Consider the following 113,724-nt stretch of genomic DNA (forward strand, 5'->3'; position numbering starts at 1 on the left):
TCAACCGAGGCGCGCATTCTACAGCAGCCTCATTTGCTGTCAAGTGATTATTTTCAGAAGTTTTCGAGGATTTTCTCAACAACTTCAACCACTTGCGCTTTCGATCTCTCGTTAGCGGGAGGCGAATAATACAGCCTTAAAATCGGCCGTCAACCCCCACCTAGAAATTATTTCCCCTTAGCAAAGAGTCTTGGTTGCCACTGTAAAAACCTCCAAACCCCCTATAAAGCATCAAGACAGCAAAGACCCCAGACCAGGTCTTCTTGGATTTTTGCGTTCTACCCTTTGCCCGCCGTCCCCTGAACGCGAAATCCACCAGGCAAAATCTCCACCCCCCTCCTCCTCTCAGTAAGCAATCTCACTGCGGATGGCCTGTATCACAATGCTCGACAGCCGCTCAGTCAACGGATCAGGATCAACCTCTCGTCGATGCAACGTCAGGGCGATGGAAGGTAACGTCGGCAAACCGCAGTACCAGGCGGCTATGCCCTGGGCGCGATGCTGCTGCCCTATCTGGCACACACCTACGGCTTTATCCAAGTATTCACGGTGTCCGCTTTGTTCTGCCTGACCGCAGCCCTATTTGCCTGGCTCTGGCTGCATGAGCCGGCCCTCTCCCGCCGTACGACAAAACAACCGAGCCCGGAGCGCCGCACCAGCCCCTTGCAAGACCCGCAGGTCTGGCGAATCGTTCTGGCCATCGGCCTGCTCTGTGCCCCGCAATTCGCCATCCTCACCTATGCGGCGGTGTTCTTTCATGATTTTGGCAACATCAACATCACCCTGGTTTCCACCACGCTGGCGGTCATCCAGATCGGTGCGATCGTCAGCAGAATCTACAGTGGACGCTGGACCGACAGACACAGAAACCGACGCAGCTACCTCAAGGCCTGCGCCTGGTTGTGCAGCCTGACCTTTCTGGCCTTGGCGGCAACGGTATCGACCGTCAGTTTCTTCGGCATCAACCAGACCCCGCTGGCCAGCAGCCTGATCATCGGGGCCATGATCATCGCAGGAATCAGCGTGTCGGCCTGGCACGGGGTTGCCTATACCGAACTGGCCACACTGGCAGGCGCCGAACGTGCCGGCACGGCGCTGGCCATGGGCAATACCTGCGTCTTCGTGGTGCTGTTCGCGACCCCCATTGCCGCTTCTGCCCTAATGACTCACTACTCCTGGAGCCTGGTGTGGCTGGCAGCCGCCTGCTGTGCGCTGTTGACGGTACCGCTGTTTCCCCGCGCGCCCAAAGAACACGCAGCAGAACTTGGCCTGGCGTGACATCGGGCAGGACCAAGATATAAAGGCGCGATCATCAATCGACCTGCGCCCCGTCAGCGACGAAGCGCAGGCACTTTCTGCAACTGCACTCAGTCGTACAACTGCTCCTCGTAGTACTCGTAGTTATCGGCATTCTCCACGGCCTGGCTCGGGTTGTTGGTCGCCAGGTTGCGCGCGCCTGCCGGACCATAGCCACCGGGAACGTCGACGGTGTGGCCAATCGAGTGAGTCAGTTCATGAACCACACTGCCGGCCTGGGTATCGAAGCCCACCCGCGGCGGCAGGGCGAAGAACGCGGTGCAGAACCAGGCCTCGATATCTCCCCGGGCATTGATATAGGTGGCGGCAATAACGTTAGCATTGTTGCAGGGCGCCACCGGGTTGGTGCGGCAATAGGCGGTCAGGGTATTGCCGCTGTTGAGCTTGTAGCGCACCCCGTCCAGTACGGCGCGCACTCGCTGGTAGCGATCCTGACTAAAAGTACCGAACCAGGTCAGGTAAGTCGGATCCTGGTTGTTGCGAAACAGCGCTTCATTGTTATTGACCAGGTTGTAGGCGTTGTTGGACCAGGTGGTGGCCACCGTCACCGCATTGCTGACCGCAGTACGGTCGGCCTGGGTGGCGCAAGAGCCATCGAAGGCCATATTGATCGCCAGCGCCGATTGCGCCAGTGCGCTCAACCCCACCAGTAACAGCAAGCCTTGCAGCCGACGGGCCAGCCGCCAGCGGGTAGAACAGACAACGGCATAGGTATCCATAATCAGCATCCTTCCATGCAGGTTCCAGGAAATGCCGCTCCCCCTGCCAGGGGCGACACCCCATTGGATTCCCGCCATGCCCCGCGCATCAGCAGGAACTGATTCCGTAGACACTCTCCGCTACAGGCTTCTCTCACGCACAACCTTGATGGAAATCAAGGAGCAGGCAAAAGGCCTCCATACACTGACGAATGAACATTCGTACACGACCCACAGGCCCCCCCTTATGAGTGAAGAATCCAGCGTCTTGCCCCTGCCTCTGCCCAAACCGATTGCCGAGGCCGCCAGTGCCGCCCCGAGCAAAAGCGCCCCGCGCAAAGCCGCCGCCCCCCGTCCACGCCGTCCACGTGCGCCCAGCAAGGCCGCCACCAGCAAAGCCGCTGCGGCCAAGGCCCCCGAGGCCGAAATCAGTGCCATTAGCCAGAAACCCATGGCTCTGCAGGTGGCCAGCGCACCCCGCGGTTCCAATGAAGACAGCGTGTCGGCCGCACTGCCGGGCAAGTATCCGTACCGCAACCGCATGCGCCGCGCCGAGTACGAAAAGGCCAAGCACGAACTGCAGATCGAACTGCTCAAGGTGCAGAACTGGGTCAAGGAAACCGGGCAGCGCATCGTGGTGCTGTTCGAAGGCCGCGACGCCGCGGGCAAGGGCGGCACCATCAAGCGCTTCATGGAGCACCTCAATCCACGGGGTGCACGGATCGTCGCCTTGGAAAAGCCCTCGGAACAGGAACGCGGCCAGTGGTATTTCCAGCGCTATATCCAGCACCTGCCCACTGCCGGGGAAATGGTCTTCTTCGACCGCTCCTGGTACAACCGCGCCGGGGTCGAGCGAGTCATGGAATTCTGCTCGCCACTGCAATACCTGGAGTTCATGCGCCAGACCCCAGACCTGGAACGCATGCTCTGCAACAGCGGCATCCTGCTGTTCAAGTTCTGGTTCTCGGTGAATCGTGAAGAGCAGTTGCGGCGCTTTATCTCCCGCCGCGACGACCCGCTCAAGCACTGGAAGTTGTCACCCATCGACATCAAGTCCCTGGACAAGTGGAACGAATACACCGCCGCCAAGCAGGCCATGTTCTTCCACACCGACACCGCCGACGCACCCTGGACGGTGATCAAGTCCGACGACAAGAAACGTGCGCGAATCAACTGCATCCGACATTTCCTGCACGAGCTGGACTACCCGGGCAAGGACCTGAAAGTCGCCCACGCCCCGGACCCATTGCTGGTGGGCCGCGCCTCTCGCGTGCTGGAAGAGGATGAACGGGCGCAACCCGTAGCGCAGACTGGCACCGGGCCGTTGCCCCTGTCGGCCTGAGATCCATGCCGGAACACTGTGCCCAGGGCAGAGAGCCTGGGCGCAGAGCCTCGAAGGCCGCAGTAAGGAGGCGCAATCCCAGGCAGGGTTATGCCCTTCCGTACCTTTTCACTTGGCAGCCGGCCCTCTGGAAATGCTAGATTCAGCGCCCCTCCACGGCTGCGTAGCCGCAAGATCGGACCAGGACGCCGAACAGAACCCCGGTCTCTTTCCCGTAGCTTGTACCGCACCTGCAGCCCTGCATTGATCGTTTCTCTCGAGCCAAGGAACTGCTCCATGCCCGCCGTTGCCACCCCGCACTTCACCCAATTGCCTGAAGGAGCCATCGCCTACCCCGACGCCCGGGAGCTGTTTGTCGCCGACCAGCAGGAACTGGCCGAACACCTGATGCCGCTGCTATCGATCGATGCCTGCCTGATCAACCCCGAATGGACCGGCCGCCTGCACCTGCTGAGCCCCATCGAACCCGATGAGGGGCTGGTGGGCGAATTGACCGAAGGCTACGACTTCGGCAGCGAGCTACTGAAAACCAACTGGATCGGCTTCAAGATCGAAAACGGTCGCTACCGTTTGTGTGGCAACCCGCGCTATTTCTTCCTCCACGCCGACAATGCCGACTTGCCCGAATCCCACAGCAATCAGCGGGCCCATTTGCAACGCCATTACGCCACGGAGAATGCCGACTACCAGGCCTCGCGCCAGCGCTACCGGCAACTGGGCTACCTGACCAGGCCCGGAGAACCGACACGACACCTGACCTTTATCGCGGAAATCGGCGGTGTGGCCGACGGTTACGGTAACTGGGTGGGAAGTGCGAAGTTCCCCATGGACAAAATCACCACCACGGATGGCAGCGGCGATATCGATATCTGGCCCCTGAGCCCGGCAGGCCGGCGCTTTCAACATGCGCTCAGCGTTCCGGTCGTCCACTACGGCATCAGCGGTGCCGACATGTTGTTGATGTTCTACGAGCCGGTGGAAGGCCTGGTGCTGTTCAGCTACGACTGGACCTGAGGCCGATCCCGGAGCGCAGGTCGCAAGACCGGCGCCCCATTCAGCTCAAGCCGTTTCGGGCTGCGGCAGCCGCCTTTGCGGCGGTTTGATCGAGCCGATATACACCGCCAACACCGTGAGCAAGGCACCGCCGATCTGCATCAGCGAGCTGGTCTTGCCAAGCAACGCCACATCGACGAAATAGGTGATCACCGGCTCCAGCAGCAAAATCAGCCCCGCCAGCCCGAGGCTGATGGCACCGATGGAGCGATTGACCAGCAGCCAGCCAATGAACTGCACCATTACCCCGTAGATCACCAGCATCACTAGGGTCTGGCCATCAACGATGGCCAGGCTTTCACCTGTGGCCAGGGCGTACACCAGCAACACCAAAGCGGCCCACACACTCAGGCTGAGCATCTGCGCCAGCTTGTCGCCCCCGCCATCGGGCAACTGGGTGTTGACCTTGAGGAAATACACGCACACGGCGTAGGCCAGCCCCGACAACACCCCGAACACCACGCCCTTGATCCCCAGCGCATCGCGCATTTCCGGCAGCAGCAACAGGTACAGGCCGACGAACGCCAGGCTGATGGAAATCAGGAAATACACTGACGGCCGCTCCTTGAGCAGGAACAGGCCGAGCAGGGTCATGAAGAACACCTGGCAGTTGGTCAGGATCGAGCCAATGCCCGGGCCGACTATATAGATGCTCTGGTGCCAGAGCACCAGGTCGACGGCCAGGAACACTCCGGCCAGGGCCGTGTACAACTGCGCCCTGGCACTCTTGAGGCGCACCGGGATACGCCGCACCTTGAGCGCTCCGAAAAACAGCAGCGCGGCGATCAACATCCGATAAAACCCGGCCCCGCCGGCGCCGATATGAGCGAACGCCACCGCCAGCGCCGAGAGGCTGAGCATCAGCCCGCCCAGGGTCAGCTCGACTATCGCTCTATGGCTGGACATCATTTCCCCAGCCGCCTGCAGCTGGTTGTTGCTTTGCATGCCAGACATTCAGATTTCCTGCTCTGCCAGTTTCAGCCACTGCAACACCGGCGGATGCAGCAGCAACGTATCCGCATAGGGTTTCAGGTCCTCGGGAATGGCAATGCCATAGCGCAGGAAACGCAGCAGCAGTGGAGTGAACATGGCGTCCACCACGCCGAAGGAACCACACAGGAACGCTACAGACCGGCTGCGCGCGAGCAGTTGGCGCCAGATCGAAAACACCCGCTGGATCTGCTCCTCGGTTTCCGCACTCAACTGCGGAGCCAACTCGCCACGGCTCAGGCCGAACGGCAACTGGGTGCGCAATTGAATGAAACCGGCGTGCATCTCGGCACTGGCGGCACGGGCCAGGGCCCTGAGCCCAACATCCTCGGGCCATAGCCGGGCTTCTGGGTATTGCTCGGCCAGGTACTCGCAGATCGCCAGACTGTCGTTGATCGCCAAGCCTTCCTGCAACAACACCGGCAGCTTGCCCGACGCCGAATAGGCAAGGATCCGCTCGCGGGTCTGCGGCTGTTCCAACTGGATCTGGATGACCTCGAAAGGCACATCCGCCGAAACCAGCACCAACCAGGCCCGCAATGACCAGGATGACTTCTGGTAATCGCCTATCAGCAGTTTTATCGCACTCATCGTGTCTAGCTCGCATGACTCAAGGGGTGCTAAATTTATCGGCCCGCATTCTCTGCGTATTGCATAAAACTGGACACGGTCATGGACGCCTACCAGAACCCAGCGACACCCGCGACCGGCGATTGCTCTCGGTTCTGGCGCATACCTGAAGGCGACTGCGAGTTGCTCGCGGCGCGCTATCGTCGACAATCATTCGGCCGCCACAGCCACGAACGCTACGCCGTCGGCGTTATCAGCAGCGGCGTGGAAAAACTCTTCTATCGCGGCAGCCACCATCTGGCGACCCAGGGCAGCCTGGTGACCATCAGCCCCGGCGAAATCCACGACGGCGTCCAGGCCTGCGACCAGGGCTGGGTCTATCGCATGCTCTATATCGACCCGCAGTGGCTGAACCGGGCGATCTTCGGCAACCGCTTCGGCAGCGAACACATCCACCTGTTCCGCGAAGTGCTGGGCGCAGACCCGAGCTTCGCCCGCTGGTTCCTGCAGCAGCATCAACTGATCGAACAGGCCGACTCCGCGCTTGAGCGCGAAACCATCCTGCTGGAACTGCTGGCGCAGCTGTTCCAGAGAAACGGGGTGCGCCTGCGGGCCACGGATGCCAAGGAGCGGGAGGCGGTGCAGCGTATCCGCCAGCGCCTGGACGAGCAGTGCGAGCAGAACATTCCCCTGGAGCAACTGGCCGCCCAAGTGAACCTGGAGCCGCTGTACATGATCCGGGTGTTCAAGAACAGCCTGGGCATCTCGCCCCACAGCTATCAGATTCAACGCCGCATCGCCCGGGTCCAGAACCTGTTGCGCAGCGGCATAAGCCTCACCGAGGCATCGATTCACTGTGGTTTCTTCGATCAGAGCCACATGACCCGCGCCTTCAAGAAAGTGGTCGGCATCACCCCCGGCCACTTTCGTCATCGCCACACCTGACCCCAGAGCCGTTTGCACCACGTACCGGCCCATGCCTCAAAGGACTGCTTCATGCCCACAGTTGCCACCCCGAACTTCACCCAGCTGCCTGAAGGCGCCATTGCCTACCCCGACGCCCGCGAGCTGTTTGTCGCCGACCAGCAGGAACTGGCCGAGCACCTGCTGCCGCTGCTGTCCTTCGATGCCAACCTGATCAATCCCGAGTGGTCCGGGCGCCTGCACCTGCTGAGCCCCATCGAGCCCGACGAGGGGCTGGTGGGCGAATTGACCGACGACTACGAATTCGGCAGCGAGCTGCTGAAAACCAACTGGATCGGCTTCAAGATCGAGAATGGCCGCTACCGCCTGTGTGGCAGCCCGCGCTATTTCTTCCTTCACAGCGACAACGCCGAGTTGCCCGAATCCCGACGCAACCAGCGCGCCAACCTGCAGCACTACTACCGCAAGCAACACGCCGCTTACCTGATCGCGCGCCAGCGCCATCAAGACCTGGGCTACCTGACCTGGCCCAAGGACGACAAGCAGCGCCTGACCTATATAGAAGAAATGGGCGGTGTGGCGGAGGGTTACGGCAACTGGGTGGAAACCGTGGAATTCCCCATGGACGTCGTCGAAGACGGCGATGACTGCTGCGACGTCTGGCCCCTGAGCCCGGCGGGCCGACGCTTCCAGCACGTACTCAGCGTGCCGGCCTACCACTATGGCATCAGCGGCGCCGACCGGGTGGTGATGCTCTACGAGCCGGTGGAAGGCCTGGTGCTGTTCAGCTTCGACTGGTCCTGAGAACAGCCCCGCTGCCGCAGCAGATTGCGTGCGGCAGCAGCCAGGCAAGAGGCATCAATCCAGAGCCAGGGTGGCGCGCACTTCGCGCCGCGCCCGGTTGAAGTCATCGAGGGCCGCAGGGTTGTGCAACAGCTCGGCGGCCAGGGCCACAGCTGAAATGCGTCCGCCCTCCAGGTCCGTGGGGTAATGCACGCCAGCAACCACCCGGCTTTGCGCTGCGGCAGCGGCCCGGGCGAACAGCGGGTCGCGCTTTTCCGGCACCATCCGCGCCAGCAAGATGGCGGTCAGGTAAGCGTCCATGGTGTGCCCGCTGGGGTAGGACTCGCCCATGGGCGGCGGCAGGATCGGCTGCACCTCCTTGCTCGCCTCATAAGGCCGAGGCCTGGCGAAGTGGGCCTTGGCCGGCATCAGGGTCTGCACCAGGTCCTTGAGGGTACGACGGAAAAAATGCGCGGTGTGCGGGTGCCGATCGAGGGTGAAGCGCGGGCCGAAGATCTCCCCGGCAAAGGGGAACACCGCATCGCTCAGGTGATCGTCACGCTTGGCCCGCTCCACCTCCTGCGGCGTGCGCTGGCGCTGCACCTGCAGCACCGCAGCCAGATCCTCACGGTCTTCGGCGCTGCCGACGGTTGGTGGTGGCGGCAAGAATACCGCCAGTTCCAGAGCCTGGGGCGCCAGGTAGGGTTGCAGTGACTCCTTGGCCTGGAGAGCCAGGCTAGAGGTCAGCAGAACAGCGACGAGCAGAATCGAAGATTTGCGGATCATGGGGCTGGTCCTTTCCTTGGAGCGAGCAACAGCGGCTCGCGACAGTGAGCGCAGAGGCACAGGATCGAACAGATAGTGAAACCGGGTTCAGGGCGGCGCCTGGGGGCGGAGGTTGGGTTGATAGCGCGTGAAGTCAGCGCGGATCTGCGGGGTTGTCTGCATGCTGCCCACCGTTCTTGTTGTTATCGGATGCGGCGAGGGTGCGCGCAAAGAGCGCGGCAAGGCTTGATCGAGTATCCCGATGCCCGCAGGTGCAGGCCATCCTGCAAATGCAGGATGGCTTCCGTGGGCAGAACCTGTATGCCCCAGTGTGGTGAGGGCCGGCCAATCAGAGCGGCAATTGCACCCGCGCTTCCAGGCCACCGCCATCACGATTGATCAGCCACAACTCGCCACCGTGCTCACGCACGATCGCCCGCGCCGCCGACAACCCCAGGCCGACACCACCGGTGCTCTTGTTGCGTGACGTCTCCAGGCGGAAGAACGGCGCAAACACCTGCTCCAGCGCTTCGGCTGGAATGCCCGGGCCACGATCCAGCACCCTCACCCGCACCTGGTCGGCCCCCTGTTCCAGTACGATGGCCGGCTGTGCGCCGTACTTGATCGCGTTATCCAGCAGATTGGTCATCACCCGCTTGAGCCCCAGGGGTCGCCCGCAATACACCAGGCGCGACGGTCCGCTGAAAGCGATGGGAATCGACTGGTCGCGGTAGTCATCCACCAGGGTCTGCAACAGTTCCGCCAAGTCAAAATGCGTGGCCTGCTCCAGCCGCGCATCGTCGCGAAAGAACTCCAGGGCCGAGTTGATCATCGCCTGCATCTCATCGACATCACGGAACAGCCGTTGTTGCTGATCTTCATCCTCGATGAACTCGCCCCGCAGGCGCATGCGCGTCAGCGGCGTGCGCAGGTCATGGGAAATGGCCGCGAGCATCTGCGTGCGGTCCTTGATGAAGTGCTGCAACTGCGCCTGCATGGCATTGAACGCGAGGATCGCCTGGCGGATTTCATGGGGCCCCACCGGCTCGATGGGCGGGGCGCGAAAATCCACGGCAAAACGCCGCGCGCCCTGGGCGAACTGTTGCAGCGGCCGGGCCAGGCGCCGGGTGGCGATCCAGGCCACCAGGCCGGTGGAAATCAATACCAGGACGATCACGATCAAGTTGCGCGCGCCCTCCTCCAGCCCCCAACTGCGAGAAGCCGAGGAAAACATCAGCCAGGACTGGTCGGTCAGTTGCAGCAGCAGCGCATAGCGTCCGTCCGGCCCCTGCCAATCGCTGGGCTGATAAGCCTCGATATGCCGCTGCGGCGGGCCGAGCAAGGTGCGAAAGCCCTCCGAGCCGCTGGCGTACTCCGCATCGTTCAGCGCGGGCAAGTCGAAGCCTTGGCGTGTCGGCCGCCAGACGATACTCAGGTGCTCATTGCTCACCGCCGCCGCCAGGCGCGGGCGCTGCGCCGGCTCCGAGGCCTCGATCAGACGCACGATGGCCGCGGACTTTTCCAGCAGCCCGGTTTCCGCCAGCGGCGGATAGGCCCAGACCCCGGCCAGTTGCACGAACAAGGCATTGAAGGCCAGGGCGGTGAGCATGGCCATGATGATGGTCAGGGCGATCCAGCGCGCCACGGTGTCGCGCAGGCGATAGCGCCACAAGGGTTTGATCAGCTTCACTGGCGGGTCACGCTGGGGGTGAACAGGTAACCGCCATTGCGCACGGTACGGATCATCGCCGGGCGCTTGGTATCGAATTCCAGCTTGCGCCGCAAGCGGCTGACCTGCACGTCGATGCTGCGATCGAAGGCGTCATGGGCCTGGCCCCGGGCCAGGTCCAGCAACTGCTCGCGGGTAAGAATGCGTTGCGGGTGCTCGACGAACACCAGCAGCAGGTCGAACTCCCCCGCCGACAGTGGAATCATCACCTGGTCCGGCGAGCGCAGCTCGCGGCGGGTGAGGTCCAGCTGCCAGTCAGCGAAGCGAATCAGCGGTCGCGGCACCTCGCCGCTGACCGGCCGGCTGTCCCCGACCCGGCGCAATACCGCCCGTACCCGGGCCAGCAGCTCGCGGGCGTCGAAGGGCTTGCTCAGGTAATCGTCGGCGCCCATTTCCAGACCCACCACCCGATCACTCAACTCGCCCATGGCGGTGAGTATGATCACCGGCGTGGCGTGCTGTTGGCGCAGGCGCTGGCACAGGGCCAGGCCGTTGTCACCGGGGAGCATCAGGTCGAGGATGATCAGGTCCGGCGCCTCGCGCTCCAGGGTCGCCCACAACGACGCGCCATCAGTGGCCACGGCCACCTGATAGCCCTGTTGGACAAAGAATTTCTTCAGCAGAGCGAGGACTTCAAGGTCATCGTCCACGATCAAAAGACGGCTCACCAGCGGCTTCACTTGAGGTCGGAAAGAGCCATTATCTAAAACCATTCGCCACGCCGCGTCATATATTTCAACGCAGTAACAAACCTTCACTCACGCAATAAAGCAGACATCTTTGCGCAAGGTTCAGCTGCCAGCATGGGCCTTCCCTTGCTGGAGAACCCTGACCATGCACCTGATCAAGACCGCCCCGGCCCCAGCGTCTATCGCCACGCAGGAGCTGCCCATGTCCACCGCCGATCAACACGCCCTGATGCTGCTGCAACGAGTGACCAAGCTCGGCGATGCCAGCCTGCACTGTCGCGAGGTCAGCCTGCGCATGTCCGACGACCAGAACCACCTGGTGCTGACCCGCTACAGCGAGCACTACAGCCCCGAGGGCATGGAATGGGTGGAGCGCAAGCACCGGGTCTCGGTGACCGATCTGCTGCGCTGGGTGATCGAACAGGGCCAGCCGCAAAGCGTGGAGCGCGGCGAAGAACATAAAGCCTCGGCCTGAGGCTTGTGGGAGCGAGCTTGCTCGCGATGGACGTCAACGATAACGCCCGTTCACAGGAAAAATGCGGCGCGCTCTGGTTCTTCGCGAGCAAGCTCGCTCCTACGCTATCGGCGTCGTATGCAATTAGGCCTCAAACAGCCAGTAACACAAGGCACCTGCTTGCCCTCTTGCGAAGAATCCGCCTTTCCTTGCACGCCAACACACTCCGCGCCAAACACCCGGCCGCCAGCGAATACACCCATTCCTTAGATGCCACCGGCAGGCACAGGCTGAGGATCGAGGCGCGCGGGCCGAGGCTTTATCGGTGGTGCGGGCAGCAGTATCGAGCATGGCAGGCAAACCGGTAGGTCACGAACAGCTTTCAGCGTGACGGCACTGACAAACGCTTTAATTACGCCACATATGTGACTAAATTAGACACATGATCACTGACCTGCCGCCCCTGAACGCCGTCCGCGCCTTTGCCGCCGCCGCTCGCCATGAGAGTTTCAGCCGCGCAGCGGAAGAACTGCATGTGAGCCACAGCGCGGTGAGCCGCCATGTCAAGTTGCTGGAAGAACACCTGGGGGTGCTACTGTTCGAGCGGCGCATTCGCCAGTCGGTACTCACCCCGGCCGGGCAGGCGTTCTATGAACAGGTGAGCCTGGCCCTGAGCCAGATCGCCAATGCTGCGGTCTCGCTGCGCCGCGGCGCGGCCCTGCGCAAGGTGATCATCAATGTGCGGCCGTCCTTCGCGGTGCGCTGGCTGATTCCCCGCTTGCCGCAGTTCATGGCGCGGTACCCGCAGATCCAGCCGGAGGTTGTGACCAGCACCCAGCTTCCCGACCCGGCCCGTGAAACCTTCGACCTGGTGATCCGCCGCGGGCATTCTGGCTGGTCGCGGACATTGCAGCCGCAGCGCTTGCTGGAGGATGAAATCCTGCTGGTGGCCGCTCCTTCACTGCTGCAGGACACCGCCCTGGACAGCCCCAAGGATCTGACACGACACAGCCTGCTGGTCAGCCGCACCCGCGCCAGCGACTGGCAGAGGTGGCTGGAGCACTGTGGCCTGAAACCGCTGCGCAACCCGCCAACCCTGCATTTCGACCATATGCACTTAGTGCTCCAGGCCTGCGTCGACGGGCTGGGACTAGCACTGTGTCCCGCCTCCTTGCTGGCGAAGGACCTGGCCAGCGGCCGCCTGGTCTGCCCCTTGCCGGAACTGCGCCAACCACTGCCCCGCTACTACTACGCACTCGCCGCAGACGCCGCACCCGAGGCCCAGGGGTTTATCCAGTGGATGCTGGAGCAGGCTCAGCAAGATGCCCTAGAGCACACAACTCGGCAGCCGCTGTAGCTCAAGGATGCCTGAGCAACCAGCCGCTTGATGCTTCTGATTTAGGCACAGCAGCGGTGCAATAAAAGCGTTTGTCAGGCCATTCGCCGCCGGTCAGGCTGCATGCCTGTTCTTTCATCAAGCCGTTACGGAGCACTCCATGAGCAACTACGGGCTTTTCCTGCTGCTGGCGACCCTGACCATTCTCAGCCCAGGCCCAGGCGTGGTGCTGACCCTATCCAATGCCCTGCGCCACGGCTGGGCCGGCGCCTTGCCGGGCATCTTCGGCATCGCCTTGGGCGCCTTTGTGGTGGCGGGCATTTCCGCCAGCAGCCTGGGCCTGATCCTAGCCGCCTCGGCCACCGCCTTCACCCTGCTCAAGTACCTCGGCGCCTTGTACCTGTTCTACCTAGGCATCAAGCTGTGGCGCACCCGCAGTTTCATTCCCGAGCTCAAGGCCAGTGCCGCGCAGCCCTGGCGGCGCTTTGTCGAAGCGCTGTCGATCCAGTTGCTCAACCCCAAGGCCGGGTTCTTCTTTCTCGCGGTATTCCCGCAGTTCATCCAGCATCAGCACGACTACTACCACCAGTTCCTGTTGCTGGTGGCGTCCTACAGCCTGCTGGTGGTGGCTGTGCACAGCGGTTACGCCCTGCTGGCCAATAGCGCCCGGGGCTGGCTGGGCAGCCAGAAGGGCGCGCGCATGGTCGGCCGACTATCGGGGGCGACCTTCCTCGGGTTCGGGGTGATGATGGCCAGCGCCAGCAAATAATCAGATACAAAAGCGCCGCACTCAGGCCTCCAGCCGACGTTTCTTCAACATCGGCTGCGCTACTATTCCGCGCCCTGTTGAATCGCCAGAGACCCCGTAGCACATGCCCCCGATCACACCCGCTGCCGCCCTGCCCGCCGTTCTCGCCGGCCCCATGCTGCGCCGCCTGGAACCAAGGCGCCTGGTGCTGTGGCTGGTGGGCTCGCGGGCACTACCGCTGACCCTGCGCCTGATGCCCGCCGGCAGCCCGACTCTGGAGCTGGCCCTCGACCCACAGCAATGCCAGGTCATCCCCGTCGGGCGCCATGCCTTTATCCATCTGATCGATGTGGCACTGGACGATGCATTGCCCCAGGACGTGCCGATTGCCTACGACTTGCTGATCAACGACGCCGAAGCAGGCGCCCAAGCCATTGCCAACTGGGCCCCGCACCTGCTGTATGTTCCTGCAGGAACCCCGGATTTCGTGCTCCACAGCCGTATCGACAACCTGCTCCACGGTTCCTGCCGCAAACCCCACCACCCGTCCAATGACGGCCTGCTGTGTGTCGACCGCCTGCTGGCGCAAACAACCGAACCCCGGCAGCGCCCGGCCTTGCTGATGATGAGCGGCGACCAGGTCTACGCCGACGATGTGGCCGGCCCCATGCTGCGGGCCATTCATGCGCTGATCGAGCGCCTGGGGCTGTTCGACGAACAGCTGGACGGCGCCGTGGTGGCCGACAGCCAGGCGCTGTATCGCCACGACGCCAGCTACTACCGACGGGCCGAATTGCTCCCGGCGCTGAAGAGCAATGAAACCCTGCGCGAGCGTTTTTTCGGTGGGGTGAAGAAACCCATCTTCACCAGCAGCAATGCCGACAACCACCTGGTGACATTCGCCGAGGTGCTGGCCATGTACCTGCTGGTGTGGTCGCCGGTGCCCTGGCGCCTGATCGCCCCGCAGGCGCCACAGCTGCCCCCGGAACAGCAAGCGCGATACACCCGTGAGCAACAACGCATCGAAGGTTTTGTCCGGGACCTGAACGGCGCAGCGCGGGTCTTCGCCCATCTGTCGTGCCTGATGATCTTCGATGACCACGACATCACCGATGACTGGAACCTCAGCGCCCAGTGGGAACAAACCGCCTACGGCCCCCCCTTCTCCAAGCGCATCATCGGCAATGCCCTGCTGGCGTACATGCTGTGCCAGGGCTGGGGCAACAACCCGGATGCCTTCCCCCAACTGCTGGAGCAAACCCGCGCCCTGTGCCATCCCCCCCAAGGCCCTGAACACACCCTGGATTGCCCGGCCCAAGACAAGCTGATCGAGCAGTTGCTGGGCTTCCAGCAATGGCAATACGTGCTGCCCGGCACCCCGGCGCTGGTGGTGCTGGACACCCGCACCCGGCGCTGGCGCAGCGAGTCCAACCTGGCCCGGCCCTCCGGCCTGCTGGACTGGGAAGCCCTGAGCGAACTGCAGCAAGAACTGCTGGATCACCCCTCGGCGATCATCGTCTCGCCGGCACCGGTCTTCGGCGTCAAGCTGATCGAAGCGGTGCAGAAGGTCTTCAGCTGGTGCGGCTACCCGCTGCTGGTGGACGCGGAAAACTGGATGGCCCACCCAGGCTCGGCCCAAGTCATCCTGAATATCTTCCGCCACTCGCGCACCCCGGGCAGCTACGTGATTCTCTCCGGCGACGTGCATTATTCCTTCGTCTACGAAGTGCTGATCCGCCACCGCCAGGGCGGCCCGCGGATCTGGCAGATCACCAGCAGCGGCATCAAGAACGAGTTCCCCGCCGCCCTGCTGGAATGGTTCGACCGCCTCAACCGCTGGCTCTACTCGCCGCGCTCGCCGTTGAACTGGTTCACCCAGCGCCGGCGCATGAAGGTGATGCCCCATGTGCCCGAGCATGCCCAAGCAGGGGAACGGCTGTGGAATTCAGCGGGCATCGGCCAGGTGTTCTTCTCGGCAGAGGGCCAGCCAACAGCCATCTACCAGCACAATGCCGATGGCCGCGCCCCCACACGGATGATCGCGCCGAGGTAAGATCCACCACCGCAGGCAGCCAGGAAGAGCCCGTTGTATGGAAAAGGAACCCCTATACCGCAAGGTCAACACCCGAACCCGGGGCGTGAACCACAAGAATGAGCCGTCCTATGCCCAGCAGCGCCACAGCAAGGCTCTGGCGGCCAAGGAACATCAGCGCGGCAGCATGCACTCCGGAAAACGCCTGGGGCTGGACTACACCCCGCTGTTCCGTTTTCTGCTGAGCCGGGTGGGCCAGCCGTGGGACCCAGTCTTCAGTGAGGCCAAGAGCCGGCTGGATCGCCAGGAACCGATTTTCTGGCAGGTAGCCCTGCACGAACACCAGCAACAGGACTACGTGAGGCTTGGCCACTGCGCCTTCTACAGCGGTTTGTATGTCGATGCCCAGGGCCTGCTGCAAAAGGTCAATCCCGATCTGCATGCGGCAACGATGAGCCCCGATTGCCCCTGCTGCACCCACACCTTGAACGGTGTGCCCTTCGGCCTAGCCTATGAGCGATAGCCAAGCCGCACCCTCAGCAACGAACCCGAGCCAGGCCTTCCCCCCGATCACCCCGGAACAACGGGACGCCATGCACTGGGTGCTGTCCGATGCCTTTGTCGATAACGAGGTGGACTACGCCTATATCGCCCGGGAAACCCAGGCCTACGACCGGGCGGAGGTGGAGCGCATCCTCTACTGCGAGGTGGCGCCCGTGTGCTACTTCAACCTGATGTCGGTGATCCCGGAAATCTGGTCGTGCTTCGATCGCCAGTGGTTGCGCGAAGCCATCGCAGAAAGCCTGGAGCGACGGCGCCTCAGTCGCTGGCAGGCCTTTCGCAACCGCCTGTTGATTCGCTGGGTGCGCTTTCGTGGCGCCTATATCTGGCAGGAAATCTGCAAACACTACCGCGACTGAACGCCTTACCTGGAGTCGCTCATCCGCGCATCGGGCGAACAGTAATCGGCAGATTGCAGCGGCACCGGCTCTGGCAGCGGTTGGCCCTGGGCATCGATCTTGCGCAGTCGCGCGGTGCACATCTGGTCCTGGAGAAACACCATCTGATAGGTTGCCCCCGCCTCGGGAACGAAGCTCACGCTTTGCTCGCAAACGGCGCGGAAGTCCTTATATTCCGAGTCTTCGCTGTTGTAGAACTGGAACACGAACGGCCGCCCGGCCGGGAGTTTCAGCTCGTTGGCGCCAAAACCTTCCTGACGGCGCATGCGGTCGGTCTCGGGCGACAGGGGGATGTGCAGGTTGCGGAAGTTGGGATTGGCAATGCCACGATGGGGCCTGACCATCAGCCCCGAGCCGGGCTTGCGCCAGTCGACACAATCGCTGTAGGGCGCACCCCGCACCAGGCCCTGGGCGACGATGCGGATCAACGCGGTTTCACCGGCATCGGCCGGCACCCTGTAGCTCACGGTGGTGGCCTTGAGGGTGGACACGAAGGTACAGCCACCCAGCCCCAGGGACAGGCCGAGCAACAGGATTGAAGGGAGCCGCATGGTTCATCCTTGGTGGGACCGCCAGCGAAGGCTGACGACAAAGGATGGCAATCTTACATCACTGCTGATTTCTATCGCAGTCTGTGCAGGGCCCTCTCGGGCCCTCCACATACCGGCCTGCAGATCAGCCCCGGTGGAGCCGACCACAACCAGCCAACTATCAGTAACGCGCGTCCGCCGGGCGTCCGCCGTTCGGCCAGTCCTTGACCTTGTCCGGGAAGTCCGGCCGTGGCTGGTGAGAGAAGTACTCGGCCACATCCAGGGCTTCCTGGTCCGACAGGCCGCCCTGGCCCAGGGGGAATTTCTCATGGAAGCCGATCGGCATATTGCGTTTGACGAAAGCCGCGGCAGTGTTGGTACGGGCCATGCCGGCGCCGATATTGAACGACTGGTCGCCCCATAGCGGCGGGAAGATCTGGCTGCCGTCGGCACGCTGCAGGCCCTCGCCGTCAGCCCCGTGGCACACCGCGCATTGCTTGGCGTATACCAACTTGCCGTTCTCGGCATCGGGCTTGAGGGTCGGGTCGATCTTGCCCACGCCGCGCCCGGCCACCTTGTCTTCGGGGCGGGTGTTCATTTTCATCCACTCGAAGTAGGCGACCATGGCCTGCATATCGGCACCATTCACCGGCAGCGGCTTGCCATGCATGGAGCGGCGGAAGCAGCCGTTGATGCGTTCTTCCAGGGTGATGGTCTTGCCCGCCCGCGGCGCATAGCCGGGGAAGAAGGCCGAGACCCCGACAAAAGGCGAACCGTCGGCCACGGTGCCGGCATTGAGATGGCAACTGGTGCAGTTCAGCGAGTTGCCGACGTTGTCCGGCAGCAGGGCCTTGGTTTCCAGGTGCAGGCGCATGCCGCGCACCAGTTGCTCGGCATTCGGCGCCGCCAGTAGGTTGGCCATGCGCGGGGTTTCGAACAGGGTGTTTTCCACCTCTGGGCTCAGTTGCGCGCGCATCTTCTTCACTTGTTCAGCGCTGATCGCCGAGCCGTTGTTGCCCCAACTGCTGCGCACGAAACTCAAGATCTCGGCGATCTCGCCATCCGCCAGCTGGGCAAACCCGGGCATGGTGTAGACCCGTGGATGGGCCGCGGTCTGCGCGGTCTTCCAGCCGGTCAGGGTGATGTGCAGCAGCGAGGTCGGGTTGCTCGACGCCACACTGGGGTTGCCCGCCAGGGACGGGAACATCTGCGGCACACCGGCGCCGTCCTGACGGTGGCAGTCGGAGCAGAACTGCGCATAGCCCAGGCCGCCGCGGGAGCTGAACAGGTTGCTCGGCGGTGCCGCCGGGGTCAGGGCCACCGCGGGCATCGGCAGGTCGTCCTTGCCGGCCGGCAACGACTTGAGGTAAGCCGCAATGGCGGTCAGGTCGGCATCGGTGAAGTGCTGGGTACTGTGGTGGATCACGTCGGCCATGCTGCCGGAGACCGTGGCGAAGCGGTTTTGCCCGGTCTTGAGCAACTGCACCGTGTCTTCCACGGTCCACAGGTTGCGCAGGCTCAGGGCCCGCCATTCTTCCACCGTCTCGCCGGCCAGGTAGTGCTGGCCACCGGATTCGGTGTCGCTCATGGCCTTTTCCTGGAAGGCGATGCCCCGCGGCGTGTGGCAGGAACCGCAGTGGCCCAGGCCCTGCACCAGGTAGGCACCGCGATTGAGTTGGTCATCCTTGGCCGGATCGGCCTTGAAGGGCTGCTTGTCGACAAACACCAGGTTCCAGAACCACAGGCCCCAGCGCTGGTTGAAGGGGAAACCCATCTCGGCTTCCAGGTTGTTCTGGGCCACCGCTTGCACACCGTGCATCAAGTAGGCGTAGAGGGCGCGCATGTCCTCTTCGGTCATCTTGGCGTAGGACGGATACGGCATGGCCGGGTACAGATGGCTGCCGTTGGGGGTCACGCCTTCGCGCATGGCGCGGTCGAATTCTTCGAAGCTGTAGCGACCGATGCCGGTGTCTCGGTCCGGAGTGATATTGCTGGAGTAGATGGTGCCCATGGGCGTCTTCAGCTCCAGGCCACCGGCCATGGTGGCCCCGCCCTTGGTGGTGTGGCAGGCAATGCAGTCGCCCAATTGGGCCACGTACTGGCCACGCTGGAGCAGGTCGGGGTCGGGAGTGGCGGTTGCCGGGGTCGGCTCAACCGCATGAACTGAGTGTAGGCAGAGCAGCGCAGCGCCCAGCAGGCACAGGCGCGACAGAGAAAAAGCCATCAGGTTATTCCTTTAAAATCCGCCTGGGGTGGTCCCCTCGGCCGATATCCACAAAGGTTTTTATTGGTTATCTCGAGCCTTCACGGAACAGGCTCGGGGCTCGATACCTTGTGAGTCCGAGCCTGATTCCCTTGTATCGGATTTATCCTAATGGCCCTTTGATATGGATCATGGCCCTGTAGGCAATGTCCTGTATGCCAGGCTCTGCGACACCTTCACCCCTGGCCTTCCACCCCCAGCCCAGCCGCCTGCCAGTCACTGAAACCCTCATCCAGGCGCCGCACCCTGAACCCCCTGGCACGCAACAGGGCCGCCGCGTCCTGTGACAGCACGCAATACGGGCCACGGCAGTAGGCCACCAGTTCCTGGTCGGCGGGCAATTCGGCCAGGCGCTGCTCCAGGTCCTCCAGCGGGATATTGATCGCCCCCGGCAAATGACCCAGGGCGAACTCCTCGGGCGGGCGCACATCCAGCAGAGTCATGCCGCCCTCCACCAGGCGCTGGCGCAGTTCCTCCCGGGAAATGCCCTCCAGTTGCGCCGGCTGCTGCAGGCTGTCGCTGAGCAGCTCGCGGATCTGCCCATGGTTGTAGGCCACGTACTGGCGCAAGGCACCAAGCACCGCAGCCAGAGGACCCTGGCTCAGGCTATAGAGCACACGCTTGCCCTCACGCCGGGTCTGGACGAAACCGCCCCGACGCAACTGCTGCAAATGCTGGGAGGTGTTGGCCACCGATAGCCCCGACGCTTCCACCAGTCGCTCCACCGGTTGCTCGCCGCGAGCGATGTGCTCCAGCAGGAGCAGCCGATGCTGATGGCCGAGGATGCGCGCCAACTCGGCCATGTCGGCCAGGGGCTGGTGCAGGGAAGGCGAATCGCTCATTGACAGTTCCTGCTGCTTTATTGATCATTCAATCATTAAATTGAATGAAACTTGAAATGAGAAACCGCGAGACTGAACCACAGGGGCGCGAGTTTCAAGGAGTCTTTATGCATGAGTTGATGGCGTTGATTCTGTGGGCACTGCTGATCGGTATTGGCGCGACGCTGATCCTCGATCTTTGGACGCTGTTTCTGACACGGGTATTGAAAATCCCTGGCCCAAACTGGGCCATGGTCGGACGTTGGATCGGGCATTTTCCCCGTGGCCAGTTCGTGCACCAGAGCATCGCCCAGGCCGCCGCGATTCCCGCAGAGCGCTCACTGGGATGGCTGGCCCATTACCTGACCGGGGTCATCTTTGCCGCCTTGTTGCTGCTGATCCAGGGCCTGCAATGGGCGCAGCAGCCCACCCTGGCACCGGCGCTGTTCATTGGCGTGCTGACGGTTGGCGCACCGTTTTTCCTGATGCAGCCGGGCATGGGTGCAGGCATTGCCGCCAGCAAAATGCCCAAGCCCAATGTGGCACGGCTGCGCAGCCTGATTGCCCATTCGGTGTTCGGGCTGGGGCTGTATGGCGCGGGGCTGTTCTGGGCGTGGGTGTTGGGGCCCAGCCTGCCAAGGTATCTGCCGTGATCTGCCAGGCCATTGATCCACAAGCCGTCAAACAGCTGCTGGCCAGTGGCACATTGAAGGTGCTCAAAACCTGACCGCAACAATTCAAGATACGGCAGCAGGCCCAGACTGGTGCCAAGGTTGAAGGACACTATCTCTCATCAAAGTCAGCCCTGGCCGATCCTGATGCTGGCTGATCCCGCTCGCTCATGAAGTCCTCACTCGCGGGGTCTTCATCAAACCAGCTGTCCCAACTATGGCCTACGGGAACGAGGACCCGCGTCTGCCCCACTATCAGTACCTCCACTTCATTCACCCTGCCGGGCAATGCCGCCGAGTCCGGCAAAGCTATCCATTGTCTACGCTGGGTCCTGATAACCTTGGCTCGCTGCATGGTTCCACCTCCGCACAAAAACTTGGGCACTTGTGCCCCCCCATGGAATCAGAGCCCTTTGTAGCATCATTGCGGCACGGACTGTTTTCGCGCCCGCTCATAAGGCCCCACCCCATGCTCGAACACCTCGACCTCAACACCCTGATCGCCACCTACGGCTATTGGGTGATCTTTGTCGGTTGCCTGCTGGAAGGTGAAACCGTGCTGATCCTCGGCGGCATGGCCGCGCACCAGGGCGCCCTGCACTGGCCACAGGTGGTGGGCTGGGCCACCCTCGGAGGCATTCTTGGCGATCAGTTGCTGTTCTGGACCGGACGCTATTGCGGCGCCCGCCTACTGCCCAGGCTCAAGCGCCATCAGGCAGCCATCGAACGGGTCCAGGGGCTGATCCAGCGCTATCCATCGACCTCAGTCTTCGCCGTGCGCTTTCTCTACGGCATGCGCCTGGTCGGCCCCATGGTGATCGGTGCCAGCGGCCTGGCGCCCTGGCGCTTCGCCCTGCTCAATGTGCTGGGTGCCGCGGTCTGGGCCAGCCTGTTTATCGGTGCCGGGTACTGGGCCGGCGAAGCCTTGCAACACCTCCTCGGGGACCTGAAGCCCTATCGCCTGCCGATCTTCCTCGGCGTGCTGGCACTGGTGATAGGCGCCGCGCTGCTCCGCCATTGGCGCAACCGCCGCAAGACGCAGCCGCACTGAGGCTGCCCTGCCGGCACATCGGGAATTTTCATACTGAACCGGCGACTTTATTTCGTTTGTCCAGGGGCGCTGGGGCTGGCTTAGATAGGCGCTTGTTTCCGGCACCCAGAGCCCGCCCCCATGAGCCACGAACACATCAGCCAATCGATTTCCACCGTGCACCCGATCCGCCTCAGCCATGGCCACAATGCCGAGGTGTGGGACAGCCAGGGCAAGCGCTACATCGACTTTGTCGGCGGCATCGGCGTACTCAACCTCGGCCACTGCCATCCGCGCATCGTCGCCGCCATCCAGCGCCAGGCCGGCCAACTCACCCACTACGCCTTCAACGCCGCCCCCCACGAGCCCTATATCGAATTCATGCAACGCCTGGCGGCCTTTATCCCGGTGAGCTATCCAGTCAGCGGCATGCTCACCAACAGCGGCGCCGAAGCGGCGGAAAATGCCCTGAAAATAGCCCGCGGCGCCACTGGGCGCACGGCGGTCATCGCCTTCGACGGCGGCTTTCACGGGCGTACCCTGGCCACCCTCAACCTCAATGGCAAGGTCGCGCCCTACAAGCAGAAAGTCGGTGTGCTGCCGGGCCCGGTGTATCACCTGCCCTACCCCAGCGCCGACAACGGCGTCAGTTGCGAGGAAGCGCTGAAAGCCATGCAACGGCTGTTCAGCGTGGAGATCGATGTCGCTGAAGTGGCCTGCTTCATTGTCGAGCCGGTGCAGGGCGAAGCCGGCTTCCTGGCCCTGGACCGGTCGTTCGCCCAGGCCATGCGGCGCTTCTGCGACGAGCACGGAATCTTGTTGATCGCCGACGAGATCCAATCCGGTTTTGGCCGCACCGGGCAGCGCTTCGCCTTCTCCCGCCTGGGCATCGAGCCAGACCTGATTCTGTTGGGCAAGAGCATTGGCGGCGGCCTGCCACTGGGGGCCGTAGTGGGTCGCAAAGAACTGCTGGACGCATTGCCCAAGGGCGGCCTGGGCGGTACCTATTCCGGCAATCCGATTGCCTGTGCCGCCGCCCTGGCGACCCTGGAAGAGATGACCGACCAGCACCTGCAAGCCTGGGGCGAGCGCCAGGAACGGGCGATTGTCGAGCGTTACCAGCGCTGGAAAAGCAGCGGCCGCTACCCCTGCCTGGGACGCTTGAGTGGCGTGGGCGCGATGCGTGGGATCGAGCTGCTGAACCAACACGGCGAACCCGCGCCAGAGCTGTTGAGCAACCTGCTGGCCAGTGCCCGGGACGCCGGCCTGCTGCTGATGCCCAGCGGCAAGTCGCGGCACATCATTCGCCTGCTGGCGCCCCTGACCACGGAGCCCGAGGTGTTCGAGGAAGGCTTGGATATCCTTCAGGATTGCCTGGCGCGCCGGTGAATCCAGGCACACCAGCGTGGGCTACTAGAACAGGTAGCCCATAAAGATGCCGACGCCGCCACCGGCCTGCACACCGGCATTCATCCCGGCCATCACCACCGCGCCCTTGGCCGACTGCACCAGCTTCTGATTGACCGTGGAAGATGCAATCAGCGACGTCGCCGGGTTGGAGTTCAAAGCCACCGCCAGCGCCAGCAGCTTGGGGTCCAGGCCGAACAGCAGGGCCGTGGCCGAGCCGCCCACCACCAGCCCGGCGGCCACTTCGGTGTACATGCAGGGGCCGGTGATGTCGTCGCTGCTCAGGTCACGATTGACCAGGGCATCGCTGACAAACACCTTGCCGGTACTGGGGAAGGCTTCTGCGGCACCGGCAGCGGCAACACTCTTGCCCTTGATCTGGAAATTGACCTTGCCAAAGCGCGGCAGGCGCGCGCCGAACCCTACGCCCACGCCAAGGCCGCCATAGCGGTAGCTGACATCCTGCCCTTGGGGCGAACGCAGGATGATCGAGCCGCCGCTGCCCGCTACCAGGGCCACGGTCATACCGCCACCGCTGGCGGTCTGGTACTGCCAGCGGCTCTCATTGACCGGGATGGGGATGTTGTAACTCATGGGTTCAAAGTCCTTTTAATGGCTGTGGCGTGCGGCGACTGCGCTGGCTGACAACGCCGATCAGGCCGGCGATGGCGAATACCAGGCCGATCAGGCCCAGCACCCCGGGCGTGGCCCAGAGTGCCGCGGGGTCGTCGATGATGGCGCTGTTGGCCGGCCGCTCGGGCAGGTAGTACACCCGCACCGGCTGATCCTTCTGATAACCGAAGATAAAACCGCCCTGGGGATAGGAAATCTTTTCCCCGCTGCCGGTGGTGAAGGCGATCTCGGGGTGCGAACCGCCCGCGTTGAGGTCGCTGACGATACCGTCGGCCCGCTGGGCAGTGGCGAGGAATTCGCGGCGGTCCAGGGTCAGCTGGCTGGCAATCACCAGCAGGCCGACACCCACCAGGGCGAACAGCAGGCCCTGGAGTATCTTGCCGAGGCGTGAGGGGGGGGAGTTGGCCATGGGCTGTCTCGCTATTCGTCCGTGAAAAAAGGGAGGCCACGATAACAAGAAACCTCCGGCTAAAAAAACCGCGGCAGTGGCGCAAATCACCGCCAGCCACGGCACCTTGGCCTGGGCTGGCTCGCCATGGGCAACACCAGCACAGGGCCTAAAGAGCGAATACCCGACGAGCATTGCCTTGCAGGAATTTGTCCGCAATCGCCGGCGCAAGTTCCAGCGCCTGGACCTGTTCCAGGCATTTTTTCCACGACAACTGCGGGAAGTTGCTGCCGAACAGCACCTTGTCCTGGCCGTAGGTGCGGATGAAGTGCAGCAACTGCGGCGGGTAATAGGCCGGCAGGTAGGCCGAGGTGTCGATATGGATATTGTCGTGCTTCCAGGCCAGGCCGATCATCTCGTCGGTCCAGGGGTGGCCGATATGCCCGCCGACTATCACCAGCTCGGGGAAGTCCAGGGCCACCTCGTCCAGGTAAGGCACCGGCCGCCCGGTTTCCGAGGGCATCAGCGGCCCGGTATGGCCCACCTGGGTACAGAAGGGAATGCCCAGCTCGATGCACTTCACATACAGCGGGTAGTAGAGGCGGTGATTGGGCGCCAGCTTCCATAACCAGGGCACGATGCGCAGGGCCTTGAACCCCAGCTCGTTGATCGCCCGCTCCAGCTCGGCGACTGCGGCCATCGGCCGGCTCAGGTCCACCGTGGCCACACCAACGAAGCGCTCGGGAAAGGCCCGGGTATAGGCCGCCACTTCATCGTTGCTGAACACCCAGCCCTCGGGGCGGCACCAGGCGCTGAGCATGAGTTTCTCCACTCCGGCCTGATCCATCAGCGCCACGGTCTGCTCGATGCTCAGGGGCTGGTCCAGCAGATGGGCCGAGCCAGACTTCTCGAACAGCCGCGCGACTTCCGGCAACAGTGCCCGCGCGCGGCCATTGGCCGGCTGCGCCCAGGCGTCGATGGCTCCCAGTTTCAAGGTCATGCCGAGGTCCTCCAGGTGCATTCACAGTGGAAACCACAGGCTAGATGCCCATGGCCGCGGCAACAATGTCCACACAGCTCAGCACACTTGACCAATGCGTTCAGGCGTTGGATAAAGCCCGTCCCTCGACCCCACCTAACGCAAGGACGCCCATGAGCGAACAACCCAATGCCGAACCCTGGCCACCCGTCGGCTGCCCACCCCTGGCCTGGCCCGAGCTGCCCGACCAGGCCGCGCGCCTGAACTGGTACCGGGCAGCGATAGGCGCCTACGGCGCACTCTGGGAAGGGCATGTCCACGAACCACAGCTGACCCCGGCCAGCGAAGCCGACTTGCTGGCCCTGGAGCAGCGCCTGGGCTGCCCGCTTCCGCCCTCGCTGCGCGACTATCACCGGCAACTGGGGGTGCTGTCCCTGGCGGAAACCCTGTGCAGCGTCACCCCCGGCAACATTGCCATACAGCCGCTGCTGGAGGCCTACCCGGGCATCGTCGATATCTCCGGCAACGACCTTGACCTGCCCCTGGCCGAGCGCCTGATCGCCTTCGGCGACTACCTGGGCAACGGCAATATGTTCTGCTTCGAACGACAAACCGGTGTGGTCTATTACTTCGACCACGACACCGGCACGGCGCTGACGCGCTTCTTCGACAGCCCCGAGCACTACCTGGATGCGCTGATGCTGTTCTGCCTGGCGGAAGTGCATGACGACGATGACGGCGCCGAAGCGCTGATTGCCCAGCGCTACAGCGAGGACCTGGTGCACAAGTGGCGCTATTGACTCAAGTCTTGAGCAGCCCCCCCAGTGTCACTGAGCCTTCACCAACACCGGCTGCGCCTGGAAGCGCTGGGGAAACAGCTGCTGCAAATGCGCCACCTTGGGCAGGTCGTTGATCACGATGTAGGGATGAGTGGGGTGCAGGGTCAGGAAATCCTGGTGGTAGTCCTCAGCCGGATAGAACGCCTTGGCGCCTTCCAGACGGGTGGCAATGGGCTTGTCGAACACCCGGGAAGCGTCGAGCTGGGTGATGTAGGCCTGGGCTACCCGCTGCTGCTCCGCACTCTGCGGGAACAGTGCCGAGCGGTACTGAGTGCCACTGTCCGGGCCCTGGCGGTCGATTTCGGTGGGGTTGTGGGCCACCGAAAAGAAGATCTGCAACAAGGCGCCGTAACTCACCTGGGCCGGGTCGAAGGTCACCTGCACCGATTCGGCATGCCCGGTATCACCGCTGCCGACCTGCTCGTACTGCGCCGTGTCCGCCGCGCCTCCGGCATAGCCGGAAACCGCCCGTTGCACCCCCTTCACATGTTCGAACACACCTTGCACGCCCCAGAAGCAGCCGCCGGCGAACACCGCGGTTTCACTCCGGGCCGAGTTGCTTTCATCCAGCACCGGCGGCGCAATCACCACCGCCGCATCGGCGCTACCGAAGGAAAAGGCCCAGCATTGTCCGGCCAGCCCCAGTGTCATCAGGCCCAGCATCACCGCCGAAATCTTCTTCATCATCATTGCCCTCTATAGCCGCTAAAGCGGGTTGGCCGAGGCCCCTTGGGGCCATCCAGACACTCAGGTTCAGCCAAAGGTAAAGGCATAGGCCTGCACCCCCGGATCAAGAAACTCGATGCTGAAACTGCGATCGCTCACCTCGCCGACCTGGCGCACCAGCTGATACAAACGCTGCTCGGTAACCTGCCCGCTGCCATCGGGCGCCACATCTACGCCGTGGTTCGCCCCCGGCGCCTGGTCATCGATCAGCACCTTGAAACGCACCGGTTTGCCATCCGCCCCCGGCCCCAGCACCAGGTGCAGGTCGCGGGCATGGAAGCGATACACCACTGCCGCACCGGGGGCCTTGGCCACCGCACTTTCGGCACCCACCTGCCACTGCCCACGCAGGCCCCAGTCGTTCAGCGCCATGGGCTGCGGCACGCTGTAGGTCGCCTGCCGATCCGGCGCCAGGCTGGCCTGGGGCACGAAGTTTTCCGAACGCTGGTAGCCGACATAGGTTTCCGGCGAGCGCACCTGGTTCATGTCCGCCGCCTGCTGCACGCCCGAGGCGTCGGCCTGGATCAGCCCGCCCGCCACTTGGGCCTGACCGGCCTCACGCAGCAGTTGCTGGATCACCCGCTCCGACTCGGCATATTCACCCTCGCCAAAGTGGTGATAGCGAATGCGCCCCTGGGCATCGGCGAAGTAATGCGCCGGCCAGTACTGATTGTTGAAGGCGCGCCAGATCCGGTAGTCGTTGTCCACCGCCACCGGGTAGCTGATGCCCAGGTCCTTGACGGCCTTGGTGACATTGCCCAGATCCCGCTCGAAGGCGAATTCCGGCGCATGCACGCCAATCACCACCAGCCCCTGGTCACGGTATTTCTCGGCCCAGGCTTTGACATAGGGCAGGCTGCGCAGGCAGTTGATGCAGGAGTAGGTCCAGAAATCCACCAGCACCACCTTGCCCTTCAGCTCTTCATTGCTCAGCGGCGGCGAGTTCAGCCACTGCACCGCCCCGGCCAGCGCAGGCAACTGCCCTTCCACCGGCAAGGCTGCAGCGCCGGCGGACATTTTCATGGCCCCGCCGGCCGCCATCATCGCCCCAGCGGGCGGCTCGGTCGGTGCCGGGTTCTGCGCCATCATCGCCCCACCCTGGCCATCGGCCGGGGGTAACAGGTGGCCCACCAAGGCCGTTTCCAGGGCACCTGTGGAAGCGCTGGAAACCCGGGTGAGAATGCCCGTGTCCCAGCCCATGGCGATGGCCGCGACACCGGCCAGCATCATTGCCCCCAGGCCCTTGCGCAGCCATTCACCGGCACCAAGGGAGCGTTTCATGGCGGCAAACACTCGGCCCCCCAGCAGCAGTGCCAGGGCCAGCGACGTGGCCGCGCCCAAGGCGTAGGCCAGCAACAGCAGGCTGCTGCCGATATTGGCGCCTTGCAAGGCCGCGCCGGTTAGCAGCAAGCCGAGGATAGGCCCGGCGCAGGGAGCCCAGAGCAGGCCGGTGGCGATACCGATCAGCAACGAAGCGCCGGGCCGCGGCCGTGGGTCGTGGCCGGCAGCCTCCGACAGCCGGCCGCCCATGGCCACCAGCGGCCGGGTCAGGCGTTCGGCCAGGCGCGGCAAGAGCAGCGTCAGCGCGAACAGTGCTACGAACAGCAACGCGAGCCAGCGACCGTACTGATTGGCTTGCACCACCCAGCCGCCGCCCACCGCCGCCAAGGTTGCGACCACGGCGAAGGTCAGGGCCATGCCCAGCAACAACGGCAAGCCACTGCGCAAGAACGGCTGCCCGGTGCGAGCGAAGACAAAGGGCAATACCGGCAGAATGCAGGGGCTGACAATGGTCAGCACACCACCGAGATAAGCGAGTAGCAGTAGCCACATGACGTCATCCTTAATGATTGAAAAGAACAGGCTCCAGGCCCGGGTCAGGCCGCTTGCGCACTGAAGCTCATGGCCACGCCGTTCATGCAGTAGCGCAGCCCGGTAGGCGCCGGGCCGTCGTCGAACACATGCCCCAGGTGACCACCGCAACGCCGGCAGTGCACCTCGGTGCGCTGCATGCCGAAGGAGCGATCGCTGCGCTGCGCCACCGCCTGTTCCAGCGGGGCCCAGAAACTCGGCCAGCCGGTGTGGCTGTCGAACTTGGCGGCCGAGGAAAACAGCGCCAGGGCACAACCGGCGCAGGCAAAGGTGCCGCTGCGGTGCTCGTCGTTCAGCGGGCTGCTGTAGGCACGTTCGGTGCCTTCCTGGCGCAGTACCTGGTACTGCTGCGGGCTGAGCAGCGCGCGCCATTCATCCTCGCTGTGACTGACCTCGAAAGCCTCATCGGCCAGCGCCGGTTCGATCAAGCCGGCATCGCTGCCCAAGCGTGGCAGCACCTTGAGGGCCAGGGCCGCTACACCCAGGCCGGCGCTGGCCACTAACAACTGTCGCCGTGAAAACATGGCTGCCTCCCACAATCATCCGCTCTGATAGTGGGTTGAGCCTAAGCTTGGGCTGATCGCCAAATCCTCACGCACAGTTAAACAATTCGTGATAACTGGCTCCGGCGAAACACCGCACAATGCGCCCATTGCCAACAAGGACCGAGCGTCGATGGAACAAGCCAAACGCGTGCTGGTGGTCGAGGACGACCAGCACATCGCCGACCTGATCGCCCTGCACCTGCGTGATGAGCAGCTGGAGGTGGTGCACAGCGCCGACGGCAATGAAGGCCTGCGCCTGCTGCAGCAGGGCGGCTGGGACGCCTTGATCCTCGACCTGATGCTGCCCGGTGTGGATGGCCTGGAAATCTGCCGCCAGGCCCGGGCCATGACCCGCTACACGCCGATCATTATCACCAGTGCCCGCGCCAGCGAGATGCACCGCATCCTCGGCCTGGAACTGGGGGCCGACGACTACCTGGCCAAGCCCTTCTCCATGCTGGAGCTGGTAGCCCGGGTCAAGGCCCTGCTGCGCCGGGTCGAGGCCCTGGCGCGCAACCTGAAGATGGACAGTGGCAGCTTGAGCTGCGACGGCCTGTTCATCGATCCGCTGACCCGCGAGGCGACGCTCAATGGCCAGCGCCTGGAGCTCACGCCCCGGGAGTTCGACCTGCTGTATTTCTTCGCCCGCCAGCCGGGCAAGGTGTTCTCGCGCATGGAGCTACTCAACGCGGTGTGGGGCTACAACCACGAGGGCTATGAGCACACGGTCAACACTCATATCAACCGCCTGCGGGCCAAGATCGAAAGCGACCCGGCGCAACCCGCGCGGATTCTCACGGTGTGGGGCCGCGGCTATAAATTCGCCGCCCAGGAGCCGACATGAAGCTGACCTTGAGCCAACGCCTGTCCCTGGTGTTCGCCCTGCTGTTGCTGGTGTGCTGCTCCACTTCGGCCTGGCTGCAGGTGCGCTCCAACCGCATGCATGAACTGGAGGTGGTGCAGGGCCTGTCCCGGGATCTGGCCGGGCACATCGCCCAGGACACCCAGTTGATGGATGCCAACGGCCTGATGCCCAACGCCCTGCGCGCGCTGTTCAGCCAACTGATGCTGGTCAACCCCAGCGTCGAACTGTACCTGCTGGACAGCCAAGGGCGGATTGTCGGCAATGCCGCTCCCGCCGGGCGCCTGCGCCGCGAACAGGTGGACCTGGCGCCAATCCGTCGCCTGCTCGCCGGCGACCCGCTGCCGATCCTCGGCGACGACCCGCGCAGCAGCGATGGGCGCAAGGTGTTCAGCGCCGCACCGCTGATGGTCGATGGTCGGCGCGCCGGCTACCTGTATGTGGTGCTGCTCAGCGAGGAGCACGACCGCATCGCCGAACGCGGCGCCAATGGCGCGGCGCTGAACATCGCGCTGTGGTCCATCGCCCTGGTGGCATTGCTGTGCCTGATTGCCGGCTTGACCGCCTTTGCCCTGATCACCCGGCCGCTGCGCACCCTCACCGAACGGGTCGGGCAATTCGATATCGATGCGGTGCCCAGGGTGCCCGCGCCCGTGCCGGAGCGAACAAAGACCCAGGATGAAATCGCCGTGCTCGAAGCCACGTTCCAGCAGATGCAGGTTCGCCTCAGTGAGCAATGGCGCTCCCTGACTCGCCAGGACCAGGAGCGCCGCGAACTGGTGGCGAACATTTCCCACGACTTGCGCACGCCGCTGTCGTCCCTGCACGGCTACCTGGAAACCCTGTCGCTGAAAGACGCCAGCCTGAGCCCCGAGGAACGCCGGCGCTACCTGGGCATCGCCCTGGACCAGAGCCGCAAGGTCGGCGGCCTGGCCCAGTCCCTGCTGGAACTGGTGCGCCTGGAACATGGCTTCGTCCAGCCGATTCTCGAACCCTTCTCCCTCAGCGACCTGCTGCAAGACCTGTTGCAGAAATTCGAGCTCACCGCCGAGGCACGCCAGGTGCGCTTCGAAACAGGCTTCAAGCCGGGCACCTGGGTGGTCTGCGCTGACCTCGGGTTGATCGAGCGGGTGCTCACCAACCTGTTCGACAACGCCCTGCGCCATACCCCGGCCGGCGGCGAAATCGAAATCAGCCTGCAGGCTGAAGGGCCACAGGTGCAGGTCCGGGTCAGCGACAGTGGCCCGGGTATCGCAGCGGAACTGCGCGAGGGGCTGTTCCTGCGCCCGTTCAATATTGGCGGTGCACGTCGCGATGGCGGCCTGGGGCTGCGCATCGTCCATCGCATCCTGCAATTGCACGGGGTGAGCATCCGCCTGGTGGACGAACCCGGGCGCGGTGCGACCTTCTGCTTTGCCCTGCCGGTGGAGGTGAAGACGGCCGAGGCCTGGGCAGAGCAATCGCGACACGTTGATTAAGCCGAAGCAACCGTTGGACCGACTCGCATTGAGCAGCTGTACCTGTATCTGTATCGAGCACCGGTTGGTGTATGCCATAGACCGTTAGGAGATCCAGGTCTTGATGTAGCGTTATCATTACTGCAAATTCCCCGCCGCTCCCGAACAAGGATGCTCCATGCTTCAGCGCGCCCTGCTCTGCAGTCTTCTAACCCTTATCGCCCTGCCCTTGAGCGCCGCGCCGGCCAACGTCGAACGCCGTTGCGGCTGGTTCGAGAACCCGACCCCGGCCAACGTCACCCTGACCGACCGCGACGGTGTCTGGGAAATTGCCACCCAGGGCGGCTATCAGGCCGAGGGTGACTGGCCCACCTTCAACGACCAGCAATGGGTCCGTACCAACAATCATTACGGCTACGGTTGCGCCTGTGTCAGCGCCAGCGCTGATCCACGGACTCATCGCCTCCAGCAATTGCACAATGCCAAGGCCCGCCCGCTGTCCGCCTGTCGCAACGACCCCACTCTGCACGAACCCTTGAGGGAGGAAGACGGATTGCCAGTGTTGCCCAAGGACTCGCCACGCTTCCAGGGCCAGGGTTTCAGCCTGCAGTACCCCAAGGGCTGGAAGGTGCTCCACCAGGAGCAGAACTGCATCACCCTGGACCACCCGAAGAAGCGCCCCAACGAGGAATACACCCTCAACCTGTGTCCGCAGCAGGGCAGCCTGGAGCAAGCCGCCGATGGGCTGTTTTTCTACCAGGAAAACGGCGTCTGGATGCGCAGTGCCGGAAGGGATGCGCCGAGCCCGGTAAATGAGATAAGCGGCCCCGGCTGGAAAGGCCTGCTGGCCTATCAGACCTGTGGTATCAGCGATGGGGAAACCGGCTTCCACGCCTATGGTGGCACCTGCCTAATGGCGCTGGTGGACAGCGGCCAGCGTCAGCTGGTGGCAGACAGCGTGGGCTTCTACCAGGACTTCGCCACCTTGCAGGCGATTCTGTACTCGATCCGCTTCGACCCGGCACCGAAGGCGCAATAGAGCCCGCCCTAAGGCACGGCCCGATACAGGGTTTGCAGGTGGCTAAGGCGCAAGCCGCAATGCTCCAGATTGCGCCGGCTCTGGGAATTCACCAGGGCCGTGGCCGCCACACTGTGGCAACCCCGGATCCGGGCCTGGTGGATGCGGTGGGCGATCAGCAAGCGGTGATAACCCCGGCCACGAGCGGCCTTGCTGGTGAAAGCCGTCCCAAGGTAAGCCACGCCATTGCTGGCGGCAAACAGCGCAGCACCAGCCACTGCCACTCCTTGCTCCCGAAGCAGATAAAGGGTTGCGCACGAATCTTCCAACAACACACCGAAGGCCGCCTGGTTGAGTTGCCGGGCTTCGCGGCTCTGGGCGAAACCTTCAGCGTGCAATTGGGCAAAGGCCTCAAGAGTCGGAGGCGTCACCTGTTCTATCTCTTCCGCCATGAAGCTAATGGGAAAATCTTCGATCGACGCCACCATTTGTACATGGCTCCAGCCCCTGAGTTTGCGCAAAATCTGCCCTGCCAGTTCCAGGGTCTCAGGAGCCTTTGGGGATGCTGTGATCATCGCCACGACCGGAGAGTACTCCTCGCATTGTCTCAACAGGGTCGCAAGTTCAGCGCAATGGCGCGTCCCATCGCTGTGTACCCGATTCAACATTGGGCTGTTGCTGGCACCCAGCACGAAGGCACCACATATATCACTGCCACAAAGCATTGCCCGGTAGGGGTTGCCCGGCAAAGCGGATAGACCAACCACACGGGAACGCAAGTATTGGTGTTCGGCGAACTCAATTGCCTGGGCGTTGCAGTGTGGCATCTCGATCCGCTCCCTGGACGTAGAGGATAAATGCTCTAGCTAATTTTTCACTGATCCATGTTCCCATCCATGACGCTGCACACTTGGCACATCGAGGATTCAGGAGACTCGCCTGAACGCTCACCCGCCGAGTCCGGAGCATAGCGTCTGCACCTGAGCATGCCGGCCCCGAATGAAGCGAAAAGAGCTACAAGATTGGAACGGAGATCGCTACTATATACAGCTTTTAGGTAGAATTTCCGAAGGTGGTATGTTGCTCAGAAAGAAGCAAGCCTTCTGAAGCAGCCCTTCGCTTAGAAACACCAAGCTTAGGCAGGGGCACTCAGTCTTCAAAGTAGAGAGTAGCAAGGGAAAGTGTTAGTTAACCACTCACCTAAATCAAATCGGCAATAACCTGATAAAAACAGATTATTAACACCACAGAGAATACTTTGAGCTTGCACTTCTTGAACAGTATAAAATTAAAAACATTGTCAACATCCACCCGAGCATTTTTGAAAGTAGATTACAATGAACTTTAATTCTATTACTCCAGTTATTCTCTGTGGTGGGTCAGGCTCCCGGCTTTGGCCCCTATCACGCAAGAGTTTTCCAAAGCAATTTGTTCCGTTGATTGACAACAAAAGCCTGTTGCAACTTACCCTGGAACGGGTCTCTCGACTCTCGGATCGTACACTTTTGATTGCCGCTGAAGAGCATCGGTTCATGACGTCCGATAACCTACAGTTAGCGCAGGTCAACGGCGATATCATACTAGAACCATGCCCGCGCAATACCGCCCCTGCCATGGCCTTAGCTGCATTGCAATGTGCAAGGAAAGGGCAGGAACTGTTGCTTTTCTGCCCAGCAGATCACCATATCCCCGATATTGAGAATTTTACGGCGACTATCTCAAACGGTGTAGCGGCAGCGGAATCGGGCGCCATTGTCACTTTTGGTATAGTGCCAACCTATCCCTCTACCGCATATGGATATATCCAGAAAGGTACTCTTCAGACTAAAGGGGGATATCAGGTTGAAAAATTTATCGAAAAACCTGAATTGGCCAGTGCGCAGAGCCTCCTGCTCGCAGGAAACACCCTGTGGAACGCCGGAATATTTCTATGCAAAACCAGCACGTTGATTCAAGCCCTTGAGCAATATGCACCTGATATTCTAGCTGCATGCAAAGAAGCTATAGAGAACTCAGTAGCAGAAAAATCCAGCACAGGCATTTCATTCATCCGACCTGAAGCTGACGTTTTCTCGAAGTGTCGTTCACAGAGCATCGATTACGCCGTAATGGAGCAATATGAAAATGTTGTCGTTGTTCCTTTTAACGGCCAGTGGAGCGATGTCGGCAGCTGGAACTCTTTGGCTGACTTGACCAAGGCTGATGACGCAGGGAATAGAGTCTATGGACAAGGTACGGTTGCCAACGCCAAAGCCACATATATCCATGCGCCTCATCGCCCGGTTGTCGCTCTCGGCACGGAGAACCTACTGATCATTGACACAATGGATGCGGTACTGGTTACGCATAGAGATAACGTTGAACAAGTAAAAGAGATCGTCTCTCAGCTTGAGCAAGAAAAATGTACTCAGGCAATCTCGCACCGCAAAGTATCACGCCCCTGGGGGTGGTACGACAGCGTTGATGCGGGAGACCGCTTCCAAGTAAAAAGAATCGGCGTAAAACCTGGTGCCTCTCTATCGCTACAAAAACACCATCACCGAGCAGAACACTGGATTGTTGTAAAAGGGACAGCTGAAGTTACTCGAGGCAATGAAAATTTCATATTGACAGAGAACCAGTCGACCTACATCCCTATTGGGGAAATTCACCGCCTGAAAAACCCCGGAATGGTAGAACTCGAAATTATCGAAGTACAATCCGGTAGTTACTTGGGCGAAAACGACATAGTTAGATTTGAAGACAATTACGGAAGAGCAAATGACTAAGAAAGCACTGATAACAGGTGTAACTGGGCAAGACGGTGCATATCTCGCCGAATTACTGCTGAGCAAAGGTTACGAAGTTCACGGCATCAAGCGCCGCAGCTCCCTATTCAACACCGCTCGAATTGACCACCTGTTTCACGATGTTCACGAGAATGGCCTACCATTCTTCCTGCATCATGGCGATATGACAGACTCTTCTAGCCTGACTCATATTATCCAGAAAGTACAACCAGACGAAATCTATAACCTCGCAGCTCAAAGCCACGTTGCAGTTTCATTCGAAGAGCCAGAGTACACAGCAAACTCTGACGCTCTAGGCGCTCTACGCATTCTGGAAGCCATTCGAATTCTAGGCTTGGAAAAGAAAACCCGTTTCTATCAGGCCTCCACATCAGAGTTGTATGGCCTGGTGCAAGAAACCCCACAGAAAGAAACAACTCCGTTTTATCCCCGAAGCCCATACGCGGTCGCTAAGCTATACGCTTACTGGATCACCGTGAACTACCGTGAGGCTTATGGTATCTATGCGTGCAACGGTATCTTGTTTAACCACGAGAGCCCTCTTCGCGGCGAAACCTTCGTAACACGCAAGATTACTCGTGCACTCGCCAGAATTAAGCTTGGCCTGCAAGAGTGCCTCTATCTTGGGAATATGGACTCACTGCGAGATTGGGGTCATGCAAAAGATTATGTAGAGATGCAGTGGCTGATGCTCCAGCAGGAAACACCTGAGGACTTTGTCATCGCTACTGGCGTGCAATATAGCGTCCGTGATTTCGTTACCGCCGCCGCCACAGAGCTTGGCATCAACATTACATGGAAGGGCAAGGGCGAAGAAGAAAAAGGCTATGACGACGCCGGTAAGTGCATCGTTGCAGTAGACCCACGTTACTTCAGGCCGACCGAAGTTGAAACCCTACTGGGCGATGCATCGAAAGCGCAATCAAAACTTGGCTGGACCCCAAAGATCACTTTTGCCGAACTGGTAAGCGAGATGGTTCGTGAAGACCTGAAGAGCGCCGAACGCGATGAGCTCATCAATCAGCACGGCTACGCAACCTTCAATTATAACGAATAGTCAGACTCGGCACTTTATCATATGAGCAAAATGCGGATACTGTTGACTGGTGGCAGCGGGATGGTTGGGCGAAATGTGCTTGAACATCCCAGCATCAGCGACTTCGAAGTGCTAGCACCAAGCAGCAGTGAGTTGGATCTGCGAGACTTTGGAGCCATTCAAGCTTATCTAGATCAACACAAACCAGACATGGTCATTCATGCTGCTGGAAAAGTTGGTGGAATTCAAGCAAACATCAAAGCCCCCGTGAGTTTCCTTTTGGACAACTTGGACATGGGGCGTAACATCGTCTGGGCCTCCTACCAAGCCAAGATTAAGCAGCTGATTAATCTTGGCAGCTCCTGCATGTATCCTCGTAATCATTCCGCCCCCCTCAGGGAGGAAATGGTTCTCAAAGGAGAACTTGAACCTACGAATGAGGGGTATGCGCTCGCTAAAGTTACTACTGCTCGCCTTTGCGAGTACATCATGCGCGAAGACCCTAGCTTCCAGTACAAGACCCTCATCCCGTGTAATATTTACGGTCGCTTTGACAAGTTCGATCCAGCTCACTCGCACTTGCTACCCGCAATCATCCACAAAGTACATGTTGCAAAAACCAACTCAGAGAACACTGTTGAAATCTGGGGTGATGGCACAGCTCGTCGAGAGTTTATGTATGGAGGAGACTTATCCGACGCCATAGTCCACGCCATAAAAGATTTCAAGTCTATCCCCTCCTATCTAAACATCGGGCTCGGGAACGATTTCTCAATTAACGAATATTATGCAGCTGTAGCAGAAGTGATGGGCTACACCGGAAAATTTGAACACGACACCAGCAAGCCTGTCGGAATGGCGAGAAAACTAGTCAGCATAGAGCGCCAACAGCAATGGGGCTGGGCGCCACGCCATGATCTGCAAGAAGGCATCAAAAAGACCTACAGCTATTATCTGGAGCATTTGCAATGAGTATTAAATTCCCGCTGGCTGCATCCTCCTGGGAAAAAGAAGAACTTGATGCCATGCAGCGTGTTATTGCTTCAGGCATGTTCACCATGGGAGAACAGGTTAAAAAATTCGAGCAAGATTTTGCACAATATGTTGGAAGCAAGCATTGTGTAATGGTTAATTCCGGCTCATCTGCAAACCTACTAATTGTCGCAGCACTTTTCTACACGCAAAACCCTGCCTTGAAGCTCAAACGGGGTGATGAAATCATAGTCCCTGCAGTTTCATGGAGCACAACCTACTACCCTCTGTATCAGTATGGTCTGAAGATCAAATTTGTAGACATTGATCTGCATACCCTGAATTACGACCTCGATCAGCTTGAATCAGCAGTGACTGATAAAACACGCGCGATCATGGCGGTAAACCTGCTCGGAAACCCGAATGACTTCGGAAGGATCCAACAGATCATTGGCAATCGTGAAATTGTCTTGATCGAAGATAACTGTGAGTCCATGGGAGCAACTTACCAAGGGAAACAAGCGGGAACCTTTGGTGTAATGGGTAGTTTTAGCTCATTCTTCAGTCATCACATATCCACTATGGAAGGCGGTCTAATTGTGACCGATGATGAAGAACTCTATCAGATCCTGCTTTCGTTAAGAGCCCATGGCTGGACTCGGAATCTGCCTAAACAAAATCTGGTTTGTGGCGAAAAGAGCGATGATCCATTCGAAGAGTCGTTTCGATTTGTTTTGCCAGGATACAATGTCCGCCCCCTTGAGCTGGAAGGCGCATTGGGAGTAGAGCAGGTCAAGCGTCTCCCTCAGATGATCGAGGAACGTCGTAAAAATGGGGGGCTTCTACAAGCGGCCATGAGTACGCATCCCGACATCATCATTCAACATGAAATCGGCCAGTCTAGCTGGTTTGGCTTCAGTCTTGTAATACGTCCAGGGAGCAAGCTGGATCGCAAGACACTAGTCACAAAATTGAATGATCTAGGCTTCGAATGTCGACCAATTGTGGCTGGTAACTTCGCAAAGAACGAAGTTGTAAAATACTTTGACTCGGAAGTACATGGCTCCTTGAAAAACGCTGAACACATTGATCAGTATGGTCTTTTCATTGGCAACCATCACTATGCCATCCCAGATGCATTTAATTTACTGTGCAGCATCGAAGTATAATGCGCTCGCTTTCAATCTTGAGAAATATAATTCGGCTTATATTAAAAAACATCCTCGGCGAATGTAAAATTCGCTCGAGGAGCGTTTCAGTGCTCGCAATAAAAAACGCCAGAGGTATTGAAACTCTAAAAAATGTAAGCATTGACTCTAGTAGCACCCTAGGCAGCTATACATACATTGGCTCCAACACTTCAATAACCAAAAGTGCAATTGGACGGTATTGTTCAATTGCAAATAACGTATCAATAGGTCAAGGCGAACACCGTCTAGATCAAATTTCAACATCGGCATCCTTTTATGACTCCCCCTGGGAAACATTAACTTCGAATGAATGCCTAATTGAAAGTGACGTCTGGATAGGCGTAGATGCAGTTATCTTGAGAGGTGTGAAGGTTGGTTTTGGAGCAGTTGTCGCAGCAAATGCTGTGGTAACCAAGGACGTCCCTGCATTTGCTATAGTTGCTGGTGTTCCAGCGCGAGTCATACGGTTTCGCTTTTCAAAAGAACAGCAGCAACTGATTCTGGACTCTCGTTGGTGGATAAACGATCACGAAAAAGCCAAATCAATAATAAAACAATTAGAGGCTACATTAGACCAGGTGAATACATGAAGCTTTCTCGACTCCGCGGTACTGGCTTGTACAACAATAGTATTTTTCATATTGATAGCCCGCTGAACAGAGACAATTGCTTTGCTCCTTACGTACGCCTTAAAGAAACTCTAAACTCCCATGGCGTTCAGTTAGACACCTCAGACATAAGCGCCGACAATGAAATCTCGTTTGAGCTCCACCAAGACGTCCAGACTGAGTCCAACGCAAAAACAAAATACTTACTATTGTTCGAAACTGCATTTATAAAACCTGAAAATGGTAATGTTGAAAATTACAGTAAATACCGAAGAGTTTTTACATGGAATGACGACCTTGTTGATAACGAGACGTTTGTAAAAATAAATTTCCCAAACGAAATTCAAGTACATGCGCCAGATGGCTTTGCTGCAAGATCGCAATTTTGCTGTTTGATATCAAGTAACCGCGCGCTTATGACCCCCGATAGTCGCGACCTATACTCTGAGCGCATTAAAGCTATACGTTGGTTTGAAAAAAATGCACCAGAAGATTTTCATCTTTATGGTATTGGCTGGGATATTCCTGCAGCCAAAAGCGGCCTCGTCGGTCGGATAGAACGACGGCTGTGGCTGGCTCTAAATCGTTTTTTAAAACTACAGCACTTTCCCAGTTATCGAGGAAAAGTCTCCGCCAAGAAGGATGTATTGGCCAAAACGCGTTTTTCCATTTGCTATGAAAATGTAAAGGATCTTCCTGGTTATATCACCGAGAAAATATTTGATTGTTTTTTTTCAGGCTGCATACCTGTTTATTGGGGAGCAAGTAACGTAAGTACATATATTCCGTCCGATTGCTTTATCGATCGCCGCGATTTCAGCAACATGGCAGAGCTGCATGGATTTTTACGTTCCATGAGTGAATCAGAATTTATGGGTTACCAAAAACGAATTGCATCCTTTTTAAACAGTAATGCTGCATATCCTTTTGGATCAGCTTTTTTTGCGGAGACTGTCGCTAACACGATAGTTAAAGACCTTGGTATTTAAACGAGACCTGATGCTGATCAGCATTGGGCGCTTGGCCACTGCCCTTATCGCACTAGCATCGATTCGCGCAGCTACGTCATTTCTCTCACCTGAGAAATATGGACAACTCGCAATACTCATCACGATTCAAATGCTATGTGGCCTCTTTCTCATAAACCCGATTGGCCAGCATATAAACCTTCACACCCATACTTGGTGGGATGACGGTTCATTACCATCTCGATTGAAGTCATATAACTACTATATATTTTTCAGTGCAGTCTTGGGTGCACTCTTGTCTGTGACAATAATTCCAAATAGCCCAACAGATACAACATATACCGCAATCATAATATTATTCATGATCAGTAGCAGCACCTGGAATGCCACACTGATATCGATGCTGAACATGCTTGGCTTTCGGGCGGCCTCTATTATCTTAACCGTCGCAACTGCAACGATTAGCCTGATTACTTCAATCATTTTTATAACATTCTGGAAATCTGCAGTTTCTTGGTTCGCAGGACAAGCGTTCGGCATGTTAATAGGTGCTATAGGCGCTTATCTTTTTTTTAGGCATCACGCTCCTGCCTCTCCCCACCCTAAAATACGTAACCCGTTACTCACGAGAAAAGTCCTTTTGACCTACTGCTTGCCGTTGGCAGTAGCCGCGGGATTAATGTGGGTACAACTCAGCGGATATCGCTTTGTCATTGAACACTTTTGGGGCCTGTCTCAACTTGGATTATTTGTCATTGGCCTACAACTCTCGGGACAAATATGGGCACTAGCGGAATCACTTGCAGTGCAGTTTCTATATCCATTCTTTTTTCGTCTGATTAGCGAACATAAAAATGAAGAAAGAGTTAAACAAGCGCTTTCCGATTTATTAAACACTCTTATACCCGTTTACCTTTTACTGGCAGGTCTTACCATTCTTGCAGCTCCATACCTCATGAAACTATTAGTTTCAGCGGAATATAGCAGCGCATGGGGGTTCATGATAGTAGGGGCAGTGGTCGAACTATGTAGAGTACTAGGGAACACTCTCAGCAATGCAGCACATGCAAAGAGAGAGACAAAATCACTCACTCTTCCCTATGCAGCAGGAGCGTTTGTAATTCTAAGTTTAATTTTTATTTCTGGTGAATATAACCTGGACATTAGCTGGGCTGGTTTAGCGCTTATCTCTGGGGCAATCTCCATGCTAGTTACGATGCTGATTACCATGTACCACCAAGTAAAATTCAAGCTTGATGCACTGCGTTGCACGTACTCACTACTTGTAATGATCGCTATGGGATTGTCTGTTTTTTATCTACCAGTAGCAAACGGCTTACAGAATGAACTTCTAGCACTAATCAGCATATCATTTGTTGCTGCATGCTCACTATTTTTAGTGCTTTGGAAGAATCCCGCGACGATAAGTTTGCTAAGTGCACAGCTGAGGAAGATTTAAAATGATAATCGCACACCTTATTGGCGGGCTTGGCAATCAGATGTTTCAGTACGCAGCCGCTCGCGCGCTATCAGTTCGCAAAGATACTCAACTACTACTTGATCTTTCTTCATTTGAAACCTACAACCTGCACCAAGGATTTGAACTAAATAAAATTTTCAACGCCCCCGTTGAAACTGCCAAAAACACTGACATCAAGAACGTACTCGGCTGGAAAAGCCCTCGCTTAATTCGTCGTGCTCTGCAACGTTCGGAACTTGGATGGCTGCGTTCTAATAACTTCATCATAGAACCAAGCTTCGAGTACTGGAACGGCATTAGCCATGCATCCGAAAATAGCTACTTGATGGGATATTGGCAAAGCGAAAGATATTTTCAAGATATCGAAAGTACGGTTCGAAACGATTTTTCATTCAAGCTAGAACTATCCGATATAAATCTTGAGCTTGCTAAAAAAATAGCTCAATCAAACTCGGTAAGCCTCCATGTACGGCGTGGCGACTATGTAAACAATGAAAAAAATAAGTCCATATATTCAAGCTGCTCAATAGAATACTATCAGTCTGCCATTAATCATATTTCACAATACGTTACCGAGCCAGAATTTTTTATATTCTCAGATGATATTGAATGGGCGAAGAGTAACTTAAGCATTCCTTTTGCCTCCATGTATATCAACCATAACCAGGCGGCCGAGAGCTACAACGATATGCGCCTGATGAGCTTGTGCAAACACAATATAATCGCCAATAGTTCGTTTAGCTGGTGGGGAGCATGGCTCAATAACAATAAGGGCAAACTAGTTATTGCCCCAAAAAAATGGTTCACCAACGATAACGATACAAAAGATCTAACCCCTTCTTCATGGGTACTATTATGACTTCCGGGGGCACTACCAAAAACGCTACCTTAATCATAGGCGGTGGCGGTTATATCGGCTCTTACCTGACACGTCAGCTTATCGCTTCCGGTAGAGATGTGACGGTTCTGGGCCGAAGTAAATCTCCTCGATACAATTTACCCAAAGAAGCAAGCTATATCTCTGGAGACTTTTCGGAACAGGGTCTTATTTGCAGCCTGCTAGACAGACACCAGGAAGTCATTCATCTCGCTTACGCGACGGTACCTAACACTTCATTTGAGAACCCGCTAGCAGACTTACTACAAAACCTGCCAGCAACCGTTCAATTATTTTCAGAGATCGCCCGACGCGGCCTAAGGCTTGTACTGGTTTCTTCCGGTGGCACTGTGTATGGGGAAGCTCTCTTTACCCCAATAAATGAAGCACACCCTGCCAAACCAATATCTCCTTATGGCGTGACCAAGCTGACACTAGAAAGTTATGCTTATTTATATGCAAAGACCCACGGGCTTCAATTTGTCTGTGTACGTCCTGGTAATGCCTATGGGGTTGGCCAGCGCCCATTTATCGGACAAGGATTCATATCTACAGCAATAGCTTCCTCCATTAAAAAACAACCTATCAAGATGTTTGGTGCAAATGGCACAGTTCGAGACTATCTGTATGTAGATGATATGGCTTCAGGTATCGCTCTCGCTCTGGAAAAAGGGCGCCTTTCCGAGACCTATAACCTAGGCTCATCAATAGGGCGAAGCAACCTTGATATCATAAAAGAAATCACCCCCTTGATGGCCGACATCAACTGTACACTTGATATAGAATTTCTTCCTGAAAGATCATTTGACGTAAAAGTAAACATACTAGACTCATCAAAACTAGAACAGCATACGGGATGGGTTCAGCAAACAAAATTTAGCGATGGCCTTTCATTGACAAGAGATTGGCTCTGGAGCAACAGACATGAGTTTTGAAATAGACGGGCTCAACCCAAAAAGCAATAGCCCGTTAATATCCGTGATACTTCCCATCTACAATGGAGCTTCTTTTTTAGAAGATGCCATAGATTCGATTCTCAACCAGACCTTGGTTGATTTTGAACTGATCGCTATCAACGATGGCTCAACTGACAGCTCATTAGAAATATTACGCTCATACGAATTAAAGGATGAACGAGTCAAAGTTTTTTCTCACATCAACAAGGGACTCGCCAATACCCTGAATGATGCCCTGGATCTCGCAAGCGGGCAGTGGATTGCTCGTATGGACCAAGATGACATTGCCCTTCCTTATCGCTTTGAAAGGCAACTTGCATACTTGAACTCCTCAGGCGCGGATATTGTTGGTAGCTGGGTCAAGCGTTTTGGAGCGGCGGACAATCGTACAGTTAAATTATCTGAGTCAGATAATGCAATTAAAATGGAGATGCTATTTACCTCTCCCTTTGCACACCCTGCTGTCATGATGCGTGCCTCCGTAGCAAAGCAATTGCGCTATGATCATACTTGGGATAAAGCCGAAGACTATGATCTATGGGTTCGTGCTGCAATCGCTGGTTGCAAGATGGGTAATGTTCCCGAAGTATTACTAAACTATCGTGTCCACGCCTCTCAAATTTCAACATCGATGTCAAATCGACAACTCGAACTTTCCCAAGGTATACGCAGAGCATACTGGGTACATCTATTTGATTTATGGAATAAAGAAAAATCTTGTATCGAAGCCATTATCAAGGCCCGCTCAGTTAACTCTGATACAGAGGCCAACCTCATAGACCAGGCATTATATGAAGTAATGCCACACTGCGGCCCGGAGGCAAAGTCAGTAGTTATCAGTCACGCCTATCGTATATATCTGCGGATCGCTGCCGATTGCCCTGACATTGTTGAACGCTGGTCCAGACTCAACAGCTCTTTTTGTAGCAAGGCCTCTTTTAAAAGCAAACTTATCCTGAGATCCCTTAGGCTTCTCAGGATCAAACCTGACAGCAAGCTCTTTATCGGCATGCGAGCTGTAGTTATTTATCTAAAGGAAAGATAGCAGGCAACTCTGTTTTAGCACATGAGTACTTATCTAAATACTCATGTCTACCATAGCTACGACGACCGTAATACTGCACATAAACCGCTCAAGCAGACAGATGAACCTCCTAAACATTCATATACCACCATATTTTTCGAAACAATTACTACGCTTGCACAGCAGTACTAATGCTTATCAATGTCTGCCTATAATTCAAGTCATAGCGCTCTAGGTAACCATATGAAAAAAGCAAAAATTCTGACATTTTCCGGTTATTATCTTCCTGGGTACAAAGGCGGTGGCCCAGTACGAACAATCGAAAATATGGTAACGCAGTTAGAGGATGACATAGAGTTCTGGATTATTACCCGCGATCGGGACCTGGGCGACACAGCCCCCTACCCTTTCATTGAAAGTAATAAATGGCAAAAAGTCGGTGCGGCACATGTGTACTACCTTTCGCCGAACTCAATGAATTTAAAGAACATAGCTGAGTTACTAAAAGGCACCTGTCACGACATCGTATACTTGAATAGTTTTTTCGATACAACATTTACAATTTTTGTATTACTGGCGAGGTTTTTTTTCAAATCCTCTTTAAAACCAATAGTATTAGCACCTCGTGGAGAGTTCTCCAAAGCAGCTTTATCTATAAAAAAGACAAAAAAGAATATCTATTTAAGTTTTTTCAAGATAATTTTATCAAAAAAAATACGCATCTTACTTCAAGCTTCTAGCGAGTATGAATTCAACGACATAAAAAACGCATTAAAAACAAGTGATGCCTCAATACGCATAGCTAAAGACTTACCTCGCAAAGAAAATCAAAGCAGAGACTTTTTTTTATCAAGTCGACTGGCAGAAACTGAAAGTCTGCGGGTAATTTTTTTATCAAGAATTTCACCCATGAAAAATCTTGACTTCGCCATTCAGGTATTAAAAGAAGTCAAAAGCAAAGTATTTTTTGATATATACGGTCCCAAGGAAGATCTGAGCTACTGGGCTCGATGTGAGACTCTAATTACTCAGTTACCCAACAATATAGTCACTAACTACTGTGGTAGCATTCCCCCGGAACAAGTAAAGGAAAAATTCTCTCGATACGACCTATTTTTGTTCCCCACTCGCGGTGAAAACTACGGCCATGTGATTGCGGAGTCCATCAGCGCAGGAACACCAGTGCTTCTCAGTGATCGTACGCCTTGGCGCGATCTTGAGGAGCTGGGAGCGGGTTGGGTGCTACCTCTTGACTCTCACATCATTTTTTCTCAAAAAATCGATGCATTGGCAGAGCTATCTCTGGAGCAGCGGCAGGAAAAACGTAGTAAAATTTTGCAATCCTCAGAAAAAAATCTCTGCGATCCTGACTCAATACAGCAAAATCGTGAATTATTTTTATCATTGGTCAGAGCTTAAACTAATAGTAAACGCTAATTTTAACGAGTAGGTCCGGCATGTTATTCGATCAAAAAAAACTTTTAATCACTGGCGGTACCGGATCCTTCGGCAATGCAGTACTCAAACGTTTCTTAAGTACTGACATTGCTGAAATTCGAATTTTCAGCCGTGACGAAAAGAAACAGGATGATTTACGAAAACAATATGCCAGTGACAAACTGAAATTCTATATTGGCGATGTACGCGATTATCAGAGTTTACTCAATGCTACCCGTGGTGTTGATTATATTTTTCATGCTGCTGCATTGAAACAAGTGCCCTCTTGCGAATTCCATCCGATGGAAGCAGTCAAAACCAATGTTCTTGGCACTGAAAATGTTTTAGAAGCGGCCATCCAGAATGAGGTTAAACGCGTAGTCTGCTTAAGTACCGACAAGGCCGTCTACCCGATCAACGCAATGGGTATTTCCAAGGCGATGATGGAAAAGGTCATGGTTGCCAAGTCACGTAACCTAGATGATCTCAAGACCGTGATCTGCGGCACACGCTATGGCAATGTGATGGCATCAAGAGGTTCTGTCATACCTCTATTTATCGAACAGATAAACGCAGGTAAAGCCCTGACGTTGACAGATCCCAACATGACACGCTTCATGATGACGCTTGCCGACGCCGTGGACCTTGTTCTCTATGCCTTTGAAAATGGCAATAACGGAGACTTGTTTGTTCAAAAAGCGCCTGCTGCCACAGTAGAGACGTTGGCGCGAGCGCTCACCGAGTTGATGGGGCATCCAGAACATCCCATTCAGGTCATAGGGACCAGGCACGGGGAAAAGTTGTATGAAGCTCTACTTAGTAGAGAAGAAATGGCCTGTGCCGACGACATGGGTGACTACTTCCGTATACCTCCTGACTTGCGTGACCTCAATTATGCAAAGTATGTCGAGCAGGGTGAAACAAAAATCTCACGAACTGAAGACTATAACTCGCATAATACCGAACGTTTAGATGTTGCGGGAATGCAAAAATTGTTGCTGAAGCTAGATTTCATGCGCGCGATTCAGCGCGGTGAAGATGTCACGCCCGAGGAGTAATGGAATGAAAGTTCTGATTACAGGGGCTAACGGTTTTATCGGCCAGAATCTTGTGGTGCATCTACTTGAACGCAAAGATATCGAAATTTTGCAGTTCACAAGAAATGACTCACCAGAGAACTTGGATAAGCTCGTCGCTGAGGCAGACTTTATTTTTCATCTGGCCGGTGTAAATCGGCCAGTGGACTCCTCAGAATTTTTCACCGGAAATTTTGAACTTACCGAATCGCTCTGCAAAGCAGTTGAAAACAGCAAGAAAGTAACGCCAATATTATATGCATCTTCAACACAAGCCGAACTGGATAACCCCTACGGGCATAGCAAGTTATCTGCCGAGCAGGCTTTACTTGAACTTTTCAATAAAAACCGCTTACCTGTCTATATATTCCGCCTGCCCAATGTTTTTGGAAAGTGGGCAAGACCCAACTACAATTCCGTAGTAGCTACTTTTTGCCATAATATTGCTAGAAGCCTGGACATTCAAATAAACGATCCTGCGGCCCGGATCAATCTTGTTTATATTGACGACGTAATACGTAACTTTGTTTCCATCATGGACGGAAACCCAAGTATTTCTTCCTTCCCTGAAGTGAAACCTCTTTATTCACTCACGGTTGGAGAGCTGGCCCAGCAGCTGGTTAAATTCCGTGAAAGTCGACAGACGCTAATCACGGAACCTGTCGGCACAGGGCTGACACGAGCCCTCTACTCTACATACCTGAGTTATCTTCCTCCTGAAGAGTTCACCTATACGGTTCCAGTATATGGCGACTCGCGTGGTGCATTTGTAGAGATGTTGAAAACTCCAGACAGCGGTCAATTTTCATTTTTTACTGCAGGCCCAGGGGTTACCCGCGGCGGGCATTATCATCATAGTAAAACCGAAAAATTCCTGGTCATCAAAGGCAGTGCCTGTTTCCGCTTCAGGCATGTCGTTTCTAACGAGTTCTACGAAGTACTTACTACCGGCGAGCACCCGAAAATAGTCGAAACCGTACCTGGCTGGACACACGACATAACTAATATCGGCGAAGACGATATGATAGTAATGCTATGGGCCAATGAAATATTTGATCGTACTCACCCAGACACATACGCGAAGCCGGTAACTACGCAAGAGAACACCAATGAATAAATTAAAAGTTTTAACTGTAGTTGGCACTCGTCCTGAAATCATTCGTTTGTCACGGGTAATTGCGAAGCTCGACGAATACTGTGAGCACACGCTGGTACATACAGGCCAGAATTACGACTATGAACTGAATGAGATTTTTTTCCAGGATCTCGGAATCCGTAAACCCGATATTTTTCTCAACGCTGCCGGAGCCAGCGGTGCAGAAACTATTGGCAATGTAATTATTGCTGTAGACCGTGTGCTTTCCGAAAAAACTCCTGAAGCGCTTTTAGTATTAGGCGACACCAATAGTTGCATGGCGGTGATACCGGCCAAGCGACGTAAAATACCGACATTCCATATGGAGGCCGGTAACCGATGCTTTGACATGCGTGTCCCAGAGGAAATCAATCGCCGTATTGTGGACCATACTGCTGATATCAACCTCACTTATAGCGATATAGCACGAGACTACCTGTTACGCGAAGGTCTGCCAGCGGACATGATAATTAAAACTGGCAGTCCAATGTTCGAAGTTTTAAACCATTATCGTGAAGGCATTGAAAAATCCGATATATTGACCCGCCTTGGCTTGGAGCCAGGAAAGTTTTTTGTCGTGAGTGCTCATCGTGAAGAAAATATTGATTCAGATGTAAACTTCTCAAAATTGGTTTCAAGTTTAAACGCCATAGCGTTAGATTATGACCTTCCCGTTATCGTTTCAACTCACCCCCGCACACAGAAACGCATAGATGCAATGGGGGTAACCTTCCACCACAACATAAAACTGCTCAAGCCGCTTGGCTTCAAAGACTATAACAAGTTGCAACTTACCGCCAAAGTAGTCTTGTCCGACAGCGGAACCATCAATGAAGAGTCATCCATCCTTAACTTTCCTGCACTAAATATTCGGGAGGCTCATGAACGTCCCGAGGGTATGGAAGAAGCAACGGCAATGATGGTTGGATTGGAGCTTGATCGTATTCTGCAGGGTATACAAATCCTAGAAAACCAACTGTCTGGTAACGAACGTAGCTTGCGCTTGGTCTCTGACTACAGCATGCCTAATGTAGCAGAAAAGGTAGTTAGAATAATCCATAGCTATCGTGATTACGTAATGCGTACTGTATGGAAAAAATACTGACCGGACGCTAAACCTATGGACAAACCATTAAAAATCCTGGTTGTCAGTCAGTACTTTTGGCCAGAAAACATGCGCATCAACAACATGGTTGAAGGTTTTGTTGCCAAAGGCCATGAAGTAACAATTCTAACTGGCCAGCCTAACTATCCAGAAGGTCAGGTATTTCCAGAATACCGGAAAGCACCTGATATCTATTCCAGTTATTGTGGAGCTAAGATTTATAGAGTTCCCATGCTTGCACGCGGTCGTCGCAGTTTAACCTTGGCACTTAATTATCTTTCTTTTTTTTCCAGCGCTTCAACCATAGGTGCCTACAAACTTCGCGATAGGGAATTTGATGCAATTTTCGTGTACGCCGTATCTCCAATCATGGCTGCCATACCAGCCCTGGTTATAGGTCGCCTAAAAAAGTCTCCTGTTTTCCTCTGGGTTCTTGACCTTTGGCCAGAAACTCTTGATGCCGTGGGAGTCGTGAAAAACCGCAGGGTTATTTCTCTCGTTGGAAATTTAGTCTCGTGGATTTATAACCGCGCTGACTACTTGCTCTTGCAATCAAAGTCCTTTGAAGAAAACATAAGAAACTACTGCACCAAATATATAGCACCAGAAAGAATTGTTTACTTTCCCAGCTGGGCTGAAGATGATTTTTCTGCTGATGTAATAGCCCCTTCGGATATTCTGAAAGCGGACGACTCCACTTTCACGATAGTGTTCGCCGGCAACCTTGGCGATGCGCAAGATTTTCCAACTATATTGCAGGCAGTAGAAGCACTGAAACCGGAGTTAGCCTTACGCTGGATCATCGTGGGAGACGGGCGCGCCAGTAGCTGGTTGCATGAACAAGTTGCAGCACGCGGTCTGGACAACGTTTTTCTCTTGGGACGTCACCCCCTGGAGAAAATGCCTCCGCTATTTGCTGCTGCAGATGCTTTATTAGTGTCCCTGAAAACCAATGATGTTTTCGAAAAAACCATCCCTGGCAAAGTACAAGCCTATCTAGCCTCCGGAAAACCCATCTTAGCGATGATTGAAGGCGAAGCTGCCCGAGTGATTAAAGATGCCGGGGCGGGTATGACGTGCCACTCAGGTGACCCTGATGGATTAGCAGATATCGTACGCTCCATGGCCGCGCTATCTCCTGCCCAACATCAATCGATGGGGGCCTCTGGTAGAAGTTTCTACCTTGAAAACTTCTCAAAAGACAAATTGTTCGATCGCCTTGAAACATTATTCCGTCATGCTCGCCTGAGGAGCAACGATAGAAGATGAATATCTAGGTTTAGACGCTATGCAAACTTACCTACCTCAAATTGAGGTAGATGTTTAATTAGTAGTGCCTCTTGGAGAAATCCGTCTACTGCCCCCCTCTACTATGTGCCGTTTCACGTTCTTCCCCTTAAAGGAGGCAAGACAACTCGGCACATTTCAGCGTACAGCACCCGGAGTTTCACTGACCCAAGGCACCCGCACCTGCTCGGCAATTACCACGGCCTGGGCTTGTAGCAACTCAGGCCTGGTACGACGGCCAAAGATCCCGCTGAAATGCAGCAGCAGGCGCCCGGCAAAGCCCAGGCCGTCGCCATGCCGGCGCGGTATCAGGTGCAGGTGGGCATGGGGAATATGCTGGTTAGTGGCGCGGCCATCGTTGACCAGCAAATGAGTGCCTTCCACGCCATAGCCGGCGCGACGTTGCGCCGCCAGCAAGCCATCGAACACCTGGTACAGGTGCTGACGAACAAAGCCGGGCAACTGCTCGAGCTTTTCCACATGGGCCTGGGGAATCAGCAGCACATGGCCCTGCCCCAGGGGATGCACGTCCATAAAGGCCATGCAGTGTTCGTCGCGGTAGACCACCGCGGCGGGCAGGGTTCCAGCGATAATCTGGCAGAAAATGCAGTTCATCCATGAATCCTCAAATGACAAGGTGCATCCTGGCGAGCGACGCCAATGTAACCCACCTTGCCCCTTGCCGGCGCACTCGTTGCGCCAGCCCCTGGCTCAGTCCAGAGCCAGGTAGGCGCCGGCGTCGATCTCGATCATCACAGGCTCGCGCAGCGCCTTGAGGCTTGCCAGCAGTTCCTGCAACTGCGCCGGGGTATCGGCACGGTGGTACGGCACGTGGAAGCTCTGGGCCATGGCGGCAAAGTCCGGTGTGAGGATATCCACCCCCAGCGGCGCAATATCCCGGGCCTTCATATAGTCGCGGATCTCGCCGTAGCACTGGTTGTTCCACACCAGCAGGATCACCCCGATCTGCGCTTCCTTGGAGGCGATCAGTTCGGCGCTGGTGAACTGCAGGCCGCCATCGCCCACCAGGGCCACTACCGGACGCTCAGGCCGCGCCAGCTTGGCGCCCATGGCCGCCGGCAGCCCGTAGCCCAAAGTGCCGTAGCCACTGCCGGCGTTGAACCAGCTGGCCGGCGCCGGGGCCTGGTAGCCACTGGCGCCCTGGTACACCGGCTGGGTCGAGTCGCCCACCAGGATCGGCGCATCGAGGTTATCCCGCAGCAAGTCGAGCAACCCCTGCAGGCCTTGCTGCTTGGCTGTCCAACCGGCGCGTTCGGCCTGGTTCACCCGCTGCACGCTGTCCACTGCCCAGCGCCCGCGAGAACTGCTTGGGCTCACCTTGGCCAGCAGTGCCTGCAAGCCTTCCAGGGCATCGCCCAGCAGCCCGACATGAGCCCGTTGCACACCCATGACCTGCATCGGGTCGATATCCAGGCGAATCAGCGAGCCCTTGAACCGCAGTGGCCCGAGGCCGAAGAAGTCGTAGTCGGTTTCCCCCAGCTCCGTGCCCACCGCCAGCACCACATCGGCCTCGTCGATCAGCGCCCGGCCGTGGGCCGAGGATTGCACGCCATCGAGCAGCAACGGATGACCCACCGGCAGCAAGCCCCGGGCATTGGTGGTCAGGGCCACCGGTGCGTGCAGGCGCTCGGCGAGTTGCCGCAACACCTCGGCACAGCCCCGCGCCCCGCCACCGGCGAGGATCAACGGTCGGTGCGCGCTGTTGAGCAGGTTGAGCGCCGCCTCGATCGAAGCCCCCGCGGGTGCCGGGGCACCAGGCAGGCTGCGGGGCATCAGGTTGAGGTGGTCGGCGGGCATGTCCAGCACGTCGAGGGGAATCTCGATATGCACCGGCCGTGGCCGCGCGCACTTGAAGACGGCAAAGGCCCGGGCCAGCAGTTCCGGCAATTCCTCAGGCGCTTGCAGGGTATGGCTGAAGGCGCAGACCCCAGCCACCATCGCCCGCTGATCCGGCAGTTCGTGCAGATGGCCATGGCCCAGGCGCAGGTGCTGGCGCCGGTTGACCGTGGAGATCACTAGCATCGGCACCGAGTCGGCATAGGCCTGGCCCATGGCGGTGAGGATATTGGTCATGCCCGGCCCGGTGATGATGAAACACACCCCGGGCTTGCCGCTGGCCCGGGCATAACCGTCGGCCATAAAGCCCGCGCCCTGTTCATGGCGCGGGCTGACATGGCGCAGGCGGCTGCCCTGCAGGCCGCGATACAGCTCGACGGTGTGCACCCCGGGAATCCCGAACACGGTGTCCACGCCATAACCCTCGAGCAAACGAACCAGGGATTGGGCACAACTGGTCATCGACTATTCCTCTTGTTCTTATAAGCGGACGACACCCTGCGTCCGGCTGATGTCGAGGGACATTAGTCGCTGCACCCAAGCGTCAACAATCGAAAAAAATCGCCGCAACTGCTCAATAAAATTCACGTTTTGCCCGTGCGCCGCGGTTCCGGGTGCAGGCGCGTGATGCCCAGCAACTGCGACTTGACCCACTCGCTGAAGGCCAGCACCACCGGGCGCTCGGCCTTGAGCTGATCGGCCACCAGGTAATAGCCGCGGTTGGATTCGATCTCGGTGCCGAAGGGCTGCACCAGTTGCCCCCTGGCCAGGGCCTCGCCGCTGATCAGGTTGTCGCCCATGGCGATGCCCTGGCCGGCAATGCAGGCCGACTGCACGAAATGCGCATCGGCGAACACTATGCCCCGGCGCACATCGACATTCGGCGCCCCGGCCGCCGCCAGCCAGACCCGCCAGTCGGAGTAGTCGATCATATGCAGCAACAGGGCGTGATCCAGTGCATCCAGGGTTTTCAGGCCGCCCATGGCATTCACCAGGCTGGGGCTGCACACCGGGAAATAGCGCAGGGAAACCACCTTCTGCACATGCTGGTTGGGCCAGTCGCCCATGCCGTAGGCGACGAACAAGTCGACGCTGCTGTCGCTGGTGTCGCCCGGGGTACGCGGGGATACCAACTGCAATTCCACCTGGGGATAGAGCGTCTGGAACTCGGCGATATGGGTGCACAGCCAATAGGTGGCGAACCCCGGCGGGCTGCTGATGCACAGCCGACCGCTGACTTGCTGGCCATCGGAACGCTGCCCGGCTTCGAGGATATTGGCCAGCAGCAGGTGGATGTCCCGGGCGTAGCGTTCGCCCTGGTAAGTGATGCGAATGCTCCGGCCCTGGCGCTCGGTCAGGGCGAAACCCAGGGTCTGCTCCAGGCTCTTGATCTGGTGGCTGATGGCGCTGGGGGTCAGGTTCAGCTCATTGGCGGCCTCGGCGACACTGCCCAGGCGGGCCACCGCGTCCAACGCGCGTAGCGCGGTCATGGAGGGATAACGCATACCGATCAGGCCTCGACTACAGAAAAACGAGTGGCTGCACCATAGCTGCAATCGAGGCCGGGCAATAGCCTTGCCTGTCGCCGGAATTTTCCCGAATTGCTGAAAAAAATTTCCGGGTACGGCTAAAAATGCTCGATTGACCCCTACCCGGCATTGGCTAATTCTCAAGCCCTACCCTGTGCCGGGCAGTGCCCGGCCGTCGCACAATAACAAGAGGGTCGACCCTTGCAAGCGCAGCCCAACTCCGTCAATCCCGTGGTGGCCATCGACGATCTGCACAAGAGCTATGCCGATCACCACGTGCTCAAGGGCATCGCCCTGCGCGCCAACGAAGGCGAGGTGGTGTCGCTGATCGGCTCCAGCGGCTCGGGCAAAAGCACCCTGCTGCGCTGCATCAACCTGCTGGAGATTCCCTGCAGCGGCAGCCTGCGCATCAATGGCGAACACGTGCGGCTCAAGACCGACCGCGCCGGCAACCCGCAAGTGGCCGACCCGGCCCAGGTGGCGCGCCTGCGCACGCAACTGAGCATGGTGTTCCAGAGCTTCAACCTGTGGCCGCACCGCAGCGTGCTGGAGAACGTCATCGAGGCACCGGTGTATGTCCTCGGCGAAGACCGCAAGGACGCCATCGCCCACGCCGAGCACTTGCTGGAAAAAGTCGGCCTGGCCAACAAGCGCGACGCCTTCCCCTCCTTTCTCTCCGGCGGCCAGCAGCAACGGGTGGCTATCGCCCGGGCGCTGGCCATGCGCCCCCGGGTGCTGCTGATGGACGAGCCGACCTCGGCGCTCGACCCCGAGCTGGTGGGCGAGGTGCTCAAGGTGATCCAGGGCATCGCCGAGGAAGGCCGTACCATGATCCTGGTGACCCACGAAATGGCCTTCGCCCGGGATGTTTCGAGCAAGGTCATGTTCCTCCACCAGGGGCTGGTGGAGGAGGAAGGCCCGCCGCAACAAGTGTTCCTCAACCCGGCCAGCGAACGCTGCCGGCAATTCGTCATGGCTCAGGAAAACCGCGTCTGACGTCCCGCTGCACTCCTTGACAACAACAACTTAGAGAAAGGGTAAAGCCATGAAAAATCTGTTCAAGGTCCTGATCACCGGCTGCCTGTTCAGCACCCTGGCCAGCCACGCCGTGGCCGCCGACAAGATCGTCTTCGGCATCGCCCTGGAACCCTACCCGCCGTTCTCGATGAAAAGCGGCAATGGTGACTGGAGCGGCTTCGAACCGGAACTGATCAAGGCCCTGTGCGAACGCATGCAAGCCGATTGCCCACTCAAGGAAGTGGCCTGGGACGGCTTGATCCCGGCCCTGCAATCGAGCCAGATCGACGCCATCCTCAACTCCCTGAGCATCACCGAGGAGCGCCAGCAGGTGATCGACTTCTCCGCCCCCTACTACCAGACCCCGGCCATGTGGGTGGCCGACCAGAGCCTGGAGCTGGCCACCACCCCCGAAGGCCTCAAGGGCAAGCTGATCGGCGTGCAGGGCTCGACCTCCAATGCCACTTTCGCCAAGGCCTACTACAGCAAGACCTCGACCCTGCGCTACTACACCACCCAGGACGACATGCTCGCCGACCTGCAGAGCGGGCGTATCGACGTGATGCTGGCCGACGCCCTGACCATCGAGCCGCAGTTCAAGACCGCCGCCGGCGCGGGCCTGGCCAACAAGGGCCTGGCGCCGAAAGACCCGCTGTTCGGCTCCGGCATCGGTGTGGGCCTGCGCAAGGGCGACAGCACCCTGCAGCAACGGATCAACACCGCACTGGCCTCGCTCAAGGCCGACGGCACCTACGACAAGATTCGCAGCCGCTACTTCAGCGTCGACATTTCTGCCAACTAAGCCGTCCGGTGTGCCCGCTTGCGCGGGCTGCCGGCGTTGACTGGATACGTCATGATTTCTCTGTCCGACCTTTCCCAACTCTTCGTCGCCGACGGCTGGCTGGGCGCCCTGGCCCAGGGCGCGCTGGTGTCCCTGCAGATTTCCGCCGGGGCCTTTGTGCTCGGCCTGGGCATCGGCCTGCTGGTGGCGATGATCAAGCTCAAGGGGCCACGCTGGCTGGTGAAGCTGGCCAACGCCTACACCACCCTGTACCGGGCCATGCCCGAGCTGCTGCTGATCCTGCTGCTGTACTACGCCGGCACCGACCTCTTGAACATGGCCATGGCCGCCATGGACCGGCCAAGCGTGACGGTCAACGGCTTTATCGCCGCGGTGCTGGTGCTGGGCATCGTCCAGGGTGCCTATAGCGCGGAGATCATCCGTGGCGCGATCCAGGCCATTCCCCACGGCCAGATCGAAGCGGCGCGGGCCTACGGCATCGAGCGCTGGCTGCTGGTGCGACGCATCCTGCTGCCGAGCATGCTGCCCTACGCCATGGCCGGGCTGTCGAACCTGTGGCTGGTGCTGGTCAAGGACAGCGCGCTGATCAGCATCGTCGGCTACAGCGAACTGCTTTCGGTGGGCAAGCAAGCGGCCGGTTCCACCAAGCATTACCTGGTGTTCTACCTCGCGGTCGCGGCCTTCTACTTCGTTATCACCCTGGTGTCCGGCAGCCTGTTCCGTGTGCTCGAGCGTCGTACCAACCGCTGGCTGCCCCAGCACTAGGAGGCTTGAATGGACTTTTCCTGGATCGATAGTTTTTCCCATGAACTGCTGCGTGGCCTGGGCATCACCCTCAAGCTGCTGGCCCTGAGCGGTGCCTGCGGCTTTGCCCTGGCGGTGCTGGTGGGCCTGGGCCGGGTGTCGCGCAATCCACTGATTCGCGGGCCCATGCAGTTCTACATCAGCGTGTTTCGCGGTACGCCGCTGCTGGTGCAGATCTACATCCTGTACTACGGGGTTGGCAGCCTGTTCGCCGCCTACCCGCCGATTCGCGGCAGCTTTCTCTGGCCCTACCTGCGTGAAGGCTTCTGGTACGTGGCCCTGGCCCTGACCCTGAGCGTGGGCGCCTATGTCGGCGAAGTGCTACGCGGCGGCTTGCGCGCGGTGCCCCGGGGTGAGCTGGAAGCGGCCCGCGCCTACGGCATGGGTTACTGGCTGACCCTGCGCCGGGTGTGGCTGCCCCGGGCCCTGGAACTGGTGCGCCCGACCCTGGTGGGGGAATGCGTACTGCTGCTCAAGGCCACCGCCTTGGCCTCCACCGTGGCGGTCACCGACCTGCTGGGCGCCGCCAACCTGGTACGTGCCCAGACCCTGAAGGTCTACGAGCCGCTGCTGGCAGTGGCGCTGATCTACATCATCCTGGCCTTTGCCATCGAACATCTGTGCGCACGCCTGGGCAGCCCCGAACGCAATCGGGCGCCCCAGCGTCAGGCCTGAACCCATTTATTGCGCGGGCAGCGAGGCCCGTGAGGAGAACAGCATGCGTTACTCACCTTTCGTTCAGCGCATCAGCGGCGAATCCGTCAGCGCCTGGGACATCCACTACGCGGCCATCGAGGCCCGGGGGCGCGGCGAGGATGTGATAGTGCTCAGCGTCGGTGACCCGGACTTCGCCACCGACCCACGCATCAGCGCCGCCGCCAGCGCCGCCCTGGAGCAAGGCGATACCCACTACACCCACGTGCTCGGCCGTCCGGCCCTGCGTGAAGCCATTGCCGCCAAGCAGCGCCGCCTGCTGGGCATCGAGGTCGGCGCCGACAACGTGGCCCTGGTGGCCGGGGCGCAGAACGGCCTGTTCGCCACCTGCCTGTGCCTGTTCGGCAGTGGCGACGAGGTGCTGGTGCCGGAACCCATGTACCTGACCTACGAGGCCTGTGTGCATGCGTCCGGGGCGCAGATCGCCTGCGTCCAGCAACCGGCGGCCAACGGTTTTCGCCTGACCGCCGCGGCCCTGGAAGCAGCGCTGACCGACAAGACCCGGGGCATCGCCCTGGCCACCCCGTGCAACCCCACCGGCAACGTCTACAGCCGCGAAGAGCTGGAAGCCGTGGCCGCAGTGGCGCGCAAACACGACCTGTGGGTGATCTCCGACGAGGTCTACGGGCAACTGACCTATGACCGCGAGCACCTGAGCATCGCCTCGCTGCCGGGCATGGCCGAGCGCACGGTGATTCTCAACAGCCTGTCGAAAACCCACGCCATGACCGGTTGGCGGGTGGGCTGGGTTGTGGCGCCGCCAGCCCTGGTCGGCCACCTGGACAACCTCTTGCTGTGCATGCTCTACGGCCTGCCCGGTTTCATCCAGGAAGCCGCGCTCAAGGCCCTGGAGCTGGATGAAGAAGTGATAGGCAGTGCCCGCGAAGTCTATCGCCGGCGTCGCGACCTGGTGGTGGCCGGCCTCAAGCAGGTGCAACTGCTGGACTGCCGCGAGCCGCAAGCCGGGATGTTCATGCTGGTGGACGTGCGCCGCACTGGCCTGTCGAGCATGGATTTCGCCTGGCAGCTGTTCCGCGCCACCGGGGTTTCGGTGCTCGACGCCCAGGCCTTTGGCGCCAGCGCCGAGGGTTTCGTGCGGATCTCCTTCACCGTCGCCGACGAGGTACTCAAGGACGCCTGCCAGCGCATCGCCGGCTTCGTCGAAACCCTGGCTGCACAACGCTGAATCACAGACCGTTGGTGGCGAGGGAGCTTGCTCCCGCTCGACTGCGAAGCGGTCGCGGCCCTTGGGGCGGCTACGCCACCCAGCGGGAGCAAGCTCCCTCGCCACAGCAATGCCCATAACAACACCTTTGCAACTGAGCTTGTCGCCCATTTTCCGCCCACCTTTGTAGGGCCCCCTGCTTGAGAGGTTGACCCCGTGACCGCTTCCGACCAATTCAACTCCACCCATAGCGCCGTCGACCAATATGCCGAATTGGTGCTGCACAACGGCCGGATGTACACCCTCGATCCGGCCCAGCCCTGGGCCGAGGCCGTGGCCATCCGCCAGGGCAAGCTGATTGCGGTGGGCAGCCTGGCGTCCCTGGCGTCGCTGATCGGGCCCAACACCCACCAGCAGGATCTGCACGGCGCCTTCTGCATGCCCGGCCTGCACGACATGCACACCCACCCCGACCTCGCCCTGGCACCGCGCTACGCCGACGACCTGGACGTGGGCATCGAAGACCCGACCCCGGAGCAACTGGCGGCGGCGATCCACGCCTACGCCGATAGCCACCCGGGTGACGGCTGGATCTACGGCCAGTACTGGGTGCGCTACACCTTTCGCGAGGCCGGCCTGACTCCGGGTCGCAAGTGGCTCGACAGCGTCATGCCGGACCGCCCGGTGGCCCTGCTGGACCGCATGTGGGGCACCATGATGGTCAACTCCAAAGCCCTGGAACTGGCCGGTATCGACCGCCACACCAGCGACCCGCGCAACGGCTACCTGGAACGCGACGAGCTCAGCGGCGAGCCCAACGGCCTGCTGATCGACGGTGCCTATGCCCTGATCCACGCGGCCATGCCACCGACTCCGGTCTCGGTACTGCGCCGCGCCTATCGCGATGGCGTGCATTTCCAGACCTCTCGCGGGGTCACCGCCACCAAGTACGTGCATGTCTGCGAGAACCGCTTGCAGGCGCTGAAGGAACTGGACGATGCCGGCGAACTGACCCTGCGGGTGGAAGCCGCCATCAGCTGGCAGGACGATATCTTCCCGGTGCGCCGGCGCTGGGAACTGCTCAGCGGCGAGCGGCATTTCTATCGCAGCGCCCGGCTGAGCGCCAACGCGGTGAAGTTCCACTTCGACGGTACCGTGGAGCCCAAGTCGTCCTACCTGCTGACCCCCTGGCCGCAAGAGTCGAGCTGGCGCGGCAAGCTCAACCTGACCCCGGAACACATCACCGACATGGTGGTGGACATGGACAAGCGCGGCCTGCGAGTGATCGCCCATTGCACCGGCGACGGCGCTTCCGACGTGTTCCTCGATGCCGTGGCCGAAGCCCGGCGGCGCAACGGCAACAGCGGCATCCGCCATCAGTGCGCCCACAGCACCCTGCTGCACCCGGGCAACCTCAAGCGTTTCCAGAGCCTGGACGTGATTGCCGAGTTCTCCCCCGCCGCCTGGTACCCCACGCCGTTCGCCAGCGGCGCGCGTTCGGGCTACGGCCAGGAACGCCTCAAGCGCATCTATGACTTCAAGGGCGTGCTGGCGGCCGGCGGTATCGCGGTGTTCGGCACCGACTGGCCGGTGGCATCCATCGACCCCTGGCTGGCCCTGGAGACCATGGTCACCCGGCAGAACCCGTGGAACGAAGAGCCCGACACCTTTGGCGACCCCATCAGCCTGGAGCAGGCGTTGCAGGTAGCGACCCTCAACGGCGCCCACGCCATGGGCCTGGAACACCTGACCGGCAGCCTGCAGGTGGGCAAGTCGGCGGACCTGATCGTGCTCGACCGCGACCTCTTCGCCCAAGACGCGCGCAACTACATCCATCACACCCAGGTGCAGCTGACTTTCGTCGAGGGGCAACTGGTCTACGACCGCCAGGGCCGCTTCAGCGACACCCCACTGCAAGCGGTGTGGGAAGGTTTGCCACCGGTGATCGAGGGCCAGCAGCCATGAGCAAGGTGCCGAGCATCCCGGTTACCGTGGTCGCGGGCTTTCTCGGCGCCGGCAAGACCACCCTGCTCAACCGCCTGGTGCAGGGCGCCGACCGGGGTCGGCTGGCGGTGATAGTCAACGATTTCGGCGAATTGAATATCGATGCGGCGATCATCGCCGAGGTCACCGACGCGGTGTACAGCCTGCAGAACGGCTGCATCTGCTGCACCGTTCAGGAGGATCTGCTCGGGCAGTTGGTGAGCCTGTCCAAGCTGCGTCCGACCCTGGAACGCATCGTGATCGAATGCAGCGGCGTCTCCGATCCACAGCGCATCGTGCAGACCATCGGCTACCCGCAACTGCGCGAGCGCCTGCACCTGGATGCGGTGATCACCCTGGTGGACGCCAGCGGCTACCAGGCCCTGGAAGGGGAAATGGCCCGGCTGTCCCGAGCCCAGGTGGCCTGCGCCGATTGGGTGCTGCTGAACAAGGTCGACCTGGTGGACGCCGAGCAATTGCAGAGCATCCGCGCCAGCCTCGGTGGCCGCGCCCCGGTGTTCGACACGGTGCAGGCCGAACTGCCGCCTGAGTTGCTGCTGGCACCGCCGGTACGCTCCACCGAGGTGCTGTTCAAGGCCCTGCCCCAGGCCCACGACCAGCTGTTCGAAAGCTGGGTATGGAAAAGCTCGCGACCGCTGCAACCCAAGGCCCTGCGCGACTGGCTGGCGCAGCTGCCCGCCGACCTGTTGCGGCTCAAGGGCCTGGTACGCCTGGAGGGCAACGAACAGCCTTACTGGTTGCAGCATGTGGGCAAGCGCAGCCAGTTCACCCTGGCCACGGGACAAAACACCGAACATGCTGCGCAGCTGGTGTTCATTGCTCGCCGCGGCAGTGATCTGCGCGAGGAACTGGAAGAAGGCATCCGCGAAACCCAAGCGTGATAGGCACCCGCGGCAAGCGGCAAGTTGTCAGCGGCAAGCCTGTCGCTGGTCGCTGGCCGGTTGCCGCTCGGTGGGTTGGTTCGTGACAATCGCCCTGCACTTCAATAAATTATGCGCCCGCCGAAAATCCCCCGGGTTTTTCGCGCCTCGAATCTGTTAAACCAAGTAGTGGATGTTCAATGCCTGATTCCAACACCGAAGAATCCGTAGTCGCCCTGCCCAGCAAGGCCGAATACGAAAACGCCATGCATCTTTCCCAGCACGTGTCCCAGGCCAAGACCATCAGCGAGATGGTGCTCGACGCGTTCCAGAGTTCGAAAGAAAGCGAGCAGATTCGCGAGCTGCGCGCAGCGATTCGCCAGGCCCACGACCGCTTCGACGACGACACCGCCTATGAACTCATGGGCCAGCTCAAGCAGCTCAAGGACACCGAGGCCGCAGACCTGGCCGCCCTGGAAGACCTGAGCCAGAAATTCCCCATCAGCCGGATTCTCTCCAGCTACAAGAACGACCCGGACTTCCAGGAACTGGTCTACGGCCTGGCCCTGAAGGTGCTGAACCAGACCCACCAGGCCATCAGCAACCCTGGCGGCGGCAAGAGCAAGGCACGCCCGAAGAAGGAAATGGAAGTGTTCGCCATCAGCAAGGACGGCATCAGCGTCAGCCTGCCGATGCGCCCGCGCTCCAAGGCTAATGCCGACCGTGAAGCCTTCGAATTCCTCGGCTTCAGCTTTGTCGGCGAAGGCGATGAGGCCGAGCTGGAAAGCGAGGTCTTTGTCGATAACAACGGCACCGAGCAACCGGCAACCCGCAAGAATATCGTCACCGCGATCCAGCAGCAGACCGCGTTCGACGGCTACATCGCGCAACAACAGCTGTAACTCCCCCCCTGCTGCAGCGAGCCTGCTGGCGAAGGCTGATCCATGCCTTCGCCGGCAAGCCGGCTGCTCTCAAGCCCCTCAGTTGCTGCGGTAATCGGCAATCGGATACATCGCGCACAACGCCTCGACCTGAAACCGGAACTGCTCCTGCAGCGCGAGTTCCAGGTGGTACTTCTGCTCGCTCAAGGGCTGCACCTGGTCGAGTATCCGGCACACCAGATCCACCACTTCGGCACAGCCCTGGGCATCGATGTAGCGTTGGGCAATGGAACCGGTGCCGAGACACAAGCCGTTGGCGACAAAGGAGGAGCGGGTTTCGCCCGTTGCGCGCTTCTTGTCGACAATGATGCCGCAACGTTCCAGGGCCGATGCGGCGATGGAGCCGGTCATCCCGGCAGGCAAGCGCAGCAGGATACTGTGGTTCTCCGTGCCCCCGCCCATCACTTGGTAACCCCGTGCCATAAAGGTGTCGGCCATGGCGTCGGCGGTGCTGCGAATTCGCCCCATGTAGGCATCGAAATCCGCCGACATGGCGTAACCCAGCGCCGCAGCCTTGGCGGCGATCATATTCACCGCAGGCGCTCCCTGCATCTTGGGGAACACCGCCTGTTCCAGGACTCGACTGAAGGTCGCCCGCAGGCCCGGCACCTTGGTCTCGGCATCACGCCCGGAGAGGATCAGCCCGCCACGAGGTCCCGCAAGCTGCTTGTGGGTGCAGGCAGTGGTGACATGCGCCACGTCGATCGGACTCGGATGCCGCCCGGTGGCGACCAGCCCGGCGATATAGGAAATATCCGCCAGCAGAATGGCCCCGGCCTCATCGGCAATGGCCCGGAAACGCTGGAAATCCACCACCCGGGAATAGGCCGTGGCGCCGCAGATAATGATGCGCGGACGATGAGCCAGCGCCAATTGGCGAACCTCGGCGTAATCGATCTCACCCTGGGCGGTGGTGCCGTAGCGAATCGCCTTGTAATTGGCGCCGGTGAATGCCACCGGGCTGCCGTGGGTCAGGTGCCCGCCATGATCCAGGGCCATGCCGAGAAGGGTGTCCCCGGGTTCGAGCAAGGCGCCAAGCACCTGATAGTTGGCGATCGAGGCAGAGTGCGACTGCACGCTGGCATACTGCGCCCCGAACAGCTCTCGAGCCCTGCGAATCGCCAGGGACTCGACTCGATCGACGTTCTCGCAACCCACATGATGGCGCTTGCCCGGTGTGCCTTCTGCCGTTACGTTGACCAGCGCCGAGGCCGAGGCCGCGAGGATCCGCGGGTTGGCCGCGCAGGAAGATGAAACCAGGGAGAGCGTGCGGTGCTGGCGCGTGACTTCGGCGTCCAGAATGCTTGCCAATTCGGCATCTTGCGCTCGCAGATCGGCCAAGCCTCTTCGCAGCAGGTCGGCCTGGTTCCTGAGTGGTTCAGTATGAGCAGCCATTTGGGGGTGTTCCTTCCGTGTGAACCGCGTGCCACGAACGACTGCACGCATCCTGGGTTTATCGTTCGCGAATGGCTAATTAATCAAAAAATTAAACATTTTCCAAATAAAATGCTTCTTTTCTGAATTGGAAGGGGGGACAGTAGACTTATCTTACTGCTGGATATTCGCCAATCAGGGGGATAACACCGAGCATTTCGAGGCTTTATTGTCATGGCTGGGGCATGCAACACTTACGCCCCGCGGCGCCCGCAAAGGCCTTTGTAGAGTATTTCGGACGTGCAAGATACCGACAGCGAAATATCCCGGAATGGATAAAAGCTGACGGAACCAGCACCGACCAATAGCTCGAGGCGACGAAAATACCCGACTTTTCGCTGCGATGATCTGACTGATTCCGTCTCTGGCGCCAAGCAATAGAATGTCATGCACGGCACGCACTCGATAAAGCTTACGAGGCGTGACGACTATAAGGAAATGGTGGGCATGTGATGCACAAGAGAGAAAGAACAGAACATTTAAAGAGCAATATCAAATACCTGATAAAGAGTCGCGGTGAAACTCAACTGTCTTTGTGCAACGCCAGCGGCCTGACCAGAACCACCATCTACAACATTCTGGAAGGCAAGGTCAGCAACGTACAACAGTCCACCATCCGCAAGATTTCCGACTTCTTCGGCGTCTCCTACGAAGAAATAGAGACCGTCGATTTTGAAGAAAAGGAGATCATCGACAGCAGCATTTCCCCTCAAGGCAACATGAACCCGGCGGCGGTTCCTATCATCAAGGAATCCCTGCTGATGGCCAATCTCGACAAACGTATTGGCGAGTTGGCGACACTTCATCCTCTGACCTACTACTTCGGCACATCCTACAACTTGATTGCAGTGCTGCTGGAAAACGCAATCGAAGGCTGGCATGAACCCGGCGATCTGTTGATCGTGCAGAAAGGCATATCGACTGACGACAAAGAGAAACTGCTTTACGACAGGCTGACCAAACGGCTGGTGATCATGAATGGCGCTTGCTCCGACTCAGATCGAATGTCTGTAGTAGGCGACATCATCGAGGAGCGGTTCAATGACAGCGTATGAAGCTGAAGTCGAAAACAGCAAATACAAATTATTGGGCTTTGATAACAGCAAGGGCTTGGCCGTGATCATGATCATCGCTACCGGCAAGGTCATCAGAATCAAACTGAGTGAAGTACTTAACAGCGAAATCATCGACAACCTGAACAAGAGCGAAATCAAGAACATCTATAAGAAGCTTTATTCTCAAGGAGCGACTACCACAGCCTACGAGCTGAATGATCGTCACGAGAAATCCTGGATGGTCTATACCTGCCTGAGCCTGCTGCTCCTTACCTTCTATATTTTCACCAGCATTGCCGCGACCAAGCCAATCTACCTGGAGTCGCTGGGCATCATCGTCACACCAGGGACCTTCCTCTACTCCCTGACCTTCCTGATCGTCGACCTGCTGAATGAAAACTTTGGGCTGAGGCTTGCAAGAAGAGCCATCTTCTTCGCCTTTGCCAGCACGGCCATCATTATCATCTTGCTCTATGGATCGACCTTTCTGCCCGGTCTGCCAGGCTGGAAACTCGACACCCCTTACAACCAGGTCATCATCAACGTGTCCTCGGTGCTGGTAGCCTCCTCGGTGTCCTTCCTGGTGTCCGAAAACATCAACTCCTACCTGTTGTGCAAGATAAAAGAGCTGACCAATTCGAGGTACCTGTTCCTGCGAATATTCTTGAGTACCTTCTTCGCCGTGATCATCGACAGCTTCGTGTTCTGCTACATCGCGTTCTACGGGCTGATGTTAAACAGCGAAATACTCAGCATGATTTATGTGCAGATTGCGATCAAAGTGTTCCTGGCACTGTTCAATATCCTGCCGGCCTATGGCGCCAGGTCATTGTTCAAGAAATACATAACCGCCTGATCGGCAGCGCATGCCGTGCCCTGCAGAACCATGCACGTGCACAGTGATGACAAAGAGCCAATAAAAAGCCCCGCACTTCTCTCGAAGGCGGGGCTTTTCTGTGGCCTGGACGGCTTAGTGCGCGTAGGTCAGCAACAGCTCGGTCGGGGCCTTGAAATCCACCGACATCATCACGCTCAGCGCGGTGATGGTGAAGATCGAGAACACGAACAGCTTGCGCGCCCACACGGTGTCATCCACTGCCTTGTAGCCGGTCCAGGCCATGTACAGCCAGTACATGCCCATCGCCGCCGCTACCGCCAGGTAGCTCATGCCGGCGTAACCGCTGAAGGTCAGCATCAGGGTCGCTACCAGAAATGCCAGGATGTAGAGCAGGATGTGCTTCTTGGCCACGCGAATACCACGCTTTACCGGCAGCACCGGAATCGATGCGGCCAGGTAATCGTTGAAGCGGAAGATCGCGATGGCGTAGGAATGCGGCATCTGCCACAGGCTGAACATCACCAGCAGGGTCAGCGCGGCCATGTCGAAGCTGTTGCTGACCGCGACATAGCCGATCACTGGCGGCATTGCACCCGACAGACTGCCCACCAGCGTGCCGTGAACCGACTTGCGCTTGAGGTACAGGCTGTAGAGGCCGACGTAGATGACAAAGCCGATTACCGCGAACAACGCGGCCAACGGGTTGGCCACGTAGTACAGCAGGGCGACGCCGGCGACACCGAGGAGGGAGGCGTAGACCAGTGCCGCTTCCAGGGAGATCAGGCCCTGGACCAGCACGCGGTTCTTGGTGCGCTCCATCTTCAGGTCGATGTCACGGTCGATGCAGTTGTTGAACACGCAACCGGACGCTACCACCAGCGAGGTGCCGATCATGGCGGCCAGGAAGATGGCCAGATCGACATGCCCTTTCGAGGCCAGGAAGAACCCGCCTGCCACAGAAAGCACGTTACCGAAAATGATCCCCGGTTTGGTGATTTGGATAAAGTGCTTGAGCGACATCGGGTTTACCTCACTTCGCCATCATGACGGTGTGAATGCTGAACATGATCCACAGCGACAGACCAACCAGCAGAACAATGACCAACGCGGCGAAGATGAATGCCACCACGTTGTTGCGCTGAGCTTCGGAACGGTCCAGATGGAGGAAGTACACCAGGTGAACGATCACCTGGATCACCGCGAACGCCAGGACGATCCATAGGGTCACGTCTTTGGGCAGCGATGGGTACATCACCAGGCCGAACGGAATCAGCGTCAGGATCACCGACAGGATGAAGCCGATGGCGTAGGACTTGACGCTGCCGTGACCGGCTTCGTCGTGGCCATTGTGGGAGTGCGATGCGTTAGCCATTTACATAGTCCCCATCAGGTAGACAACGGTGAATACGCAGATCCACACCACGTCCAGGAAGTGCCAGAACAGGCTCAGGCAGCTCAGACGGGTCTTGTTGGTCGCCGTCAGGCCGTTTTTCTGCACCTGATACATCATGATCGCCATCCAGATCAGACCGCTGGTCACGTGCAGACCGTGGGTACCGACCAGGGTGAAGAACCCGGACAGGAAGCCGGAACGGCTAGGGCCGTAGCCCTCGGAGATCAGCAGGTGGAACTCGTTGATCTCCATGCCGATAAAGCCCAGGCCGAACAGGAAGGTCATGCCCAGCCAGCCCAGCACCTGCTTCTTGTTGCCCCGGAAGAACGCCAGCATGGCGAAGCCGTAGGTGATCGAACTGAACAGCAGCAGAGCGGTTTCGCCCAGTACGTATGGCAGTTCGAAGATGTCGTGGCCCGATGGGCCACCCGCTACGTTGTTCACCAGTACCGCGTATACCGCGAAGATCGACGCAAACAGAATGCAGTCGGTCATCAGGTAGAGCCAGAAACCGAATACGGTCATCTCGCCCGAGTCGTGGTGATGGTCATCGTGCCCATGGTCATCGACATGGGCGTGTCCAGCATTGGTCACTAAGTTCGACATGGATTAAGCCTGTTCCAACGAGGTTTCAACACGGGTAGCCGGGATCTTGTTCTCCGATACCAGACGCTTGTGCTGCTCGGCTTCGATGCGTTCGATCGTCTCGACCGGCACCATGTAGCCTTGATCATCACGGGCAGCGTGGATCGCGAAATAGATCACGGTGCCGGCCAGGCTTGCGATGGCCAGCCACCAGATGTGCCAGATCATGGCGAAACCGAACACGGTCAGCAGAGCCCCCATGACCACACCGGTAGCGGTGTTGTTGGGCATGTGGATCGGCTGGTAGCGGCCTGGCTGCGCGTAGGCGGTACCGTTTTCCTTGGCTTCGGTGAACGGATCGATGCCTTCGGCTTTCGGCAGCACGGCGAAGTTGTAGAACGGTGGTGGCGACGAGGTCGACCATTCCAGGGTGTGGGCGTTCCAAGGGTCGCCGGACACACACATGTTCTGCTTGCGATCACGCACGCTGACATACAGCTGGATCAGCTGGCAGGCGATACCCACGGCGATCATCAGCGCACCCACCATGGCCACGTACAGGTACGGCACCCACTCAGGGTTGGTGGTGGCGTTCAGACGACGGGTCATGCCCATGAAGCCCAGTGCATAGAGCGGCATGAAGGCGACGAAGAAGCCCGAGATCCAGAACCAGAACGCAGCCTTGCCCCAACCTTCATGCAGCTTGAAGCCGAAGGCTTTCGGGAAGTAGAAGCTGAAGCCGGCGATGTAGCCGAATACCGCGCCGCCGATGATCACGTTATGGAAGTGCGCGATCACGAACAGGCTGTTGTGCAGCACGAAGTCGGCACCCGGGATGGCCAGCAGTACGCCGGTCATGCCGCCGATGGCGAAGGTGACCATGAAGCCCAGGGTCCACAGTACCTGGCTGGTGATGCGCAGGCGGCCGTGGTAGATGGTGAACAGCCAGTTGAATAGCTTCACCCCCGTCGGAATCGAGATCAGCATAGTCGCCAGGCCGAAGAAGGCGTTGACGCTGGCACCCGAACCCATGGTGAAGAAGTGGTGCAGCCAGACCATGAAGCCCAGGATCGAGATCGCGCCGGAAGCGTAGATCATCGAGTGGTGGCCGAACAGGCGCTTGCCGGAGAAGGTCGAGATCACTTCGGAGAAGATACCGAACGCCGGCAGGATCAGGATGTACACCTCGGGGTGACCCCAGGCCCAGAACAGGTTCACGTACATCATCGGATTGCCACCAAGTTCATTGGTGAAAATGTGGAAATCCATGTAACGGTCAAGCGTCAGCAGTGCCAGGGTAGCGGTGAGGATCGGGAACGAAGCCACGATCAGCACGTTGGCCCAGGTGCAGGTCCAGGTGAAGATCGGCATGTCCATCATCTTCATGCCCGGGGTACGCATTTTCAGCACGGTGGCGAGGAAGTTGACCCCCGTCAGCGTTGTCCCTAGACCCGATAGCTGGAGCGCCCAGATGTAGTAGTCCACACCCACGCCCGGGCTGTATTGCAGGCCCGACAGCGGCGGATAGGCAACCCAGCCGGTCTTGGCGAATTCGCCAACGCCCAGGGACAGGTTGATCAGCACCACGCCGGAAACCAGCAGCCAGAAGCTCAGGGAGTTGAGGAACGGGTAGGCCACGTCACGCGCGCCGATCTGCAGCGGCACGACAAGGTTCATCAGGCCGGTGAAGAATGGCATCGCCATGAAGATGATCATGATCACACCGTGAGCGGTGAAGATCTGGTCATAGTGTTCAGGTGGCAGGTAGCCAGGCGAACCCTCGGTGGCCATGGCCAGCTGGGTACGCATCATGATGGCGTCGGCAAAGCCGCGCAGCAGCATGACCATGGCGACGATGATGTACATCACGCCAATTTTCTTGTGGTCGACCGAGGTCAGCCACTCGGTCCACAGGTAGGTCCACTTCTTGAAGTAGGTGATTGCCGCGAACAGCGCCACGCCACCGAGCGCGATCATGGCAATGGTCACCATGACAATCGGCTCGTGGAACGGAATCGCTTCCAGACTTAATTTACCAAACATCGTTTACTCCTCTGCCCCGGCAGCTGAATGCGAACTCACGTCCATCCCTTGCGTTGCAGCCACTTCCTTTTCTTTCTTCTCGTGCTTGAGCGGCGCACCCGGTTTCATGCCTTCGTACTTGTCGACGATGGTCTGGAACAGGTTCGGCGCGTAAGTGGAGTAGAGCTCTACAGGATTGTTCTGACTTGGCTTGGAAAGGGCTTCGTATTCAGCGGTGTCCAGCTGTTTAGGTGCCTTCTTGACTTCGTTGACCCAGGCGTCGAAATCTTCCTGACTGGTAGCGGTCGCCTTGAATTTCATGCCGGTAAAGCCCGCGCCGCTGTAGTTGGCGGAGATACCTTCAAGTTCGGTGTTCTGGTTGGCGATCAAGTGCAGCTTGGTGGTCATGCCCGCCATCGCGTAGATCTGGCCGCCCAGGCCCGGGATGAAGAACGAGTTCATCACGGTATCGGAGGTCACGCGGAAACTCACCGGGGTATGGGCCGGGAAGACGATCTTGTTGACGGTGGCGATCCCTTGGTCGGGATAGATGAACAGCCACTTCCAGTCCATGGCCACCACTTCGATGGTCACTGGCTTGACGTCGGAATCCAGCGGACGGTACGGGTCCAGGGCGTGGGTCGACTTGTAGGTGACATAACCCAGGGCAATGATGATCAGCACCGGAACCAGCCACACCGCGATCTCGATCTTGGTGGAGTGGGACCACTTCGGCGCGTAGGTCGCGTCCTTGTTGGAAGCGCGGTATTTCCAGGCAAACGCGAAGGTCATGATGATGACCGGCACTACCACCAGCAGCATCAGAATGGTTGCAGTGATGATCAGGTTGCGTTCATCCAGACCGACCTGACCCTTGGGATCGAGCAAGGTCCATTTGCAGCCTCCCAGCATCAACATGCCGAGCAGCGGCAATAAGCCTAGTAATCGGGGGTACCTGTTTTTACTCATCTCACGACCTCTAAAGCAGCTTGCGCAATGCAGTTGGGTTTTGATCGCCAACACTTCACCCTGCCAAGGGTTGGCATTTTTCTTCAATTGAATAAGGGCCTGCCCGTTGGGTGAAACGCTCAACGACACATCCCGGGCTAGCAGTGGTTCTTATTCGATCTCGTGGTCAAAGGCCTTGTTACAGACCAATTCCATTTGGTGCGGAAGTTAGGAAGGCGCCGACACCCGCAGTCGCATGGAGCGCTCTATCCGCCCCTCGACCGTCCTCTTGTGCTCAGGGATGAGCAGCGTCGGAAATTTCAGTGCGGGCGATTGTAGATATGTCGCGTTTTATAAACCATGTCTTATCCCGAAATAATTTTTATCGCCGGACGCAACAATCGTTCATGATTGCTGCATCGGGACGCAATCATATCGATTTACATTCTCAACAAAAAGCCCCGAAAAAGCCTCTTCCCAGAGCCTGTACATCAGGCTGTGAGCCGCCTTTCATATGGCTTTAACCCTTGTAAAACGGGGTCTGTGAAGAATTGTATAGATAGCAGGCTACGGTTTTTCGCCGGCCGGTTGGCATACACAAACTGACAGACTTCTATTGAACCAGTTGCTGCAAATGCAGTCTGTTACAGCCCGCCCGACGCCCTTCTGCGACCGCTCCAGTGTGACAACATGTCGCACTTTTACCGCACCTCGACTTGCTGCAAATCACGAACTTTTCAAACACCGAATGAACCCCATGAAAAAGCCCCGGCCCCCCATCGAGGGACCGGGGCTTTTGCGGGTGAATCAGTGGCTTTTCTTGCGATTGCGGGTGATGCCCAGGGGCACCAGGATCACCGTCAGCACAAACGCCAATAGCGCCCATTGCGCCAGGGACAGGCCGAGAATCGGCGGGTACGGCGTGGAGCAGAAGCCATCGACCTGGAAGCCCAGGGGGAAGATGCTGGCCAGTGGCAGGCTGTCGACAATCGGTTGCAACACATCGATGCCGCAGCTCACCGCCGGGTAGAACTGGGTGTACACATGATGCCCAGCCACTCCGGCGCCAGCGATGGCGCTGATCACCACCAGGGTTTCCATGATGGTAATGCTGCGCCGCGAACTCATGGCCGCGCCGATAAAGGCGAACAGCGCGATCAGCAGCAAGGCGTAGCGTTGCAGGATGCACAGCGGGCAAGGCGCCTCGCCCAACACCACCTGCATATACAGGGCACCACCGATCAGCGCCAGGCAGATCACGCCCAGCAGCACCAGGAAACGCCGTTCACGTCCTAAACGCAGTCTGTCGTCACTCATCCCTATTCCTTTTTTCTGTTGTCTATTCAAGCGACCCGCCTGTGCGACACGAGGATCGGGTGGCGGGTTGGTCTGATTGCCATCGGGGTGCCCGGGAGTCTACACGCTGAACATGACCTTTGAATGCATGGCATCGCCGGCAACAGCCAAGGTTGACGGGCCCGGGGAACGCACAATGAAAGGGCCGGGATGGCAGTGCCCTCCCGGCATCGTGGGGAATTAACGCCAGGCAGGTTAAGCAGGGATTAACGGCCGGCCCCATTGCAGGGCCGCCTTGCATAACCGTAGAAGCGGGCTTGCCCGCGAAAGCGCCAGTACAGTTTATTCGCCGGCAAGCCGGCTCCTGCAGGGCAGGAGCCGGCGAGAGCGAGTTACTCCAATGCCGCCGCCGGGCCGAAGAACTCGTAGCGGCTCTGCTGCTCGGGAATCCCCAGGGCTTTCAGGTGCCGCTTGATGGCCCCCATAAAACCCTTGGGCCCGAGGAAGTAGGCATCCAGGTCACGCTGTTCCGGCAGCCATTCGGCCAGTTGCTCGCGGGTCAGCAGGCCCAGCTTGTCGGCCACCGGGCTGACGCCGTCGTCCTCGGCATAGCAGTAGAAGCGCTTGAGCTGTGGATAACGCTGGGCCAGGCCATCGACCCAGTGCCGGAAGGCATGCACCTGGCCGTTGCGCGCGCAGTGGATAAAGTGCACCGGACGCTCAGTGGCCAGCGCCGCTTCAAGCATCGCCAGGGTCGGGGTGATGCCCACGCCACCGCTGATCAGCACCAGTGGCTTGTCGCTGGCCGCCAGGGTGAATTCCCCTGCAGGCGGGAACAGCATCAGGCTTGCGCCCACCGCGCACTGGTCGTGCAGGTAGTTGGACGCCACGCCGCCGGCCTCGCGCTTGACGCTGATGCGGTACTGTCCCTGGTTGGAAAGTGCCGACAACGAGTAGTTGCGACGGATTTCCTCACCCTCGACAAAAAGCTGCAGGCCGATGTACTGCCCCGGCTCGGCGGCGAGAATCGCCCCGCCATCCACCGGCTCGAAGTAGAAGGAGGTGATTTCCGCACTCTCCTCTACCTTCTGCACCAGCTTGAACTCGCGAGCCCCGCGCCAGCCGCCCGGTGCCAGGGCCTTCTCGTCGTAGATCGCGGCCTCGGCGCCGATCAGGATCTCCGCCAGCTGGTTATAGGCCGCGGCCCAGGCCGCGATCACTTGAGGGGTGGCAATCTCGCTGCCCAGCACTTCCTCGATGGCCCGCAGCAGGCAGGAGCCCACGATCGGGTAGTGCTCCGGCAGGATCTGCAGCGCCACGTGCTTGTTGATGATCTTGGCCACCAGGTCCCCCAGCTGGTCCAACTGGTCGATGTGCCGGGCATACATCAACACGCCGTTGGCCAGGGCTCGGGGCTGATCACCACTGGCCTGGTGCGCCTGGTTGAACAGCGGCCGCACCTCTGGGTACTCGGCGAGCATCATCCGGTAGAAATGGGTGATCAGGGCTTCGCCACCGCTTTCCAGCAGCGGCACAGTGGCTTTGATGATGTCGCGATCTTGAACGCTTAGCATAAGGACTACTCCTGGACTTTATGACTGCTTGCAGGTTGCCTTTGCCTAATCAGATTTCATGCCACAAATAAAATATATATAAATCAATAACTTAATAAATATATAGTCATAAAGACTCGCAAGTCTATATAGTCATCACGACTACATGGAGTCATTATGACCGCGAAATCCTTGCTCACCACCTTGCTGCCCCTGGTCACCGATCTGTCTCGCGAACTGCCCGAAGGCGAGCGCTACCGACGCCTGCTGGAAGCCCTGCGCGCCCTGCTGCCCTGTGACGCCGCGGCACTGTTGCGCCTGGATGGCGAATGGCTGGTGCCCCTGGCAGTCGACGGTTTGAGCACCGACACCCTGGGCCGACGCTTCAAGGTCAGTGAGCACCCGCGCTTCGCCGCGCTGCTGGCCAGCCCAGGGCCAACCCGCTTCGCCAGCGACAGCGAATTGCCCGATCCCTACGACGGCCTGGTGCAAGGCCTCGACGATCACCTGGAAGTCCACGATTGCATGGGCTGCCCGCTGTTCGTCGACGAACGCGCCTGGGGCCTGTTGACCCTCGACGCCCTCGACCCGCAGCGTTTCGAGCCCATCGAGCTGGATGCCCTGCAAGCCTTCGCCAGCCTGGCCGCGGCCACCGTCAGCGCCGCCGAGCGTATCGAGCGCCTGGCGCAGCGGGCGGAAAACGAGCACCAACGGGCCGAGGTCTATCGCCAGGCCAGCGGCCAAACCCGCGAGATGATCGGCCAAAGCAAGGCCCACAAGCATCTGCTGGAGGAAATCACCCTGGTGGGCAGCAGCGACCTGACGGTGCTGATCACCGGCGAAACCGGGGTCGGCAAAGAGCTGGTGGCCCAGGCCATTCACGCCGCCTCGGCGCGGGCCGAGCAGCCGCTGGTCAGCCTCAACTGCGCGGCCCTGCCCGACACCCTGGTGGAAAGCGAACTGTTCGGCCATGTGCGTGGTGCCTTCACCGGCGCCACCCAGGACCGCCGTGGCAAGTTCGAACTGGCCAATGGCGGCACGCTGTTTCTCGATGAAGTGGGCGAGCTGTCGCTGACCGTGCAGGCCAAGCTGCTGCGGGTGCTGCAAAGCGGCCAGTTGCAACGCCTGGGCTCGGACCAGGAACATCGGGTGGATGTACGCCTGATCGCCGCCACCAACCGCGACCTGGCCCAGGAAGTACGCCAGGGCCGCTATCGTGCCGATTTCTATCATCGCCTCAGCGTGTACCCACTGCGGGTACCGGCCCTGCGCGAGCGTGGCCGCGACGTGCTGCTGCTCAGCGGCTACTTCCTTGAGCAGAATCGCTCGCGCATGGGCCTGGGCAGCCTGCGCCTGAGTGCTGAGGCCCAGCAGGCATTGCTGGCCTACAACTGGCCGGGCAACGTACGCGAGCTGGAACACCTGATTGGCCGCAGCGCCCTCAAGGCCCTGGGCAACCGCGGCGAGCGTCCGAAGATCCTCAGCCTGGACGCCAGCGACCTGGACTTGCCACGGCTCAGCGAACACCCCGCCACACCCGCTGCCAGCCCCAGCGAAGCCCCTTCCGAGGCGCCGCTCACTGGCGATTTGCGCGAGGCCACCGAGCATTACCAACGCCAGTTGATCAATGCCTGCCTGGAACGCCATCAGCACAACTGGGCGGGTGCCGCCCGTGAGCTAGGCTTGGATCGAGCCAACCTCAGCCGCTTGGCCAAGCGCCTGGGTCTGCGCTGACAGGCCGCACCCCGGCCAGCGACGGAAAGGCTAAAGCCAGCCCTGAACAAGTCGATAACCCAATATCAATGGTTGTCCGCGGCCCGAGCCAGGCGCCAAATTCTTTAGAAGAAGGTTTTTATGTCCTCCACCAAAGCCCGCGCAGACTCGCTTTCGCTTCTGCTGTTTACCTTGCGCAGCGGCAAGCTGATGGCAATCAACCTGCTCAAAGTCAGTGAAATCATCCCCTGCCCGCCGCTGACCAAGCTGCCGGAGTCCCACCCCCATGTGAAAGGCATCGCCACCCTGCGGGGCAACTCGCTGTCGGTGATCGACCTCAGCCGGGCCATCGGCGAACGGCCCCTGGCCGACCCGGACAACGGCTGCCTGATTGTCACCGACGTCAGCCGCTCCAAGCAGGGCCTGCATGTGCAGGCGGTGAGCAAGATCGTGCATTGCCTGACCACCGATATTCGCCCGCCGCCCTTCGGCTCCGGCGGTATCAAGTCCTATATCACCGGCGTGACCCAGGTCGATGGCACCCTGGTGCAGGTCCTGGACATCGAGAAAGTGATCCACGGCATTGCCCCGACCCAGATCGAAATGGCCCCGACGGAACTGAGCATGGAAGACGCCGACGCCCTGGGCAGCGCGCGCATCCTGGTGGTGGACGACAGCCAGGTAGCGCTGCAACAGTCGGTGCACACCCTGCGCAACCTTGGCCTGCAATGCCATACCGCACGCAGCGCCAAGGAAGCCATCGACTGCCTGCTGGAACTGCAAGGCACGGCCAACGAGATCAACCTGATTGTCTCGGACATCGAGATGTCGGAAATGGACGGCTATGCCCTGACCCGCACCCTGCGCGAAACCCCGGACTTCGCCCACCTCTACGTGTTGCTGCACACCTCCCTGGACAGCGCCATGAACAGTGAAAAGGCCCGCCAGGCCGGGGCCAACGCGGTGCTCACCAAGTTTTCCTCACCGGAACTGACCCGCTGCCTGATCGAAGCGGCCAAGGTCATCATCAGCCAGGGAGCCTGAACGTGAGCGAACTGCATTGCCTGCTGCTGCGCCGCGACCTTACTGCTGCACTGACCGCCCCACAATGGCCGGCCGGTATCAGTCTGCAACACTACCGCCCGGAGCTGGCGGAGGCTGTGCATTCGCTGATGCACCTGGGTTACCTGGATGGCGGTGGCCGCGTACCGGCCCTCGACACCTGGCGCCAGGCGTTCGAAACCGATGCCGAGTACGACCCCGAGCTGTGCCTGCTGGCAGTGGATGCTGAGGGCGTGGTGGGCGTCGCCCAATGCTGGACCAGCGCCTATATCAAGGACCTGGTGGTGCACCGCCGCGCTCGCGGCCAGGGGCTGGGCCGGGCCCTGCTGCAACAGGCGTTCCTGATGTTCGCCGAACGCCATGAGGCTTGCGTCGACCTGCGGGTGCTGGAAGACAATCTGCCGGCCAGGTGCCTGTACGAAAGTGCCGGCATGCAACTGGTACGACGCGAACTGGTGCCATAACGGCAGCGGCAAGTGGCGAGCGACTGGCCGGCGAATGGCGTGCAACTTGCTTGCATGCCGGTCCTGACCGCGTCGAAGAGCGAATTTCCGACGCTCCTTCGACCCTCAACGGTTCCTCGCACCATGAACACTCAGTTTTCCTGCGTAGGCTGCGGCAAGTGCTGCCACGACCACCATGTGCCCCTGACCCTCACCGAAGCCCGAGCCTGGGCGGCCGACGGCGGCCAGGTGATCGTCCTGGTGGAAGCCTTTCTCGGCAATGGCCTGGGGTTGCCGCAGGCCCAGCGCGAGCACGCCCTGCGCCGTTCCTGCCGGGTGCAGAGCGGCAGCGCCGAAGCCTATGTGGCGATCACCTTCGCCGCCTACAACGTCGGCCCCTGCCGGAATCTTGACGAAGACCGGCTCTGCAGCATCTACGAGCGGCGCCCCTTGGTGTGCCGCATCTACCCCATGGAGATCAACCCGCATATCACGCTCAATCCGCTGGCCAAGGACTGCCCGCCGGAATCCTGGGAACAGGGGCCGCAGTTGATTGCCGCAGGCGAGCTGGTGGATGGCGAACTGGCGACGCTGATCCAGCGTTCGCGCCAGGCCGACCGTGATGATATCCAGGCCAAGGAAGCCATCTGCAGCCTGCTGGGTATTCGCACCACCGCGCTCAAGGGCGATGGTTTCACCGCCTATCTGCCGGATATGCAGGCCCTGGCCAACGCCATCGACCAGGTTCAAGCCGCGCTGCCGGGTGCCCCGCAACAGGGTTGGCGCTTTCACCTGTCCGCCGAGGAAGTGGCCGGGCAGGTGCAGGCCGCCGGGGCCCAGGTGGTCAGCGACACGCCACTGAACTACACCTTCATTCCCCTGCGCGCCGCCTGATTCGGGACGCCTGGCCGGCGAACGGTTCTAGCCACGCTTGTGCCAGAACTCCTGGGCCAGCTGGCGCAGATCACCGGCCAGCCCGGCCACGTCGCCGGAGTTGACATGGCTGAGTTGGCCGGCATTGACCGTGGCCTCGCAGGCGTTGCGAATGCCGATGATGTTGCGGTTGATGTCTTCGCTGACCGCACTCTGCTCTTCCACCGCCGCGGCGATCTGCAAACTCATTTCGGTGATCTGGTTGACCCGCTGGCTGATGCCATCCAGGGCCTGGGCCGCACGCTGGGCCTGATCGACGCTGCTCTCCACATGCTGGCTGCTGTGCTGCATGGCCTCCACCGCATTGCGTGCGCCATTTTGCAGGGTGCTGATCATGCGCTGGATCTCGTTGGTGGAATCCTGGGTGCGCTGGGCCAGGCCGCGCACCTCATCGGCCACCACGGCAAAGCCGCGCCCCTGCTCCCCGGCCCGGGCCGCTTCGATCGCCGCATTCAGGGCCAGCAGGTTGGTCTGCTCGGCGATGCTGCGGATCACCTCCAGCACCCCGGAAATATCCGTGCTGTGGCTTTCCAACTCATGAATCACCTCAGTGGCGCGCGCAAGCTCGCTAGCCAGGCGCAGCACCGCGCTGCGGCTCTCGCCCACCAGTTGATGACCTTCACGGGTTTCGCTTTCCGCCTGGTCGGCGGCCACCGAAGCCTGCTGGGCATGGGTGGCGACTTCCGCCACGCTGGCGGCCATCTGGTGAATGGCGGCCGCCACCTGATCGGTTTCCGCCTGCTGTTCCAGGGTGCTGCTGTGGCTGCTGTGCAGGTGCTCCACCAGTTCCGCGGCATGCCCGGCCAGGCGTTGGGAAGCATCGCCGATACGCCCCACCACCGCCCCCACCTGGGCCTCGAGCATCTGCAAGGCGAACTCGATGCGCCCGAACTCGTCCGCGCGTCCGGTGTAGATGCCCTGGCTCAAGGGGTTGTCGCCAACCTGCCGAGCGCGTTCGGCCAACCGCTCCAATGGGCGCAATTGCAGCCCCACCGCCACCAGGCTCAGGCACCAACCCATGGCCAGCGCCCCGCCCAGCACCCTCCACGACTCGGGCAATGACCACACCGAAACACCGTAGGTGCCGATGAAGCCGGCACTGATCCAGGCCCACAGGCGCAGCCGCAGGCTCATCACCGGCAACAGCTTGAGCCAGGACCGCGACGCCGTGTTCAGCCGCCCATAGGCTCGCTCCGCAGCCTCGATCTGCTGCAGGCTGGGCCTGGTGCGCACCGACTGGTATTCCACCGCCTGGCCGTCGCGGGTCACCGGGGTGACGTAGGCGCTGACCCAATAATGATCGCCGTTCTTGCAACGGTTCTTCACCATGCCCATCCACGAGCGGCCGCGCTTGAGGGTGCGCCACATATGGGCGAACGCCGCCGAGGGCATGTCCGGATGACGTAGCAGGTTATGCGGCGAACCCAGCAGTTCCTCACGGCTGTAGCCGCTGATCTTGATGAAGTCAGAGTTGGCGTAGGTGATCGCGCTGGTCAGATCGGTGGTCGAGAGGATGTTCGCATCAGGGGCAAAGTCCACGTTTCGCCCAGTAACCGGAAGGTTGATCTTCATGGGAAGCGCGCTCGTCATTGTTAGGTGGAGTCGGCAGGGCTGCTGACTCTAAGCGCACTGATGCCACAAATACTGATCCAGCTCAGGTTTAAAGCAATTAGCCACTATCGCGGTTGAAAAGCGCAAATCGTGGCTTTATGCACGAATGTCGGCGAAATCAGCGTTTGCCCATCGAACGACGAGTGCCGGGAGGCGCTGCGCCGGGGGTCTTGGTGTGGCCGTCGCCAACGCCCTTCTTGTACCAGGTCTGCTGGGCGTTTTTCGCCGCGGCAAATTCGGACGGCTTGAATGGAAACTTGAAGGCCGGGATTGCCGCCTTGTCTTCGATATGCGCTTCGGTCAGCGGATCGACGCTTGGCGCATCTTCCACAGCGGGTTGTACAGGGGCAGTCATGAGGCACTCCAGGGGAGAAATGGCGTCCGCGCCGCGGGCAGGACGAAAATCGGCGCCAGTATACCTGCGGGCAAAGGATCTTTGACCGGGCCCTGGTCGAGACTTTTCTGACAGCGCTGACAGCTGGGCGTCACAGTGCTGACCGGGTTGCCGGGCTATAACTGTGCACAGATCATCGCCATTTTCCGACCTCCTTGCCCCCGGCGCCCTCCTCCATGCCCATCGCCAAGAAAACCCTCGTCAGCGCAGCCGTGCTGGTGGCCCTCGCCGCCACCGCGTTGTGGTTCCTGAACCCGCCGGCGACCACCCGGCAGGCGGCCCACACGGCGGTTCCGGTACGGGTGGTGAAAGTGCTGCAGCAGGATGTGCCGCGCTACGCCAGCGGCATCGGTTCGGTGTTGTCGCTGCACAGCGTGGTTATTCGTACCCAGGTGGATGGCATCCTCACCCGCCTGTTGGTCAAGGAGGGCCAGTTGGTCAAGGTCGGCGACCTGCTGGCGACTATCGATGACCGGACGATCCGCGCCAATCTGGATCAGGCCCGGGCCCAGTTGGCGCAGAACCAGGCACAACTGCAGGTGGCCCAGGTCAACCTCAAGCGCTACAAGCTGCTGACCGTGGATGATGGCATCTCCAAGCAGACCTACGATCAGCAACTGGCCCTGGTCAATCAGCTCGCCGCCACCGTGCAAGGTAACCAGGCCGCCATAGACGCCGCCCAGGTGCAGCTTTCCTACACCCAGATCCGCTCCCCAGTCAGTGGCCGAGTGGGTATTCGCACCGTGGACGAAGGCAATTTCCTGCGCATGAGCGATGCCCAGGGCCTGTTCTCGGTGACCCAGATCGACCCCATCGCCGTGGAGTTCTCCCTGCCCCAACAGATGCTGCCCACCCTGCAGCAGCTGATCCGGGCCCAGGACCCGGCGGCGGTCAAGGCCTACCTCGGTGCCGACGGCAATAACCCCGACACCCTGCTGGGCAACGGCCACCTGAGCCTGATCGACAACCAGATCAACGCCGGCACCGGCACCATTCGCGCCAAGGCCGAGTTCGACAATGCCCAGCAGAAGCTCTGGCCCGGGCAACTGGTCACGGTGAAGATCCAGACCGCGCTGGAGCAAGGCGCGCTGACCGTGCCGCCCACCGTGGTCCAGCGCGGGCTCGATCAGCACTTCGTGTTCCGGGTCAACGGCCAGCAGGTGGAAAGCGTGCCGGTGCAGGTGCTGTATCAAGACAGCGGCCTGAACATCATCAGCGGGGTCCAGGCCGGCGACGTGCTGGTGAGTGACGGTCAGTCGCGACTCAAGCCCGGCACCCAGGTGCAGGTGCTTGGCGACCCACTGCCAGTGGTGCAGGCTGCGCAGGTGCAGCCATGAAGGGCCACGGCTCGGTATCCGCCTGGTGCATCGACCACCCGGTCGCCACCGTCCTGTTGACCTTCGCCCTGGTGCTGCTGGGGCTGATCGCCTTTCCGCGGCTGCCGGTGGCGCCGCTGCCAGAGGCGGAGTTTCCCACCATCCAGGTTTCCGCCGCCCTGCCCGGAGCCAGCCCGGACACCATGGCGTCGTCGGTGGCTACGCCCCTGGAGGTGCAGTTCAGCGCCATCCCCGGCATGACCCAGATGACCTCCAGCAGTGCCCTGGGCACTTCTCTGCTGACCTTGCAGTTCACCCTCAACAAGAGCATCGACACCGCCGCACAGGAAGTGCAGGCAGCCATCAACACCGCCGCCGGCAAGCTGCCCAAGGACATGCCGACCCTGCCCACCTGGAGGAAGGTCAACCCGGCGGACAGCCCGGTACTGATTCTCAGCATCAGCTCGACGCAGATGCCCGGCACCGAACTCAGCGACTACGCAGAAACCCTGATGGCACGGCAGATCAGCCAGATCGACGGGGTCGGCCAAATCAATATCACCGGCCAGCAGCGCCCGGCGATCCGAGTCCAGGCTTCGGCAGACAAGCTGGCGGCCATCGGCCTGACCCTGGCCGATATCCGCCTGGCAATCCAGCAAACCAGCCTCAACCTGGCCAAGGGCGCGCTGTACGGCGAATCGAGCATTTCCACCCTGTCCACCAACGACCAGCTGTTCCACCCCGAGGAATATGGTCAGTTGATCGTTTCCTACAAGAATGGCGCGCCCGTGCAGCTGCAAGATGTGGCACGGGTGGTCAAGGGTTCGGAAGACGCCTACGTGCAGGCCTGGTCTGGCGATCAACCGGGGGTCAACCTGGTGATCTCGCGCCAGCCCGGGGCCAATATCGTCGACACCGTGGACCGCATCCAGGCCGCGCTGCCCGGCCTTGAAGCCATGCTGCCGGCCTCGGTGCAGGTCAAGGTGCTGGTGGACCGTACCCAGACCATCCGCGCCTCGCTGCACGAGGTGGAAATTACCCTGCTGATCGCCGTGTTGCTGGTGGTGGCGGTGATGGCGCTGTTCCTGCGCCAATGGTCGGCAACCCTGATCGTCTCGGCGGTGCTGGGGGTATCGCTGACCGCCAGCTTTGCCCTGATGTATGTGATGGGTTTCAGCCTGAACAACCTGACCCTGGTGGCCATCGTGATTGCCGTGGGCTTTGTGGTGGACGACGCCATTGTCGTGGTGGAGAACATTCACCGGCACCTGGAGGCCGGCGACGGCATGCGCGAGGCGGCGATCAAGGGCGCCGGGGAAATCGGCTTTACCGTGGTCTCCATCAGTTTTTCCCTGGTGGCGGCCTTTATTCCCCTGCTGTTCATGGGTGGGGTGGTAGGCCGGCTGTTCAAGGAATTCGCCTTGACCGCAACCTCCACCATCATGATTTCAGTGGTGGTCTCGCTGACCCTGGCGCCGACCCTGGCGGCCCTGTTCATGCGCGCCCCGCTGCACCCGGAACACGCCAAGCCAGGTTTTGGCGAGCGTCTGCTGGCGGTCTACGAGCGCGGCCTGCGCAAGGCCCTGGCCCACCAGAAACTGATGCTGGGCATCTTCGCCCTGACCCTGGGCCTGGCCATCGCCGGCTATGTGTTCATTCCCAAGGGCTTCTTCCCGGTGCAGGACACCGGTTTCGTCCTGGGCACTACCGAGGCTGCGGCGGATATTTCCTACCCCGATATGGTGAAGAAGCACCAGGCCCTGGCCGAGATAGTCGCCGCCGACCCTGCGGTGCAGGCGTTCTCCCACTCGGTGGGGGTGTCCGGCAGCAACCAGACCATCGCCAACGGCCGCTTCTGGATTTCGCTGAAACCACGGGCTGAGCGGGATGTCTCGGCCAGCGCCTTTATCGATCGCATTCGTCCGCAACTGATGAAGATTCCCGGCATCGTCCTCTACCTGCGGGCCGGCCAGGACATCAACCTCAGCTCCGGCCCCAGCCGTGCCCAATACCAGTATGTGCTCAAGAGCAACGACGGCCCGACCCTGAGCACCTGGACCCAGCGCCTGACCGAAAAGCTGCGCAGCAACCCGGCCTTCCGTGATATTTCCAACGACCTGCAACTGGGCGGCAGCATCACCCATATCAATATCGACCGCACCGCCGCCGCGCGCTTCGGCCTCACTGCCAGTGATGTCGACGAGGCGCTGTACGACGCCTTCGGCCAGCGCCAGATCAACGAGTTCCAGACCGAGATCAACCAGTACAACGTGATCCTCGAACTCGACACCCAGCAGCGCGGCAAGGCCGAGAGCCTCAACTACTTCTACCTGCGTTCGCCGCTGACCGGGGAGATGGTGCCGCTGTCGGCCCTGGCGCGCTTCGATGCGCCCACGGTGGGCCCGCTGTCGATCGCCCATGACGGCATGTTCCCGGCGGCCAACCTGTCGTTCAACCTGGCTCCCGGCGTGGCCCTGGGGGATGCCGTGATCCTGCTCAACCAGGCCAAGAGCGAGATCGGCATGCCGGCGGCCATCAGCGGCAATTTCCAGGGCGCGGCCCAGGCCTTCCAGAGCTCCCTGGCCAGCCAGCCATACCTGATCCTGGCGGCGCTGGTGGCGGTGTACATCATTCTCGGGGTGCTGTACGAAAGCTTCGTGCATCCGCTGACGATCATTTCCACCCTGCCCTCGGCGGGCCTGGGCGCACTGTTGATGCTCTGGCTCTGCGGCCAGGACTTTTCCATCATGGCGCTGATCGGCCTGGTGCTGCTGATCGGTATCGTCAAGAAAAACGGCATCCTGATGATCGACTTCGCCCTGGAAGCCCAGCGCAACCGCGGGCTGCCTCCTCAAGAAGCCATCTACCAAGCCTGCCTCACGCGCTTCCGGCCGATCATCATGACCACCCTGGCGGCCTTGCTCGGCGCCCTGCCGCTGATGCTCGGCTATGGCGCCGGCGCCGAACTGCGCCAGCCCCTGGGCATCGCCGTGGTCGGCGGCCTGCTGGTGAGCCAGGCACTGACGCTGTTCACCACGCCGGTCATATACTTGTGGCTCGAGCGGCTGTTCCACCGGCCCCAGCCGGCCCCGTTGCCGGCCACCAACACCTGAGGCGGGTCATGCGCGTTCTGATTATCGAAGATGAAGAAAAAACCGCCGATTACCTGCACCGCGGCCTCACCGAGCAGGGCTACAACGTAGACCTGGCCCGGGACGGCATCGAAGGCCTGCACCTGGCCCTGGAAAGCGATTACGCAGTGATAGTGCTGGATGTGATGCTGCCGGGCCTAGACGGTTTCGGCGTACTGCGCGCCCTGCGCGCGCGCAAGCAGACCCCGGTGATCATGCTCACCGCGCGCGAACGGGTGGAAGACCGCATCCGCGGCCTGCGCGACGGTGCCGACGATTACCTGGGCAAGCCCTTCTCGTTCCTCGAACTGGTGGCCCGGCTGCAAGCCCTGACCCGCCGCAGCGGCGGGCATGAGCCGGTGCAGATCAGCATCGCCGACCTGTGGATCGACCTGATCAGCCGCAAGGCCAGCCGCGCCGGCAACCGCCTGGACCTGACCGCCAAGGAGTTCTCCCTGCTCAGCGTACTGGCCCGGCGCCAGGGCGAGATTCTGTCCAAGACGGCCATTGCCGAGATGGTCTGGGACATCAATTTCGACAGCGATGCGAATGTCGTCGAGGTGGCGATCAAGCGCCTGCGAGCCAAGCTCGACGGCCCCTTCGAGCACAAGCTGCTGCACACCATCCGCGGCATGGGTTATGTGCTGGAGAACCGCAGTGCCGAGTAATTCCATTGCTCTGCGCCTGAGCGGTCTGTTCACCCTGGTGGCGCTGCTGATTTTCCTGTTGATTGGCGGCGCCCTCTACCAACAGGTGGACAAGGGCCTGGGCCTGCTGCCGGAAGCCGAGCTGGATGCGCGCTACAGCGTGCTCGAGTCGGCCCTGACTCGTTACGGCAACCCCGAGCACTGGGGCAAGATCAGCGCCAAGCTCAAGCTGCTGGGCGAGGAAGACAAGCGCATTCGTTTCTGGGCGGTAAGCGGCGACCCCGGCTATGAATACGGCGACCCGGATCAGCAGATCCGCCAATTCGCCCAGGGCCCCCTGGGCATGCGCGACCTGAATCTGAGCGATCACCCCTACCCGCTGAAAGTGCTGGTCAGCCAGTTGCCGGCCAAGGAGCAACGCCCGCCCCTGCGCTTTCTGATCGCCATCGACACCGACACCTTCCACCAAACCCAGCACCAGTTGCTGATGGCCCTGATCGGCCTGGCGATTGTCGGCGTGCTGCTGGCCTCGGCCCTGGGCTACTGGGTGGCACGGATCGGCCTCAAGCCGCTGATCAAGCTGTCCCAGGAAGCCCAGCGCCTGGCGCCGCCACGGCTGTCCGGACGCCTGCAACTGACGCCGCTGCCGCCGGAGCTGAGCCAGTTCGTCAACTCTTTCAACTCCACCCTGGAACGGGTCGAGCACGCCTATTCGCGCCTGGAATCGTTCAATGCCGACGTCGCCCATGAGTTGCGTTCGCCCCTGACCAACCTGATCGGCCAGACCCAGGTGGCCCTGACCCGGGGGCGCTCGGCGGAGCATTACTTCGAGGTGCTGCAATCCAACCTCGAAGAGCTGGAACGGCTGCGTTCGATCATCAATGACATGCTGTTCCTGGCCAGCGCCGACCAGGGCAGCAAGGCCACCAAGCTCACCAGTACCTCCCTCGCGGCGGAAGTGGCCACTACCCTGGACTACCTGGACTTTATCCTCGAGGACGCCCAGGTGCGGGTCGAGGTCGAGGGCGATGCCCAGGTGCGGATCGAGATCGCCCATCTGCGCCGGGCCCTGATCAACCTGCTGAGCAATGCCGTGCAGCACACGGCGCCGGGGGAAGTGATCCAGGTGCGGATCGAGGTACAGCAACAGCAGGTGGCGATCGCCGTCAGCAACCCGGGGCAAGGCATTGCCAGCGAGCATTTGCCACGGCTGTTCGAGCGCTTCTACCGGGTCGACGCCTCGCGCAGCAACAGTGGCGCCAACCATGGCCTGGGCCTGGCCATCGTCAAGGCCATTGCCCTGATGCACGGCGGCGATGTCTTCGTGCACAGCGAACGGGGCATCAATACGTTTGGGCTGTATCTGCCGCGCTGAATCCCGAAATCCCTGATTCTGTTGGCGCCGGCTTGGCGGCGAAGGCGCCAAGCCATTCGTTCGCGGGAAGAGCTTCGCTGGCAAGCCAGCTCCTACTATTGTTTTTTTTGTAACAGTCCTTATCCTGTTCGGCCCTTTTTCCGACTGCCTCGTGGTTATATTTTTGTCGCACCGAATTGAACTTGCTCAGCAAGAAGGTCTTCAGAAATGTCCAACAGTATGGGTATTGCCAGCGCCTTTGTTTTGTCTTCCCTGTTTGTGGCGCCCGTGGCCATGGCTGAGGAATCCCAGGCATTCGCGGCGAGAAATGCAGCACGCGCCGCCGCCTTCGAACAAGCACAGGTCGCCCAGCAGCAAAGCACTCAGCAAGCCCAGAAGATCACCGCCGAGCAGCGCAAGAGCGATGCTGGAAAAGACAGCTGATTCTCGAATCCGACTCGTTTCCCTCGACAACTGCTCTGCCTTCAACCCGGGAGCAAGTTGTCTTAAAGCCGCTGACTTCAGCGGCTTTTTTTGTTGTTGAGAAGTTCCCCACAGATTCGTCTTGCACAGAACAAGAAACACCCGAATTCACAATAAGAAACCCATTGTTACCCACCAAAGGAGCTACACGTTGTTCAGGACCTCACTGAAATTCAGTTCGCTGTTCATTGCAATCGCTGCAACTATCCCGGCACTGGGCCAGGCCGCCGAAGAAGCCGCAAGCGAAGGTTTCGTCGCCGGTTCGAGCCTTAAGCTCAATGCCCGCAACTACTACATGAACCGCAACCGCCATCAGCACAACGATGACAACATCGAATGGGGCCAGGGTTTCCTCGGCATCTTCGAGTCCGGCTACACCCAGGGCACCCTGGGCTTCGGTGTCGACGCCAATGCCATGCTCGGCCTCAAGCTCGATGGCGGTGGCGGCACCGATGGCTCGAGCATCCTGCCGATTGGCGATGGCAACGGCAAAGCGCCCGGCTCGTTCTCCACTGCCGGCGCCACCCTGAAAATGCGCGCCTTCGACACCGAGCTCAAGGCCGGTGATCTGTTCCTCAACAACCCGGTGATCGCCGGGGGCATGAGCCGCATGTTGCCGCAGACCTTTCGCGGCATCAGCCTGACCAACCGCAGTTTCGACGGCTGGCTGCTCGAAGGTGGCCAGGCCAGCTTCACCAAGCCCTACAACCAGAGTGGCCGCCAGCGCATCGGCACCTCCTACGGCAACCTGAGCGATGGCGACAAGAGCCGTCACCTGAACTGGGCCGGCGTGGCCTGGAGCGGCGTGCCGGGGTTGACCAGCAGCCTCTACGCTTCCGAGCTCAAGGACATCTGGAACCAGTACTACTACGACCTGGACTACACCTACGCGGTCAACGACCTGGTGAGCCTGAACCCGGGCCTGCACTTCTATCACACCCAGGACACCGGCCAGTCCCTGCTGGGCAAGATCGACAACAACACCTACAGCCTGCACTTCACCGTCGGCGTGGGCAGCCACAGCGTCACCGCCGCCTACCAGCGGGTCAACGGCAACACGCCCTTCGACTACATATCCCAGGGCGACAGCATCTACCTGGACAACTCCCAACAGTACTCGGACTTCAACGGCCCCAACGAGCGCTCGTGGAAGCTCAAGTACGCCTACGATTTCGCCGGCCTCGGCCTGCCGGGCCTGACCTCGTCGCTGTCCTACTCCCGCGGCGAGCTGGACACCACCAAGGTCGACCCGGACAGCCGCGGCTACGCCAACTGGTACAGCGCCGATGGCAAGCACGCCAAGCACTGGGAACGCGACCTGGACCTGAAGTACGTGGTGCAGGGCGGCACCGCCAAGGACTTGGCGGTGCGTCTGCAGTGGGCCACCAACCGTGGCGGCAATGGCTACGGCACGCTGGATAACGACACTGACGAATACCGAGTGATCGTCGACTACCCGATCAATGTGTTCTAACTCGCTATAAGCACAAGGCCAGCATGTTTTGCTGGCCTTTTTTTTGTGCCGGATTTATACAGGCGCGAAGGCGTGACTGATTCCTGTGGCCCACGTCCATACAAGACTTGAAAACGTCGATGTGGCAGATAGCAGTGAGCATGAGCGTGAAGAGTGCGATACCCCGCACAGGGAAAACCGCGGCAAATTCGGAATGGCTGCTGATCCTCGCCAGCTCGCTGGCAGTTGCCGCCATCCTTGGCATTGTCACCTACCTGTTGATCCGCGAACACGCTGCCGCCGAGCTGTCGGCAACCCGCGCCGCGACCAATATCGTGCAGTTGATCGACGCCGACGTTCTGCGCAATGTCGAGCTCTATGACCTGTCGCTCAAGGGCCTGGTGAGTGCTGCACAGCGTCCGGACCTGCAACAGGTGTCCGCGCCGATCCGCCATCTGGCGTTGTTCGATCGAGCCACTGCCGCACCCTACAAGGGCGATATCCTGCTGCTGGACACGTCCGGCAATGTGCTGGCCGATTCAGCCTCGGTGGTGCCGCGCAAAGGCAACTTCGCCGACCGCGAGTACTTCAAGGCGCATATCGACAACCCGGACCCGGGGATGATGATCAGCCCGCCCTTTCGTGCCCGTACCGCCGATCAGGATTGGCGCATCAGCTTCAGCCGGCGCCTCAGCGGCGAACACGGCGAGTTTCTGGGCGTGGCCGAGGCCGCCATGCGCCTGAGCTACTTCAACCAGTTGTTCAAGTCCCTGGATATAGGCCGCGACAGCACCATCAACCTGGTGAGCCGCGACGGTATCCTGCTGGCCCAGCAACCCGCCCTGACCGAAGACATGGTTGGCAGGGATTTCAGCAATCGCCCCAACTTCGTGCGCATTCTGCGTGAGGGCAACGGCAGCTTCACCAGCCTTTCCAGCATCGATCAGCGGCAACGCCTGTACACCTTCTCCCAAGTCGGCGAGCTGCCGTTGATCGTGGTGGTGGCGCTGTCTGCCGATGAAGTGTTTCGCTCCTGGCGGCACACCGCGCTATGGGTCAGCAGTGCCACCGGCGTGCTGTGCATCGGTCTGTTGTGGCTGACCCTGCTGCTGTGCCGCGAGCTGCGGCGGCGCCACTGCGCCGAACAGGAACTGGCCCGCCTGGCGTCCGTCGATGCCCTGAGCGGCCTGGCCAATCGCCGTACCCTGGATCAGACCCTGGCCCGCGAATGGGCCCGGGCCCAGCGCTCGGGCAAACCGCTGGCGCTGTTGATGATCGATATCGATCACTTCAAGCAGTTCAACGATCGCTTTGGCCATCCACTGGGGGACCAGGCCTTGCGCGCGGTCGCCCAGAACATTGCCGCCTGCGTCCAGCGCCCGGCAGACCTGGCGGCGCGTTATGGCGGCGAAGAGTTCGCGGTGATTCTTCCCGATACCGACAGTGCCGGGGCTTCGCAGCTGGCGGAAAAGATCCGCGCCCAGATCCAAGACTTGCCGGCCGTCAGCCCCCAGGCCTCGACGCTGACGGTGAGCATCGGCATCAACTGCTGGTCCGGTGCGCCCGGGGCCAGTCTCGACGAGTTGCTCGGTCATGCTGACAAGGCTCTCTACCAGGCCAAGCATGCCGGTCGCAACCGAGTGGTTTCCAATATGTGCCGGGGCCGCACCTGAAACCGCAGGCATAAAAAAAGGCCACCCGGGGGGATGGCCTTTAAAAACAAAAGGAAAGAGAGAGTACTTACACGGCCGCGACCGGACGCATGTAAGAGATCGGTGCAGTGCTGGCGTCCTCGAAGGTCACGACTTCCCAGGCATCCTTCTGTTCAATCAGCTTGCGCAGCAGCTGGTTGTTCAGGGCATGGCCCGATTTGAAGCCCTTGAACTCGCCTATCAGGCTATTGCCCAGCAGGTAGAGGTCACCGATTGCATCCAGGATCTTGTGCTTGACGAATTCGTCTTCGTAGCGAAGACCGTCTTCGTTCAGTACGCCATCCGAATCGACCACAATGGCATTTTCCACGCTGCCGCCGAGTGCGAGGTTGTGCTTGCGCAGGTACTCGATATCACTCATGAAACCAAAGGTACGGGCGCGACTGACTTCTTTTACGAACGAAGTACTGGAGAAGTCCACGCTTGCACTCTGGGTGCGGTCACGGAAAACCGGGTGATCGAAATCGATCTCGAAGCTCACTTTAAAACCATCGAAAGGCACGAAAGTGGCGCGCTTGTCGCCGTCTTCCACTGTCACTTCACGAAGGATGCGGATGAACTTTTTAGCTGCGTCCTGTTCTTCGAGGCCAGCAGATTGAATCAGGAATACGAAGGGTCCAGCGCTACCGTCCATGATCGGGACTTCGGACGCGGAGAGCTCGACGTAGGCGTTATCGATGCCCAGGCCAGCCATGGCCGAGAGCAAGTGCTCCACCGTGTCCACTTTGATGTCGCCGTTGACCAGCGTGGTCGACATTGTGGTTTCGCCAACATTTTCCGCGCGAGCAGGAATCTGCACCACCGGGTCCAGGTCGGCACGACAAAACACAATGCCGGTGTCGACAGGCGCAGGCTTGAGGGTCAGGTATACCTTCTCCCCGGAATGCAGGCCTACACCTGTGGCACGGATAATATTCTTCAGGGTGCGTTGTTTAATCATGGCTTGGGCCGCTTCAGCGCAAATTGCGAACTGGTATCAACAAAGGCTGGCGATAATAGCAGACCATGCCTTTGCTGAACACCAATCACCCTAATACCCCTGATACATTCCATCAATCGGCCTGACGACGCAGGAATGCCGGGATGTCCAGGTAGTCCAGATCATCTTGCGGATTCAGCTTTGCCGCGGTTGCCGCGTTCGACTGCGCCTGGTTGCGCATCACGGTCGGACGGTCCAGGTCACGGTAGTTCACCGACGGCAGTTCCTGGCGAGCAGGAGCCGACGCTTGCGACTGCGCGGACATGGAAGTCTGAACGGTATTGTCGATGACCTTCACAGGCTTCTCGATTTTCGCGCCCAGGCCGGTGGCCACTACGGTTACATGCAGCTCGTCACGCATGTCCGGATCGATAACGGTACCGACCTTGACCATGGCGTGTTCGGAAGCGAAGGCTTCGATGATGCTACCCACGTCGGAGTACTCGCCCAGGGACAAGTCGGGACCGGCGGTGATGTTCACCAGAATGCCGCGCGCACCTTCCAGGTTCACGTCTTCCAGCAGCGGGTTGCGGATCGCCGCTTCAGTAGCTTCACGTGCACGGTTCGGACCGCTGGCGCAGCCAGTGCCCATCATCGCCATGCCCATTTCGCTCATCACGGTGCGTACGTCGGCGAAGTCGACGTTGATCATGCCCGGACGCTTGATGATGTCGGAGATACCGCGAACGGCACCGGCCAACACGTCGTCAGCCTTGGCGAAAGCCGACAGCAGGCTGGCGTCTTTACCGAGGATGGTCAGCAGCTTCTCGTTGGGGATGGTGATCAACGAGTCGACGCTTTCGCTCAGCGCGCGGATGCCCTCATCGGCGATCTGCATGCGCTTGCGGCCTTCGAACGGGAACGGACGGGTCACCACCGCAACGGTGAGGATGCCCATTTCCTTGGCCACTTCGGCGATGATCGGCGCTGCACCGGTACCGGTACCGCCGCCCATGCCAGTGGTGATGAACACCATGTTGGTGCCCGCCAGTACTTCGGCGATGCGCTCGCGGTCTTCCAGGGCGGCCTGACGACCGACTTCCGGATTGGCACCCGCACCCAGGCCCTTGGTCACACCGGTACCCAGTTGCAGGATGGTCCGCGCGCCGATGTTTTTCAGCGCTTGAGCATCAGTGTTGGCGCAGATGAACTCGACGCCCTCGATGTTGCTCTTGACCATGTGATTGACCGCGTTGCCGCCGCCACCGCCCACGCCGATAACCTTGATTACCGGACTTTGCGGGATGTTGTCTACGAGTTCGAACATTTTCCCTCTCCTTTCATTTCTCTAGTTTTTCGCCTACTGCCTACTGCTTCTACTGCCTTTACTGCTTGTTGCTTGAAACTTGTCGCTTGAAGCTGCTGGTCAGAAATTGCCCTGCACCCAGCTCTTGATGCGATCGAGCAAGGCCGCCTTGGGCTCATCGCTGCTGTAGCTGTCGCGATTGCCGATACCGGAGAACTGGATGCCGTCGGACTGCTTCTGCAGGCCGTATTGCAACAGGCCCACACCAGTGGAATAGATCGGGTTGCGCACCACGTCGGACAGGCCCTTGACACTGTGGGGCACGCCCAGGCGGACCGGCATGTGGAAAATTTCCTCCGCCAGTTCCACCGCACCTTCCATCTTCGAAGTACCGCCGGTGAGCACGATGCCCGCCGGGATCAGGTCTTCGTAGCCGCTGCGACGCAGCTCGGCCTGGATCAGGGTGAACAGCTCGTCGTAGCGCGGCTCGACCACTTCGGCCAGGGCCTGGCGCGACAGTTCGCGCGGTGGACGGTCGCCAACGCTCGGCACCTTGATGGTTTCGCCGGCACCGGCCAGCTTGGCCAGGGCACAGGCGTAACGAATCTTGATCTCTTCGGCGTACTGGGTCGGGGTACGCAGGGCCATGGCGATATCGTTGGTCACCTGGTCGCCGGCAATCGGGATCACCGCGGTATGGCGGATCGCGCCTTCGGTGAAGATCGCCATGTCGGTGGTGCCGCCGCCGATGTCCACCAGGCATACGCCCAGCTCTTTTTCATCGTCGGTGAGCACCGCGTAGGCCGAGGCCAGTTGCTCGAGGATGATGTCGTCGATTTCCAGGCCGCAGCGACGCACGCACTTCTCGATGTTCTGCGCAGCATTCACTGCGCAAGTGACCACATGGACCTTGGCTTCCAGACGCACGCCGGACATGCCCAGGGGCTCGCGCACGCCTTCCTGGTTATCGATCACGTAGTCCTGCGGCAGGGTGTGCAGAACCCGCTGGTCGGCCGGGATCGCCACCGCCTGGGCGGCATCCAGCACCCGCTCCAGGTCAGCCGAGCTGACTTCACGGTCGCGGATCGCCACGATGCCGTGGGAGTTCAGGCTGCGGATGTGATTGCCGGCCACGCCGACGAACGCCGAGTGGATGCGGCAGCCCGCCATCAGTTGCGCTTCTTCCACCGCGCGCTGGATCGACTGCACGGTGGACTCGATATTCACCACCACGCCCTTCTTCAGGCCGCGGGAGGGATGGGTGCCAATGCCGACGATTTCCAGCGAGCCATCGGCCGCGACTTCGCCTACCAGCGCCACTACCTTGGAGGTGCCGATATCCAGGCCGACGATCATTTTGCCGCTTTGCACATTTGCCATGGTCCTGCCTCTTCTTAATTCTTCGCGACGGCGGGCTGCGCCGTCGTGGGTGCCGCCGGATCGCGCCAGCCCACGGCCAAGCCGTTGGCGTAACGCAGATCGATGCGCGCGATGTTCGTGATCTGTTCTTTCAGCGTTTTTTCATAAATGGCAATGAAGCGGCGCATCTTCTCCACCAGGTGATCGCGGCCCAGGAGCAGCTCGATACCCGGGCCGGCACTGCCGGCGCCGGTGGTCAGGAACCAACTGCCGCGCTCGCGCAGCTCCAGACGGGCAATCGAAAAGCCCAGCGGCCGCAGCATCTGGCTCAACACCTGATACTGCTGCATCACTTGCTGCTGGGCCCGCTGCGGCCCGAACAACTGCGGCAAGTGTTCATAGTTCGCCAGTTCACGCGGGGTGAAGGCCTGGCCCTGGTTGTTCAACAGCGCCTCGTCGCCCCAGCGGGCCACCGGCAGTTGTTCTTCCAGGCGAATCACCACTTGGTCCGGCCACACCCGACGTACTTCGGCGTGAGCGATCCAGGGCATTTGTTCCAGCTCGGTGCGCATGCTCGCCAGGTCGATGGTGAAAAAGCTCGCCGCGACATAAGGCGCGATCCGCTGTTGCACCGCCTGCTGGCTGATGTAGCTCAAGTCCCCCTGCACGGCGATCTTGCTGATCGGCCGGTCGGCGTAAGGCAGCAGGCGTTGAGCACCTTCATAGGTGCCAACCCCCAGTGCCACCAGCAACACCGGCCAGAACAGGCTTTTCAGAAAGCCGAAATTGGCTTTCGGCAGGCGCACCGACATCGGCTCTTTGGCCACCATGCGGCTGGCACCCCGCGGCACCGGCTTGCGGCCGGGTGCGGGTTGCTGATGACGAAGCGATGCGCCTTGCATGGACTTAACCTCGCGCCTCAAGACTGGCTGCCAGGATGGCCAATACCAGTTGCTGGAAATCCAGACCGGCCGCACGCGCGGCCATCGGCACCAGACTGTGATCGGTCATCCCCGGAGCGGTGTTCACTTCCAGGAACCAGAACTGCCCCTGGGCATCCTGCATCACATCGGCACGCGCCCAACCGGCGATACCGAGTGCCTCACAGGCTTGCGCCGTGAGGTCCATCAGTTCCTGTTCCTTGGCACTGTCGAGCCCGCACGGAATCCGATACTGGGTATCGGAAGCCAGGTACTTGGCGTCGTAGTCGTAAAAAGTGTGGGGGGTACCCAGGGCAATCGGAGGCAGCACCTGGCCACGCAGGGTCGCGATGGTGAACTCCGGACCCTGGATCCATTGTTCCACCAACACTTGCGAATCGTAGGTACTGGCCGCTTTCCATGCTTCGATCAACTCGGGCGCGGAAGTCACCTTGGCCATACCGATACTGGAGCCTTCATGAGCCGGTTTGACGATCAAAGGCAGGCCCAGTTCCGCCACCGCGGAAATACAGTCGGCCTCGGAGCTCAATACCCCGTGGCGCGGCGTCGGAATGCCCAGGCTGTGCCAGACCTGCTTGGTGCGCAGTTTGTCCATGGCCAGGGCCGAGGCGAGGATGCCGCTGCCGGTGTAGGGAATGCCCAGGCACTCCAGCAAACCTTGCATGCTGCCGTCTTCACCGCCACGGCCGTGAAGGATGATGAAGGCGCGATCGATCTTTTCGCTCAGCAGGCGCTGCAGCAGATCATCACCCACATCGATACCGAAGGCGTTCACACCGCCGCTCTGCAGGGCTTCAAGCACTGCCTTGCCGGACTTCAGCGACACTTCGCGCTCGGCGCTCTTGCCGCCGTAAAGCACGGCCACGCGACCGAAATCGCTCGGGGCCACGGTGGAGAACAGCTGGGCGTAGGCGGCAGTCATTTCGACGCTCCCTTGCCAGCGGCCACGGCACCGGCGAACAGCGGGCTGGCCAGCAGTTTCGGGGCCAGGCCGCCGATATCGCCAGCGCCCTGGCACAGCAGGATGTCGCCGGCGCGCAGCAGCGGCTTGACCACTGGCGCCAGGTCAACGCCACGCTCGATGTAGATAGGGTCCAGTTGCCCGCGCTGGCGAATGCTGTGGCACAGCTGGCGGCTGTCGGCACCGGGAATCGGCTCTTCGCCGGCCGGGTAGACTTCCATCAACAGCAGCACGTTGGCATCGGCCAACACTTGCACGAAGTCGTCGTACAGGTCGCGGGTACGGCTGAAGCGGTGCGGCTGGTAGACCATCACCAGGCGCCTTTCAGGCCAACCACCACGCACCGCCTTGATCACCGCGGCGACCTCGGTCGGGTGGTGTCCGTAGTCGTCCACCAGCATTACGTTGCCACCATCCACCGGCAGTTCGCCGTAGACCTGGAAGCGTCGGCCCACACCCTGGAAGCCCGACAGGCCCTGGACAATGGCTTCATCGCTGATGCCTTCGTCGGTGGCGATGCAGATGGTCGCCAGGGAGTTCAGCACGTTGTGGTTGCCCGGCATGTTCACCGACACATCCAGCGGCTCACGGTCGCGACGCAGCACGGTGAAGAAGGTCTGCATGCCCTGCTGGCGGACATTGATCGCGCGCACGTCGGCTTCTTCGCTGAAGCCATAGGTCACGGTCGGGCGCTTCACCAGGGGCAGGATCTCGCGCACCACCGGATCGTCCAGGCACATCACCGCCAGGCCGTAGAACGGCAGGTTGTGCAGGAAGTCGACGAAGGTCTTCTTTAGCTTGTTGAAGTCACCGTCGTAGGTCGCCATGTGGTCGGCGTCGATATTGGTGACCACGGCCACCAGCGGCTGCAGGTGCAGGAAGCTGGCATCGCTTTCATCGGCTTCGGCAATCAGGTAGCGGCTGGTACCCAGCTGGGCATTGGTGCCTGCGGCGTTCAGCCGGCCACCGATGACGAAGGTCGGGTCCAGGCCACCGGCGGCGAACACCGAGGCCAGCAGGCTGGTGGTGGTGGTCTTGCCATGGGTACCGGCCACGGCCACGCCATGCCGGTAGCGCATCAGCTCGGCAAGCATTTCCGCCCGCGGCACCACCGGGATACGCCGCTCCAGCGCGGTGGCCACTTCCGGGTTGGAGGTGTTCACGGCGCTCGACACCACCAGCACATCGGCATTGGCAGCGTTCTCGGCGCGGTGGCCAATATAGATGTGCGCACCAAAGGACTCCAGGCGCTCGGTGACCGGCGACGCCTTGAGGTCGGAGCCGGACACTTCATAGCCCAGGTTGAGCAGCACTTCGGCGATGCCGCACATGCCCACGCCGCCGATGCCGACGAAGTGGATACGGCGGATACGGCGCATTTCCGGCTGGGGCATGGCTTTCTGGTTCTCAACCATGGGCCACCTCCAGGCAGATGTTCACAACGTCCTGGGTCGCTTCGGGTTTGGCCAGGCGGCGCGCGGCCTGGGCCATGGTGTCGAGTCGTTCTGGTTGCATCAAAACCTCTGTCAGGCGCGCGGCTAGGTCCGCTGCACCAGTCGTTCTTTGCGGCATCAGGAAGGCGGCGCCTTCACGAGCCAAATATTCGGCATTGCGGGTCTGGTGATCGTCGATCGCATGGGGCAAGGGCACCAGCATCGAGGGCAGACCGGCGGCCGCCAGTTCACTGACGGTCAGCGCACCTGCGCGACAGACCACCAGGTCGGCCCAGCCATAGGCTTGGGCCATGTCTTTGATAAAAGGCTGCACCTGCGCCTCGACGCCAGCGGCGCGATAACGCTCTGCAGTGACTTCATCGTGGTTTTTGCCGGCCTGGTGGAACACCTCCGGGCGCAGCTCGGCGGCGACCTGTGCCAGGGCTTCCGGCAACAGCTTGTTCAACGGCTCTGCACCCAGGCTTCCGCCCAGGATCAGCAAACGTGCCTTGCGTCCGGCCAGGGCCTCGCGCGGAGTTTCGAGGAACAGCTCGGTGCGTACCGGATTGCCCGTGGTGCGGCGGCTGCCGGAGGCCCCGAAGGTGTCCGGGAAAGCTTCGCAGACTCGGGCCGCCAACGGCACCAGCAGCCGATTGGCGGTACCGGCAACGGCGTTCTGTTCATGAACGATCACCGGTACGCCGGACAGTTTGGCGGCAACGCCGCCAGGGCCGGTCACGTAACCACCAAAACCCAGCACACAGACTGGCTTCAGCTGACGCACCACCTTGCGCGCCTGGAGCACCGCCTTGAGCAGCACGAACGGTGCCTTGAGCAGGGACAGCTTGCCCTTGCCCCGCAGGCCGCTGACGTTGATCAGGTGCAGCGGCAGCCCGGCAGCCGGGACCAGGTCGTTCTCGATGCCCCGCGGCGTACCCAGCCAGTGCACGCTGTAGCCGCGGGCCTGGAATTCGCGGGCACAGGCCAGCGCCGGGAACACGTGGCCACCGGTGCCGCCGGCCATGATCAGCACGTTAGCGCCCATGGATCGGCTCCTCGGCAAAATCACTCTCACTGAACTCCATCTCTTCGCTGCCCAGGTGGGTCCTGCTCTCCCACTCGATGCGCAGCAACAAACCGAGACAGGCGCAGCAGATCACCAGGGAGCTGCCGCCGTAACTGAGGAATGGCAGGGTCAGGCCCTTGGTCGGCAGCAGGCCGACATTCACCCCGATATTGATCAGGAACTGGCCGATCCACAGGAACGACAAGCCATAGGCCACGTAGGCGGCAAAGAACTGCTTGGACTTCTCGGCCCACAGGCCGATGTACATGCCACGAATACAGACAAAGACGAACAGCGCCACGGTGCACAGGGAACCCACTGCGCCCAGTTCCTCGGCCAGTACCGAGAACACGAAGTCGGTGTGGGCCTCGGGCAGGTAGAACTGCTTCTGCACGCTGTTGCCCAGGCCAACGCCCAGCCACTCGCCGCGACCAAAGGCGATCAACGCCTGGGACAGCTGGTAGCCGGCGCCGAACTGGTCGGCCCAGGGGTCGGCGAAGTTGGTCAGGCGCGCCATCCGATAAGGCTGCATCTGAATCAGCAGCACCACCGCCGCCACTGCCAGCACCACCATCAGCGAGAAGCGGAACAACCCGACACCGCCGAGGAACAGCATCGCCGCGGCAGCGCCCATCATCACCACGGTGGCACCGAAGTCCGGCTCCATCAGCAGCAGGCCGGCCATGGGTAGCAGCACGATGAATGGCTTGAAGAAGCCCATCCAGCTTTCCCGCACTTCCTTCTGCCGCCGCACCAGGTAACCGGCGAGGTAGATCACCACGAACACCTTGGCGATCTCGGACGGCTGGACGTTGAAGAAGCTGAAGCCGATCCAGCGCATCGAACCGTTCACCTCACGGCCGATGCCCGGGATGATCACCATCACCAGCAAGCCGAAGGCACCGATCAGCATCAGCCAGCCCAGGCGCTGCCAGGTGGCGATGGGGATCATCATGGTGACGATGCAAGCCCCGAGGCCGATCACGATGTAGATCAGGTGGCGGATCATGTAATACAGGGCGCTGCCCGACTGCGCCGCCGCCACCTCGGTGGACGCCGAGGCGATCATGATCAGCCCGAGCCCGAGCAGCGCCAGGCAACCGGCAAGCATCGGGAAGTCGAGGTCGATACCGCGCCCAGTAATCAGCGGCGACGGATAGGGCTTGATGATGCCTCGAAGGTTCATGCCAGCTCCTCCACCACGCGGACGAACTGCTGACCACGGTCTTCGTAATTCTTGAACATGTCGAAACTGGCGCAGGCCGGCGACAGCAGCACCACATCACCCGCTTGAGCGGCGGCACGGCATTGGGTCACGGCGTCAGCCAGGGAAGCGGCGCGAATCAATGGCACGCCATCGCCAATGGCTACGCCGATCTTGTCGGAATCGCGGCCCATGAGGATCACCGCACGGCAGTGAGCCGCCACCGGCCCCCGCAAGTCGTTGAACTCGGCGCCTTTGCCGTCGCCACCGGCGATCAGCACAATCTTGCCGGCGATATCCGCCCCCAGGCCTTCGATGGCCGCCAGCGCGGCACCGACGTTGGTGGCCTTGGAGTCGTTGTAGTAGCCCACGCCATCCAGATCACGCACCCACTGGCAGCGATGCTCCAGGCCGGCGAAGTTGCGCAGGGCCGCGAGCATGGCATCGAACGGCAGCCCCACCGCATGCCCCAAGGCCAGGGCGGCCAGGGCATTGGACTGATTGTGGGAACCACGGATCTTCAGTTCGCGAACCGGCATCAGGTTCTGGAACTCGAAAGCCAGGTATTTCTCGCCGTTCTCTTCGCGCAGGCCGAAGCCCTTGAAGTCCGGCTTGCCGAGGCCGAAGGTCCAGCATGGCAGGCCTTCGCTCATCAGCGGACGGCTCAGGGCGTCCTGCCGATTGACTACTACCTGACGGGCACCACGGAAGATCCGGTGCTTGGCCAGGTGGTAGGCCGGCAGGCCGCTGTAGCGGTCCATATGGTCTTCGCTGACGTTGAGCACGGTGGCCACTTCGGCATTGAGCTGGTCGGTGGTTTCCAGCTGGAAGCTGGACAGTTCCATCACATACAGCTCGATGTCGTCGTGCAGCAGGTCCAGGGCCGGGGTACCAAGATTGCCACCCACGGCGACACGCTTGCCCGCCGCTGCGGCCATCTCGCCCACCAGGGTGGTCACGGTGCTCTTGGCGTTGGAGCCACTGATGGCGACGATCGGCGCCTTGGCGTTACGCGCGAACAGCTCGATATCGCCGGAAAGCTTCACCCCACGGGCCGCCGCGGCCTGCAGGGCCGGGGTCGCCAGGGCCAGGCCGGGGCTCACGTAGAGCTCGTCGGCGCGGCACAGGAACTCCACGTCCAGTTCGCCACAACGCACTTCCACCTGCGGGTAGTCACGGCGCAGCGTGGCCAGCTCGGGTGGATTTTCCCGCGTATCAGCCACTGCAAAGGCAACGCCCCGGTTCGCCAGGAAGCGAACCAGGGACATGCCGCTCTTGCCGAGGCCGACAACGATGCGGAAGTGGTCAGAAGCGATCAGGGACACTCGTTCTACCTCAGCTTCAGGGTGGCAAGGCCGATCAACACGAGAATCACAGTGATGATCCAGAAACGGACAATCACCCGTGGCTCGGGCCAGCCCTTGAGTTCAAAGTGGTGGTGGATCGGCGCCATGCGAAATACCCGGCGACCGGTCAATTTGAAGGAGGCGACCTGGATCACCACCGACAGGGTTTCCATCACGAACACGCCGCCCATAATGAACAGGACGATTTCCTGGCGCACGATCACCGCGATGGTGCCCAGGGCCGCACCCAGTGCCAGCGCGCCAACGTCGCCCATGAATACCTGTGCCGGGTAGGTGTTGAACCACAGGAAGCCCAGGCCGGCACCGATCAGTGCGCCACAGAACACAATCAGCTCGCCCGCGCCCGGTACATAGGGAATCAGCAGGTATTCGGCGAACTTCACGTTGCCCGACAGGTAGCAGAAGATCCCCAACGCACCGCCGACCATCACCGTCGGCATGATCGCCAGGCCGTCGAGGCCGTCGGTGAGGTTGACCGCGTTACTGGAACCGACGATGACGAAGTAGGTCAGCACCACGAAGCCGATGCCCAGGGGAATGCTCACGTCCTTGAGCATCGGGATCAGCAGCGTGGTTTCCACCGGGCTCTGCGCGGTCATATAAAGGAAGATTGCCGCGGCCAGGCCGAACACCGACTGCCAGAAGTATTTCCAGCGGCTGGGCAGGCCCCGGGAGTTCTTTTCGATCACCTTGCGATAGTCGTCGACCCAACCGATGGCGCCGAAGCTCAGGGTCACCAGCAGTACCACCCACACATAGTGGTTGTGCAGGTCGGCCCAGAGCAGGGTGCTGACGCCGATGGCGGAAAGAATCAGCGCACCGCCCATGGTCGGCGTGCCCGACTTGGACAGGTGGGATTGCGGGCCGTCGTTACGCACGGCCTGGCCAATCTGCCGGTTTTGCAGAGTACGGATCATCCACGGACCCAGGCACAGCGACAAAGACAGCGCAGTCAGTACCCCGAGAATCCCGCGCAGGGTCAGGTACTGAAAGACCGCGAAGCCTTTGTAGAACTGTTGCAGGTACTCCGCTAGCAGCAGCAGCATTAATGTTTCACTCCGTCTTTTTCTTGAAAATGGGAACCACACAAAGCCGCGACGATGTTTTCCATCACCGCGCTGCGCGATCCCTTGATCAAAATGGTGGTGTTTGGATCTTGCTCGACGTCCAGGGCGGCGATCAGCTCAGCCTGGCTGGCGAAATGGCGCGCATGCTCGCCGAAGGCGGCGACGGCATGGGCCATCATCGGACCTACGGCATAGAGGGCCGAAACCTTGCCAGCGGCATATGCACCTACATCGCGGTGCCCCTGCTCCGCCCACTCGCCCAACTCGCCGATGTCTCCGAGCACCAGGACGGTGCGGCCGGAAAAGCCGGCGAGTATATCAACGGCGGCGCACATTGAGGTGGGGTTTGCGTTGTAACTGTCATCGATCACCCGCATGCCATTCTTCGCCAGTTGGGCGACGGTGCGGCCCTTGACCGGCTGCACCGCATTCAGACCAGTGGCTATGCCAAACAGCGATACGCCCAGTGCATGGGCAGCAGCGGCAGCGGCCAGGGCGTTGGCCACATTGTGGGTGCCCAGCAGGTTGAGCTGGACGCTTTCCACGCCCTTGGGGCTGTGCAGCGTGAAGGATGGGCAGCCACGGGCATCGCGACCGATATCGGAGGCGTAGAAATCCGCGGCGCTGTTGTTCAGGGCGAAACTCAGCACCTGACGACCTGCGGCCCGGGCCTTCCAGATCGGGAAGGCCTTGTCGTCCAGGTTGAGCACGGCCACCCCGGTGGCATCCAGGCCTTCGATGATCTCGCCCTTGGCTTCGACAATCTTCTCCGGGCCGCCGAACTCGCCAACATGGGCGGTACCGGCATTGTTGAGGATCGCTACCTGGGGCCGGGTCATGGCCACGGTGTAGGCAATTTCGCCGAGACGCGATGCGCCCAGCTCGACCACGGCGGCGCTGTGCTCCGGGGCCAGTTCGAGCAGGGTCAGCGGTGCGCCCAGGTCATTGTTGAGGTTGCCGCGGGTGGCGAGCACCGGGCCACGGGTGCGCAGGATGCTGGCGAGCATCTCCTTGACCGTGGTCTTGCCGCTGGAGCCGGTCACCGCAGCCACTGGCCGGGTGAAAGCGCCACGATTGAGCGCGCCCAATTGCCCCAGCGCCAGGCGGGTATCCTTGACCAGCAACTGCGGCAAGGTGCTGTCGGGCACTTCGCGCTCCACCAGGGCCGCTACCGCACCTTTGGCCGCCACTTCATTCAAGTAGTCATGGCCGTCGAAACGCGGCCCGGTGAGGGCCACGAACAACTGGCCAGGCTGGATCGCCCGGCTGTCGATACTGACCCCGTTAAAACGCGCATCGCCCGCGATCAGGCGGGCGTCCAATGGAGCCGAGACTTCACTGAGCAACAGGGCTTTAAGCATGGGCTATCTCCCAGGCGGTCAAGGCTTTGTCCGCCTCGACGAGATCGGAAAAATCATGGCGCTGGCCATGGATCTCCTGGTAATCCTCATGGCCCTTGCCGGCCAGTACCACCACATCATCAGCCGAGGCGCCGGCTACCAGATGGGCAATCGCCGGGCCACGGCCGGCGATGAATTCGACCTGCTCCGGCGCCTTGAAGCCGGTGCGGATGTCATCGAAGATCTGCGCCGGGTCTTCACTGCGCGGGTTGTCATCGGTGACCAGCACGCCGTCGGCAAGACGCTCGACCACTTCGGCCATCAACGGGCGCTTGCCGCGATCACGGTCGCCACCGCAACCGAACAGGCACAGCAGGCGGCCCTTGGCGTGAGGACGCAAGGCCAGCAGGACTTTTTCCAGGGCGTCCGGGGTGTGGGCGTAATCCACCACCACCAACGGCTGGGTGCCACCACCCAAGCGCTGCATGCGCCCGGCGGGGCCTTCCAGCTTGGGCAGCACGGCGAGAATTTCGTCCAGGGCATATTCCAGGCCCAGCAATGCGCCGACTGCGGCCAGCACGTTGCTCAGGTTGAAACGGCCCAGCAGGGTGCTGCGCAGATGGTGCTCGCCCTGGGGCGTAACCAGAGTCGCGCGCACGCCATCGTCATCGAAGCGCGCCTCGCGGCAATACAGGTAGGCGCTGGAATCTTCGAGGCTGTAGGTGATCAGGCGCGATTCGTGCGGGTCTGCTGCCAGTTGCCGACCGAAGTCGTCATCGAGGTTGATCACCCGGCAACGCAGGTCGGTCCAGTTGAACAGTTTGGCCTTGGCCTCGCCGTAGGCCTGCATGGTGCCGTGGTAATCCAGATGATCACGGGACAGGTTGGTCAGCACCGCCACATCGAAAGCCAGGGCTGCAACACGCCCCTGGTCCAGGCCATGGGAAGAAACCTCCATCGCCACGGCCTTGGCGCCGGCGTTCTTCAGGTCGGCCAGGGTCGCTTGCACGGCAATCGGATTGGGCGTGGTGTGCAAGCCACTTTCCAGCGCGCCATAGAAGCCGGTACCCAGGGTGCCCACCAGGCCGCAACGCTGCCCCAGCAGATCGAGAGCCTGGGCCACCAATTGGGTGACGCTGGTCTTGCCGTTGGTACCGGTCACGCCCACCAGGTTCAACTGGCGGCTTGGCTCGCCATAGAAGCGCCCGGCAATATCAGAGAGCTGCGCCGCCAGGCCCTTGACCGGAATCAGCGGCACATCGGTGAGCGGCAGGACGGTAGCCCCTTGCACTTCATAGGCAACGGCCGCCGCCCCACGCTGCAAGGCGTCGGCAATGTGCGCACGACCATCGAACTTGGCGCCAGGTACGGCCAGGAACAGATCACCGGCGCGAACATTGCGACTGTCCAGGGTCAACTCGCGAATCAGCAGGTCGTGACCGGCATGGGCGAAAATCTTGTTCAGGCTAAGAGACATCAGCCGCGCCCTCCATTGGCTCGTACTGGGGTGCCGGACGTGGCATTGGCTTGCTGAGTGGTCGGCAGGTTGTCCGGAGTGATGTTCATCAGGCGCAGGGTGCCGGACATGACTTTGCTGAACACCGGTGCCGAAACCAGACCACCGAAGTAGCCGGCCTTGCTCGGTTCGTCGATCACCACCACGATGGCGTAGCGCGGATCGCTCATCGGCCCGAAACCGGCGAACAGCGAACGGTAGGAGTTCTCGGCGTAGCCCTTGGTGCCCACCGAAGTCTTGCGTGCGGTACCACTCTTGCCGGCAACGTGATAGGCCGGGACCTGGGCACGGAACACCCCGCGCGGCGCTTCGATTACCTGCTGCAGCATGCCCTGTATGGTCTTGGCGACGTTTTCCGGAATCACCTGGGTGGTCTGCGCCGGCTTGTCGGCCTTGATCAGGGTCAGGGGGGCAATGCGGCCGTTGTTGGCCAGCGCGGAGAAGGCGTGGACCAGCTGGATCGCAGTCACCGAAATACCGTAGCCGTAGGACAGGGTCGCGGTTTCAGCCTTGCGCCATTCGCGGTAGTTCGGCAGGTTGCCGACCCGCTCGCCCGGGAAGCCCAGGCCGGTGTCCTGGCCCAAGCCGATTTTCTGCGCCAGGCGGAAGATGGTTTCGCCGCCAATATCGAAGGCGATCTTGCTCATGCCAACGTTACTGGAGTTGATCAGAATGCCGGTCAGGTCCAGCACTGGCCCTTCGGTCTTGGATACGTCACGAATGGTGTATTTGCCCAGTTGCAGGGTGCCGGGGTAGACCTCGACCGTGTCGCTGGGCTTCCAGCGGCCGGTTTCCAGCGCAGCACTCATGGAGATCGCCTTCATGGTCGAGCCGGGCTCGAACACGTCGATCATCGCGCGGTTGCGCATCATCGCCGGCTGCAGATTGCGCCGGTTGTTCGGGTTGTAGGTCGGCTGGTTGACCATGGCCAGAATCTCGCCGCTCTTCACATCCATGATCACCAGGCTGCCAGCCTTGGCGCCGTTCTCGACGATGGCGTTGCGCAGCTCGCGGTTGGCCAGGTATTGCAGGCGCAGGTCAATCGACAACGCCAAGGGCTTGCCGGCCTTGGCGTTCTTGGTGACCTGGACGTCCTTGATCAGTCTGCCGCGCCGATCCTTGATCACCTGACGCTTGCCCGGCACCCCGGCCAGCCATTCGTCATAGGCCAGTTCGACCCCTTCGCGGCCACGGTCGTCGATATCGGTGAAGCCCACCATATGCGCAGTGACTTCGCCGGCCGGATAGAAGCGCCGGAACTCCTCGATGCCGTAGACACCCGGAACTTTCAGGTCGAGCACCGCCTGCCCCTGCTCCGGCGTCAGGCCGCGGACCAGGTAGATGAACTCCTTGTTGGCCTGGGCTTCAAGACGCTCGGTCAGGACCTTCGGATCCTGGCCCAGGGCCATGGCCAATGCCGGCCAGCGATCCTTGGCCAGTTGCATTTCCTTGGCATTGGCCCACAGGGTGGTAACTGGCGTACTGACGGCCAGGGGCTCGCCATTACGATCGGTGATCAGACCACGATGCGCAGGAATGGGAATGTGGCGGACGCTGCGTGCATCGCCCTGCCCCTTGAGGAAGTCACGATCGACCACTTGCAGGTCGATGATGCGCCAGCCGATGGCCGAGACCATGACCGCCAGCAACCCCAGGACCACACGGAAGCGCCAAGGATAGAGCGCGCCTTCAAGCTTCATGGCGCCACCATCCGTACTTCGGCTGCGCCGGGAATGTGCATTTTCAACTGTTCGCTGGCCAGCACTTCGATTCGGCTGTGGGCGGTCCAGGTGCTTTGCTCGAGAATTAACCGACCCCATTCAGCCTGGGCCTTGTCACGCACACTCAACTCGCCATACAGCGTATTGAGCAGCTGACGATTCCAGTGGGCGCTATAGGACACCGCAATCGCGGACACCAGCACGCCGATAAATAGCAACAGCATGAAAAAGCTTCCGCCCGGGAGAGGCTTGGCGAAGAGCTTGCTCACCGAAGCTTCTCCGCAACACGCATGACCGCGCTGCGGGCGCGAGGATTGGCCTTGAGCTCGGCCTCAGAGGCGAACTGCGCTTTGCCGTGGACCTTGATTTTCGGCACGAAGGCTTCGAAGCGTACCGGCAGATTGCGTGGCAGGTTGTCGGATTCGCCTTTGACCAGGCGACGCATGAACAGCTTGACGATGCGGTCTTCCAGGGAGTGGAAGCTGATCACCACCAGGCGACCACCCACTTCCAGGGATTCGAGCGCCGCCTCGAGGCCGGCCTCCAGGTCGCCCAGTTCGTTATTCACATGAATGCGCAACCCCTGGAAGGCACGGGTAGCCGGGTTCTTGCCCTTCTCCCAGGCCGGGTTGGCGACCTTGAGCACTTCGGCTAGGTCGGCAGTGCGCTCGAAAGGCTGGATTTCACGACGCTCGACCACGGCCCGAGCCATGCGGCCGGAGAAGCGCTCTTCACCGTACTCCTTGAACACCCGGGCAATTTCTTCCACCGGCGCAGTGGCGATGAACTCCGCGGCGCTGATGCCACGGGTTGGGTCCATGCGCATGTCCAGGGGGCCGTCATTGAGAAAACTGAAGCCACGCTCCGGGTCGTCCAGCTGCGGCGAAGACACGCCCAGGTCCAGCAGCACGCCACTGACCTTGCCTGCCAGGCCACGCTCGGCCACTTCCGACCCCAGCTCGGCAAAACTGCGCTGTACAACGACAAAGCGGCCGTCTTCGGCCGCTAGCGCTTGCCCGGTGGCAATCGCTTGGGGGTCCTTGTCAAACCCGAGGAGTTGGCCCTCCGCACCCAGCTTGCTGAGAATCAGCCGGCTATGCCCGCCACGCCCGAAGGTGCCATCCAGATAGCAGCCATCAGGGCGCACGGCGAGAGCCTCGACGGCTTCGTCAAGCAGCACGGTGATGTGGTTAAAGCCGCTATCAATAGTCACAGAATCAAATCACGCAGTTCATCAGGCATGGCGCCCGGTTGTTGAATAGCCGCCAGGTCCGCTGCAGAAACAGCATTCCAGGCATCCTCGTCCCACAGTTGGAACTTGTTCAGTTGGCCCACCAGCATTGCGCGCTTATCCAACTTGGCATATTCGCGCAGGCGCGGCGGCACCAGAAAACGACCACTGCCATCGAGTTCGAGATCGACGGCATTACCAATCAGCAAACGCTGCAAGCGACGGTTCTCTTCGCGAAGAGAAGGCAGTGCGCGCAGTTTGGTTTCAATCAGCTCCCACTCATCGAGGGGGTAAACGCAGAGACAAGGATCAACGGCGTCGATTGTGACGATTAACTGCCCGGAACTTCGCGAAACGAGCTCGTCACGATACCGGCTGGGCATGGCTAGCCGGCCTTTGGCATCGAGACTGATAGCGTTAGCTCCGCGAAACACGTCAGCGTTTCTCCAAATTTTAGCGTTTTACGCTCAAAAAACCCACTTCATGCCACTTTCCGCCACTTGCGCACACTATAGGAATGCGCCCACACCACCGTCAAGGCGCGCAGCGACGGAAAAGCCTTATAGAACGGAGATTTAGGAGACTAAGAGGAGAGGCAACGAGAATTCGAGGGGTATTCCAGAGCATTAACTTCCAACAGCTCAGCGAGCTACTGCGCGAAGTTAAAGTGATTTATTAAGAGTAAGAATTTTTCGGTATTACAAAAACGCTTCTGCTATTGATTCAAGCAGGGAGGGAAAAGGTGGAGAGTCGATCTGTAAGCCGGGTTCTGTCGAGGACAGTCATTCCTCTACGATGGCCATCACTGGACATCTTTAGCAACCTACCCGGTTCCAGCGCGGGCCACGCCTTGGAACCCTATTTGGTCTTGCTCCGAGTGGGGTTTACCTAGCCACGAACTGTTACCAGACGTGCGGTGCGCTCTTACCGCACCTTTTCACCCTTACCGGCACCGAAGTGCTTAGGCGGTTGTTTTCTGTGGCACTTTCCGTAGGCTCACGCCCCCCAGGCATTACCTGGCACTCCGCCCTATGGAGCCCGGACTTTCCTCCCCCCTCTAATTTTCATAGAGGGCAGCGACTGTCCAATCGACTCTCCGCCGCGCAGGTTAACGGCAGAGCGGTCGAAGAACAAGCGCTAAAAGCCTTTGGCCACCCTGCTACGCCATTTATTCCTGCTTCTGTTTGTCCAGAGCCACCTGGTACAGCACATTCTTGCGCTCGCCCGTGATTTCAGCCGCCAGGGCCGCCGCCCGCTTGAGGGGCATCTCCTTGAGCAACAGGTCAAGAATGCGCATCGACTCACTGCTGATCGCCTCATCGCTTTGCGGCGCCGTCCACCCGGCAACCAGTACCACGCATTCACCACGCTGCTGATTGCTGTCGGACTCGACGAACTGACGCAGCTCAGAGAGCGGCAACCCCTTGAGGGTCTCGAAGGTCTTGGTCAGCTCTCGCGCCAGCAGCGCCGGGCGCTCGCCACCAAACACCGACTCCATGTCCTGCAGGCATTCAAGAATCCGGTGCGGGGCCTCATAGAAAATCAGCGTACGCGGCTCTTCCTTGACCAGTTCCAGGCGCGCCTTGCGCCCAACCGCCTTAGCCGGCAGGAAACCCTCGAAGATAAACCGGTCCGACGGCAGGCCGGCCGCCGACAGCGCCGCAATCAAGGCACAGGCACCCGGCACCGGCACCACATTGATACCTGCAGCCCGGGCCTGACGCACTAGGTGATAACCCGGATCGGAAATCAGCGGCGTGCCGGCATCGGAAATCAGTGCAACATTATCCCCAGCCAGCAGGCGAGTAATGAAACGACTGCCCTCGTCGCGCTCGTTGTGCTCATGGCACGCCGCCAAGGGCGTGGTAATGCCGAAGTGCTGCAATAGACGCTGAGAGTGCCGGGTATCCTCGGCAGCGATCAGCGCCACCTCGCGCAACAGCTTCAGGGCCCGGGCGCTGATATCGTCTAGGTTGCCGATGGGCGTCGCCACCACATAAAGCGAACCAGCAGCGGAATTCAAAGGACCTGGAGCAGTCAAGGCGCACACCTCTTGATCGACAAAAGCGCCATTGTAACGCGTTGAGACCCTCCTCATGCGCACCACAATGGTTCGAGATTCAATCCCACCACCGTACTTTTATGCGCCACTGCAACATTTGCATCCGTTAAATAGCCGCTTTGTCGCCAGTAACATCGCGCCCCGGCCAGCGCTTGGGTACAATTCCACGCTCATTTGATCGAGTATCAGGAACGCTTACATGATCGCTTGCCTGCGGCTGTTTCTTGCCCTCTGCCTGGCCACCCTCCTGGCGGCTTGCGCCAGCTCGCCCTCCTCCAGCCTTGGCGAACTTCCACGGACCCCGGATGCCAGCATCGAGCAACTGCTCGAGCAGGCCGCCACCAGTAAAACCCCGGACAAGGCCGCCCTGCTGCGCCTGAGCGCCGCCGATATGGCGTACCGCCAAGGCAATGCCGGACGCGCCGGACAGATTCTCCAGCAAGTGCCGCTGGATCAGCTCAAGCCTGCGCAGCAGATCTTCGCCAGCACCCTGGCTGCTGAACTGGCCATGGTGCGCAATCAGCCCAAGGCTGCCTTGAGCGCCTTGAGCCACCCCAGCCTGCAACACCTGAGCGAACTGCCGGCACCCCAGCAGATCCGTACCGGCAACGTCTACGCCCGCGCCCTGGAAGCCGACGGCCAGACCCTGGCCGCAGCCAAGCAGCGGATCGCCATCGCGCCTCTGCTCAAGGATGATGCCGCGGCGAAAAACCATGAAGCCATCTGGGCTCTGATTGCCGCCCTGCCTACCGACCAACTGCAGCCTGCGGGCAACGATGATCTGGCCGGCTGGATGAACCTGGCCTTGGCGGTCAAGACCGCTGGCACCCTGGAGCAACAGCAAGCTGCCATCGATAACTGGCGCGCGCAGAATCCCAAGCACCCTGCCGCCATCCTGCTGCCGCAACCCCTGACCAAGCTCAAGGAACTGGCCAGCCAGCCGGTTTCGAAAATCGCCCTGCTGCTGCCGCAGGATGGCCCCCTGGCATCGGTCTCCAAAGCCCTGCGCGAAGGCTTTATGGCCGCTCACTATCAGGCCCAGCAAGCAGGACAAAAGCCGCCAAGCATCGAGTTCTATGACAGCTCGCGCCTAGGCTCCCTGGACGACTTCTATCGCAAGGCCCAGGCCGCCGGCGTGCAGTTGGTGGTAGGCCCACTGGAAAAGCCCCTGGTCAAGCAACTGGCCGCGCGCCCACAACTGCCGATCACCACTCTGGCCTTGAACTACAGCGAAGGCGAACAAGGCCCGGCACAGCTGTTCCAGTTCGGCCTGGCCGCTGAAGACGAAGCTCGCGAGGTTTCCCGTCGCGCCCGTGCCGATGGCCTGCATCGCGCCGCGGCACTGGTTCCCAAGGGCGAGTGGGGTGACCGCGTGCTCAAGGCCTTCCGTCAGGACTGGGAAGCCAACGGTGGCAGCGTGATCGGCATCGAACGCGTCGACCAGCCTGTGGCCCTGGCTCAGCAGATTGCCGACCTGTTCCAACTGCGCCAGAGCGAAGCTCGCGCCAAGAGCCTGCAAAGCACCGTGGGCACCCAGGTTGCCGCGCAACCGGCACGCCGCCAGGACATCGAGTTCATTTTCCTGGCCTCCACTCCGCAACAGGCACAACAGATCAAGCCGACCCTGAACTTCCAGTACGCGGGTGACGTTCCGGTGTACGCCACCTCCAACGTGTTCAGCGCCAGTGGCGATCAGAACCAGTACAACGACATGAACGGCGTGATGTTCTGCGAGACCCCATGGCTGCTGGATGCCAACGGCACGCTGCGTCGCCAGGTCGCTGCACAATGGCCACAAGCCTCGGGCAGCCTCGGCCGCCTGTATGCCATGGGCGCGGATGCCTATCGCCTGGCTCCTCGCCTGGGTCAACTCAAGGCCTTGCCAGATAGCCGCATCGAAGGCGAATCCGGCAGCCTGGGCATGGCCGCTGGCCAACGGATCGAACGCCAGCTGCCATGGGCCAAGTTCGTCAACGGCCAGGTCACCCGCCTGCCCGACACCCCGCGCTGATGCTACCCCTCAGATCAAGCAAGCAAAGCGGACGAGACGCCGAAAGCCAAGCGCTGCGGCATCTCCAACAGCAAGGGCTGCGCCTGCTGGCGCAAAACTGGCTGTGTAAACGCGGCGAGCTTGATCTGGTCATGCTTGACGGCGATACAGTAGTATTCGTCGAGGTCCGCTACAGACAACACACGCAATGGGGTGGCGCCCTGGGCAGCATCGATGGGCACAAGCGGCAAAAACTGATTCTTGCCGCGCAGATCTTTCTGCAAAGCCAATCACGCTGGTCCAACCACCCCTGCCGTTTCGACGTGGTCGCCATTGACGGCGCCCCAGGTGCACAAGCCCGACTGAACTGGCTACGCAATGCCTTTGACAGCTGAAAGACGCCCTCAGGCCGCACCCGTTTTCACCCAACTTTTTTGCTCTTTGCTTTGCGGGCTGCACATTCACGTGCCACCAAGCCGCGCCACTTAAGGTCACACAGATGGACATGCAATCCCGAATTCGCCAGCTTTTCCAGGCCAGTATCGACACCAAGCAACAGGCGATGGACGTACTTGCACCGCACATCGAGCAAGCCAGCCAGGTGATGGTCAACGCCCTACTCAACGAGGGCAAGATGCTCTCCTGCGGCAACGGCGGCTCTGCTGGAGACGCCCAGCACTTCTCCTCCGAACTGCTTAACCGCTTCGAGCGCGAACGCCCGAGCCTGCCAGCCATTGCCCTGACCACCGACAGCTCGACCATCACCTCGATCGCCAACGACTACAGCTACAACGAAGTCTTCTCCAAACAGATCCGCGCCCTGGGCCAGCCTGGCGACGTACTGCTGGCAATTTCCACCAGCGGCAACTCGGCGAATATTATTCAAGCCATCCAGGCCGCACATGATCGAGAAATGATTGTCGTAGCATTGACCGGCCGCGACGGCGGAGGCATGGCTTCACTGCTTCTGCCCGAAGATGTGGAAATCCGCGTACCGGCCAACGTCACCGCACGTATTCAAGAAGTCCACCTGCTGGCGATCCATTGCCTCTGCGATCTGATCGACAGCCAATTGTTCGGGAGTGAAGAATGACCCTTAATCGCCTCGGCCTCCTGGCCTTGACCTTGTGCCTCGGCATCACTGGTTGCAGCTCGGTGATTACCGCCACCCGCGACAAGCCCATTGATGACGATCGTGGCACTCGCACCTTCGGCAGCAAGATCGACGACTCACTGATCGAGACCAAGGTTGCAGTCAACGTGGCCAAGGCCAACCCGGATCTGGAAAACAACTCGCACATCGTGGTTACCAGCTTCAACGGCATCGTCCTGCTGGCCGGTCAGACCCCACGCCCGGACCTCAAGGCCGCAGCCGAGCAAGCCGCCAGCGAGGTGCAACGGGTCAAGAAGGTGCATAACGAGCTGCAGGTCCTGCCACCTTCGGGCTTTCTGGCACGCCAGAATGACGGCTGGCTGACGACCAAGATCAAGACCCAGATGCTCGCCGACGCCAACATGCCCGCCTCGCGGATCAAGGTAGTGACCGAGAACGGTATCGTTTACCTGCTGGGCCTGCTGACCCAGCAGGAAGCCGCCCAGGCCACCAACCTGGTACAAGGCGTGTCCGGGGTACAGAAGATCGTCAAGCTGTTCGAGTACATTGACTGACACCCAGGCAGTGACAAAAAAGGCGATCCATCCGGATCGCCTTTTTTATTACTTGACCACTTTCAGACTGGGTCGACCGCTGGGGCGCGGCGGCTCGCTGTCCGGCGGCGGCAGGTCATCATCGGGCTCGATATCGTCCTCTTCATCATCCAGAGGCGACTCCAGATCGAAGACCATGCCCTGGCCATTTTCCCGGGCATAGATCCCGAGAATCGCGCCAACCGGCACATGTAGGCTGTGAGGCACGCCACCGAAGCGCCCTTCGAAGGTCACCACCTCGTTGTCCATGTGCAAATGACGCACAGCGCTGGGAGAAATGTTCAGGACTATCTGCCCATCACTGGCAAAACCCTGAGGCACCTGCACTGCCGGGTAATCGGAATTGACCAGCAGGTGCGGGGTGCAATCGTTGTCCACAATCCACTCATAGAGCGCGCGGACCAGATAAGGTCGACTGGAGTTCATAACGGCTCCTTAAGCCTCAGCGCATATCACGTTCGACACCAGACAGACTTGCCTGGAAAGCCTCACGTGCAAATTGGCGATCCATATAGTCAAGCAGCGGCTTGGCCTGCCGCGGCAGTTCGATACCCAGAACCGGCAACCGCCAGAGTATGGGCAGTAGGCAGCAGTCCACCAGGCTTTGTTCCTCGCTGAGGAAAAACGGCTTGTCGGCAAACAGCGGGGAAACACCGGTCAGGCTTTCACGCAATTCCTTGCGCGCCTGCACCCGTGCCGCCTCCTTGGACCGCGGATCAAGGATCAGGTCCACCTGCCCACACCAGTCACGCTGGATGCGATGCATCAGCAAACGACTGTTGGCCCGCGCCACTGGGTAAACCGGCAGCAATGGCGGATGCGGATAACGCTCATCCAGGTACTCCATCACCACTGTCGACTCCCACAACGCCAGATCGCGATCGACCAGCGTGGGCAAGCTCCCGTAAGGATTCACTTCGATCAGCTTTGGCGGCTGACGGCCCGCCTCCACATTGATGATCTCGGCGCTGACACCCTTCTCCGCAAGCACAATGCGCACCCGGTGGGAATAGTGGTCGGCGGGGTCGGAGTAACAGGCCAACCGATTGGTCACGCCCATGGCGATCCTCCTCGCTTGTTGAAATTATCGGAAGC

General features: G+C 59.9%; 107 protein-coding genes, 1 other RNA gene and 1 pseudogene. 58 read left to right on the plus strand and 51 right to left on the minus strand.

Annotation, left to right across the window (positions count from 1 at the left end):
- Nucleotides 1–498 precede the first annotated feature (498 nt).
- On the plus strand, nucleotides 499–1,278 hold the full coding sequence (locus J4P02_RS25895; RefSeq protein WP_426195688.1) for an MFS transporter: 780 nt from the start codon (nucleotides 499–501) through the stop codon (nucleotides 1,276–1,278).
- An 89-nt stretch (nucleotides 1,279–1,367) separates the two neighbouring features.
- Here J4P02_RS25895 and J4P02_RS25900 read toward each other — a convergent pair whose 3' ends face one another.
- Nucleotides 1,368–2,036: a M35 family metallo-endopeptidase gene (locus J4P02_RS25900; RefSeq protein ID WP_426195690.1), complete on the minus strand. Its 669-nt coding sequence runs from the start codon at nucleotides 2,034–2,036 to the stop codon at nucleotides 1,368–1,370.
- Nucleotides 2,037–2,466: 430 nt separating this feature from the next.
- Here J4P02_RS25900 and ppk2 point away from each other — a divergent pair, with 430 nt between their 5' ends.
- Both ppk2 and J4P02_RS25910 read left to right on the plus strand, forming a co-directional pair.
- Nucleotides 2,467–3,357 carry a polyphosphate kinase 2 gene (ppk2, locus tag J4P02_RS25905; RefSeq protein ID WP_426195906.1) on the plus strand — a complete coding sequence of 297 codons (891 nt, stop codon included), beginning with the start codon at nucleotides 2,467–2,469 and terminating at the stop codon, nucleotides 3,355–3,357.
- A gap of 276 nt (nucleotides 3,358–3,633) precedes the next feature.
- Nucleotides 3,634–4,371, plus strand: coding sequence for a hypothetical protein (locus J4P02_RS25910; RefSeq protein ID WP_426195692.1), 738 nt, complete (start codon nucleotides 3,634–3,636; stop codon nucleotides 4,369–4,371).
- Nucleotides 4,372–4,416: 45 nt separating this feature from the next.
- On the opposite strand, the gene J4P02_RS25915 is transcribed toward J4P02_RS25910, so the two are convergent.
- Both J4P02_RS25915 and J4P02_RS25920 read right to left on the minus strand, forming a co-directional pair.
- Nucleotides 4,417–5,316, minus strand: coding sequence for a DMT family transporter (locus tag J4P02_RS25915; RefSeq protein WP_426195908.1), 900 nt, complete (start codon nucleotides 5,314–5,316; stop codon nucleotides 4,417–4,419).
- A gap of 48 nt (nucleotides 5,317–5,364) precedes the next feature.
- Nucleotides 5,365–5,991, minus strand: a complete 627-nt coding sequence (locus tag J4P02_RS25920; RefSeq protein WP_426195695.1) for a glutathione S-transferase — start codon at nucleotides 5,989–5,991, stop codon at nucleotides 5,365–5,367.
- An 81-nt stretch (nucleotides 5,992–6,072) separates the two neighbouring features.
- Between J4P02_RS25920 and J4P02_RS25925 the strand changes: the two genes are divergently transcribed.
- Together J4P02_RS25925 and J4P02_RS25930 are read left to right on the plus strand one after the other, a co-directional pair.
- Entirely contained in the window at nucleotides 6,073–6,915 is an 843-nt protein-coding gene (locus tag J4P02_RS25925) for an AraC family transcriptional regulator (RefSeq protein WP_426195698.1), read from the plus strand.
- A 51-nt stretch (nucleotides 6,916–6,966) separates the two neighbouring features.
- Nucleotides 6,967–7,698 carry a hypothetical protein gene (locus J4P02_RS25930; protein WP_426195700.1) on the plus strand — a complete coding sequence of 244 codons (732 nt, stop codon included), beginning with the start codon at nucleotides 6,967–6,969 and terminating at the stop codon, nucleotides 7,696–7,698.
- Nucleotides 7,699–7,752: 54 nt separating this feature from the next.
- On the opposite strand, the gene J4P02_RS25935 is transcribed toward J4P02_RS25930, so the two are convergent.
- The 3 genes from J4P02_RS25935 to J4P02_RS25945 form a co-directional block, all read right to left on the minus strand.
- Nucleotides 7,753–8,463 (minus strand): acid phosphatase, encoded by a 711-nt coding sequence (locus J4P02_RS25935; RefSeq protein ID WP_426195702.1) that lies wholly within the window; start codon nucleotides 8,461–8,463, stop codon nucleotides 7,753–7,755.
- Between the two features lie 328 nt (nucleotides 8,464–8,791).
- Nucleotides 8,792–10,132: a HAMP domain-containing sensor histidine kinase gene (locus J4P02_RS25940; RefSeq protein ID WP_426195704.1), complete on the minus strand. Its 1,341-nt coding sequence runs from the start codon at nucleotides 10,130–10,132 to the stop codon at nucleotides 8,792–8,794.
- On the minus strand, nucleotides 10,129–10,839 hold the full coding sequence (locus J4P02_RS25945) for a response regulator (RefSeq protein ID WP_426195706.1): 711 nt from the start codon (nucleotides 10,837–10,839) through the stop codon (nucleotides 10,129–10,131). Before J4P02_RS25945 ends, J4P02_RS25940 begins: the two co-directional genes overlap by 4 nt.
- Before the next feature lie 166 nt (nucleotides 10,840–11,005).
- Here J4P02_RS25945 and J4P02_RS25950 point away from each other — a divergent pair, with 166 nt between their 5' ends.
- From J4P02_RS25950 to J4P02_RS25975, 6 genes are all read left to right on the plus strand, one after another.
- Nucleotides 11,006–11,335, plus strand: coding sequence for a hypothetical protein (locus J4P02_RS25950; RefSeq protein WP_426195708.1), 330 nt, complete (start codon nucleotides 11,006–11,008; stop codon nucleotides 11,333–11,335).
- A gap of 421 nt (nucleotides 11,336–11,756) precedes the next feature.
- Nucleotides 11,757–12,671, plus strand: a complete 915-nt coding sequence (gene gcvA / locus J4P02_RS25955) for a transcriptional regulator GcvA (protein WP_426195710.1) — start codon at nucleotides 11,757–11,759, stop codon at nucleotides 12,669–12,671.
- Between the two features lie 139 nt (nucleotides 12,672–12,810).
- On the plus strand, nucleotides 12,811–13,419 hold the full coding sequence (locus J4P02_RS25960) for a LysE family translocator (RefSeq protein WP_426195712.1): 609 nt from the start codon (nucleotides 12,811–12,813) through the stop codon (nucleotides 13,417–13,419).
- 103 nt (nucleotides 13,420–13,522) lie between these two features.
- Nucleotides 13,523–15,451, plus strand: coding sequence for an alkaline phosphatase D family protein (locus J4P02_RS25965; RefSeq protein ID WP_426195715.1), 1,929 nt, complete (start codon nucleotides 13,523–13,525; stop codon nucleotides 15,449–15,451).
- A 37-nt stretch (nucleotides 15,452–15,488) separates the two neighbouring features.
- Nucleotides 15,489–15,953, plus strand: a complete 465-nt coding sequence (locus J4P02_RS25970) for a hypothetical protein (protein WP_426195717.1) — start codon at nucleotides 15,489–15,491, stop codon at nucleotides 15,951–15,953.
- A complete protein-coding gene (locus J4P02_RS25975) occupies nucleotides 15,943–16,350 on the plus strand; it encodes a DUF7079 family protein (RefSeq protein ID WP_426195719.1) in 408 nt (135 codons plus the stop codon). Before J4P02_RS25970 ends, J4P02_RS25975 begins: the two co-directional genes overlap by 11 nt.
- Nucleotides 16,351–16,355: 5 nt before the next feature.
- Here J4P02_RS25975 and J4P02_RS25980 read toward each other — a convergent pair whose 3' ends face one another.
- The 3 genes from J4P02_RS25980 to J4P02_RS25990 form a co-directional block, all read right to left on the minus strand.
- Complete coding sequence (locus tag J4P02_RS25980; RefSeq protein WP_426195721.1) at nucleotides 16,356–16,940, minus strand: hypothetical protein; 585 nt, start codon at nucleotides 16,938–16,940, stop codon at nucleotides 16,356–16,358.
- Between the two features lie 160 nt (nucleotides 16,941–17,100).
- Nucleotides 17,101–19,143 (minus strand): c-type cytochrome, encoded by a 2,043-nt coding sequence (locus tag J4P02_RS25985; RefSeq protein ID WP_426195723.1) that lies wholly within the window; start codon nucleotides 19,141–19,143, stop codon nucleotides 17,101–17,103.
- Nucleotides 19,144–19,358: 215 nt separating this feature from the next.
- A complete protein-coding gene (locus J4P02_RS25990) occupies nucleotides 19,359–20,024 on the minus strand; it encodes an ArsR/SmtB family transcription factor (RefSeq protein ID WP_426195725.1) in 666 nt (221 codons plus the stop codon).
- A 107-nt stretch (nucleotides 20,025–20,131) separates the two neighbouring features.
- Here J4P02_RS25990 and J4P02_RS25995 point away from each other — a divergent pair, with 107 nt between their 5' ends.
- Complete coding sequence (locus J4P02_RS25995; RefSeq protein ID WP_426195727.1) at nucleotides 20,132–20,656, plus strand: DUF2938 domain-containing protein; 525 nt, start codon at nucleotides 20,132–20,134, stop codon at nucleotides 20,654–20,656.
- A gap of 130 nt (nucleotides 20,657–20,786) precedes the next feature.
- Here the strand turns inward: J4P02_RS25995 and vapB are convergent, their stop codons facing one another.
- A complete protein-coding gene (gene vapB / locus J4P02_RS26000; RefSeq protein WP_426195729.1) occupies nucleotides 20,787–21,029 on the minus strand; it encodes a type II toxin-antitoxin system VapB family antitoxin in 243 nt (80 codons plus the stop codon).
- A 114-nt stretch (nucleotides 21,030–21,143) separates the two neighbouring features.
- Here vapB and J4P02_RS26005 point away from each other — a divergent pair, with 114 nt between their 5' ends.
- Both J4P02_RS26005 and J4P02_RS26010 read left to right on the plus strand, forming a co-directional pair.
- The gene (locus J4P02_RS26005) at nucleotides 21,144–21,725 is read left to right on the plus strand and encodes a DedA family protein (protein ID WP_426195731.1); all 582 of its coding nucleotides are present in this window, start codon (nucleotides 21,144–21,146) and stop codon (nucleotides 21,723–21,725) included.
- 120 nt (nucleotides 21,726–21,845) lie between these two features.
- Nucleotides 21,846–23,093: a 2-aminoadipate transaminase gene (locus J4P02_RS26010; RefSeq protein ID WP_426195733.1), complete on the plus strand. Its 1,248-nt coding sequence runs from the start codon at nucleotides 21,846–21,848 to the stop codon at nucleotides 23,091–23,093.
- Nucleotides 23,094–23,117: 24 nt separating this feature from the next.
- Here J4P02_RS26010 and J4P02_RS26015 read toward each other — a convergent pair whose 3' ends face one another.
- The 3 genes from J4P02_RS26015 to J4P02_RS26025 form a co-directional block, all read right to left on the minus strand.
- Nucleotides 23,118–23,705, minus strand: a complete 588-nt coding sequence (locus J4P02_RS26015; protein ID WP_426195735.1) for a hypothetical protein — start codon at nucleotides 23,703–23,705, stop codon at nucleotides 23,118–23,120.
- A gap of 4 nt (nucleotides 23,706–23,709) precedes the next feature.
- Complete coding sequence (locus J4P02_RS26020) at nucleotides 23,710–24,153, minus strand: DUF3592 domain-containing protein (protein ID WP_426195737.1); 444 nt, start codon at nucleotides 24,151–24,153, stop codon at nucleotides 23,710–23,712.
- Between the two features lie 148 nt (nucleotides 24,154–24,301).
- The gene (locus J4P02_RS26025) at nucleotides 24,302–25,132 is read right to left on the minus strand and encodes an amidohydrolase family protein (protein WP_426195739.1); all 831 of its coding nucleotides are present in this window, start codon (nucleotides 25,130–25,132) and stop codon (nucleotides 24,302–24,304) included.
- Between the two features lie 152 nt (nucleotides 25,133–25,284).
- Between J4P02_RS26025 and J4P02_RS26030 the strand changes: the two genes are divergently transcribed.
- Complete coding sequence (locus J4P02_RS26030) at nucleotides 25,285–25,911, plus strand: SMI1/KNR4 family protein (RefSeq protein ID WP_426195741.1); 627 nt, start codon at nucleotides 25,285–25,287, stop codon at nucleotides 25,909–25,911.
- 27 nt (nucleotides 25,912–25,938) lie between these two features.
- Here J4P02_RS26030 and msrA read toward each other — a convergent pair whose 3' ends face one another.
- The 3 genes from msrA to msrB form a co-directional block, all read right to left on the minus strand.
- A complete protein-coding gene (msrA, locus tag J4P02_RS26035) occupies nucleotides 25,939–26,637 on the minus strand; it encodes a peptide-methionine (S)-S-oxide reductase MsrA (protein WP_426195743.1) in 699 nt (232 codons plus the stop codon).
- 66 nt (nucleotides 26,638–26,703) lie between these two features.
- Nucleotides 26,704–28,509 carry a cytochrome c biogenesis protein DipZ gene (locus tag J4P02_RS26040; protein ID WP_426195746.1) on the minus strand — a complete coding sequence of 602 codons (1,806 nt, stop codon included), beginning with the start codon at nucleotides 28,507–28,509 and terminating at the stop codon, nucleotides 26,704–26,706.
- Between the two features lie 44 nt (nucleotides 28,510–28,553).
- Nucleotides 28,554–29,072 carry a peptide-methionine (R)-S-oxide reductase MsrB gene (gene msrB, locus J4P02_RS26045; RefSeq protein WP_426195748.1) on the minus strand — a complete coding sequence of 173 codons (519 nt, stop codon included), beginning with the start codon at nucleotides 29,070–29,072 and terminating at the stop codon, nucleotides 28,554–28,556.
- 151 nt (nucleotides 29,073–29,223) lie between these two features.
- Between msrB and J4P02_RS26050 the strand changes: the two genes are divergently transcribed.
- The 3 genes from J4P02_RS26050 (at nucleotide 29,224) to J4P02_RS26060 (ending at nucleotide 32,451) form a co-directional block, all read left to right on the plus strand.
- On the plus strand, nucleotides 29,224–29,937 hold the full coding sequence (locus J4P02_RS26050; RefSeq protein ID WP_426195750.1) for a response regulator transcription factor: 714 nt from the start codon (nucleotides 29,224–29,226) through the stop codon (nucleotides 29,935–29,937).
- Entirely contained in the window at nucleotides 29,934–31,433 is a 1,500-nt protein-coding gene (locus J4P02_RS26055) for an ATP-binding protein (protein WP_426195752.1), read from the plus strand. Before J4P02_RS26050 ends, J4P02_RS26055 begins: the two co-directional genes overlap by 4 nt.
- Nucleotides 31,434–31,590: 157 nt before the next feature.
- On the plus strand, nucleotides 31,591–32,451 hold the full coding sequence (locus J4P02_RS26060; RefSeq protein ID WP_426195754.1) for a DUF4087 domain-containing protein: 861 nt from the start codon (nucleotides 31,591–31,593) through the stop codon (nucleotides 32,449–32,451).
- Nucleotides 32,452–32,459: 8 nt separating this feature from the next.
- Here the strand turns inward: J4P02_RS26060 and J4P02_RS26065 are convergent, their stop codons facing one another.
- Nucleotides 32,460–33,257 carry a GNAT family N-acetyltransferase gene (locus J4P02_RS26065; protein WP_426195756.1) on the minus strand — a complete coding sequence of 266 codons (798 nt, stop codon included), beginning with the start codon at nucleotides 33,255–33,257 and terminating at the stop codon, nucleotides 32,460–32,462.
- 510 nt (nucleotides 33,258–33,767) lie between these two features.
- Between J4P02_RS26065 and J4P02_RS26070 the strand changes: the two genes are divergently transcribed.
- The 15 genes from J4P02_RS26070 to J4P02_RS26140 all read left to right on the plus strand — a co-directional run bounded on the left by J4P02_RS26070 (nucleotide 33,768) and on the right by J4P02_RS26140 (nucleotide 50,352).
- A complete protein-coding gene (locus J4P02_RS26070; protein ID WP_426195758.1) occupies nucleotides 33,768–35,198 on the plus strand; it encodes a mannose-1-phosphate guanylyltransferase/mannose-6-phosphate isomerase in 1,431 nt (476 codons plus the stop codon).
- Nucleotides 35,191–36,276 (plus strand): GDP-mannose 4,6-dehydratase, encoded by a 1,086-nt coding sequence (gmd, locus tag J4P02_RS26075; RefSeq protein WP_426195760.1) that lies wholly within the window; start codon nucleotides 35,191–35,193, stop codon nucleotides 36,274–36,276. Before J4P02_RS26070 ends, gmd begins: the two co-directional genes overlap by 8 nt.
- A gap of 30 nt (nucleotides 36,277–36,306) precedes the next feature.
- The gene (locus J4P02_RS26080; protein ID WP_426195763.1) at nucleotides 36,307–37,227 is read left to right on the plus strand and encodes a GDP-L-fucose synthase family protein; all 921 of its coding nucleotides are present in this window, start codon (nucleotides 36,307–36,309) and stop codon (nucleotides 37,225–37,227) included.
- The gene (locus J4P02_RS26085; RefSeq protein WP_426195765.1) at nucleotides 37,224–38,396 is read left to right on the plus strand and encodes a DegT/DnrJ/EryC1/StrS family aminotransferase; all 1,173 of its coding nucleotides are present in this window, start codon (nucleotides 37,224–37,226) and stop codon (nucleotides 38,394–38,396) included. Before J4P02_RS26080 ends, J4P02_RS26085 begins: the two co-directional genes overlap by 4 nt.
- Nucleotides 38,397–38,485: 89 nt before the next feature.
- Nucleotides 38,486–39,007, plus strand: coding sequence for a CatB-related O-acetyltransferase (locus tag J4P02_RS26090; protein WP_426195767.1), 522 nt, complete (start codon nucleotides 38,486–38,488; stop codon nucleotides 39,005–39,007).
- Nucleotides 39,004–40,014 carry a glycosyltransferase family 10 domain-containing protein gene (locus tag J4P02_RS26095; protein ID WP_426195769.1) on the plus strand — a complete coding sequence of 337 codons (1,011 nt, stop codon included), beginning with the start codon at nucleotides 39,004–39,006 and terminating at the stop codon, nucleotides 40,012–40,014. Before J4P02_RS26090 ends, J4P02_RS26095 begins: the two co-directional genes overlap by 4 nt.
- Nucleotides 40,015–40,024: 10 nt before the next feature.
- Nucleotides 40,025–41,452, plus strand: a complete 1,428-nt coding sequence (locus J4P02_RS26100) for a lipopolysaccharide biosynthesis protein (RefSeq protein WP_426195771.1) — start codon at nucleotides 40,025–40,027, stop codon at nucleotides 41,450–41,452.
- Between the two features lies 1 nt (nucleotide 41,453).
- Entirely contained in the window at nucleotides 41,454–42,332 is an 879-nt protein-coding gene (locus tag J4P02_RS26105) for an alpha-1,2-fucosyltransferase (RefSeq protein ID WP_426195774.1), read from the plus strand.
- Nucleotides 42,317–43,285, plus strand: coding sequence for an NAD-dependent epimerase/dehydratase family protein (locus J4P02_RS26110; protein ID WP_426195776.1), 969 nt, complete (start codon nucleotides 42,317–42,319; stop codon nucleotides 43,283–43,285). The genes J4P02_RS26105 and J4P02_RS26110 overlap by 16 nt, the downstream gene beginning before the upstream one ends.
- Entirely contained in the window at nucleotides 43,275–44,351 is a 1,077-nt protein-coding gene (locus J4P02_RS26115) for a glycosyltransferase family 2 protein (RefSeq protein WP_426195778.1), read from the plus strand. Before J4P02_RS26110 ends, J4P02_RS26115 begins: the two co-directional genes overlap by 11 nt.
- 222 nt (nucleotides 44,352–44,573) lie before the next feature.
- On the plus strand, nucleotides 44,574–45,749 hold the full coding sequence (locus tag J4P02_RS26120) for a glycosyltransferase family 4 protein (RefSeq protein ID WP_426195780.1): 1,176 nt from the start codon (nucleotides 44,574–44,576) through the stop codon (nucleotides 45,747–45,749).
- Nucleotides 45,750–45,787: 38 nt separating this feature from the next.
- A complete protein-coding gene (locus J4P02_RS26125) occupies nucleotides 45,788–46,825 on the plus strand; it encodes a polysaccharide biosynthesis protein (protein ID WP_426195782.1) in 1,038 nt (345 codons plus the stop codon).
- Between the two features lie 4 nt (nucleotides 46,826–46,829).
- Nucleotides 46,830–47,960, plus strand: coding sequence for a UDP-2-acetamido-2,6-beta-L-arabino-hexul-4-ose reductase (gene wbjC / locus J4P02_RS26130; RefSeq protein ID WP_426195785.1), 1,131 nt, complete (start codon nucleotides 46,830–46,832; stop codon nucleotides 47,958–47,960).
- Nucleotides 47,953–49,083, plus strand: a complete 1,131-nt coding sequence (wecB, locus tag J4P02_RS26135; protein ID WP_426195787.1) for a non-hydrolyzing UDP-N-acetylglucosamine 2-epimerase — start codon at nucleotides 47,953–47,955, stop codon at nucleotides 49,081–49,083. The genes wbjC and wecB overlap by 8 nt, the downstream gene beginning before the upstream one ends.
- 15 nt (nucleotides 49,084–49,098) lie before the next feature.
- Nucleotides 49,099–50,352, plus strand: a complete 1,254-nt coding sequence (locus J4P02_RS26140; RefSeq protein WP_426195789.1) for a glycosyltransferase family 4 protein — start codon at nucleotides 49,099–49,101, stop codon at nucleotides 50,350–50,352.
- A gap of 156 nt (nucleotides 50,353–50,508) precedes the next feature.
- On the opposite strand, the gene J4P02_RS26145 is transcribed toward J4P02_RS26140, so the two are convergent.
- The 3 genes from J4P02_RS26145 to J4P02_RS26155 all read right to left on the minus strand — a co-directional run bounded on the left by J4P02_RS26145 (nucleotide 50,509) and on the right by J4P02_RS26155 (nucleotide 53,732).
- Nucleotides 50,509–50,985, minus strand: coding sequence for an HIT family protein (locus tag J4P02_RS26145; protein WP_426195791.1), 477 nt, complete (start codon nucleotides 50,983–50,985; stop codon nucleotides 50,509–50,511).
- Nucleotides 50,986–51,081: 96 nt separating this feature from the next.
- The gene (locus J4P02_RS26150; protein ID WP_426195793.1) at nucleotides 51,082–52,689 is read right to left on the minus strand and encodes a 5-guanidino-2-oxopentanoate decarboxylase; all 1,608 of its coding nucleotides are present in this window, start codon (nucleotides 52,687–52,689) and stop codon (nucleotides 51,082–51,084) included.
- Nucleotides 52,690–52,811: 122 nt separating this feature from the next.
- The gene (locus tag J4P02_RS26155) at nucleotides 52,812–53,732 is read right to left on the minus strand and encodes a LysR substrate-binding domain-containing protein (protein WP_426195795.1); all 921 of its coding nucleotides are present in this window, start codon (nucleotides 53,730–53,732) and stop codon (nucleotides 52,812–52,814) included.
- Nucleotides 53,733–53,957: 225 nt separating this feature from the next.
- Here J4P02_RS26155 and J4P02_RS26160 point away from each other — a divergent pair, with 225 nt between their 5' ends.
- The 8 genes from J4P02_RS26160 (at nucleotide 53,958) to J4P02_RS26195 (ending at nucleotide 62,024) form a co-directional block, all read left to right on the plus strand.
- Nucleotides 53,958–54,752 carry an ABC transporter ATP-binding protein gene (locus J4P02_RS26160; protein ID WP_426195797.1) on the plus strand — a complete coding sequence of 265 codons (795 nt, stop codon included), beginning with the start codon at nucleotides 53,958–53,960 and terminating at the stop codon, nucleotides 54,750–54,752.
- A gap of 49 nt (nucleotides 54,753–54,801) precedes the next feature.
- Nucleotides 54,802–55,575, plus strand: coding sequence for a transporter substrate-binding domain-containing protein (locus J4P02_RS26165; protein WP_426195799.1), 774 nt, complete (start codon nucleotides 54,802–54,804; stop codon nucleotides 55,573–55,575).
- A gap of 51 nt (nucleotides 55,576–55,626) precedes the next feature.
- Nucleotides 55,627–56,340: an ABC transporter permease gene (locus J4P02_RS26170; RefSeq protein ID WP_170001479.1), complete on the plus strand. Its 714-nt coding sequence runs from the start codon at nucleotides 55,627–55,629 to the stop codon at nucleotides 56,338–56,340.
- 9 nt (nucleotides 56,341–56,349) lie between these two features.
- On the plus strand, nucleotides 56,350–57,054 hold the full coding sequence (locus tag J4P02_RS26175; RefSeq protein WP_426195802.1) for an ABC transporter permease: 705 nt from the start codon (nucleotides 56,350–56,352) through the stop codon (nucleotides 57,052–57,054).
- Between the two features lie 43 nt (nucleotides 57,055–57,097).
- Nucleotides 57,098–58,279 carry a pyridoxal phosphate-dependent aminotransferase gene (locus tag J4P02_RS26180; protein WP_426195804.1) on the plus strand — a complete coding sequence of 394 codons (1,182 nt, stop codon included), beginning with the start codon at nucleotides 57,098–57,100 and terminating at the stop codon, nucleotides 58,277–58,279.
- Between the two features lie 195 nt (nucleotides 58,280–58,474).
- On the plus strand, nucleotides 58,475–60,223 hold the full coding sequence (locus J4P02_RS26185; protein ID WP_426195806.1) for an amidohydrolase: 1,749 nt from the start codon (nucleotides 58,475–58,477) through the stop codon (nucleotides 60,221–60,223).
- On the plus strand, nucleotides 60,220–61,143 hold the full coding sequence (locus J4P02_RS26190; protein WP_426195808.1) for a CobW family GTP-binding protein: 924 nt from the start codon (nucleotides 60,220–60,222) through the stop codon (nucleotides 61,141–61,143). Before J4P02_RS26185 ends, J4P02_RS26190 begins: the two co-directional genes overlap by 4 nt.
- Before the next feature lie 179 nt (nucleotides 61,144–61,322).
- The gene (locus tag J4P02_RS26195; RefSeq protein WP_426195810.1) at nucleotides 61,323–62,024 is read left to right on the plus strand and encodes a hypothetical protein; all 702 of its coding nucleotides are present in this window, start codon (nucleotides 61,323–61,325) and stop codon (nucleotides 62,022–62,024) included.
- Nucleotides 62,025–62,102: 78 nt separating this feature from the next.
- Here J4P02_RS26195 and glyA read toward each other — a convergent pair whose 3' ends face one another.
- Nucleotides 62,103–63,458, minus strand: a complete 1,356-nt coding sequence (gene glyA, locus J4P02_RS26200; protein WP_426195812.1) for a serine hydroxymethyltransferase — start codon at nucleotides 63,456–63,458, stop codon at nucleotides 62,103–62,105.
- Nucleotides 63,459–63,949: 491 nt separating this feature from the next.
- On the opposite strand from glyA, the gene J4P02_RS26205 reads away from it, so the two are divergent.
- Both J4P02_RS26205 and J4P02_RS26210 read left to right on the plus strand, forming a co-directional pair.
- Nucleotides 63,950–64,552, plus strand: coding sequence for a helix-turn-helix transcriptional regulator (locus tag J4P02_RS26205; RefSeq protein WP_426195814.1), 603 nt, complete (start codon nucleotides 63,950–63,952; stop codon nucleotides 64,550–64,552).
- Entirely contained in the window at nucleotides 64,539–65,408 is an 870-nt protein-coding gene (locus tag J4P02_RS26210; protein ID WP_426195816.1) for a queuosine precursor transporter, read from the plus strand. Before J4P02_RS26205 ends, J4P02_RS26210 begins: the two co-directional genes overlap by 14 nt.
- Nucleotides 65,409–65,522: 114 nt before the next feature.
- Here J4P02_RS26210 and cyoE read toward each other — a convergent pair whose 3' ends face one another.
- The 7 genes from cyoE to hmpA all read right to left on the minus strand — a co-directional run bounded on the left by cyoE (nucleotide 65,523) and on the right by hmpA (nucleotide 73,208).
- A complete protein-coding gene (gene cyoE, locus J4P02_RS26215) occupies nucleotides 65,523–66,410 on the minus strand; it encodes a heme o synthase (RefSeq protein WP_102880855.1) in 888 nt (295 codons plus the stop codon).
- 10 nt (nucleotides 66,411–66,420) lie between these two features.
- Nucleotides 66,421–66,762 (minus strand): cytochrome o ubiquinol oxidase subunit IV, encoded by a 342-nt coding sequence (cyoD, locus tag J4P02_RS26220; RefSeq protein ID WP_426195819.1) that lies wholly within the window; start codon nucleotides 66,760–66,762, stop codon nucleotides 66,421–66,423.
- A complete protein-coding gene (locus tag J4P02_RS26225) occupies nucleotides 66,763–67,389 on the minus strand; it encodes a cytochrome o ubiquinol oxidase subunit III (protein WP_025129487.1) in 627 nt (208 codons plus the stop codon).
- A 3-nt stretch (nucleotides 67,390–67,392) separates the two neighbouring features.
- Nucleotides 67,393–69,411, minus strand: a complete 2,019-nt coding sequence (gene cyoB / locus J4P02_RS26230) for a cytochrome o ubiquinol oxidase subunit I (protein ID WP_426195821.1) — start codon at nucleotides 69,409–69,411, stop codon at nucleotides 67,393–67,395.
- A 3-nt stretch (nucleotides 69,412–69,414) separates the two neighbouring features.
- Nucleotides 69,415–70,359: a ubiquinol oxidase subunit II gene (gene cyoA / locus J4P02_RS26235; RefSeq protein ID WP_426195910.1), complete on the minus strand. Its 945-nt coding sequence runs from the start codon at nucleotides 70,357–70,359 to the stop codon at nucleotides 69,415–69,417.
- A gap of 786 nt (nucleotides 70,360–71,145) precedes the next feature.
- Nucleotides 71,146–71,655 (minus strand): disulfide bond formation protein B, encoded by a 510-nt coding sequence (locus J4P02_RS26240; RefSeq protein WP_426195823.1) that lies wholly within the window; start codon nucleotides 71,653–71,655, stop codon nucleotides 71,146–71,148.
- A gap of 371 nt (nucleotides 71,656–72,026) precedes the next feature.
- Nucleotides 72,027–73,208, minus strand: coding sequence for an NO-inducible flavohemoprotein (gene hmpA / locus J4P02_RS26245; protein ID WP_426195825.1), 1,182 nt, complete (start codon nucleotides 73,206–73,208; stop codon nucleotides 72,027–72,029).
- 156 nt (nucleotides 73,209–73,364) lie between these two features.
- Here hmpA and norR point away from each other — a divergent pair, with 156 nt between their 5' ends.
- From norR to J4P02_RS26265, 4 genes are all read left to right on the plus strand, one after another.
- Nucleotides 73,365–74,921: a nitric oxide reductase transcriptional regulator NorR gene (norR, locus tag J4P02_RS26250; protein WP_426195827.1), complete on the plus strand. Its 1,557-nt coding sequence runs from the start codon at nucleotides 73,365–73,367 to the stop codon at nucleotides 74,919–74,921.
- Nucleotides 74,922–75,041: 120 nt separating this feature from the next.
- The gene (locus J4P02_RS26255; protein WP_426195829.1) at nucleotides 75,042–75,944 is read left to right on the plus strand and encodes a chemotaxis protein CheV; all 903 of its coding nucleotides are present in this window, start codon (nucleotides 75,042–75,044) and stop codon (nucleotides 75,942–75,944) included.
- A gap of 2 nt (nucleotides 75,945–75,946) precedes the next feature.
- Entirely contained in the window at nucleotides 75,947–76,426 is a 480-nt protein-coding gene (locus tag J4P02_RS26260; RefSeq protein ID WP_426195831.1) for a GNAT family N-acetyltransferase, read from the plus strand.
- Nucleotides 76,427–76,549: 123 nt separating this feature from the next.
- Complete coding sequence (locus J4P02_RS26265) at nucleotides 76,550–77,299, plus strand: YkgJ family cysteine cluster protein (RefSeq protein WP_426195833.1); 750 nt, start codon at nucleotides 76,550–76,552, stop codon at nucleotides 77,297–77,299.
- A 27-nt stretch (nucleotides 77,300–77,326) separates the two neighbouring features.
- Here the strand turns inward: J4P02_RS26265 and J4P02_RS26270 are convergent, their stop codons facing one another.
- The 3 genes and pseudogenes from J4P02_RS26270 to J4P02_RS26280 all read right to left on the minus strand — a co-directional run bounded on the left by J4P02_RS26270 (nucleotide 77,327) and on the right by J4P02_RS26280 (nucleotide 79,304).
- Nucleotides 77,327–78,358, minus strand: a complete 1,032-nt coding sequence (locus J4P02_RS26270) for a methyl-accepting chemotaxis protein (RefSeq protein ID WP_426195912.1) — start codon at nucleotides 78,356–78,358, stop codon at nucleotides 77,327–77,329.
- Nucleotides 78,359–78,628: 270 nt separating this feature from the next.
- Nucleotides 78,629–78,928 (minus strand): annotated as a pseudogene (locus J4P02_RS26275) (PAS domain-containing protein); the annotation flags it as partial.
- Nucleotides 78,929–79,067: 139 nt separating this feature from the next.
- A complete protein-coding gene (locus J4P02_RS26280; protein WP_426195835.1) occupies nucleotides 79,068–79,304 on the minus strand; it encodes a hypothetical protein in 237 nt (78 codons plus the stop codon).
- Nucleotides 79,305–79,519: 215 nt separating this feature from the next.
- On the opposite strand from J4P02_RS26280, the gene J4P02_RS26285 reads away from it, so the two are divergent.
- From J4P02_RS26285 to J4P02_RS26315, 7 genes are all read left to right on the plus strand, one after another.
- Nucleotides 79,520–80,680 carry an efflux RND transporter periplasmic adaptor subunit gene (locus J4P02_RS26285; protein ID WP_426195837.1) on the plus strand — a complete coding sequence of 387 codons (1,161 nt, stop codon included), beginning with the start codon at nucleotides 79,520–79,522 and terminating at the stop codon, nucleotides 80,678–80,680.
- The gene (locus tag J4P02_RS26290) at nucleotides 80,677–83,772 is read left to right on the plus strand and encodes a multidrug efflux RND transporter permease subunit (protein WP_426195839.1); all 3,096 of its coding nucleotides are present in this window, start codon (nucleotides 80,677–80,679) and stop codon (nucleotides 83,770–83,772) included. Before J4P02_RS26285 ends, J4P02_RS26290 begins: the two co-directional genes overlap by 4 nt.
- An 8-nt stretch (nucleotides 83,773–83,780) precedes the next feature.
- The gene (locus J4P02_RS26295) at nucleotides 83,781–84,458 is read left to right on the plus strand and encodes a heavy metal response regulator transcription factor (protein WP_426195841.1); all 678 of its coding nucleotides are present in this window, start codon (nucleotides 83,781–83,783) and stop codon (nucleotides 84,456–84,458) included.
- Nucleotides 84,448–85,812 (plus strand): heavy metal sensor histidine kinase, encoded by a 1,365-nt coding sequence (locus J4P02_RS26300; RefSeq protein ID WP_426195843.1) that lies wholly within the window; start codon nucleotides 84,448–84,450, stop codon nucleotides 85,810–85,812. Before J4P02_RS26295 ends, J4P02_RS26300 begins: the two co-directional genes overlap by 11 nt.
- Nucleotides 85,813–86,019: 207 nt before the next feature.
- Nucleotides 86,020–86,235, plus strand: coding sequence for a hypothetical protein (locus tag J4P02_RS26305; RefSeq protein ID WP_426195845.1), 216 nt, complete (start codon nucleotides 86,020–86,022; stop codon nucleotides 86,233–86,235).
- Between the two features lie 190 nt (nucleotides 86,236–86,425).
- Nucleotides 86,426–87,748, plus strand: a complete 1,323-nt coding sequence (locus J4P02_RS26310) for an OprD family porin (RefSeq protein ID WP_426195847.1) — start codon at nucleotides 86,426–86,428, stop codon at nucleotides 87,746–87,748.
- Between the two features lie 140 nt (nucleotides 87,749–87,888).
- Nucleotides 87,889–89,400, plus strand: a complete 1,512-nt coding sequence (locus tag J4P02_RS26315; protein WP_426195849.1) for a diguanylate cyclase — start codon at nucleotides 87,889–87,891, stop codon at nucleotides 89,398–89,400.
- A 67-nt stretch (nucleotides 89,401–89,467) separates the two neighbouring features.
- Here the strand turns inward: J4P02_RS26315 and lpxC are convergent, their stop codons facing one another.
- The 18 genes from lpxC to rsmI form a co-directional block, all read right to left on the minus strand.
- Nucleotides 89,468–90,379: a UDP-3-O-acyl-N-acetylglucosamine deacetylase gene (gene lpxC, locus J4P02_RS26320; RefSeq protein WP_426195851.1), complete on the minus strand. Its 912-nt coding sequence runs from the start codon at nucleotides 90,377–90,379 to the stop codon at nucleotides 89,468–89,470.
- Nucleotides 90,380–90,491: 112 nt separating this feature from the next.
- The gene (ftsZ, locus tag J4P02_RS26325; RefSeq protein ID WP_426195853.1) at nucleotides 90,492–91,685 is read right to left on the minus strand and encodes a cell division protein FtsZ; all 1,194 of its coding nucleotides are present in this window, start codon (nucleotides 91,683–91,685) and stop codon (nucleotides 90,492–90,494) included.
- Between the two features lie 99 nt (nucleotides 91,686–91,784).
- Complete coding sequence (ftsA, locus tag J4P02_RS26330) at nucleotides 91,785–93,044, minus strand: cell division protein FtsA (protein ID WP_058437374.1); 1,260 nt, start codon at nucleotides 93,042–93,044, stop codon at nucleotides 91,785–91,787.
- 14 nt (nucleotides 93,045–93,058) lie between these two features.
- Nucleotides 93,059–93,925, minus strand: coding sequence for a cell division protein FtsQ/DivIB (locus tag J4P02_RS26335; protein ID WP_426195855.1), 867 nt, complete (start codon nucleotides 93,923–93,925; stop codon nucleotides 93,059–93,061).
- A gap of 4 nt (nucleotides 93,926–93,929) precedes the next feature.
- Nucleotides 93,930–94,886, minus strand: coding sequence for a D-alanine--D-alanine ligase (locus J4P02_RS26340; RefSeq protein WP_426195858.1), 957 nt, complete (start codon nucleotides 94,884–94,886; stop codon nucleotides 93,930–93,932).
- Entirely contained in the window at nucleotides 94,883–96,340 is a 1,458-nt protein-coding gene (murC, locus tag J4P02_RS26345; RefSeq protein WP_426195860.1) for a UDP-N-acetylmuramate--L-alanine ligase, read from the minus strand. Before murC ends, J4P02_RS26340 begins: the two co-directional genes overlap by 4 nt.
- Complete coding sequence (gene murG, locus J4P02_RS26350) at nucleotides 96,333–97,403, minus strand: undecaprenyldiphospho-muramoylpentapeptide beta-N-acetylglucosaminyltransferase (protein ID WP_426195862.1); 1,071 nt, start codon at nucleotides 97,401–97,403, stop codon at nucleotides 96,333–96,335. Before murG ends, murC begins: the two co-directional genes overlap by 8 nt.
- Nucleotides 97,393–98,610, minus strand: coding sequence for a putative lipid II flippase FtsW (ftsW, locus tag J4P02_RS26355; RefSeq protein ID WP_426195864.1), 1,218 nt, complete (start codon nucleotides 98,608–98,610; stop codon nucleotides 97,393–97,395). Before ftsW ends, murG begins: the two co-directional genes overlap by 11 nt.
- Complete coding sequence (murD, locus tag J4P02_RS26360; protein WP_426195866.1) at nucleotides 98,607–99,953, minus strand: UDP-N-acetylmuramoyl-L-alanine--D-glutamate ligase; 1,347 nt, start codon at nucleotides 99,951–99,953, stop codon at nucleotides 98,607–98,609. Before murD ends, ftsW begins: the two co-directional genes overlap by 4 nt.
- A gap of 5 nt (nucleotides 99,954–99,958) precedes the next feature.
- Nucleotides 99,959–101,041: a phospho-N-acetylmuramoyl-pentapeptide-transferase gene (gene mraY, locus J4P02_RS26365; RefSeq protein WP_426195868.1), complete on the minus strand. Its 1,083-nt coding sequence runs from the start codon at nucleotides 101,039–101,041 to the stop codon at nucleotides 99,959–99,961.
- Entirely contained in the window at nucleotides 101,041–102,423 is a 1,383-nt protein-coding gene (locus J4P02_RS26370) for a UDP-N-acetylmuramoyl-tripeptide--D-alanyl-D-alanine ligase (RefSeq protein ID WP_426195870.1), read from the minus strand. Before J4P02_RS26370 ends, mraY begins: the two co-directional genes overlap by 1 nt.
- Entirely contained in the window at nucleotides 102,416–103,879 is a 1,464-nt protein-coding gene (locus J4P02_RS26375; RefSeq protein WP_426195872.1) for a UDP-N-acetylmuramoyl-L-alanyl-D-glutamate--2,6-diaminopimelate ligase, read from the minus strand. Before J4P02_RS26375 ends, J4P02_RS26370 begins: the two co-directional genes overlap by 8 nt.
- Nucleotides 103,879–105,618: a peptidoglycan D,D-transpeptidase FtsI family protein gene (locus J4P02_RS26380; protein WP_426195874.1), complete on the minus strand. Its 1,740-nt coding sequence runs from the start codon at nucleotides 105,616–105,618 to the stop codon at nucleotides 103,879–103,881. The genes J4P02_RS26375 and J4P02_RS26380 overlap by 1 nt, the downstream gene beginning before the upstream one ends.
- Entirely contained in the window at nucleotides 105,615–105,908 is a 294-nt protein-coding gene (gene ftsL / locus J4P02_RS26385; RefSeq protein ID WP_426195876.1) for a cell division protein FtsL, read from the minus strand. The genes J4P02_RS26380 and ftsL overlap by 4 nt, the downstream gene beginning before the upstream one ends.
- Nucleotides 105,905–106,852 (minus strand): 16S rRNA (cytosine(1402)-N(4))-methyltransferase RsmH, encoded by a 948-nt coding sequence (rsmH, locus tag J4P02_RS26390; protein WP_426195878.1) that lies wholly within the window; start codon nucleotides 106,850–106,852, stop codon nucleotides 105,905–105,907. The genes ftsL and rsmH overlap by 4 nt, the downstream gene beginning before the upstream one ends.
- Nucleotides 106,849–107,304 carry a division/cell wall cluster transcriptional repressor MraZ gene (gene mraZ / locus J4P02_RS26395; RefSeq protein WP_011063319.1) on the minus strand — a complete coding sequence of 152 codons (456 nt, stop codon included), beginning with the start codon at nucleotides 107,302–107,304 and terminating at the stop codon, nucleotides 106,849–106,851. The genes rsmH and mraZ overlap by 4 nt, the downstream gene beginning before the upstream one ends.
- A gap of 308 nt (nucleotides 107,305–107,612) precedes the next feature.
- Nucleotides 107,613–107,966, minus strand: an RNA gene (gene rnpB / locus J4P02_RS26400) — RNase P RNA component class A.
- 72 nt (nucleotides 107,967–108,038) lie between these two features.
- Nucleotides 108,039–108,911: a 16S rRNA (cytidine(1402)-2'-O)-methyltransferase gene (gene rsmI / locus J4P02_RS26405; protein ID WP_426195881.1), complete on the minus strand. Its 873-nt coding sequence runs from the start codon at nucleotides 108,909–108,911 to the stop codon at nucleotides 108,039–108,041.
- Between the two features lie 220 nt (nucleotides 108,912–109,131).
- On the opposite strand from rsmI, the gene J4P02_RS26410 reads away from it, so the two are divergent.
- The 4 genes from J4P02_RS26410 to J4P02_RS26425 all read left to right on the plus strand — a co-directional run bounded on the left by J4P02_RS26410 (nucleotide 109,132) and on the right by J4P02_RS26425 (nucleotide 112,590).
- Entirely contained in the window at nucleotides 109,132–110,943 is a 1,812-nt protein-coding gene (locus J4P02_RS26410; RefSeq protein WP_426195883.1) for a penicillin-binding protein activator, read from the plus strand.
- Complete coding sequence (locus tag J4P02_RS26415; protein WP_426195885.1) at nucleotides 110,943–111,317, plus strand: YraN family protein; 375 nt, start codon at nucleotides 110,943–110,945, stop codon at nucleotides 111,315–111,317. Before J4P02_RS26410 ends, J4P02_RS26415 begins: the two co-directional genes overlap by 1 nt.
- A 104-nt stretch (nucleotides 111,318–111,421) precedes the next feature.
- Entirely contained in the window at nucleotides 111,422–112,015 is a 594-nt protein-coding gene (locus tag J4P02_RS26420; protein ID WP_007928463.1) for a phosphoheptose isomerase, read from the plus strand.
- A complete protein-coding gene (locus tag J4P02_RS26425; protein ID WP_426195888.1) occupies nucleotides 112,012–112,590 on the plus strand; it encodes a BON domain-containing protein in 579 nt (192 codons plus the stop codon). The genes J4P02_RS26420 and J4P02_RS26425 overlap by 4 nt, the downstream gene beginning before the upstream one ends.
- A 48-nt stretch (nucleotides 112,591–112,638) precedes the next feature.
- On the opposite strand, the gene J4P02_RS26430 is transcribed toward J4P02_RS26425, so the two are convergent.
- Both J4P02_RS26430 and J4P02_RS26435 read right to left on the minus strand, forming a co-directional pair.
- Nucleotides 112,639–113,055 carry a ClpXP protease specificity-enhancing factor gene (locus J4P02_RS26430; RefSeq protein WP_426195890.1) on the minus strand — a complete coding sequence of 139 codons (417 nt, stop codon included), beginning with the start codon at nucleotides 113,053–113,055 and terminating at the stop codon, nucleotides 112,639–112,641.
- Between the two features lie 16 nt (nucleotides 113,056–113,071).
- Nucleotides 113,072–113,689, minus strand: coding sequence for a glutathione S-transferase N-terminal domain-containing protein (locus tag J4P02_RS26435; RefSeq protein WP_426195892.1), 618 nt, complete (start codon nucleotides 113,687–113,689; stop codon nucleotides 113,072–113,074).
- Nucleotides 113,690–113,724: the final 35 nt, after the last annotated feature.

It is taken from the genome of Pseudomonas sp. NFXW11 (assembly GCF_049887815.1).
GTDB lineage: Bacteria > Pseudomonadota > Gammaproteobacteria > Pseudomonadales > Pseudomonadaceae > Aquipseudomonas.

Bases quoted from the DNA above. Each gene is read 5' to 3' on its own strand.
- J4P02_RS26085 (WP_426195765.1), top strand. From the start codon at position 37,224: ATGAGTATTAAATTCCCGCTGGCTGCATCCTCCTGGGAAAAAGAAGAA.
- glyA (WP_426195812.1), bottom strand. From the start codon at position 63,458: ATGGCTGCTCATACTGAACCACTCAGGAACCAGGCCGACCTGCTGCGA.
- J4P02_RS25975 (WP_426195719.1), top strand. From the start codon at position 15,943: ATGAGCGATAGCCAAGCCGCACCCTCAGCAACGAACCCGAGCCAGGCC.
- ppk2 (WP_426195906.1), top strand. From the start codon at position 2,467: ATGGCTCTGCAGGTGGCCAGCGCACCCCGCGGTTCCAATGAAGACAGC.
- J4P02_RS26265 (WP_426195833.1), top strand. From the start codon at position 76,550: ATGAACACTCAGTTTTCCTGCGTAGGCTGCGGCAAGTGCTGCCACGAC.
- J4P02_RS26380 (WP_426195874.1), bottom strand. From the start codon at position 105,618: ATGAAGCTTGAAGGCGCGCTCTATCCTTGGCGCTTCCGTGTGGTCCTG.
- J4P02_RS25935 (WP_426195702.1), bottom strand. From the start codon at position 8,463: ATGATCCGCAAATCTTCGATTCTGCTCGTCGCTGTTCTGCTGACCTCT.
- vapB (WP_426195729.1), bottom strand. From the start codon at position 21,029: ATGCAGCGAGCCAAGGTTATCAGGACCCAGCGTAGACAATGGATAGCT.
- J4P02_RS26040 (WP_426195746.1), bottom strand. From the start codon at position 28,509: ATGTGGCTACTGCTACTCGCTTATCTCGGTGGTGTGCTGACCATTGTC.
- msrA (WP_426195743.1), bottom strand. From the start codon at position 26,637: ATGATGAAGAAGATTTCGGCGGTGATGCTGGGCCTGATGACACTGGGG.
- gmd (WP_426195760.1), top strand. From the start codon at position 35,191: ATGACTAAGAAAGCACTGATAACAGGTGTAACTGGGCAAGACGGTGCA.
- J4P02_RS26195 (WP_426195810.1), top strand. From the start codon at position 61,323: ATGCCTGATTCCAACACCGAAGAATCCGTAGTCGCCCTGCCCAGCAAG.
- J4P02_RS26110 (WP_426195776.1), top strand. From the start codon at position 42,317: ATGGGTACTATTATGACTTCCGGGGGCACTACCAAAAACGCTACCTTA.
- J4P02_RS26340 (WP_426195858.1), bottom strand. From the start codon at position 94,886: ATGACTGCCGCCTACGCCCAGCTGTTCTCCACCGTGGCCCCGAGCGAT.
- J4P02_RS26165 (WP_426195799.1), top strand. From the start codon at position 54,802: ATGAAAAATCTGTTCAAGGTCCTGATCACCGGCTGCCTGTTCAGCACC.
- J4P02_RS26290 (WP_426195839.1), top strand. From the start codon at position 80,677: ATGAAGGGCCACGGCTCGGTATCCGCCTGGTGCATCGACCACCCGGTC.
- J4P02_RS25980 (WP_426195721.1), bottom strand. From the start codon at position 16,940: ATGCGGCTCCCTTCAATCCTGTTGCTCGGCCTGTCCCTGGGGCTGGGT.
- J4P02_RS26205 (WP_426195814.1), top strand. From the start codon at position 63,950: ATGCACAAGAGAGAAAGAACAGAACATTTAAAGAGCAATATCAAATAC.
- J4P02_RS26305 (WP_426195845.1), top strand. From the start codon at position 86,020: ATGTCCAACAGTATGGGTATTGCCAGCGCCTTTGTTTTGTCTTCCCTG.
- J4P02_RS26410 (WP_426195883.1), top strand. From the start codon at position 109,132: ATGATCGCTTGCCTGCGGCTGTTTCTTGCCCTCTGCCTGGCCACCCTC.
- J4P02_RS26315 (WP_426195849.1), top strand. From the start codon at position 87,889: ATGAGCGTGAAGAGTGCGATACCCCGCACAGGGAAAACCGCGGCAAAT.
- J4P02_RS26095 (WP_426195769.1), top strand. From the start codon at position 39,004: ATGAAGCTTTCTCGACTCCGCGGTACTGGCTTGTACAACAATAGTATT.
- J4P02_RS26225 (WP_025129487.1), bottom strand. From the start codon at position 67,389: ATGTCGAACTTAGTGACCAATGCTGGACACGCCCATGTCGATGACCAT.
- mraY (WP_426195868.1), bottom strand. From the start codon at position 101,041: ATGCTGCTGCTGCTAGCGGAGTACCTGCAACAGTTCTACAAAGGCTTC.
- J4P02_RS25910 (WP_426195692.1), top strand. From the start codon at position 3,634: ATGCCCGCCGTTGCCACCCCGCACTTCACCCAATTGCCTGAAGGAGCC.
- cyoE (WP_102880855.1), bottom strand. From the start codon at position 66,410: ATGTCGCTCAAGCACTTTATCCAAATCACCAAACCGGGGATCATTTTC.
- J4P02_RS26150 (WP_426195793.1), bottom strand. From the start codon at position 52,689: ATGACCAGTTGTGCCCAATCCCTGGTTCGTTTGCTCGAGGGTTATGGC.
- J4P02_RS26285 (WP_426195837.1), top strand. From the start codon at position 79,520: ATGCCCATCGCCAAGAAAACCCTCGTCAGCGCAGCCGTGCTGGTGGCC.
- J4P02_RS25970 (WP_426195717.1), top strand. From the start codon at position 15,489: ATGGAAAAGGAACCCCTATACCGCAAGGTCAACACCCGAACCCGGGGC.
- J4P02_RS26170 (WP_170001479.1), top strand. From the start codon at position 55,627: ATGATTTCTCTGTCCGACCTTTCCCAACTCTTCGTCGCCGACGGCTGG.
- ftsW (WP_426195864.1), bottom strand. From the start codon at position 98,610: ATGAACCTTCGAGGCATCATCAAGCCCTATCCGTCGCCGCTGATTACT.
- J4P02_RS25920 (WP_426195695.1), bottom strand. From the start codon at position 5,991: ATGAGTGCGATAAAACTGCTGATAGGCGATTACCAGAAGTCATCCTGG.
- J4P02_RS26010 (WP_426195733.1), top strand. From the start codon at position 21,846: ATGAGCCACGAACACATCAGCCAATCGATTTCCACCGTGCACCCGATC.
- J4P02_RS26255 (WP_426195829.1), top strand. From the start codon at position 75,042: ATGTCCTCCACCAAAGCCCGCGCAGACTCGCTTTCGCTTCTGCTGTTT.
- J4P02_RS26180 (WP_426195804.1), top strand. From the start codon at position 57,098: ATGCGTTACTCACCTTTCGTTCAGCGCATCAGCGGCGAATCCGTCAGC.
- J4P02_RS26115 (WP_426195778.1), top strand. From the start codon at position 43,275: ATGAGTTTTGAAATAGACGGGCTCAACCCAAAAAGCAATAGCCCGTTA.
- J4P02_RS26125 (WP_426195782.1), top strand. From the start codon at position 45,788: ATGTTATTCGATCAAAAAAAACTTTTAATCACTGGCGGTACCGGATCC.
- J4P02_RS26190 (WP_426195808.1), top strand. From the start codon at position 60,220: ATGAGCAAGGTGCCGAGCATCCCGGTTACCGTGGTCGCGGGCTTTCTC.
- J4P02_RS26375 (WP_426195872.1), bottom strand. From the start codon at position 103,879: ATGTCTCTTAGCCTGAACAAGATTTTCGCCCATGCCGGTCACGACCTG.
- J4P02_RS26145 (WP_426195791.1), bottom strand. From the start codon at position 50,985: ATGAACTGCATTTTCTGCCAGATTATCGCTGGAACCCTGCCCGCCGCG.
- J4P02_RS26435 (WP_426195892.1), bottom strand. From the start codon at position 113,689: ATGGGCGTGACCAATCGGTTGGCCTGTTACTCCGACCCCGCCGACCAC.
- J4P02_RS25900 (WP_426195690.1), bottom strand. From the start codon at position 2,036: ATGGATACCTATGCCGTTGTCTGTTCTACCCGCTGGCGGCTGGCCCGT.
- J4P02_RS26280 (WP_426195835.1), bottom strand. From the start codon at position 79,304: ATGACTGCCCCTGTACAACCCGCTGTGGAAGATGCGCCAAGCGTCGAT.
- J4P02_RS26335 (WP_426195855.1), bottom strand. From the start codon at position 93,925: ATGCAAGGCGCATCGCTTCGTCATCAGCAACCCGCACCCGGCCGCAAG.
- J4P02_RS26030 (WP_426195741.1), top strand. From the start codon at position 25,285: ATGAGCGAACAACCCAATGCCGAACCCTGGCCACCCGTCGGCTGCCCA.
- J4P02_RS25915 (WP_426195908.1), bottom strand. From the start codon at position 5,316: ATGTCCAGCCATAGAGCGATAGTCGAGCTGACCCTGGGCGGGCTGATG.
- J4P02_RS26155 (WP_426195795.1), bottom strand. From the start codon at position 53,732: ATGCGTTATCCCTCCATGACCGCGCTACGCGCGTTGGACGCGGTGGCC.
- J4P02_RS25995 (WP_426195727.1), top strand. From the start codon at position 20,132: ATGCATGAGTTGATGGCGTTGATTCTGTGGGCACTGCTGATCGGTATT.
- ftsZ (WP_426195853.1), bottom strand. From the start codon at position 91,685: ATGTTCGAACTCGTAGACAACATCCCGCAAAGTCCGGTAATCAAGGTT.
- murC (WP_426195860.1), bottom strand. From the start codon at position 96,340: ATGGTTGAGAACCAGAAAGCCATGCCCCAGCCGGAAATGCGCCGTATC.
- J4P02_RS25950 (WP_426195708.1), top strand. From the start codon at position 11,006: ATGCACCTGATCAAGACCGCCCCGGCCCCAGCGTCTATCGCCACGCAG.
- J4P02_RS26105 (WP_426195774.1), top strand. From the start codon at position 41,454: ATGATAATCGCACACCTTATTGGCGGGCTTGGCAATCAGATGTTTCAG.
- J4P02_RS26425 (WP_426195888.1), top strand. From the start codon at position 112,012: ATGACCCTTAATCGCCTCGGCCTCCTGGCCTTGACCTTGTGCCTCGGC.
- J4P02_RS26100 (WP_426195771.1), top strand. From the start codon at position 40,025: ATGCTGATCAGCATTGGGCGCTTGGCCACTGCCCTTATCGCACTAGCA.
- hmpA (WP_426195825.1), bottom strand. From the start codon at position 73,208: ATGCTAAGCGTTCAAGATCGCGACATCATCAAAGCCACTGTGCCGCTG.
- J4P02_RS25925 (WP_426195698.1), top strand. From the start codon at position 6,073: ATGGACGCCTACCAGAACCCAGCGACACCCGCGACCGGCGATTGCTCT.
- cyoD (WP_426195819.1), bottom strand. From the start codon at position 66,762: ATGGCTAACGCATCGCACTCCCACAATGGCCACGACGAAGCCGGTCAC.
- J4P02_RS26420 (WP_007928463.1), top strand. From the start codon at position 111,422: ATGGACATGCAATCCCGAATTCGCCAGCTTTTCCAGGCCAGTATCGAC.
- J4P02_RS25930 (WP_426195700.1), top strand. From the start codon at position 6,967: ATGCCCACAGTTGCCACCCCGAACTTCACCCAGCTGCCTGAAGGCGCC.
- J4P02_RS25990 (WP_426195725.1), bottom strand. From the start codon at position 20,024: ATGAGCGATTCGCCTTCCCTGCACCAGCCCCTGGCCGACATGGCCGAG.
- ftsA (WP_058437374.1), bottom strand. From the start codon at position 93,044: ATGGCAAATGTGCAAAGCGGCAAAATGATCGTCGGCCTGGATATCGGC.
- J4P02_RS26370 (WP_426195870.1), bottom strand. From the start codon at position 102,423: ATGCTTAAAGCCCTGTTGCTCAGTGAAGTCTCGGCTCCATTGGACGCC.
- J4P02_RS26005 (WP_426195731.1), top strand. From the start codon at position 21,144: ATGCTCGAACACCTCGACCTCAACACCCTGATCGCCACCTACGGCTAT.
- J4P02_RS26080 (WP_426195763.1), top strand. From the start codon at position 36,307: ATGCGGATACTGTTGACTGGTGGCAGCGGGATGGTTGGGCGAAATGTG.
- J4P02_RS25960 (WP_426195712.1), top strand. From the start codon at position 12,811: ATGAGCAACTACGGGCTTTTCCTGCTGCTGGCGACCCTGACCATTCTC.
- J4P02_RS26210 (WP_426195816.1), top strand. From the start codon at position 64,539: ATGACAGCGTATGAAGCTGAAGTCGAAAACAGCAAATACAAATTATTG.
- J4P02_RS26240 (WP_426195823.1), bottom strand. From the start codon at position 71,655: ATGAGTGACGACAGACTGCGTTTAGGACGTGAACGGCGTTTCCTGGTG.
- J4P02_RS26020 (WP_426195737.1), bottom strand. From the start codon at position 24,153: ATGGCCAACTCCCCCCCCTCACGCCTCGGCAAGATACTCCAGGGCCTG.
- cyoB (WP_426195821.1), bottom strand. From the start codon at position 69,411: ATGTTTGGTAAATTAAGTCTGGAAGCGATTCCGTTCCACGAGCCGATT.
- wbjC (WP_426195785.1), top strand. From the start codon at position 46,830: ATGAAAGTTCTGATTACAGGGGCTAACGGTTTTATCGGCCAGAATCTT.
- msrB (WP_426195748.1), bottom strand. From the start codon at position 29,072: ATGTTTTCACGGCGACAGTTGTTAGTGGCCAGCGCCGGCCTGGGTGTA.
- wecB (WP_426195787.1), top strand. From the start codon at position 47,953: ATGAATAAATTAAAAGTTTTAACTGTAGTTGGCACTCGTCCTGAAATC.
- J4P02_RS26120 (WP_426195780.1), top strand. From the start codon at position 44,574: ATGAAAAAAGCAAAAATTCTGACATTTTCCGGTTATTATCTTCCTGGG.
- J4P02_RS26055 (WP_426195752.1), top strand. From the start codon at position 29,934: ATGAAGCTGACCTTGAGCCAACGCCTGTCCCTGGTGTTCGCCCTGCTG.
- J4P02_RS26015 (WP_426195735.1), bottom strand. From the start codon at position 23,705: ATGAGTTACAACATCCCCATCCCGGTCAATGAGAGCCGCTGGCAGTAC.
- J4P02_RS25895 (WP_426195688.1), top strand. From the start codon at position 499: ATGCTGCTGCCCTATCTGGCACACACCTACGGCTTTATCCAAGTATTC.
- J4P02_RS26065 (WP_426195756.1), bottom strand. From the start codon at position 33,257: ATGCCACACTGCAACGCCCAGGCAATTGAGTTCGCCGAACACCAATAC.
- J4P02_RS26060 (WP_426195754.1), top strand. From the start codon at position 31,591: ATGCTTCAGCGCGCCCTGCTCTGCAGTCTTCTAACCCTTATCGCCCTG.
- J4P02_RS26175 (WP_426195802.1), top strand. From the start codon at position 56,350: ATGGACTTTTCCTGGATCGATAGTTTTTCCCATGAACTGCTGCGTGGC.
- cyoA (WP_426195910.1), bottom strand. From the start codon at position 70,359: ATGAGTAAAAACAGGTACCCCCGATTACTAGGCTTATTGCCGCTGCTC.
- J4P02_RS26415 (WP_426195885.1), top strand. From the start codon at position 110,943: ATGCTACCCCTCAGATCAAGCAAGCAAAGCGGACGAGACGCCGAAAGC.
- J4P02_RS26430 (WP_426195890.1), bottom strand. From the start codon at position 113,055: ATGAACTCCAGTCGACCTTATCTGGTCCGCGCGCTCTATGAGTGGATT.
- J4P02_RS26140 (WP_426195789.1), top strand. From the start codon at position 49,099: ATGGACAAACCATTAAAAATCCTGGTTGTCAGTCAGTACTTTTGGCCA.
- J4P02_RS26050 (WP_426195750.1), top strand. From the start codon at position 29,224: ATGGAACAAGCCAAACGCGTGCTGGTGGTCGAGGACGACCAGCACATC.
- J4P02_RS26295 (WP_426195841.1), top strand. From the start codon at position 83,781: ATGCGCGTTCTGATTATCGAAGATGAAGAAAAAACCGCCGATTACCTG.
- J4P02_RS26025 (WP_426195739.1), bottom strand. From the start codon at position 25,132: ATGACCTTGAAACTGGGAGCCATCGACGCCTGGGCGCAGCCGGCCAAT.
- lpxC (WP_426195851.1), bottom strand. From the start codon at position 90,379: ATGATTAAACAACGCACCCTGAAGAATATTATCCGTGCCACAGGTGTA.
- J4P02_RS26270 (WP_426195912.1), bottom strand. From the start codon at position 78,358: ATGGGTTGGTGCCTGAGCCTGGTGGCGGTGGGGCTGCAATTGCGCCCA.
- gcvA (WP_426195710.1), top strand. From the start codon at position 11,757: ATGATCACTGACCTGCCGCCCCTGAACGCCGTCCGCGCCTTTGCCGCC.
- norR (WP_426195827.1), top strand. From the start codon at position 73,365: ATGACCGCGAAATCCTTGCTCACCACCTTGCTGCCCCTGGTCACCGAT.
- J4P02_RS25985 (WP_426195723.1), bottom strand. From the start codon at position 19,143: ATGGCTTTTTCTCTGTCGCGCCTGTGCCTGCTGGGCGCTGCGCTGCTC.
- murG (WP_426195862.1), bottom strand. From the start codon at position 97,403: ATGGGCGCTAACGTGCTGATCATGGCCGGCGGCACCGGTGGCCACGTG.
- J4P02_RS25965 (WP_426195715.1), top strand. From the start codon at position 13,523: ATGCCCCCGATCACACCCGCTGCCGCCCTGCCCGCCGTTCTCGCCGGC.
- J4P02_RS26070 (WP_426195758.1), top strand. From the start codon at position 33,768: ATGAACTTTAATTCTATTACTCCAGTTATTCTCTGTGGTGGGTCAGGC.